The sequence below is a fragment of the Plantibacter sp. MDV22-iso1 genome (genome assembly GCF_058408345.1).
Map to the genome: position 1 here is coordinate 454,231 of NZ_JBZVDY010000001.1, position 113,585 is coordinate 567,815.

103 protein-coding genes, 2 tRNA genes and 2 riboswitches (2 of these 107 only partly in view) are annotated in these 113,585 nt (G+C 69.0%); of the genes, 40 read left to right on the top strand and 65 right to left on the bottom strand.

What is annotated here, in order from left to right; genetic code table 11:
* The 4 genes from AC4PMY_RS02160 to AC4PMY_RS02175 form a co-directional block, all read right to left on the bottom strand.
* Window positions 1–744, bottom strand: partial view of a citrate synthase gene (locus tag AC4PMY_RS02160; RefSeq protein WP_064296340.1) — the 5' portion only. Its footprint begins 516 nt before the window's first position; the window shows 744 of its 1,260 coding nt (coding positions 1–744); its start codon is at window positions 742–744; its stop codon lies beyond the left edge, outside the window.
* A 179-nt stretch (window positions 745–923) separates the two neighbouring features.
* Window positions 924–2,045 carry a succinyldiaminopimelate transaminase gene (gene dapC / locus AC4PMY_RS02165; RefSeq protein WP_064296164.1) on the bottom strand — a complete coding sequence of 374 codons (1,122 nt, stop codon included), beginning with the start codon at window positions 2,043–2,045 and terminating at the stop codon, window positions 924–926.
* A gap of 4 nt (window positions 2,046–2,049) precedes the next feature.
* Entirely contained in the window at window positions 2,050–2,373 is a 324-nt protein-coding gene (fdxA, locus tag AC4PMY_RS02170) for a ferredoxin (protein ID WP_056007281.1), read from the bottom strand.
* 39 nt (window positions 2,374–2,412) lie between these two features.
* A complete protein-coding gene (locus tag AC4PMY_RS02175) occupies window positions 2,413–2,946 on the bottom strand; it encodes a hypothetical protein (protein WP_491621889.1) in 534 nt (177 codons plus the stop codon).
* 203 nt (window positions 2,947–3,149) lie between these two features.
* On the opposite strand from AC4PMY_RS02175, the gene efeU reads away from it, so the two are divergent.
* The 3 genes from efeU to efeB all read left to right on the top strand — a co-directional run bounded on the left by efeU (window position 3,150) and on the right by efeB (window position 6,742).
* Window positions 3,150–3,998, top strand: a complete 849-nt coding sequence (gene efeU, locus AC4PMY_RS02180) for an iron uptake transporter permease EfeU (RefSeq protein WP_491621890.1) — start codon at window positions 3,150–3,152, stop codon at window positions 3,996–3,998.
* Between the two features lie 54 nt (window positions 3,999–4,052).
* The gene (gene efeO / locus AC4PMY_RS02185; protein ID WP_079002109.1) at window positions 4,053–5,264 is read left to right on the top strand and encodes an iron uptake system protein EfeO; all 1,212 of its coding nucleotides are present in this window, start codon (window positions 4,053–4,055) and stop codon (window positions 5,262–5,264) included.
* Between the two features lie 113 nt (window positions 5,265–5,377).
* Window positions 5,378–6,742, top strand: coding sequence for an iron uptake transporter deferrochelatase/peroxidase subunit (gene efeB, locus AC4PMY_RS02190; RefSeq protein WP_491621891.1), 1,365 nt, complete (start codon window positions 5,378–5,380; stop codon window positions 6,740–6,742).
* Window positions 6,743–6,840: 98 nt separating this feature from the next.
* Here efeB and AC4PMY_RS02195 read toward each other — a convergent pair whose 3' ends face one another.
* From AC4PMY_RS02195 to AC4PMY_RS02205, 3 genes are all read right to left on the bottom strand, one after another.
* Window positions 6,841–7,272 carry a hypothetical protein gene (locus AC4PMY_RS02195; protein ID WP_491621892.1) on the bottom strand — a complete coding sequence of 144 codons (432 nt, stop codon included), beginning with the start codon at window positions 7,270–7,272 and terminating at the stop codon, window positions 6,841–6,843.
* A gap of 71 nt (window positions 7,273–7,343) precedes the next feature.
* On the bottom strand, window positions 7,344–9,251 hold the full coding sequence (gene typA / locus AC4PMY_RS02200; protein WP_491621893.1) for a translational GTPase TypA: 1,908 nt from the start codon (window positions 9,249–9,251) through the stop codon (window positions 7,344–7,346).
* Window positions 9,252–9,411: 160 nt separating this feature from the next.
* Complete coding sequence (locus AC4PMY_RS02205) at window positions 9,412–11,136, bottom strand: ABC transporter family substrate-binding protein (protein WP_491621894.1); 1,725 nt, start codon at window positions 11,134–11,136, stop codon at window positions 9,412–9,414.
* Between the two features lie 297 nt (window positions 11,137–11,433).
* On the opposite strand from AC4PMY_RS02205, the gene AC4PMY_RS02210 reads away from it, so the two are divergent.
* Genes AC4PMY_RS02210 through AC4PMY_RS02225 form a run of 4 tightly spaced genes read left to right on the top strand, consistent with a single transcriptional unit; the run spans window position 11,434 to window position 16,109 of the window.
* Complete coding sequence (locus AC4PMY_RS02210; protein ID WP_064296413.1) at window positions 11,434–12,417, top strand: ABC transporter permease; 984 nt, start codon at window positions 11,434–11,436, stop codon at window positions 12,415–12,417.
* Window positions 12,418–12,421: 4 nt separating this feature from the next.
* Complete coding sequence (locus AC4PMY_RS02215) at window positions 12,422–13,345, top strand: ABC transporter permease (RefSeq protein WP_079002099.1); 924 nt, start codon at window positions 12,422–12,424, stop codon at window positions 13,343–13,345.
* Window positions 13,338–15,443: an ABC transporter ATP-binding protein gene (locus AC4PMY_RS02220; RefSeq protein WP_491621895.1), complete on the top strand. Its 2,106-nt coding sequence runs from the start codon at window positions 13,338–13,340 to the stop codon at window positions 15,441–15,443. Before AC4PMY_RS02215 ends, AC4PMY_RS02220 begins: the two co-directional genes overlap by 8 nt.
* Before the next feature lie 48 nt (window positions 15,444–15,491).
* Window positions 15,492–16,109 carry a hypothetical protein gene (locus tag AC4PMY_RS02225; protein ID WP_491621896.1) on the top strand — a complete coding sequence of 206 codons (618 nt, stop codon included), beginning with the start codon at window positions 15,492–15,494 and terminating at the stop codon, window positions 16,107–16,109.
* 82 nt (window positions 16,110–16,191) lie between these two features.
* Here the strand turns inward: AC4PMY_RS02225 and AC4PMY_RS02230 are convergent, their stop codons facing one another.
* The 4 genes from AC4PMY_RS02230 to AC4PMY_RS02245 all read right to left on the bottom strand — a co-directional run bounded on the left by AC4PMY_RS02230 (window position 16,192) and on the right by AC4PMY_RS02245 (window position 21,501).
* Entirely contained in the window at window positions 16,192–17,916 is a 1,725-nt protein-coding gene (locus AC4PMY_RS02230) for a dipeptide ABC transporter ATP-binding protein (protein WP_064296416.1), read from the bottom strand.
* An 11-nt stretch (window positions 17,917–17,927) separates the two neighbouring features.
* The gene (locus AC4PMY_RS02235) at window positions 17,928–18,896 is read right to left on the bottom strand and encodes an ABC transporter permease (RefSeq protein ID WP_064296417.1); all 969 of its coding nucleotides are present in this window, start codon (window positions 18,894–18,896) and stop codon (window positions 17,928–17,930) included.
* Window positions 18,886–19,815, bottom strand: a complete 930-nt coding sequence (locus AC4PMY_RS02240; protein ID WP_064296418.1) for an ABC transporter permease — start codon at window positions 19,813–19,815, stop codon at window positions 18,886–18,888. The genes AC4PMY_RS02235 and AC4PMY_RS02240 overlap by 11 nt, the downstream gene beginning before the upstream one ends.
* Window positions 19,816–19,890: 75 nt before the next feature.
* The gene (locus AC4PMY_RS02245; RefSeq protein WP_231884406.1) at window positions 19,891–21,501 is read right to left on the bottom strand and encodes a peptide ABC transporter substrate-binding protein; all 1,611 of its coding nucleotides are present in this window, start codon (window positions 21,499–21,501) and stop codon (window positions 19,891–19,893) included.
* Window positions 21,502–21,837: 336 nt separating this feature from the next.
* On the opposite strand from AC4PMY_RS02245, the gene AC4PMY_RS02250 reads away from it, so the two are divergent.
* Complete coding sequence (locus AC4PMY_RS02250; protein ID WP_064296420.1) at window positions 21,838–22,650, top strand: CPBP family intramembrane glutamic endopeptidase; 813 nt, start codon at window positions 21,838–21,840, stop codon at window positions 22,648–22,650.
* 75 nt (window positions 22,651–22,725) lie between these two features.
* Here the strand turns inward: AC4PMY_RS02250 and gcvP are convergent, their stop codons facing one another.
* Genes gcvP through gcvT form a run of 3 tightly spaced genes read right to left on the bottom strand, consistent with a single transcriptional unit; the run spans window position 22,726 to window position 27,149 of the window.
* Complete coding sequence (gene gcvP, locus AC4PMY_RS02255) at window positions 22,726–25,647, bottom strand: aminomethyl-transferring glycine dehydrogenase (protein ID WP_491621897.1); 2,922 nt, start codon at window positions 25,645–25,647, stop codon at window positions 22,726–22,728.
* Window positions 25,647–26,021 carry a glycine cleavage system protein GcvH gene (gene gcvH, locus AC4PMY_RS02260; RefSeq protein ID WP_064296422.1) on the bottom strand — a complete coding sequence of 125 codons (375 nt, stop codon included), beginning with the start codon at window positions 26,019–26,021 and terminating at the stop codon, window positions 25,647–25,649. The genes gcvP and gcvH overlap by 1 nt, the downstream gene beginning before the upstream one ends.
* Window positions 26,022–26,024: 3 nt before the next feature.
* Window positions 26,025–27,149, bottom strand: a complete 1,125-nt coding sequence (gene gcvT / locus AC4PMY_RS02265) for a glycine cleavage system aminomethyltransferase GcvT (protein ID WP_491621898.1) — start codon at window positions 27,147–27,149, stop codon at window positions 26,025–26,027.
* 56 nt (window positions 27,150–27,205) lie between these two features.
* A riboswitch (glycine riboswitch) is annotated at window positions 27,206–27,309 on the bottom strand.
* Between the two features lies 1 nt (window position 27,310).
* Window positions 27,311–27,396: riboswitch (glycine riboswitch) on the bottom strand.
* 151 nt (window positions 27,397–27,547) lie between these two features.
* Here gcvT and AC4PMY_RS02270 point away from each other — a divergent pair.
* From AC4PMY_RS02270 to AC4PMY_RS02300, 7 genes are all read left to right on the top strand, one after another.
* On the top strand, window positions 27,548–28,228 hold the full coding sequence (locus tag AC4PMY_RS02270; RefSeq protein ID WP_491621899.1) for an NUDIX hydrolase: 681 nt from the start codon (window positions 27,548–27,550) through the stop codon (window positions 28,226–28,228).
* 101 nt (window positions 28,229–28,329) lie between these two features.
* Window positions 28,330–29,637 (top strand): quinolinate synthase NadA, encoded by a 1,308-nt coding sequence (gene nadA, locus AC4PMY_RS02275; protein ID WP_491621900.1) that lies wholly within the window; start codon window positions 28,330–28,332, stop codon window positions 29,635–29,637.
* Window position 29,638: 1 nt separating this feature from the next.
* Entirely contained in the window at window positions 29,639–31,264 is a 1,626-nt protein-coding gene (gene nadB, locus AC4PMY_RS02280) for an L-aspartate oxidase (RefSeq protein ID WP_491621901.1), read from the top strand.
* Entirely contained in the window at window positions 31,258–32,109 is an 852-nt protein-coding gene (gene nadC / locus AC4PMY_RS02285; protein ID WP_079002077.1) for a carboxylating nicotinate-nucleotide diphosphorylase, read from the top strand. The genes nadB and nadC overlap by 7 nt, the downstream gene beginning before the upstream one ends.
* Before the next feature lies 1 nt (window position 32,110).
* Window positions 32,111–33,253, top strand: coding sequence for a cysteine desulfurase family protein (locus tag AC4PMY_RS02290; protein ID WP_491621902.1), 1,143 nt, complete (start codon window positions 32,111–32,113; stop codon window positions 33,251–33,253).
* Between the two features lie 122 nt (window positions 33,254–33,375).
* Entirely contained in the window at window positions 33,376–33,576 is a 201-nt protein-coding gene (locus tag AC4PMY_RS02295) for a hypothetical protein (protein WP_064296429.1), read from the top strand.
* Between the two features lie 116 nt (window positions 33,577–33,692).
* A complete protein-coding gene (locus tag AC4PMY_RS02300) occupies window positions 33,693–33,908 on the top strand; it encodes a hypothetical protein (protein ID WP_064296430.1) in 216 nt (71 codons plus the stop codon).
* A 100-nt stretch (window positions 33,909–34,008) separates the two neighbouring features.
* On the opposite strand, the gene AC4PMY_RS02305 is transcribed toward AC4PMY_RS02300, so the two are convergent.
* On the bottom strand, window positions 34,009–35,664 hold the full coding sequence (locus tag AC4PMY_RS02305) for an ABC-F family ATP-binding cassette domain-containing protein (protein ID WP_491621903.1): 1,656 nt from the start codon (window positions 35,662–35,664) through the stop codon (window positions 34,009–34,011).
* A gap of 210 nt (window positions 35,665–35,874) precedes the next feature.
* Here AC4PMY_RS02305 and AC4PMY_RS02310 point away from each other — a divergent pair, with 210 nt between their 5' ends.
* Together AC4PMY_RS02310 and AC4PMY_RS02315 are read left to right on the top strand one after the other, a co-directional pair.
* Window positions 35,875–37,101, top strand: a complete 1,227-nt coding sequence (locus AC4PMY_RS02310) for an ice-binding family protein (protein ID WP_491621904.1) — start codon at window positions 35,875–35,877, stop codon at window positions 37,099–37,101.
* A gap of 46 nt (window positions 37,102–37,147) precedes the next feature.
* Window positions 37,148–37,495, top strand: coding sequence for a LysR family transcriptional regulator (locus tag AC4PMY_RS02315; protein WP_491621905.1), 348 nt, complete (start codon window positions 37,148–37,150; stop codon window positions 37,493–37,495).
* A gap of 13 nt (window positions 37,496–37,508) precedes the next feature.
* Here AC4PMY_RS02315 and AC4PMY_RS02320 read toward each other — a convergent pair whose 3' ends face one another.
* The 3 genes from AC4PMY_RS02320 to AC4PMY_RS02330 all read right to left on the bottom strand — a co-directional run bounded on the left by AC4PMY_RS02320 (window position 37,509) and on the right by AC4PMY_RS02330 (window position 39,487).
* A complete protein-coding gene (locus tag AC4PMY_RS02320; RefSeq protein WP_491621906.1) occupies window positions 37,509–38,678 on the bottom strand; it encodes a hypothetical protein in 1,170 nt (389 codons plus the stop codon).
* A 223-nt stretch (window positions 38,679–38,901) separates the two neighbouring features.
* Complete coding sequence (locus AC4PMY_RS02325) at window positions 38,902–39,219, bottom strand: HigA family addiction module antitoxin (protein ID WP_071261058.1); 318 nt, start codon at window positions 39,217–39,219, stop codon at window positions 38,902–38,904.
* Window positions 39,206–39,487 carry a type II toxin-antitoxin system RelE/ParE family toxin gene (locus tag AC4PMY_RS02330; RefSeq protein ID WP_491621907.1) on the bottom strand — a complete coding sequence of 94 codons (282 nt, stop codon included), beginning with the start codon at window positions 39,485–39,487 and terminating at the stop codon, window positions 39,206–39,208. Before AC4PMY_RS02330 ends, AC4PMY_RS02325 begins: the two co-directional genes overlap by 14 nt.
* Before the next feature lie 127 nt (window positions 39,488–39,614).
* On the opposite strand from AC4PMY_RS02330, the gene AC4PMY_RS02335 reads away from it, so the two are divergent.
* Entirely contained in the window at window positions 39,615–39,953 is a 339-nt protein-coding gene (locus AC4PMY_RS02335; RefSeq protein WP_491621908.1) for a hypothetical protein, read from the top strand.
* Between the two features lie 190 nt (window positions 39,954–40,143).
* Here the strand turns inward: AC4PMY_RS02335 and AC4PMY_RS02340 are convergent, their stop codons facing one another.
* Window positions 40,144–41,847, bottom strand: coding sequence for an AIPR family protein (locus AC4PMY_RS02340; protein WP_491621909.1), 1,704 nt, complete (start codon window positions 41,845–41,847; stop codon window positions 40,144–40,146).
* Window positions 41,848–41,967: 120 nt separating this feature from the next.
* Window positions 41,968–43,041, bottom strand: coding sequence for a redox-regulated ATPase YchF (ychF, locus tag AC4PMY_RS02345; protein WP_064296436.1), 1,074 nt, complete (start codon window positions 43,039–43,041; stop codon window positions 41,968–41,970).
* Between the two features lie 132 nt (window positions 43,042–43,173).
* Between ychF and AC4PMY_RS02350 the strand changes: the two genes are divergently transcribed.
* Window positions 43,174–43,755, top strand: a complete 582-nt coding sequence (locus tag AC4PMY_RS02350; RefSeq protein ID WP_071261062.1) for an exonuclease domain-containing protein — start codon at window positions 43,174–43,176, stop codon at window positions 43,753–43,755.
* A 58-nt stretch (window positions 43,756–43,813) separates the two neighbouring features.
* Window positions 43,814–45,193 (top strand): DNA recombination protein RmuC, encoded by a 1,380-nt coding sequence (locus tag AC4PMY_RS02355; protein ID WP_491621910.1) that lies wholly within the window; start codon window positions 43,814–43,816, stop codon window positions 45,191–45,193.
* A 79-nt stretch (window positions 45,194–45,272) separates the two neighbouring features.
* Here the strand turns inward: AC4PMY_RS02355 and glpX are convergent, their stop codons facing one another.
* Both glpX and AC4PMY_RS02365 read right to left on the bottom strand, forming a co-directional pair.
* Window positions 45,273–46,271, bottom strand: coding sequence for a class II fructose-bisphosphatase (gene glpX, locus AC4PMY_RS02360; RefSeq protein WP_064296437.1), 999 nt, complete (start codon window positions 46,269–46,271; stop codon window positions 45,273–45,275).
* 50 nt (window positions 46,272–46,321) lie between these two features.
* Window positions 46,322–47,317 carry a fructose-bisphosphatase class II gene (locus AC4PMY_RS02365; RefSeq protein WP_491621911.1) on the bottom strand — a complete coding sequence of 332 codons (996 nt, stop codon included), beginning with the start codon at window positions 47,315–47,317 and terminating at the stop codon, window positions 46,322–46,324.
* Between the two features lie 76 nt (window positions 47,318–47,393).
* Here AC4PMY_RS02365 and fbaA point away from each other — a divergent pair, with 76 nt between their 5' ends.
* A complete protein-coding gene (gene fbaA / locus AC4PMY_RS02370; protein ID WP_064296439.1) occupies window positions 47,394–48,419 on the top strand; it encodes a class II fructose-bisphosphate aldolase in 1,026 nt (341 codons plus the stop codon).
* A 62-nt stretch (window positions 48,420–48,481) separates the two neighbouring features.
* Here the strand turns inward: fbaA and AC4PMY_RS02375 are convergent, their stop codons facing one another.
* Together AC4PMY_RS02375 and AC4PMY_RS02380 are read right to left on the bottom strand one after the other, a co-directional pair.
* Window positions 48,482–49,090 carry a DUF6264 family protein gene (locus tag AC4PMY_RS02375; protein ID WP_064296440.1) on the bottom strand — a complete coding sequence of 203 codons (609 nt, stop codon included), beginning with the start codon at window positions 49,088–49,090 and terminating at the stop codon, window positions 48,482–48,484.
* A complete protein-coding gene (locus tag AC4PMY_RS02380) occupies window positions 49,087–50,118 on the bottom strand; it encodes a 4-hydroxy-3-methylbut-2-enyl diphosphate reductase (RefSeq protein WP_071261248.1) in 1,032 nt (343 codons plus the stop codon). The genes AC4PMY_RS02375 and AC4PMY_RS02380 overlap by 4 nt, the downstream gene beginning before the upstream one ends.
* Window positions 50,119–50,253: 135 nt before the next feature.
* Between AC4PMY_RS02380 and xseA the strand changes: the two genes are divergently transcribed.
* From xseA to AC4PMY_RS02405, 5 genes are all read left to right on the top strand, one after another.
* Entirely contained in the window at window positions 50,254–51,513 is a 1,260-nt protein-coding gene (gene xseA / locus AC4PMY_RS02385) for an exodeoxyribonuclease VII large subunit (RefSeq protein WP_064296441.1), read from the top strand.
* A gap of 9 nt (window positions 51,514–51,522) precedes the next feature.
* Window positions 51,523–51,759, top strand: a complete 237-nt coding sequence (locus tag AC4PMY_RS02390) for an exodeoxyribonuclease VII small subunit (RefSeq protein ID WP_064296575.1) — start codon at window positions 51,523–51,525, stop codon at window positions 51,757–51,759.
* A complete protein-coding gene (locus AC4PMY_RS02395) occupies window positions 51,756–52,451 on the top strand; it encodes a DUF4245 domain-containing protein (protein WP_167620449.1) in 696 nt (231 codons plus the stop codon). Before AC4PMY_RS02390 ends, AC4PMY_RS02395 begins: the two co-directional genes overlap by 4 nt.
* On the top strand, window positions 52,448–53,089 hold the full coding sequence (locus AC4PMY_RS02400) for a carbonic anhydrase (RefSeq protein WP_064296442.1): 642 nt from the start codon (window positions 52,448–52,450) through the stop codon (window positions 53,087–53,089). Before AC4PMY_RS02395 ends, AC4PMY_RS02400 begins: the two co-directional genes overlap by 4 nt.
* 67 nt (window positions 53,090–53,156) lie before the next feature.
* Window positions 53,157–54,560, top strand: a complete 1,404-nt coding sequence (locus AC4PMY_RS02405; RefSeq protein ID WP_079002052.1) for a class II fumarate hydratase — start codon at window positions 53,157–53,159, stop codon at window positions 54,558–54,560.
* Window positions 54,561–54,632: 72 nt separating this feature from the next.
* Here the strand turns inward: AC4PMY_RS02405 and AC4PMY_RS02410 are convergent, their stop codons facing one another.
* The 4 genes from AC4PMY_RS02410 to AC4PMY_RS02425 form a co-directional block, all read right to left on the bottom strand.
* Window positions 54,633–55,214, bottom strand: coding sequence for a prepilin peptidase (locus tag AC4PMY_RS02410; protein WP_491621912.1), 582 nt, complete (start codon window positions 55,212–55,214; stop codon window positions 54,633–54,635).
* A gap of 100 nt (window positions 55,215–55,314) precedes the next feature.
* The gene (phoH2, locus tag AC4PMY_RS02415; RefSeq protein WP_399542881.1) at window positions 55,315–56,739 is read right to left on the bottom strand and encodes an RNA 5'-3' helicase PhoH2; all 1,425 of its coding nucleotides are present in this window, start codon (window positions 56,737–56,739) and stop codon (window positions 55,315–55,317) included.
* 203 nt (window positions 56,740–56,942) lie between these two features.
* Window positions 56,943–58,109 (bottom strand): aminotransferase class V-fold PLP-dependent enzyme, encoded by a 1,167-nt coding sequence (locus AC4PMY_RS02420; RefSeq protein WP_491621913.1) that lies wholly within the window; start codon window positions 58,107–58,109, stop codon window positions 56,943–56,945.
* A complete protein-coding gene (locus tag AC4PMY_RS02425; protein ID WP_064296447.1) occupies window positions 58,106–58,888 on the bottom strand; it encodes an isoprenyl transferase in 783 nt (260 codons plus the stop codon). The genes AC4PMY_RS02420 and AC4PMY_RS02425 overlap by 4 nt, the downstream gene beginning before the upstream one ends.
* A 73-nt stretch (window positions 58,889–58,961) precedes the next feature.
* Between AC4PMY_RS02425 and trhA the strand changes: the two genes are divergently transcribed.
* Window positions 58,962–59,678 (top strand): PAQR family membrane homeostasis protein TrhA, encoded by a 717-nt coding sequence (trhA, locus tag AC4PMY_RS02430; protein WP_314138858.1) that lies wholly within the window; start codon window positions 58,962–58,964, stop codon window positions 59,676–59,678.
* 43 nt (window positions 59,679–59,721) lie between these two features.
* Here the strand turns inward: trhA and AC4PMY_RS02435 are convergent, their stop codons facing one another.
* Entirely contained in the window at window positions 59,722–60,045 is a 324-nt protein-coding gene (locus AC4PMY_RS02435; RefSeq protein ID WP_079002042.1) for a hypothetical protein, read from the bottom strand.
* Complete coding sequence (gene mca / locus AC4PMY_RS02440) at window positions 60,042–60,917, bottom strand: mycothiol conjugate amidase Mca (RefSeq protein ID WP_314138861.1); 876 nt, start codon at window positions 60,915–60,917, stop codon at window positions 60,042–60,044. Before mca ends, AC4PMY_RS02435 begins: the two co-directional genes overlap by 4 nt.
* Before the next feature lie 168 nt (window positions 60,918–61,085).
* Between mca and AC4PMY_RS02445 the strand changes: the two genes are divergently transcribed.
* Both AC4PMY_RS02445 and greA read left to right on the top strand, forming a co-directional pair.
* On the top strand, window positions 61,086–61,520 hold the full coding sequence (locus AC4PMY_RS02445; protein WP_167620448.1) for a DUF4307 domain-containing protein: 435 nt from the start codon (window positions 61,086–61,088) through the stop codon (window positions 61,518–61,520).
* A 156-nt stretch (window positions 61,521–61,676) separates the two neighbouring features.
* Window positions 61,677–62,168, top strand: a complete 492-nt coding sequence (greA, locus tag AC4PMY_RS02450; protein WP_240555708.1) for a transcription elongation factor GreA — start codon at window positions 61,677–61,679, stop codon at window positions 62,166–62,168.
* An 86-nt stretch (window positions 62,169–62,254) separates the two neighbouring features.
* On the opposite strand, the gene ilvA is transcribed toward greA, so the two are convergent.
* On the bottom strand, window positions 62,255–63,511 hold the full coding sequence (gene ilvA / locus AC4PMY_RS02455; protein WP_064296452.1) for a threonine ammonia-lyase: 1,257 nt from the start codon (window positions 63,509–63,511) through the stop codon (window positions 62,255–62,257).
* Entirely contained in the window at window positions 63,508–64,830 is a 1,323-nt protein-coding gene (locus AC4PMY_RS02460) for an AI-2E family transporter (RefSeq protein ID WP_071261075.1), read from the bottom strand. Before AC4PMY_RS02460 ends, ilvA begins: the two co-directional genes overlap by 4 nt.
* Before the next feature lie 109 nt (window positions 64,831–64,939).
* On the opposite strand from AC4PMY_RS02460, the gene AC4PMY_RS02465 reads away from it, so the two are divergent.
* Both AC4PMY_RS02465 and AC4PMY_RS02470 read left to right on the top strand, forming a co-directional pair.
* Window positions 64,940–66,274, top strand: coding sequence for a winged helix-turn-helix domain-containing protein (locus AC4PMY_RS02465; RefSeq protein ID WP_491621914.1), 1,335 nt, complete (start codon window positions 64,940–64,942; stop codon window positions 66,272–66,274).
* A gap of 44 nt (window positions 66,275–66,318) precedes the next feature.
* Window positions 66,319–67,842 carry a zinc ribbon domain-containing protein gene (locus tag AC4PMY_RS02470; protein WP_491621915.1) on the top strand — a complete coding sequence of 508 codons (1,524 nt, stop codon included), beginning with the start codon at window positions 66,319–66,321 and terminating at the stop codon, window positions 67,840–67,842.
* An 80-nt stretch (window positions 67,843–67,922) separates the two neighbouring features.
* Here AC4PMY_RS02470 and AC4PMY_RS02475 read toward each other — a convergent pair whose 3' ends face one another.
* The 6 genes from AC4PMY_RS02475 to AC4PMY_RS02500 all read right to left on the bottom strand — a co-directional run bounded on the left by AC4PMY_RS02475 (window position 67,923) and on the right by AC4PMY_RS02500 (window position 73,964).
* Complete coding sequence (locus AC4PMY_RS02475; RefSeq protein ID WP_071261079.1) at window positions 67,923–68,807, bottom strand: M48 family metalloprotease; 885 nt, start codon at window positions 68,805–68,807, stop codon at window positions 67,923–67,925.
* 19 nt (window positions 68,808–68,826) lie between these two features.
* Window positions 68,827–69,393 (bottom strand): LemA family protein, encoded by a 567-nt coding sequence (locus tag AC4PMY_RS02480; protein WP_064296457.1) that lies wholly within the window; start codon window positions 69,391–69,393, stop codon window positions 68,827–68,829.
* A 134-nt stretch (window positions 69,394–69,527) separates the two neighbouring features.
* A complete protein-coding gene (locus AC4PMY_RS02485; RefSeq protein WP_491621916.1) occupies window positions 69,528–70,838 on the bottom strand; it encodes a D-arabinono-1,4-lactone oxidase in 1,311 nt (436 codons plus the stop codon).
* Window positions 70,838–72,082 (bottom strand): alanine racemase, encoded by a 1,245-nt coding sequence (locus AC4PMY_RS02490; protein ID WP_491621917.1) that lies wholly within the window; start codon window positions 72,080–72,082, stop codon window positions 70,838–70,840. Before AC4PMY_RS02490 ends, AC4PMY_RS02485 begins: the two co-directional genes overlap by 1 nt.
* The gene (locus AC4PMY_RS02495) at window positions 72,082–73,338 is read right to left on the bottom strand and encodes an MFS transporter (protein WP_071261084.1); all 1,257 of its coding nucleotides are present in this window, start codon (window positions 73,336–73,338) and stop codon (window positions 72,082–72,084) included. Before AC4PMY_RS02495 ends, AC4PMY_RS02490 begins: the two co-directional genes overlap by 1 nt.
* Window positions 73,335–73,964 (bottom strand): TetR/AcrR family transcriptional regulator, encoded by a 630-nt coding sequence (locus AC4PMY_RS02500; RefSeq protein ID WP_071261085.1) that lies wholly within the window; start codon window positions 73,962–73,964, stop codon window positions 73,335–73,337. The genes AC4PMY_RS02495 and AC4PMY_RS02500 overlap by 4 nt, the downstream gene beginning before the upstream one ends.
* Window positions 73,965–74,161: 197 nt before the next feature.
* On the opposite strand from AC4PMY_RS02500, the gene AC4PMY_RS02505 reads away from it, so the two are divergent.
* The gene (locus AC4PMY_RS02505) at window positions 74,162–76,354 is read left to right on the top strand and encodes a hypothetical protein (protein WP_491621918.1); all 2,193 of its coding nucleotides are present in this window, start codon (window positions 74,162–74,164) and stop codon (window positions 76,352–76,354) included.
* A gap of 41 nt (window positions 76,355–76,395) precedes the next feature.
* On the opposite strand, the gene AC4PMY_RS02510 is transcribed toward AC4PMY_RS02505, so the two are convergent.
* The 15 genes from AC4PMY_RS02510 to mfd all read right to left on the bottom strand — a co-directional run bounded on the left by AC4PMY_RS02510 (window position 76,396) and on the right by mfd (window position 92,876).
* On the bottom strand, window positions 76,396–76,707 hold the full coding sequence (locus AC4PMY_RS02510; RefSeq protein ID WP_064296463.1) for a rhodanese-like domain-containing protein: 312 nt from the start codon (window positions 76,705–76,707) through the stop codon (window positions 76,396–76,398).
* 275 nt (window positions 76,708–76,982) lie between these two features.
* Entirely contained in the window at window positions 76,983–77,237 is a 255-nt protein-coding gene (locus AC4PMY_RS02515) for a hypothetical protein (RefSeq protein ID WP_064296578.1), read from the bottom strand.
* A 98-nt stretch (window positions 77,238–77,335) separates the two neighbouring features.
* Window positions 77,336–77,551 carry a histone-like nucleoid-structuring protein Lsr2 gene (locus AC4PMY_RS02520; RefSeq protein WP_064296464.1) on the bottom strand — a complete coding sequence of 72 codons (216 nt, stop codon included), beginning with the start codon at window positions 77,549–77,551 and terminating at the stop codon, window positions 77,336–77,338.
* A gap of 37 nt (window positions 77,552–77,588) precedes the next feature.
* Window positions 77,589–77,662 (bottom strand) — tRNA-Leu (locus tag AC4PMY_RS02525).
* Window positions 77,663–77,764: 102 nt separating this feature from the next.
* Window positions 77,765–79,315, bottom strand: a complete 1,551-nt coding sequence (locus AC4PMY_RS02530) for an NAD(P)/FAD-dependent oxidoreductase (RefSeq protein ID WP_083397291.1) — start codon at window positions 79,313–79,315, stop codon at window positions 77,765–77,767.
* A gap of 66 nt (window positions 79,316–79,381) precedes the next feature.
* Window positions 79,382–80,620, bottom strand: coding sequence for a S8 family serine peptidase (locus tag AC4PMY_RS02535; RefSeq protein ID WP_491621919.1), 1,239 nt, complete (start codon window positions 80,618–80,620; stop codon window positions 79,382–79,384).
* A 104-nt stretch (window positions 80,621–80,724) separates the two neighbouring features.
* Window positions 80,725–81,246, bottom strand: coding sequence for a DUF501 domain-containing protein (locus AC4PMY_RS02540; protein ID WP_064296467.1), 522 nt, complete (start codon window positions 81,244–81,246; stop codon window positions 80,725–80,727).
* 38 nt (window positions 81,247–81,284) lie between these two features.
* Window positions 81,285–82,061, bottom strand: coding sequence for a septum formation initiator family protein (locus tag AC4PMY_RS02545; protein ID WP_491621920.1), 777 nt, complete (start codon window positions 82,059–82,061; stop codon window positions 81,285–81,287).
* 74 nt (window positions 82,062–82,135) lie between these two features.
* A complete protein-coding gene (eno, locus tag AC4PMY_RS02550; RefSeq protein WP_064296470.1) occupies window positions 82,136–83,416 on the bottom strand; it encodes a phosphopyruvate hydratase in 1,281 nt (426 codons plus the stop codon).
* Between the two features lie 116 nt (window positions 83,417–83,532).
* Window positions 83,533–84,522 carry an endonuclease/exonuclease/phosphatase family protein gene (locus AC4PMY_RS02555; RefSeq protein WP_491621921.1) on the bottom strand — a complete coding sequence of 330 codons (990 nt, stop codon included), beginning with the start codon at window positions 84,520–84,522 and terminating at the stop codon, window positions 83,533–83,535.
* A gap of 150 nt (window positions 84,523–84,672) precedes the next feature.
* Entirely contained in the window at window positions 84,673–85,980 is a 1,308-nt protein-coding gene (hisS, locus tag AC4PMY_RS02560; RefSeq protein WP_491621922.1) for a histidine--tRNA ligase, read from the bottom strand.
* 59 nt (window positions 85,981–86,039) lie between these two features.
* A complete protein-coding gene (locus AC4PMY_RS02565) occupies window positions 86,040–86,708 on the bottom strand; it encodes a nucleoside triphosphate pyrophosphohydrolase (protein WP_231884408.1) in 669 nt (222 codons plus the stop codon).
* Window positions 86,705–88,156, bottom strand: a complete 1,452-nt coding sequence (locus AC4PMY_RS02570) for an aldehyde dehydrogenase family protein (protein WP_491621923.1) — start codon at window positions 88,154–88,156, stop codon at window positions 86,705–86,707. The genes AC4PMY_RS02565 and AC4PMY_RS02570 overlap by 4 nt, the downstream gene beginning before the upstream one ends.
* Window positions 88,157–88,233: 77 nt before the next feature.
* Window positions 88,234–89,178: an alpha/beta fold hydrolase gene (locus AC4PMY_RS02575; protein WP_491621924.1), complete on the bottom strand. Its 945-nt coding sequence runs from the start codon at window positions 89,176–89,178 to the stop codon at window positions 88,234–88,236.
* 86 nt (window positions 89,179–89,264) lie between these two features.
* Window positions 89,265–92,876 (bottom strand): transcription-repair coupling factor, encoded by a 3,612-nt coding sequence (mfd, locus tag AC4PMY_RS02580; RefSeq protein WP_079002000.1) that lies wholly within the window; start codon window positions 92,874–92,876, stop codon window positions 89,265–89,267.
* 124 nt (window positions 92,877–93,000) lie between these two features.
* Here mfd and folP point away from each other — a divergent pair, with 124 nt between their 5' ends.
* From folP to AC4PMY_RS02595, 3 genes are all read left to right on the top strand, one after another.
* A complete protein-coding gene (gene folP, locus AC4PMY_RS02585; RefSeq protein ID WP_491621925.1) occupies window positions 93,001–93,933 on the top strand; it encodes a dihydropteroate synthase in 933 nt (310 codons plus the stop codon).
* A 22-nt stretch (window positions 93,934–93,955) separates the two neighbouring features.
* Complete coding sequence (locus AC4PMY_RS02590) at window positions 93,956–94,708, top strand: pyrimidine reductase family protein (protein WP_491621926.1); 753 nt, start codon at window positions 93,956–93,958, stop codon at window positions 94,706–94,708.
* Between the two features lie 112 nt (window positions 94,709–94,820).
* Window positions 94,821–96,863 carry a DUF7933 domain-containing protein gene (locus AC4PMY_RS02595; RefSeq protein ID WP_491621927.1) on the top strand — a complete coding sequence of 681 codons (2,043 nt, stop codon included), beginning with the start codon at window positions 94,821–94,823 and terminating at the stop codon, window positions 96,861–96,863.
* A 7-nt stretch (window positions 96,864–96,870) separates the two neighbouring features.
* Here the strand turns inward: AC4PMY_RS02595 and pth are convergent, their stop codons facing one another.
* From pth to AC4PMY_RS02610, 3 genes are all read right to left on the bottom strand, one after another.
* Complete coding sequence (gene pth / locus AC4PMY_RS02600; protein WP_064296582.1) at window positions 96,871–97,452, bottom strand: aminoacyl-tRNA hydrolase; 582 nt, start codon at window positions 97,450–97,452, stop codon at window positions 96,871–96,873.
* A gap of 128 nt (window positions 97,453–97,580) precedes the next feature.
* Window positions 97,581–98,195 (bottom strand): 50S ribosomal protein L25/general stress protein Ctc, encoded by a 615-nt coding sequence (locus AC4PMY_RS02605; protein WP_064296478.1) that lies wholly within the window; start codon window positions 98,193–98,195, stop codon window positions 97,581–97,583.
* Window positions 98,196–98,369: 174 nt separating this feature from the next.
* Window positions 98,370–98,873 (bottom strand): gluconokinase, encoded by a 504-nt coding sequence (locus tag AC4PMY_RS02610; protein WP_491621928.1) that lies wholly within the window; start codon window positions 98,871–98,873, stop codon window positions 98,370–98,372.
* Between the two features lie 266 nt (window positions 98,874–99,139).
* On the opposite strand from AC4PMY_RS02610, the gene gnd reads away from it, so the two are divergent.
* Entirely contained in the window at window positions 99,140–100,600 is a 1,461-nt protein-coding gene (gene gnd, locus AC4PMY_RS02615; protein ID WP_071261097.1) for an NADP-dependent phosphogluconate dehydrogenase, read from the top strand.
* A 74-nt stretch (window positions 100,601–100,674) separates the two neighbouring features.
* On the opposite strand, the gene AC4PMY_RS02620 is transcribed toward gnd, so the two are convergent.
* From AC4PMY_RS02620 to AC4PMY_RS02630, 3 genes are all read right to left on the bottom strand, one after another.
* Complete coding sequence (locus tag AC4PMY_RS02620) at window positions 100,675–101,652, bottom strand: ribose-phosphate diphosphokinase (RefSeq protein WP_064296480.1); 978 nt, start codon at window positions 101,650–101,652, stop codon at window positions 100,675–100,677.
* Between the two features lie 35 nt (window positions 101,653–101,687).
* Entirely contained in the window at window positions 101,688–103,169 is a 1,482-nt protein-coding gene (gene glmU / locus AC4PMY_RS02625; protein WP_491621929.1) for a bifunctional UDP-N-acetylglucosamine diphosphorylase/glucosamine-1-phosphate N-acetyltransferase GlmU, read from the bottom strand.
* 47 nt (window positions 103,170–103,216) lie between these two features.
* Window positions 103,217–103,288 (bottom strand) — tRNA-Gln (locus tag AC4PMY_RS02630).
* A 213-nt stretch (window positions 103,289–103,501) separates the two neighbouring features.
* On the opposite strand from AC4PMY_RS02630, the gene AC4PMY_RS02635 reads away from it, so the two are divergent.
* Window positions 103,502–103,996: a MarR family winged helix-turn-helix transcriptional regulator gene (locus tag AC4PMY_RS02635; RefSeq protein ID WP_064296482.1), complete on the top strand. Its 495-nt coding sequence runs from the start codon at window positions 103,502–103,504 to the stop codon at window positions 103,994–103,996.
* Here the strand turns inward: AC4PMY_RS02635 and AC4PMY_RS02640 are convergent, their stop codons facing one another.
* The 4 genes from AC4PMY_RS02640 to AC4PMY_RS02655 all read right to left on the bottom strand — a co-directional run bounded on the left by AC4PMY_RS02640 (window position 103,997) and on the right by AC4PMY_RS02655 (window position 108,635).
* Window positions 103,997–104,656 (bottom strand): methionine ABC transporter permease, encoded by a 660-nt coding sequence (locus tag AC4PMY_RS02640; RefSeq protein WP_064296483.1) that lies wholly within the window; start codon window positions 104,654–104,656, stop codon window positions 103,997–103,999.
* A gap of 1 nt (window position 104,657) precedes the next feature.
* Window positions 104,658–105,686: a methionine ABC transporter ATP-binding protein gene (locus AC4PMY_RS02645; RefSeq protein ID WP_491621930.1), complete on the bottom strand. Its 1,029-nt coding sequence runs from the start codon at window positions 105,684–105,686 to the stop codon at window positions 104,658–104,660.
* Between the two features lie 103 nt (window positions 105,687–105,789).
* Complete coding sequence (locus tag AC4PMY_RS02650) at window positions 105,790–106,698, bottom strand: MetQ/NlpA family ABC transporter substrate-binding protein (protein ID WP_064296485.1); 909 nt, start codon at window positions 106,696–106,698, stop codon at window positions 105,790–105,792.
* A 137-nt stretch (window positions 106,699–106,835) separates the two neighbouring features.
* A complete protein-coding gene (locus tag AC4PMY_RS02655; RefSeq protein WP_491621931.1) occupies window positions 106,836–108,635 on the bottom strand; it encodes an ABC-F family ATP-binding cassette domain-containing protein in 1,800 nt (599 codons plus the stop codon).
* A gap of 61 nt (window positions 108,636–108,696) precedes the next feature.
* Here AC4PMY_RS02655 and AC4PMY_RS02660 point away from each other — a divergent pair, with 61 nt between their 5' ends.
* The 3 genes from AC4PMY_RS02660 (at window position 108,697) to AC4PMY_RS02670 (ending at window position 111,283) form a co-directional block, all read left to right on the top strand.
* Complete coding sequence (locus tag AC4PMY_RS02660) at window positions 108,697–109,572, top strand: spermidine synthase (protein WP_491621932.1); 876 nt, start codon at window positions 108,697–108,699, stop codon at window positions 109,570–109,572.
* A 116-nt stretch (window positions 109,573–109,688) separates the two neighbouring features.
* Complete coding sequence (locus AC4PMY_RS02665) at window positions 109,689–110,255, top strand: TetR/AcrR family transcriptional regulator (RefSeq protein WP_121289883.1); 567 nt, start codon at window positions 109,689–109,691, stop codon at window positions 110,253–110,255.
* Window positions 110,252–111,283, top strand: a complete 1,032-nt coding sequence (locus tag AC4PMY_RS02670; RefSeq protein ID WP_064296488.1) for a diacylglycerol/lipid kinase family protein — start codon at window positions 110,252–110,254, stop codon at window positions 111,281–111,283. The genes AC4PMY_RS02665 and AC4PMY_RS02670 overlap by 4 nt, the downstream gene beginning before the upstream one ends.
* A gap of 109 nt (window positions 111,284–111,392) precedes the next feature.
* Here AC4PMY_RS02670 and AC4PMY_RS02675 read toward each other — a convergent pair whose 3' ends face one another.
* Complete coding sequence (locus AC4PMY_RS02675; RefSeq protein WP_064296489.1) at window positions 111,393–113,057, bottom strand: FAD-binding oxidoreductase; 1,665 nt, start codon at window positions 113,055–113,057, stop codon at window positions 111,393–111,395.
* On the bottom strand, window positions 113,054–113,585 hold the 3' portion of the coding sequence (locus AC4PMY_RS02680) for a lysophospholipid acyltransferase family protein (RefSeq protein ID WP_064296490.1). 173 nt of this gene lie beyond the right edge of the window; only the last 532 of its 705 coding nucleotides appear in the window; its start codon lies off the right edge, out of view — the gene reads right to left on this strand; the stop codon is at window positions 113,054–113,056. The genes AC4PMY_RS02675 and AC4PMY_RS02680 overlap by 4 nt, the downstream gene beginning before the upstream one ends.

The following is a 113,585-nucleotide window of genomic DNA, read 5'->3' on the forward strand; positions in this document are numbered from 1 at the left end:
GGCGGACACCGAGGCGTAGAGGTTCGCTCCGGTCGAGCCGACGAGGCGGACCGTGGAGGTCGAGGCGTTCTGCTCGTGGTCCTCGTGCAGGATGAGCAGGAGATCGAGCGCCTTCGACAGGACGGGATCGATCTCGTAGGGCTCGGCGAGGTTGCCGAAGTTCAGCTTGAGGAAGTTGTCGACGAAGCTCAGCGAGTTGTCGGGGTAGAGGAACGCCTGCCCGACCGACTTCTTGTGCGCGTAGGCCGCGATCACCGGCAGCTTCGCGAGCATGCGGACGGTCGTGAGCTCGACGTGGTCGGGATCGTGCGGATTGGCGTCCGACTCGTAGTAGGTCGACATGGCCTGCAGGGCGCTCGACAGGACGGCCATCGGGTGGGCCGTGTGCGGGAGCGCGGAGAAGAACCGCTTGAGGTCCTCGTGGAGGAGCGTGTGGCGTCGGATCTTCTCGTCGAATCCGCCGAGTTCATCGGCCGTCGGGAGTTCCCCGTGGATGAGCAGCCAGGCGACCTCGAGGAAGGTCGACTGCTTGGCGAGCTGCTCGATCGGGTAGCCGCGGTAGCGCAGGATGCCCTGGTCGCCGTCGATGTACGTGATCGCCGACTTGGTCGCCGCGGTGTTGACGAACCCGTAGTCGAGCGTGGTCAGGCCGGTCTGCCGCGTGAGCGAGGAGATGTCGATACTCGACGCGCCCTGGGCTGACTGGTGGATCGGGAATTCGGCCGTTCCGCCGGGGTAGTTCAGGGTGACCTGATGCGTCTCGGTGGAAGCCTGTTTCTCGACGTCGCCCACGGCGCCTCCTCATATCTTCGTGCGATAGGGACTCGACATCGCCCTCCGATACGACGGCGTGTCACATACAGCCTAATCGGCTTCGGACCCAACTGTTGTTTCCCACAGTGATCCGGCGACTTCCTTGGAGTTCACCCCGAAATCGGGCGGAGGCCTCGAAGTCTGGCCGCGGCGGCCGCGATGCGCTCGTCGGTGGCGGTCAGGGAGAGCCGCACGTGCTGCGGCCCGGCCTCGCCGTAGAACACCCCCGGGCCAGCAAGGACACCGATCGACGCCAAGCGGTCGATACTCACCCAGGCGTCCTGGCCCTCGGTGATCCACAGGTACAGTCCCGCCTCGCTGCGGTCGACCCGGAACCCGGCCTCGCGGACGGCCGGGAGCAGCACCTCACGTCGGGCACGGTACCGGGCCTTCTGCTCCGCGACGTGGGCGTCGTCGCCGAGCGCCGCGACCATGGCGGCCTGCAGCGGGGCCGGCAGCATGAGACCCGCGTGCTTCCGGACGGTGACCAGCCGACGCACCAGGCGCTCGTCGCCCGCGAGGAACGCGGCACGGTAGCCGGCGAGGTTGGACTGCTTGCTCAGGGAGTAGATCGCGAGGACGCCCTCGGTGTCGCCGTCGGTCACGCGCGGATCGAGCACGGACGGGGTCGGCGTGTCGGACCACTCCCCCTCCCAGCCGAGTTCCGCGTAGCATTCGTCGCCCACGAGGACGGCGCCCAGTTCGCGGGCTCTGGCTCGGGCTGCCCGCAGCTCGTCGACCGACAGGACACGACCGTCGGGGTTGCCGGGGGAATTCAGCCAGACCAGCCGGGTGCTCTCCGGCCATTCGGCGGGGTCGTCGGACGCGAACGCCTCGGCTCCGGCGATCGCCGCGCCGACCGCGTAGCTCGGGTAGGCGGCCACGGGGTGGACCACGGTGTCGCCGGCGCCCAGGCCGAGGAGAAAGGCGAGCAGCGCGACGAGTTCCTTCGAGCCGATCGTCGGGAGGACGGCGTCGAGGGTGAGCCCGTCGACGCCACGACGGCGCGCGAACCAGTCGACGATCGCCTGCCGGAGTTCGGTCGTGCCGATCGTGGTCGGGTACGCGTGCGCGTCCGTGGCCGCCCGGAGCGCATCCCGGATGAGGCCGGGAGTCGGATCGACCGGCGAACCGATCGAGAGGTCGACGATGCCGTCGGGGTGCCGACGGGCCTGCTCCGCATACGGGACCATGAGGTCCCAGGGGTAGTCGGGCAGCGGCTGCAGTGCCACGCGACTACTCGTGGGCTTGGGGCGGCAGGGCGGCGATGAGCGGGTGGTCCGAGGGGATCACGCCGACCTTCGCGGCCCCGCCCGGGGAACCGACCTCGTCGAAGAACTCGACATTGGCCTTGTAGTAGTCCGCCCACTCCTCGGGAAGGTCGTCCTCGTAGTAGATGGCCTCCACCGGGCAGACCGGCTCGCACGCACCGCAGTCGACGCATTCGTCGGGGTGGATGTAGAGCGACCGTTCACCCTCGTAGATGCAGTCGACGGGGCATTCGTCGATGCAGGCGCGGTCCTTGACATCGACGCACGGCAGGGCGATCACGTAGGTCACGGGCGGGTGGCTCCCTTCACGAGCACTGAGTTGTCCAGTCTACGCCTGCGGCGAGACGGGGAGCGGTTCGGGCGTCGGTCCCGCGGGACGGTCGTCGCGCTTGCGGGCGCGCTCCGGGAGCTTCGGCCACGCCACGACAAGGACGGCGATAAGGCCGGGGGCGATGGTCCAGACGAGGCCCGAGACGCTCTGCGGGATGAGGACGGAGCCACCGGTGCTCTCGAGCTGCAGGATCCCGATCATGAGGATGACCCCGAGTGCCGCTGCCGACGCTGCGAGCCGGTCTCCCAGGACGATCCGGAGTCCGACCAGGAGCATGGCCACACCGAGGATGCCGAGCACCAGCCCGACCGGGAGAGCGACGCCGAGGACGGAGGGCGCCCAGGCGTGCGCGACCGTGCCGATGGCGCCGTACGCCAGACCGACGAGGAACGCGAGGACGATCCCGATCACCCGCGACGCCGTGGACGGCTCGTGCGGTGCGTCCGGCTGCGGCGGTGTCGGCGGGAACCAGCGGTCGTCGCCGACCGTGCGGCCGTCTGGGAGGCTGGGGTCGGGGGCCGGATCGGTCATCCGCCGATTGTATCTGGACACCCTCGGTGTCAGGCGCTATGGTCGACGTCGGATAAGGTTAGCCTTACCCAACCGCGTTCCGAAGTCGCAGCGCCCCGCCCGGACCACGGTCCCCGCCCGGCGCGCCCTCGGATGCATCCCCACCCCGCAGACGACGGCCTCCCCCGGGCGACCGCCTGCTCGACGCCCGAAAGTCCGGTCACGTGCTCGCGAACTACCTCATCGGCCTCCGCGAAGGCCTCGAAGCCGGCCTCATCGTCGGCATCCTCGTCGCCTACCTGAACAAGCTCGGCCGGCGGGACGTCCTCCCCCGGTTGTGGCTCGGCGTCGCCGTCGCGATCGTCGTGTCGCTCGGGGTCGGTGCGATCCTCACCTGGGGACCGTACGGGCTGAGCTTCCAGGCGCAGGAGATCCTCGGCGGCGGACTGTCCATCCTGGCCGTCGGGCTCGTCACCTGGATGATCTTCTGGATGGGGCGCAACGCCCGAGAGCTCAAGCACGACCTCGAGTCACGACTCGACGCCGCCGTCGCCGGGTCGGCGATCGGGATCATCGTGCTCGGTTTCATCAGCGTCGGCCGCGAGGGGATCGAGACCGCCCTCTTCATCTGGGCGAGCGTCAACTCCGGCGAGAACGCCGTCGTCGGCTCGATCGGCGCGCTCCTCGGCATCCTCACCTCCGTCGTCATCGCCTATCTCATCTACCGCGGATTCGTCCGCATCAACCTCGGGACCTTCTTCACGTGGACCGGCCTCTTCCTCGTCGTCGTGGCCGCCGGCGTCCTCGCCTACGGCGTCGGCGACCTCCAGGAGGCGGGCGTCATCCCCGGCTGGGGGCAGGCCGCGTTCAACCTGAGCGCCGTCGTCCCTCCGACGAGCTGGTACGGCACCGTCCTCGGCGGACTCTTCAACTTCACCCCCGCCCCGACGTGGGCACAGTTCGGTGCGTGGCTGCTGTACCCGATCGTCACGCTCGTCTGCTTCATCCGGGTCTCAGGACTCGGCCGTCGGCGCCCGACCTCGGTCACGAAACCGGTCACGACGAACGCCTGACCGGTCCCCGACCCACCACGAACCAAGCACCAGCACCTTCCGACAGGAGTCTCCATGCAGCACCGCATCATCGCCGGCCTCGCCGGCGCGGGCGTCCTCGCCCTCGCCCTCACGGGATGCGTCCCGAACAAGACGGGAAGCGACGCACTCACCGTCGCCATCACCGACGACTCGTGCTCGGTGTCCGTGGCGAAGGCGACGGCCGGTGCCGTGACCTTCTCGATCACCAACAACGGCACCGACGTCAACGAGTTCGAGATCCTCGCCTCGGACAAGCTGCGCATCGTCGGCGAGAAGGAGAACGTGACGCCGGGCCAGACGGTGTCCTACGTCGCACAGCTGAACCCCGGCACGTACTACACGGCCTGCAAGTTCCAGCTCGTCGGCGCACCGGTCGGCCTCGCCGAGTTCACCGTGACGGGCGAGAACGCCGCCGTCTCGAAGGACGAGCAGGCGCTCACCGACCAGGCCGTGACGAACTACGTCGCCTACATCAAGTCCCAGGTGGCCGAACTCGTGCCGCAGGTGAAGGCCTTCACCGACGCGTACGCCGCCGGCGACGACGAGACCGCCCGTCAGCTGTTCGCGACGACGCGCGTCTCGTACGAACGCATCGAGCCGACGGCCGAGGCCTTCGGCGACCTCGACCCGAAGATCGACTACCGCGAGGTCGACGCCGTGGCTGAAGGACTCGACTGGACCGGCTTCCACCGGATCGAGAAGGACCTCTGGCCACCGGCAGCCGACGCACTGAACTCCGACGGCACGAGCGCGCTGCTGGACTGGACGCCGTCGACGCCGGAGCAGCGTCAGCAGTTCGCCACCGGTCTCGTCGACGACGTGCAGCAGTTGTTCGACCTCGTCTCCGAGAAGGACTTCACCGTGAGCCTCGGCGACATCTCGAACGGCGCCATCGGTCTCCTCGACGAGGTCGCCGTCGGCAAGATCTCCGGCGAGGAGGACTGGTGGTCCCACACCGACCTCTACGACTTCGCGGCCAACGTGCAGGGAGCCGAGGTCGCGTTCGGCAACGTCAAGGACATCGCCGCGAGCAAGGGCGACGCGGGCACGAAGCTCGTCGGCCAGATCGAGACCGAGTTCACGGCACTGCAGGACCTGCTCGCGAAGTACGGCAGCCTCGACAACGGTTTCGTGAGCTACGACACCGTCACCGAGGAGCAGCGCAAGGAGCTCTCCGACCAGGTGAACGCCCTCTCCGAGCCGCTGTCGCAGCTCACCCACACGGTGCTCGGCGTCGCCGAGTAACACCGACCGGATCCACCGCCGCCTCCGCGGCGCGCCGGGCCGGAACCGCTCAGAGCATTCTGGGGGTTCCGGCCCTGCGGCCTTCCAGCCATCCCTGAATAGCATGAGGTCCGATGACCGAGCACACTCCCCCCACGCCCCCTGCACCCGAGGCAGGATCGGCGCCCACCGAACCTGGACCCGGCGCCGCGTCCGCACCGCCGAGCGACACCCCACGGCGCGGGCTGTCGCGACGGGCGCTGTTCGGCCTCGCCGGAGCAGGCGCCGCGGGGCTGGCGGCTGGAGCCGGGGCGACCGCGGCCATCACCGCAACCGTGAGCGCCTCGGCGAGTGCCTCGGGCGTCACGACGGTCTACCCCTTCAGCGGGGCGCACCAGAGCGGGATCACCACGCCGGCGCAGGACCGCCTGCACTTCGCCGCGTACGACGTGTCGGCGGGGACCACCAGGGAGGAGCTCGTCGAGCTGCTCCAGGACTGGAGTGTCGCCGCGGCACGCATGACGCAGGGCCAGGAGGTCGCCGACGGTGGCGCCGTGGACGGCTCCCCGCTCGCTCCCCCGGTCGACACCGGCGAGGCGCTCGGACTGCCCGCCAGCGGGCTCACGATCACCTTCGGGTTCGGACCCACACTCTTCACCGCCGAGGACGGCACGGACCGGTTCGGCATCGCCGACCGGCGCCCTGCCGAGTTGGAGAAGCTCCCCCGCTTCACGGGCGACAACCTGCAGGCGGGCCTCACCGGCGGCGACCTCTGCATCCAGGCCTGCGCCGACGACCCACAGGTCGCCGTGCACGCGATCCGCAATCTGAGCCGCATCGCGTTCGGACGTGCCTCCATCCGCTGGTCGCAGCTCGGTTTCGGTCGCACCTCGTCGACCTCCACCAGTCAGGTCACCCCGCGCAACCTGTTCGGCTTCAAAGACGGCACTGCGAACGTCAAGTCCGAGGAGACGAAGACGGTCGAAGAGCAGGTGTGGGTCCAGGACGGGGACAGCGCCGCCTGGCTGAGCGGTGGTTCCTACCTCGTGGTCCGCAAGATCCGCATGATCATCGAGACCTGGGACCGCGCGCAGCTCCAGGAGCAGGAGCGGGTCATCGGTCGGAGCAAGGGCGAGGGCGCACCGCTGTCGGGCGGCAAGGAGTTCACCGAGCCCGACTTCGAAGCGGTCGGGGCTACGGATCAGCCGCTCATCGACAAGCACTCGCACGTGCGCCTGGCGCACCCGACCCAGCTCAAGGGCACGAAGCTCCTGCGACGCGGCTACAACTTCGTCGACGGCAACGACGACCTCGGGCGGTTGAACGCCGGCTTGTTCTTCATGTCGTATCAGCGGTCGCCCAAGCAGTTCATCGACGTGCAGCGCGCACTGGCCACCGATGCGCTCAACGAGTACATCAAGCACGTCGGGTCGGCGATCTTCGCGGTGCCGCCGGGCGCGAGCAAGGACGGCTGGGTCGGCGAGACGCTCTTCGCGTAGGAATGGCCCCGGTCACTGAGCCCGGTCACCGAGCCTGTCGAAGTGCGCCCTTCGACAAGCTCAGGGACCGGAAGGGCGCTCAGGGACCGGAGGGGCGGCTACTTGACCGTCACCGTGTAGAGGATGCTGTCCGCCGAGGCGACGAGCTTCACGTCGTAGGCCGTCGTCGACAGCGTCACGATCGAACCGTCACCGTTCGCGATCTCCCCGTCGACCGTGAAGCCTGCCGCGACGAGCGCATCCTTGGCTGCGGTGGCTGCATCGGTCGCCTGCACCGTGACGACGAAGGTGTCCTTGCCGTCGACGGTGCCACGTCCGCCGTTGACCGTGCCGTCGACCACCGGGACCGCGTCGACGGGGTATCCGTCCGGGAGCCCCTCGTCGAGGTTCACGTCGAAGTCGCCTCCGGTGGCGTCGCGGATGCCCTGCTCGACGGAGTCCTTGACGGTCGACTCGATGACGCTGCACCCGGCGAGCGTGGGAGCGATGACGAGAGCGGCCAGCAGGGCGAGGGAGGCGTGTCGGCGCATGCCCATCAGCTTAACGACCCGATGCCCGGTCTTCCTGGGAGGACCGGGCATCGGGTTGGAGCGGCTGCTGCCTACTCGGACTGCTTCTTGAGACGCGAGTAGCTGCGCTGGCGGGCCTGAGCGTCGAGCTCGACCTTGCGGATGCGCACGTGCTCGGGCGTGACCTCGACGCACTCGTCCTCGCGGGCGAACTCGAGGCTCTCCTCGAGCGTGAGGACGCGCGGCGGCGTCATCGACTCGAAGTTGTCGGCCGAAGACTGACGCATGTTGGTCAGCTTCTTCTCCTTGGTGATGTTGACGTCCATGTCGTCGTTGCGCGAGTTCTCGCCGATGACCATGCCCTCGTAGACCTCTTCGGTCGGCTGCACGAAGAACGACATGCGCTCCTGCAGCGCGATGATCGCGAAGGGGGTGACGACGCCGGAGCGGTCGGCGACGATCGAGCCGTTGTTGCGCGTCGTGATCGCGCCGGCCCACTCGCCGTAGCCGTGCGCGAGCGCGTTGGCGATGCCGGTACCGCGCGTGGCGGTGAGGAACTCGGAGCGGAAGCCGATGAGGCCGCGCGACGGGACGATGAACTCCATGCGGACCCAGCCGGTGCCGTGGTTCGACATGTTCTCCATGCGACCCTTGCGCGCCGCCAGGAGCTGGGTGATCGCGCCGAGGTGCTCTTCGGGAGCGTCGATGGTCAGGTGCTCGTAGGGCTCGTGGACCTTGCCGTCGATGCGCTTCGTGACCACCTGCGGCTTGCCGACGGTGAGCTCGTAGCCTTCGCGACGCATCTGCTCGACGAGGATGGCGAGCGCGAGCTCTCCACGGCCCTGGACCTCCCATGCGTCGGGTCGACCGATGTCGATGACCTTGAGTGAGACGTTACCGATGAGCTCGCGGTCGAGACGGTCCTTGACCATGCGGGCGGTGAGCTTGTGGCCCTTGACCTTGCCCATGAGCGGCGAGGTGTTGGTACCGATCGTCATCGAGATGGCCGGGTCGTCGACCGTGATGGCCGGCAGCGCGCGGACGTCCTCGGGGTCGGCCAGGGTGTCGCCGATCATGATGTCGGCGAAACCGGCGACGGCGACGATGTCGCCGGGGCCGGCGCTCTCGGCCGGGTAGCGGTCGAGCGCCTTCGTGATCATGAGCTCGGTGACGCGGACGTTGTGGACGTCGCCGTCGTGGCGGACCCAGGCGACCGTCTGGCCCTTCTTCAACGTGCCGTTGAAGATGCGCAGGAGCGCGAGGCGACCGAGGAACGGCGAGGCGTCGAGGTTCGTGACGTGCGCCTGGAGCGGGTGCTCGTCGTCGTACTGCGGAGCCGGGATGTGCTCGAGGATGGCCTCGAAGAGTGGCTCGAGGTTCTCGCTGTCGGGCAGCTCGCCGTTGGCGGGCTTGGTGGACGACGCACGGCCGGCCTTACCCGAGGCGTACACGACCGGGACGTCGAGGATGGCGTCGAGGTCGAGGTCGGGGACGTCGTCGGCCATGTCGCTGGCGAGTCCGATGAGGAGGTCCTGGCTCTCGACGACGACCTCGTCGATGCGCGCATCGGGACGGTCGGTCTTGTTGACCAGGAGGATGACGGGCAGCTTGGCCTCGAGCGCCTTGCGGAGCACGAAGCGGGTCTGCGGGAGGGGGCCCTCGGACGCGTCGACGAGGAGGACGACGCCGTCGACCATGGACAGGCCGCGCTCGACCTCTCCACCGAAGTCGGCGTGACCCGGGGTGTCGATGACGTTGATCGTGATCGGGCCGTCGGTGGCGTGTTCGCCCTTGTACGAGATCGCCGTGTTCTTGGCGAGGATGGTGATGCCCTTTTCGCGCTCGAGCTCATTCGAGTCCATGGCGCGTTCTTCGAGGTGGGCGTGTTCGGCGAAAGAGTTGGTCTGTCGCAGCATGGCGTCGACGAGAGTCGTCTTGCCGTGGTCAACGTGGGCCACGATCGCGACATTGCGCAGATCGGAACGAGTGGCGAGCGCCATAAAAGGGTGGCTTCCTTCAAGTGGATGGGATTCGGGCACGATGGTGCCGACGGACCATCATACCGCAGGAGTCCTGGCCGGGGGCTGAACGGCGACGGGCACCGGCGGTTTCCCGCCGATGCCCGTCGAGGCTGCGTTCAGATCGAACGCGTGCTGATGCTTACTTCTTCCAGCCCACGTTCTTCCAGTCGATGGTCTCGAACTGGGTCGGCCCGTAGTTCACGAGGCCGGTCTTGACGCCGTAGGTGTACGGCACCGGGAACAGCGGCAGCGTGGTCGCGAGGGCGACGATCTTCTTGTCGATCTCCTTCGCGATCTCGAGGCGCTTGTCGGGGTCGAGCTCCGCGTTGGCGCTCGCCCAGAGGTCACCGAGCGAGTCGTCGGTGACGCCGGGGAAGTTCTGCCCGGAGTCGGCCGGGTAGAAGATCGACTCGGTGCTCGAGATCGGGAACGCGGTGCCCTGCCACGCGAAGCTCACGGCGTCGAAGTCGCGGGTCTCGGTGGTGACGTACTTCGTGAAGAAGTCGTCGGACGGGACGGTGTCGATCTGGAGATCGAAGCCGGACTCCTTCACCATGGCCTGGACCTGCTGCGACGTCTCGGCGGAGACCGGGTTGTCGGAGTCGATGACGTAGCGGACGGTCAGCTTCTTGCCGTCCTTCTCGCGGATGCCACCGCTGCCTTCCTTCCAACCGGCGTCGTCGAGCTGCTTCTTGGCGGCGTCGATGTCGTAGCCGAGCACCTTGGAGGCGTCGTCCTCGTAGCCGTCCTGGCCGGGGAGGAAGATGAGGTTGTTCAGCAGGTCGGTCGGTGCGTCGATCGCTGCGAGGCGGGCCTCGGCGATGGTCTGACGGTTGATCGACTTGGCGAACGCCTGGCGGACCTCGGGGTCGCTCAGGACCTCGGACGTGCCGTTCAGGGTGATGTGGTTGTACGTCGTTCCACGCGAACGCTGGATCTCGGCGTCACTGCGCTTCTTGGCCGTCTCGTAGTTGTCGGCGTTCGAGCCGATGCTGAAGACGTCGATCTCACTGTTCGAGAACGCCTGCGCGAGACCCGAGCGGGACACCTGCTTGAAGATGATGTTGTCGAGCTTCGGCTTGTCGCCCCACCACTTCGGGTTGGGCTCGAAGGTCACGACCGCGCCGGTCTGGTCGATCTTGCTGACGATGTACGGACCGCCGGAGACGTAGGTCGTGCCGTCGGCCGCATAGGGTCCGGTCGCCCAGAGGGTGTTGAAGGACTCCGGCGTCGCGCCGAGCCACTTCGGCCAGATGTTGCCGAGGATCGACGGCCAGTCCGCGTTCTTGTTCTTGAACGTGATGAGGACGTCCTGCGGGCTGTCGCCGGCGGTGACGGACTCGATGTCCTTCCACACGTTCGTGGCGGTGGGCGCGTAGGCGGGGTCGACGCCGTTCAGCGACTTCCAGGTCGCGGCGAAATCGTCGACGCTCATGGCGGTGCCGTCCGACCAGACGGCGTCCGGGTTGATCTTGATCTCGACGACCTGCGGGTCCTCGGTCTTCAGCTCGACGGAGGTCGCGAAGTCGGGGTTCGCCTCCCAGGTACCGTCCTCCTTGATGTTGATGAACGACGGTGTGTACAGGTTGCTGAGGAACTGGTCGTCGACGGTGCCGCTGTCGAGGTTGTAGAGGTTCCAGTTCGCGGGGATCGCGTCGACGGCGAGGTTGAGCGAACCGCCCTGGGCGATCTGGTCGGCGTCGGCGCGCTCCCAGCCGGTGCCGGACAGCTCGGCGGGCTTCGACGTCGAGCCGCCACCGCCTGAACCGCCTCCGGTGCAAGCCGTCAATGCGAGGGCGACGATCGAGACGCCGGCGAGGATCATCCCGCCGCGCCGCTTCGATCCCTGTGTTCTGGAACTCATCGAGATCCACCTTTCGTGACGTGTAACTGCGCAAGGCCGCACCGATGCGGAGCGGAAGGCGCGCAGGCCAATGTGGACCATCTTGCACCCGCTCCGGGGATCCCCCACAAGTGGGGATGAATTGTTACCGTTTCGATTTATCGGCAACACGTGCCGGAAACATACGTTTCGTTTCCTGAGAACACGCGTCGTTTTCTGATTCCAGACACTTGGGGGTTACAGTGTCTCCACCCCCACGAGGGGAGCACAGCTGACGGGACGACGCGGTCCCGCACAACGACTTCGCAAGGCTGGTACATGATCGGGTTCATTGCACGGCGGTTGGTCAACTACCTGTTCCTCTCCGCGATCGCCACCATGCTGGGCTACGTGCTCGTGAGCATGACGCTCCAGCCGTCGGCCCGGTTCCTCGGGAAGAACCCGCCCATCCCCCAGGCGTCCATCGATGCGGCGCTGGACAAGATGGGCGTGAACCCGAAGGTCCCACTGCTCGAACGCCTGTGGGACTGGGTCACGCAACTGGTGACCACCGGCTCCCTCGGGATCAGCACGCGCGGCACCCAGGTCACCGCCGACATCTTCGAGCGCTCGGGCACGAGCCTCCGCCTCCTCGTCATCGGCACCATCCTCGGCGCGGTCATCGGCGTCGCCCTCGGCGTGTGGGGCGCGGTCCGCCAATACCGGGCCAGCGACCAGATCATCACCTACGCCTCGTTCACGATCCTCGCGATGCCCGTCTTCGTCATCGGCGTCGTGCTCATGATCCTCGCGACGTCACTGAACCAGGCGGTCGGCACGAACGTCATCAACTTCACCGGCGAGTACACCGCCGGCCTCCAGGGCGGATTCTGGACACAGTTCGGCGACCGGGCGATGCATCTGCTGTTGCCCACCATCACCCTCACCGTCGGCGCCGTCGCCTCGTACTCGCGGTACCAGCGCAGCGCCATGCTCGACGTGATGAGCGCCGACTACATCCGGACCGCGCGTTCGAAGGGCCGGACCCGCGGTTCCGCGATCATCCGGCACGGTGTCCGCGTCGCGCTCATCCCGATGTCGACGTTCTTCGCCTACTCCTTCGGGCTCATCCTCACCGGAGCGAGTGTGACGGAGAACGTCTTCAGCTGGCACGGCATGGGCGAGTACCTCCTCACGAGCGTCTCGAACTCGGACATCAACGCCGCCGCCGGGACCATCCTGTTCACCTCCATCCTCGTCCTGATCGCCGGAACGCTCTCCGACGTGATCTATGCGGCGCTCGACCCGAGAGTGCGGGTGTAACGACATGGCACTGACCGACCCCTCGACCCTCACCGTCGGCGACCCGGAGAAGATGGCGGACGCCCCCAAGCGTCCGCAGTCCCGCGGGCGCACGATCCTGCGGAAGGTGCTCGCCACGAAGCGCGCCCGCATCGGTGGCGGCGTCCTCCTCTTCATCATCCTCTGGGCGTTCATCGGCCCGCTGCTCTCCCCCTGGTCGTTCACCGACCAGGACGGCCTCGCCTTCAGCCAGCCGCCCTCGCTCGACCACTGGTTCGGTACCAACAACATCGGCCAGGACGTGTACGCACAGACGCTCGTCGGGCTGCAGAAGTCCATCGTCATCGGTCTGATCGTCGGCCCGGGCGCTGCGATCATCGCCGGACTCGTCGGGGCCATCGCCGGCTACGTCGGAGGCGTCTGGGACAAGGCGATCGTGTGGCTCATCGACCTCCTCCTCGTCATCCCCGGCTTCTTCCTCCTCGTGCTCCTGAGCCCGGCGTTCAAGTCGCTGTCCTGGCTCGCCCTCGTCGTCTTCCTCGTCCTGTTCGGCTGGATGGTGCTCGCGCGCGTCATCCGCGGGCAGACGATGTCGCTCCGCGAACGCGAATACGTCAAGGCGGCCCGGTTCATGGGCGTCCCCGGGTTCACGATCATCCGTCGCCACATCATCCCGAACGTCGCGAGCCTCCTCATCATCGACGCGACGCTCGGCATCGGCGCGGCGATCCTGTCGGAGACGACCCTGAGCTTCTTCGGCTTCGGCGTGCAGGCGCCCGACGTCTCGCTCGGCACCCTGCTCGCCGCCGGTGCGAGTGCGGCCGTGACGCGGCCCTGGCTGTTCGTCTTCCCCGCAGCGATCCTCGTCATCACCGTGCTCGCCTCCAGCCTCCTCGGCGACGCCCTGCGCGACGCCATCGACCCGACCTCAGGAGCCAACCGTGACTGACCCCCAGGCGACCGCGCCGCTCCTCAAGGTCGACGACCTCACCGTCACCTTCCCCAACGCCGGCACGCCCGTGCATGCCGTCCGCGGTGTCTCCTACGAGGTGCGGCGTGGTGAGTTCCTCGGCATCGTCGGCGAGTCGGGCTCCGGCAAGAGCGTCTCCTCGATGGCCGTCATGGGGCTGCTCCCGACCAATGCGCAGGTGAGCGGCAGCATCCGCTACGACGGCGTCGAGCTGCTCGGCCAATCGGACAAGGAGCTGTCGAAGATCCGCGGGCGGGACATCGCCATGATCTTCCAGGATCCGCTCTCGGCGCTCACGCCCGTCTACACGATCGGTCAGCAGATCGCCGAAGGCCTCCGCCTCCACGACTCCGCGCTCTCGCAGCGCGCCGCAGAGACCCGGGCCGTCGAACTCTTGAAGATCGTCGGCATCCCGAACGCGGAGCGGCGTGCGAAGTCGTTCCCGCACGAGTTCTCCGGTGGCATGCGTCAGCGGGCCATGATCGCGATCGCCATCGCCAACGACCCGCAGCTGATCATCGCCGACGAGCCGACCACCGCACTCGACGTCACCATCCAGGCGCAGATCCTCGAGGTGCTCCAGAAGGCGAAGGACATCACCGGCGCCGCCGTGGTGCTCATCACGCACGACCTCGGTGTCGTCGCCGGCAACGCCGACCGGGTGGCCGTGATGTACGCGGGCCGGATCGTCGAGACGGCGCCCGTGGTCCCGCTGTTCCGCGAACCGCTCATGCCGTACACGATCGGTCTGTTGCGCTCCATGCCGAACATGGCGGCGAACCAGCAAGAGCGACTCGTCCCGCTCGAAGGACGCCCACCGCTGTTGACGGCCGTGCCGACCGGCTGCCCCTTCGCCCCGCGCTGCCCGATCGCCGTGGCCGCGTGCCTCGAGGGCGAACCGGCGTTGCTCCCCGTCCTCGACGGGCCCGTCGAGGACCCGACGACCTCGGTCGAACACACCGCCGCGTGCATCCGCGCCGGCGAGATCGCCGACGGGTCGCTGCGCCGCCCGGAGATCTTCCCTCGGCCGGACGAGGTGCCGGAGGAGCTCGTCGCCGAGGTCGCTCCGGAGACCGTCCTCGACGTCCGCGATCTGACTCGCGCGTTCCCGCTCACGAAGGGCGTCGTCTTCCGGCGCAACATCGGCACCGTCCGCGCGGTCGACGGGGTCTCGTTCAGCGTGCAGCGCGGGCGCACCCTCGGCCTGGTCGGCGAGTCCGGGTGCGGGAAGACGACGACGATCATGGAGATCCTCGAACTCGCGAGGACGCAGGGCGGCAGCATCCACGTGAACGGGGTCGACACCGCGACGCTGTCGAAGCCCGACCGCAGGAAGCTGCGCAGCGACATCCAGGTGGTGTTCCAGGACCCGATGGCCTCGCTCGATCCGCGCATGACGATCGAGGACATCATCGGCGAGCCGTTGACCGTCCACGGGGTCTCCCCCACCGAGATCCGCTCCCGCGTCGGGGCCATGCTCGAACTCGTCGGCTTGGAGCCGTCCTTCGCCGGCCGATACCCGCACGAGTTCTCGGGTGGACAGCGACAGCGCATCGGCATCGCTCGGGCGCTCGTCGTCGAACCGAAGATCCTCGTGCTCGACGAGCCGGTCTCCGCGCTCGACGTCTCCGTCCAGGCCGGCGTCATCAATCTGCTCGAAGACCTCAAGCAGCGGCTCGGACTCTCGTACCTCTTCGTCGCCCACGACCTCGCCGTCGTCCGGCACATCGCCGACGACGTGGCGGTCATGTACCTCGGACGCATCGTCGAGTACGGACCGAGCGCCACGATCTTCGACGACCCGAAGCACCCGTACACGCAGGCGCTCCTGTCCGCGGTGCCGGTCCCGGACCCCGAGATCGAACGCAGTCGGCAGCGCATCCTGCTGAACGGCGACCTCCCCTCCCCCAGCGACGACCGGGTCGGCTGCAGTTTCCGGAGTCGGTGCCCGTTGTTCCAGCTGCTACCGGCCGACAAGCAGGCGGTCTGCGAACGCGACGATCCACGAGAGCGCCCTGTCGACGGGCGGCTCGTGGCGTGCCACCATGCGGAGAGCGACCGGCTCGTCACCGCCTGATCGAGCCGAGCGGGCCCCGAGAGTCGGCGGCCTGGAAGGATGGTGGACGTGAACGAAGCGACGAACGCCGGCAATCGGACCACCCTGCGGAGCACGAGCGGCTTCTGGATCCTCGGCGTCACCGCCCTCCTCATGGTCTTCTTCGTCATCGACGCCGTCAGCCGTGGAGCCTGGGGCTTCGCGGTCCAGGCGCTCCCGTGGGAGCTCCTCGTCGTGTGGCTGGTCTACCTGGTCCTCGTCCGTCCGTGCATCATCATCGAGCCGTCGCAGCTGACCGTCGTGAACGTCGGACGTCTCCACGAGATCCCCTGGTCGCGCATGGAGGAGGCGACGAGCCGCTACCAGCTCACGGTGCTCCTGCGGGACGGGCGGAAGATCACCAGCTGGGGGGCACCGAGCGCGGGTCTCGACCGCCCGTCGATGATCGGCGGACGTGCCGGACGAAGCGGGGTCGACCATCAGGACCGCGCTGCGGGCGTCCGCCGACCCGGTCGTGCCGGTAACGAGGGTCCGACGGCCGTCGACCTCATCGACCGTGCCCACGAACGCTGGGGCCGGATCGACCCGAAGGACGACCGCCTCGCCACCTCGCGCTGGGACGTCGTCGCCCTGGGCGTCACGGCGGCACTCCTCGCCTGGGGCGTCGCCTCGGCGCTCCTCGTCTAGCGACCGGCGGACACCTCCCGCAACGCCGAAGGGCGGTGCCCCGGATCGCTCCGCGGCACCGCCCTTCGACGTGGTGCGCCGGTTACAGCGCGAGCTCGATCCCGGCGCCGGGGATGGCGTCGAGGAGTTCGCGTGTGTACTGCTGCTTCGGGTTCTCGAAGACGTCGTCCGTGGTGGACGCCTCGACGATCTTCCCCTTCTGCATGACCGCGACGTTGTCGGCGATCACGCGCACGACCGCGAGGTCGTGGGTGATGAAGAGGTACGTCAGCTGCAGCTCCGACTGGAGGTCGGCGAGCAACTGCAGGATCTGCGCCTGGACGAGGACGTCGAGCGCGGACACCGCCTCGTCGAGGACGACGATCTCCGGCTTCAACGCGAGTGCGCGGGCGATCGCGATGCGCTGACGCTGTCCACCGGAGAGCTCGTTCGGGTACCGGGTCGCGACCGCCTGCGGCAGTGAGACCTGATCGAGGAGCTCCAGCACGCGAGCACGGCGGGACGCCTTGTCGCCCACCTTGTGCGTGACGAGCGGTTCAGCGATCGTGTTGCCGATGTTCCGCAGCGGGTCGAGGGAACCGTAGGGGTCCTGGAAGACCGGCTGCATCTTGCGGCGCAGCGCGAGGAGGCCCTTGCGATCGAGCCCCTCCATCGCCTTGCCACCGATGCGGATCTGGCCGGACGTCGGCGTCTCCAGCTGCAGGAGCAGCTTCGCCACGGTGGACTTCCCGGATCCGGACTCGCCGACGAGCGCCATGGTGGTGCCCCTCGGGATCTCGAACGAGACGCCGTCGACGGCCTTGAGCTCACGCTCAGCCGCCTTCTGTCCGCGGATGTTGTAGACCTTCTCGAGGTCCTTGACCACGATCGCGGCTTCCGCGTCCGGCTGGGCGGCCTGCGCTGCGGCGCGGTGCTCGGCGGCGACGATGAGGTCGATGCCCTCCGAACCGACAGGAGCCTCATGGTCGAGGGTCTCGAGCGATCCGGTCGCCGACTGGATACGACGCGAAGCCAGGCTCGGTGCCGCTGCGACGAGCCGCTTCGTGTACGGGTGCACCGGGTTCTGCAGGATCTCGACCGACGGACCGGCCTCGACGATCTGCCCCTTGTACATGACGATGAGCTTCTCAGCGCGCTCGGCGGCGAGGCCGAGGTCGTGCGTGATGAAGAGCAGCGCCGTGCCGCTGTCGCGGGTCAGGCTCTCGAGGTGGTCGAGGATCTTCCGCTGGACCGTGACGTCGAGCGCCGAGGTGGGCTCGTCCGCGATGAGCAGCTTCGGACTCGACGATAGACCGATACCGATGAGCACGCGCTGACGCATACCGCCGGAGAACTGGTGCGGGAACTGCTTGAGGCGACGGTCGGCGTCGGAGAGACCGGCCTGCTGGAGCACCTCGATCGCCTTGGCGCGCACGGCCTTCTTGCCCTGGGCGATGCCGTTGGCACGGATGGCCTCCTCGACCTGGAAGCCGATGTTCCACACCGGGTTCAGGTTGGACATCGGGTCCTGGGGCACGAAACCGATCAGGCGTCCGCGGACGTCCTCGATCTCGTTGCGGGACAGCTTCGAGAGGTCGCGCCCCTCGAAGAGGATCTCGCCCCCGCTGATCTTGCCGGTACCGGGCAGGAGGTTGATGATCGCATGCGCGGTCGTCGACTTCCCGGATCCGGACTCACCGACGATCGCGACGGTCTCACCGGGCATCATGGTGAACCCGGTCTTGCGGATGGCCTGGACCGTCCCGCTCTGAGTGCGGAAGGTGACTTCGAGGTCCTTGACCTCGAGCAGCGGCTGCTGGGTGTTCATCTGGCTCGCGTTCAACGCAGGGCCCTCGCCTTCGGGTCGAGCGCGTCTCGCAGGACTTCGCCCATCATGATGAAGCTGAGCACGGTGAGCGACAGCGCGATCGACGGGTAGATCAGCACCTGCGGGGCCGTGCGGAGGTCACGCTGCGCCTGGCTGATGTCGTTGCCCCAGGACATGGTCTCGCTCCCGAGTCCCACGCCGAGGAAGGACAGCGTCGCCTCGGCGACGATCGCTGATGCCAGCGAGATCGTGATGACGACGATCACCGGTGGGATCGCGTTCGGCAGCACGTGGCGCAGGAGGATCTTGAAGCGGGAGACACCCAGCGCGATGGACGCTTGGACGTAGTCCGCGTTCTTGACCCTGAGCACCTCCGCTCGAAGCACTCGGGCGACGGATGGCCAGGCGAACAGACCGATCGCCAGGGAGATCGTCCACACGCTGCGGTACTTCGCGAGCACCGACATGACGACGACGGCCGCGAGGATGTACGGGATGGAGAAGAAGATGTCGCCGATGCGGGACAGCACCGAGTCGACCCAGCCACCGTAGAAGCCGGCGAACGCGCCGAACACGATGCCGAGCGTGGCCGTGATCAACGTCACGATGAGCCCGACGGACAGCGACGTGGAGGTCCCGTAGATGACCCGCGCGAAGATGTCGCAGCCCTGCTTCGTGAAGCCGAGGATGTGGCCGGCCTCAGGCCCGCCGTTGCTGTTCTCGAGGAAGCACTGGTTGTTCGGGGGCGTCTGCGTGAAGAGGAAGGGGAACAGGCCCACGACCACGACGAGCAGGATGAGGACGGACGAGATCCAGAACATGGGACGACGGCGCATGAACGCCCACGCGTCGGTCCAGAGGTTGCTGACCTTCTCGTCTACCTTGACGGCGTCGATGACCGCGAGGGGGGTCTCTTCGAGCGGTGCGACGAAGTGATTCGGGGATCGCTTGATCGTCGGCTCCTGATCATTACTTGACATAGCGGATCCTTGGGTCGAGCACGGCGTAGAAGAGGTCGATGACGAGGTTGATGATGAGGTAGAACAACACCATCACCGTCACGAAGGACACCACGGTCGGGCCTTCTCCTCGGAGGATGGCCTGGTAGAGCGTGCGGCCGACACCGGGGACGTTGAAGATGCCCTCGGTCACCGTGGCGCCGACGATCAGCACACCGAAGTCCACCGCGAGGTAGGTCACGACCGGGATCAGGGAGTTGCGCAGGATGTGCACGGGGATGACCCGGCGACGGCTCAGGCCCTTCGAGTACGCCGTACGGACGAAGTCGAGCGACTGCGTCTCGATGACCGAGGACCGGGTCAACCGCACGATCTGCGCGAAGCTGATGGTGGCGAGGACCAGTGCGGGAAGTAAGAGGTCTTGTATCGGCGCGCCCGGGCCGACCGTCGGTCTGAACCACCCGAGCTGGATCCCGAACACGTACTGCGCGACGAACGCGATGACGAAGACCGGGAGCGAGATGAGGATCAGGCTGACGACGAGGAACGAGGCGTCGAAGATGCCGCCCTTGCGGATGCCGGAGATGAGACCGATGGTGATTCCGGCGACCATCTCGAAGAAGACGGCGATGACGGCGAGCCGCAGCGTGACCGGGAAGGCCTGCGCGAGGATCTCGCTGACCGGCTGCCCGGAGAAGGACGTTCCGAGGTCGCCGGTGAAGATGCCGCCGAGGTACAGGAAGTACTGCACGATGAACGGCTTGTCGAGGTTGTACTCGGCGTTGAGTTGAGCGATCTGCGCGGCGCTCGGCGTCTTGTCGCCGAACAATGCGAGCACGGGATCACCGGGCAACGCGAAGACCATGAAATAGATGAGGAAGGTCGTGCCGAGCAGTACGGGGATAGCCTGCAGGACACGACGAAGAATGTAACCGCCCATGGTGTGGGACTCCTGAACTCGTGAAGCTGGGTGGGCCCGGAAGAACCGGACCCACCCAGCTATGCCGCTACAAGACTACTTGGTGATCTCGTAGTACAGCGGCACCGAGTTCCAACCGAACTCGACGTTCTGCACGCCTTCGCCGAAGCCGCCGCTCACGTTCTGGTACCAGAGCGGGATGGCCGGCAGGTCCTTGAAGAGGACCGCCTGAGCGTCCTGGAACTTCTTGTTCGCAGCGTCCAGGTCGGTCTCGGACGAACCCTCGGCGAGGAGCTTGTCGAACTCGGGGCTCGAGTAGTCACCGTCGTTCGAGGATGCACCGGTCGCGTAGAGCGGAGCGAGGAAGTTGTACAGACCCGGGTAGTCGGCCTGCCATCCGGAGCGGAACGCCGTCTCGATGGAACGGTTGGTGATGCCGGCGCGGAAGTCACCGAAGACGGCGACCGGGACGCCCGAGGACTCGATGCCCAGGACGTTCTTGATGCCGTTGGTCACGGCGTCGACCCAGGCCTGGTGCGGCCCGTCGGCGTTGTACGCGATCTGGAAGGAGCCGTCCCACGGGGAGATGGCGTCGGCCTCGGCCCAGAGTTCCTTGGCCTTCTTCTCGTTGTACTTCAGGACGTCGTTACCCTCGATGTCCTTCGAGTAGCCGTCGATGACCGGCGAGGTGAAGTCGGTCGCCGGCGTGCGGGTGCCGTTGAAGATGACCTTGGTGATCTCTTCACGGTTGATCGCGTACGAGATCGCCTGACGACGCAGCTGGCCCTCTTCACCGCTGAAGTGCGGGAGTCGGGACGGGATCGTGAAGGACTGGAACACGGCGGCCGGCTGGTTGACCGCACGGTCGCCCAGGTCGTCCTGGTAGGTGGAGAGCGCGGAGTCCGGGATCTGGTCCAGGACGTCGAGGTTGCCGCTCAGCAGGTCGGCGTAGGCGCTGTCGAAGTCCTTGTAGAACGTGATGGTCAGGCCACCGTTCTTGGCTTCGCGGCCACCCTTGTACTCGTCGTTCTTGACGAGCTTGATCGACTCGTTGTGCTTCCACGCCTTGTCGCCGTCGACCTTGTACGGGCCGTTGCCGATCGGGTTCTGGCCGAACTCGTCCGTGACCTTGCCGGCCTCGTCGAACGCTGCAGCGGGCAGCGGGTAGAACGCGGAGTAGCCGAGGCGCAGCGGGAAGTCGGATGCAGGTGCGGACAGCTTCACCGTGAAGGTGGTGTCGTCGACGACGCTCAGGCCGGTGAGGGGCTGGCCGTCCTCGTTGTAGCCCTCGACGTCCGCGAAGAACGAGGCGTTCTTGCGGAGGTTGACGACGGCGTCCTGCCAAGCCATGACGAACGAGTCCGAGGTGACGGGGTCGCCGTTGGTGAACTTCTGATCAGCCTTGATCTTGATCGTGAACGTGGTCGAGTCGTCGGTGTCGATCGACTCGGCCAGGTCGTCGACCGGCTTGCCGTCGGCCGCGTAGTAGCGGAGGCCTGCGAAGACCTCGTCGATGATCTTTCCGCCACCGACCTCGTTGGTGTCGCTGGGGATGAGGCCCGACTCCGGCTCGGAGCCGTTGGTCGTGATGATGGATGATGCGCTGCTGGTGCTCTCGCTGCTGGAACCGCCACCGGAACATCCGGTGAGGACGAGAGCCCCGGCTGCGATGATGGCGGCGGCAGAGCCGAACCGACTGAACTTCACAGTTCCTCCTTGGGGAAAGGGCAAGCGAAACCAGCGCATCGTGTGCGCTGGATCGCTCTTTGAATACTCTGACGATAAGCAGAAGCAGGACGGCGAGCAAACTGGGACGCCAAACGTTACACAGCGGTAACCCAATCGACGGATTGTTGCTCACGGATGCTTTTTCGTGCACGGATCCCGCCTGCCACGCACGAGAACGGTCGTGATCGCAAAACTCGTGCGGTCGCATCCACCTTCTGGATACGAATCGTAAGCCGTTTTGCTCCCGTCATCAGCCGAGTGGACGCGCAGATGCTATGCGGTGCGCTCGGAGCCACCAGCCAGCAGAATGGACCGGTGAGCGAGCAGAACACCACCGAGCGGGGACTTCACCTCCCCGAGGGCGCCGGAGACAGCCGTCGGTGGTGGGAGATCGGCATCGTGCTCGCGCTGAGCCTCGGTGCGTCGGCGGTGTACTCGATCATCTCGCTCATCGCGAAGCTCACCGCGGGGCCGCCGCTCTCCGATCAATCTGCGGCGATCAACACCACGCAGGCCACCCGGGAGTGGCTCGACTTCAGCTACCAGTTCCTCGGGCTCTTCTTCCAGCTCGCGCCGGTCGCCCTCGTCATCTACCTGCTCTGGCAGCCCGGACGCACCGGCTTCGCGCGGATGGGACTCGACCTCCGCTCCCCCGGACGCGACCTCGGCGGCGGTCTGCTCCTCGTCGCCGCGATCGGTGTCCCCGGCATCGGTGTGTACGCGTTGGGACGCGCCCTCGGCGTCACGGTCGCGGTCTCGACGTTCCCCGACACCATGTACTGGTGGACGATCCCGATGCTCGTCTTCTCCGCACTCCGCGCCGGCCTCCAGGAGGAGGTCATCATCATCGGTTACCTGTACACCAGGCTCCGCGAGATCGGGTGGGGGTGGTGGACGATCATCCTGTCGACCGCCGTCCTCCGCGGGAGCTACCACCTGTACCAGGGCATCGGGCCGTTCTTCGGCAACGTTGCCATGGGGATCGCGTTCGGCTGGTGCTACAAGCGCTGGGGTCGGGTGATGCCGCTGGTCGTGGCACACACGGTCATCGACATCATCTCGTTCGCGGGCTTCCCGCTCGCCGTGGCCTGGTGGCCGGAGATCTTCGCGGCGACGCCGTCGCCCTGACGACCCCTTCGCCGATCTGTGGGCGAATGAGCACTCCCTCGCCCACGAATGGGCGAGGGAGTGCTCATGGACCGGCTAGGCGAAGGCCTCGGGCGGCGGGCAGGCGCACACGAGGTTGCGGTCGCCGTACGCCTGATCGATGCGACGCACCGGCGGCCAGTACTTCGTGCGCACGAGCGTGTGCACGGGGTAGACGGCGAGCTCGCGCGAATACGCGTGCGTCCACTCCCCCTCGATGACCGACTGGGCCGTGTGCGGCGCCCCGACGAGCGGGTTGTCGTCGGCAGGCCATTCGCCTGCCGCGACGGCGTCCGCTTCCGCCTTGATCGCGATCATCGCGTCGACGAAGCGGTCGACCTCCGTGAGGTCCTCGCTCTCGGTCGGCTCGACCATGAGCGTCCCCGCGACGGGGAACGACATCGTCGGCGCGTGGAAGCCGTAGTCGACGAGGCGCTTCGCCACGTCGTCGACGGAGATCCCGGTCGCCTCCTTGAGCGGACGGAGGTCGAGGATGCACTCGTGCGCCACGAGGTCGCTGTCGCCCGTGTACAGGACGGGATAGTGGTCGCGCAGTCGCGCAGCGATGTAGTTCGCCGCGAGCACCGCGGCCCCGGTCGCCTCGCGGAGCCCCTCCGAACCCATCATGCGGACGTAGGCCCACGAGATCGGGAGGATGCTGGGGCTGCCGTAGGGCGCCGCCGAGATCGGACCGCCGTCGTGCACGACCGTCCCGCCCCCGAGCAGTGGGTGCTCGGCGCGCTGCGCCAGCGGGTGACCGGGCAGGAACGGCGCGAGGTGCGCCTTCGCCGCGACCGGCCCGACACCGGGGCCGCCACCGCCGTGCGGGATGCAGAAGGTCTTGTGCAGGTTCAAGTGCGACACGTCGCCGCCGAACTCCCCGAACCGCGCGTACCCGAGCAACGCGTTGAGGTTCGCGCCGTCGACGTAGACCTGGCCGCCGGCGTCGTGCACGGCCTGGGTGATCGTCTTCACCTCGTGCTCGTACACGCCGTGGGTGGACGGGTAGGTGATCATGAGCGCCGCGAGGGACTCGGCGTTGGCCTCGATCTTCGCCCGGAGGTCGTCGAGGTCGACGTTGCCCTGCTCGTCGCACGCCACGACGACGACCCGCATGCCGGCGAGGACGGCCGAGGCCGCGTTCGTGCCGTGCGCGCTCGACGGGATGAGGCAGACCGTCCGCTGCTCGTCGCCGTTCGCGCGGTGGTAGCCGCGGATGGCGAGGAGACCGGCGAGCTCACCCTGGCTGCCGGCGTTCGGCTGGAGCGACACGGAGTCGTAACCGGTGACCTCGGCCAGCCAGGTCTCGAGCTGGTCGACGAGTTCGAGCGAGCCTGCGACATCCTCGCGCGGGGCGAACGGGTGCAGCCCGGCGAACTCGGGCCAGGTGACGGCCTCCATCTCGGTGGCGGCGTTGAGCTTCATCGTGCACGAACCGAGCGGGATCATCCCGCGGTCGAGCGCGTAGTCGCGGTCGGCCAGCTGCTTGAGGTACCGCATCATGGCGGTCTCCGAGTGGTGCGTGTTGAACACCGGGTGCGTCAGGTACTCGGTCTCGCGGGCGAGCGCGGCCGGGTACTCCGACACGGCGCTCGGCCCGAACGCCGAGGCGGACGACCCTTCGTCGAAGACGTATGCCGACGGCTCTCCGACGGTGGCGGTCCCAGCGGTCGTGAGCACCTCGACGAGCGTCGGGACGACGCTCTCGACCGCGCTCACCTCGTCGAAGCTCATCGAGACGGTCGTCTCGTCGACGGCCCACAGCAGGAGGCCGCGGTCGTGCGCGCCCGCCACCACCGCCGCGCTGTCGGCGACCCGCACCTGCAGGGTGTCGAAGTAGTGCTCCGTGAGCACCTCGACACCCGCCGACTCCAGCAGACGGGCTGCACTCGCGGTGGTCGCGTGCACCGACTGTGCGATCCGCTTGAGCCCGCCGGGCCCGTGGTACACGGCGTACATCGCGGCCATGACGGCCAAGAGGACCTGGGCCGTGCAGATGTTGCTCGTGGCCTTCTCGCGGCGGATGTGCTGCTCACGAGTCTGGAGCGTGAGCCGGTAGACGGGGTGACCCGCCGCGTCCTGGCTGACGCCGACGAGGCGGCCTGGCATCTGGCGTTCGAGGCCCTTGCGGACCGCGAGGTACCCCGCGTGCGGCCCGCCGAACCCCATCGGCACACCGAAGCGCTGGCTCGTCCCGACCGCGATGTCCGCGCCGAGGGAACCGGGCGAGGAGATGAGCGTGAGGGCGAGGAGGTCGGCCGCGACGACCGACACGCCGCCGGCCGCCTTGACCGCCGCGAGGACCGCCGACGGGTCCCATACGAGCCCGGAGGTGCCGGGGTACTGCACGAAGACGCCGAACGCCGCCGGGAGGTCCTCGGGCGAGGTGGTCGACAACGGCAGTTCGACGAGGTCGATGCCGACCGCTTCGGCGCGACTCCGGAGGAGCGCCTTCGTCTGCGGGTACGCGTCGGCGTCGACGATGAACGTCGCGTCGGCGAGCTTCGAGGCCCGGCGCGCGAGGAGCATGCCCTCGACGACCGCGGTGCTCTCGTCGAGCATCGAGGCGTTGGCCGTGTCGAGACCGGTGAGGTCGGCGACCATCGTCTGGAAGTTGATGAGCGCCTCGAGGCGGCCCTGCGAGATCTCGGGCTGGTACGGCGTGTAGGCCGTGTACCAGGAGGGGTTCTCGAGCACGTTCCGCTTGATGACCGCCGGCGTGATCGTGTCGAAGTAGCCGAGACCGATGAGGCTCCGGTTCACCGTGTTGCGGCCGGCGAGCTCTCGGAGTTCGGCGAGCGCCGCCCGCTCGGTCGCGGCGCCGGGGATGCTCGACGAGGCGAGTTCGGCGGCAGTGATCGCGGACGGGACGGCCGCGGCGAGCAGGGCGTCGACGCTGTCGTACCCGACGGCGGCGAGCATCGTCGCCTGGGCTGCGGTGTCGGTTCCGATGTGCCGTTCTGCGAAGCGGTCCGCCATCACTCGCCCACCAGCGCGGCGTAGTCGTCCCAGCTGAGGAGCGTGTCGGGCAGCGCGTCGTACCGGACGGAGACGAGCCAGCCGGCACCGAACGGGTCGCTGTTGACGAGCGACGGGTCGTCGACGACGGCGTCGTTGGCCTCGACGACCTCGCCGTCGAGCGGGGCGAAGAGCTCGCCGACGGACTTCGTGGACTCGATCTCGCCGACCACGGTGCTGGCCGAGAGCGCCGCGCCGACGGCGGGGAGGTCCACGAAGACGACGTCACCGAGCTTCTCGGCGGCGTAGTCGGTGATCCCGATGACGGCGAGATCGCCCTCGACGCGGATCCACTCGTGCTCGGCGGTGTACTTGAGGGTGGTCTTGTCGGCCATGGGTTACTTCTCTCTCGAATAGAAGGGGAGCGTGGTGACGGTCGCGGGGATCCGCGTGCCGCGGACGTCGATGTCGAGCACGGTGCCCGGCTCGGCGTGGTCGGGGTGTACGTAGGCCATGGCGATCGGGTGCCCGAGGGTGGGCGACAGTGCCCCGCTCGTCACCTCGCCGACCGTCGTGTCGCCGGCGAGGACGCGGTAACCGGAACGACCGGCGCGACGCCCCTCGGAGATGAGAGCGACGAGCACCGGTGCGCCGACGGCCGGGCCCGCCTCGACGGCGTCGCGTCCGACGAACGTGCCGTGCTTCCCGAGCGCGACGACCCGACCGAGTCCGGCCTGGACCGGCAGCATGTCCGGACCGAGCTCGTGGCCGTAGAGCGGCATGCCGGCTTCGAGGCGGAGCGTGTCGCGACTGGCGAGGCCGGCCGGGACCAGCCCGAGCGGTGTCCCGGCGGCGACGATGGCGTTCCACAGCTCGACGGCGTCGGCCGCGTCGACGTACAGCTCGAACCCGTCCTCGCCGGTGTAGCCGGTGCGCCCGATGAAGACCGTGCCGTTCTCGAAGGAGGCACCGGTCGCGCGGTAGTACTTCACCTCATCGAGGGAGGGCAGTTCATCGAGGATGTGGAGCCCCTCGGTCGCCTGGAGGATGGCGCGGGAGGCGGGCCCCTGGACGGCGATGAGCGCGATCTCGTCGCTGCGGTCCATGACGACCACGTGCTCGAACGCCGCGGCCCGCTCGGCGAGCGCTGCGACGACGGCGTCGTGGTTGCCCGCGTTCGCGACGACGAGGTACTCGTGCTCGCCGTTGCGGTAGACGACGAGGTCGTCGACGATGCCGCCGGCCTCGTTCAGCAGCAGGGAGTACTTGGCCTGGAGCAGGTCGATGGCGGACAGCTTGCCCGCGAGCGCCTGGTCGAGGAAGTCGGCTGCGTCGTCGCCCACGACCTGGATCTCGGCCATGTGGGAGATGTCGAAGATGCCGGCGGCGGTGCGGACGGCGTGGTGCTCGGCGAGATCGCTCGAGTACCGCACCGGCATCTGCCATCCGGCGAAGTCCGTGAAACTCGCGCCGGCGGCTTCGTGGACGGCATGGAGCGGGCTGGTTCGTTCGAGGTCGGTCACGAGTTCTCCGGGGTCGCGTGGTGCGCTGCGGACACCTGACGGTGCCCGTTGGGAACTCCCCCTCTGTCATTGGCCTGAGAGCTTCACGAGTGCCGCTGCTGCGGACACTGCTTTCACCGTCGGCGAGCGCACCACGAACGTGCGCTGCTTTCCAGAGTGGCCAGTCCGATGCGGTACAGGACCTGAGAGATTGGCGGGGAGGCTTGCTCCTTCGGTGCCGGCGTACCGGCTCTCCCGCATCGTGTTTGCGGCCCGATGTTCGATTGAGCCGCCAGCATATCGCGAGTGGTCGCCTCGGCGCAGGACCTTGTTCGAGTCAGGTGTACACTAAGCCTGTATCGAGTACAGGTCATTTCTACCTGAAGTGCCGCCGGTGCTCCGGAATCCGGAGATCCCCCATGCAGCGACCGACGACCCCCGTGGAGCAGACGGACCCGCAGGTCGGCCTCGCGGTCTCGACCGTCATCTTCACGCTCCGGGCCGACGACGGGTTCGGCGCGACCGATCCGGCACCCGGCATCTGGCTCCCGCTCGTCCGGCGCATCCGTGAGCCCTACGACGGCCTCTGGGCGCTGCCGGGTGGCCCGCTCGGTGCCGCGGAATCCCTCGCGGACGCGGCCTCTTCGACCCTGGAGACGACCACCTCCCTCCGTCCGCGGTACCTCGAGCAGCTCTACGCGTTCGGCGACCTCGACCGCTCCCCCGCCGAGCGGGTCGTCTCGATCGTCTACTGGGCGCTCGTCGGGTCCGACGAGGCCAAGCGCACGCGGCTCGGCCAGAACGTCCGCTGGTTCCCGGCCGACGCACTCCCACCGTTGGCGTTCGACCACCGCGACATCGTCGAGTACGCCCTGTGGCGGCTCCGCAACAAGCTGGAGTACAGCCACATCGCGCACGCCTTCCTCGGGGAGACCTTCACCCTCTCCGAACTCCGGGAGGTGCACGAGGCGGTGTTGCAGAAGCAACTCGACCCCGCGAACTTCCGACGCCAGGTCGAGTCCTCCGGTCTCGTCCTGCAGACCGACGAACTCCGCACCGGTGGGCGCCACCGCCCGGCGCGGCTCTACCGGTGGACCTAGCCCGTCAACCGACCGGAGACCCCGTCGCCCGGCCGGTCGACGAGCCGCAGGCCCACGACGTCCACCCCGACCACCACCCGTCAGCAGTCCGAGGAGCCAGCATGACCATCACCGCATCCGTCGACGACACCATCCAGCAGATCACCGAGGGTGCGTCCGACGGCGCGACCTGTGCGCCCGAACTCGCGGCCGGGCCCTGGGTGTTTGACCTGCAACCGCCGAGCTACGGCCCTGGAGCGTCGATGGGCGACGTCATCCCGACCGGTTCGCCTCGGCAAGGCCAGCTCCCGGCCGCCTACCGCGACGCCTCGAACGATGAGCTCCACCGCCGCATCGTGGCCGCGAAGCAGACGCTCGGAGACCGCGTCGTGATCCTCGGACACTTCTACCAGCGCGACGAGGTGGTCCAGCACGCCGACTACATCGGCGACTCCTTCCAGCTCGCGAACGCGGCCAAGGCCCGCACCGAGGCCGAGGCGATCGTGTTCTGCGGCGTGCACTTCATGGCCGAGACCGCCGACCTGCTGTCCGGTCCCAAGCAGGCAGTGATCCTCCCGAACCTCGCCGCCGGATGCTCGATGGCCGACATGGCGGACATCGACCAGGTCGAGGAGGCGTGGGAGGCCCTTGAGGCGCTCTACGGGACCGAGCCGGACGCCGACGGCCGGGTACCGGTCATCCCCGTCACCTACATGAACTCCTCGGCGGCGCTCAAGGGCTTCTGCGGTCGGCACGGCGGGATCGTCTGCACGTCCAGCAACGCGGAGACGGTCTTGCGGTGGGCCTTCGAGCGGGGACAGCGGGTGCTGTTCTTCCCGGATCAGCACCTGGGTCGGAACACCGCCAAGAAGCTGGGGGTGCCACTCGAGCACATGCCGATGTGGAACCCGAACCGCCCGCTCGGCGGGAACGAGGCGACCGACCTCGAGCAGGCCGAGGTCATCCTGTGGCACGGCTTCTGCTCGGTGCACAAGCGGTTCACCGTCGATCAGATCGACCGCGCCCGGGCGCAGCACCCCGGCGTCCGGGTCATCGTGCACCCCGAGTGCCCGACGGCGGTCGTCGACGCGGCAGACGAAGCGGGATCGACGGACTACATCCAGAAGGCCATCGCGGCGGCACCCGACGGCACCACGTTCGCGATCGGCACCGAGATCAACATGGTGCAGCGCCTCGCCGCGCAGTACCCGCAGCACACGATCTTCTGCCTCGACGACGTGATCTGCCCCTGCTCGACGATGTACCGCATCCACCCCGGCTACCTGGCCTGGGTGCTCGAGGGACTCGTCGCGGGCGAGGTGCTCAACCGCATCACCGTGTCCGACGACGTGGCCGTCCCGGCGCGGCTGTCGCTCGAGCGCATGCTCGCCGCGAAGCCGCCCGTTGCCGCCGGAACCCAGGCCGGCTGACATGGCGACGGTGCTCGTGGTCGGGAGCGGGATCGCCGGTCTCGTGGCCGCGATCCGCGCGAGCGAACGGCACGACGTGGTGGTCGTCACCAAGGACGTCCTCGGCCAGAGCAACACGCGCTACGCGCAGGGCGGGATCGCCGGGGTCATGTTCGACGACGACCGCGTCGAGGACCACGTCCGGGACACGCTGCTGGCCGGAGCGGGGCTGTGCGACGAGGAGGCCGTCCGGGTGCTCTGCACCGAGGGGCCCGAACGGATCCGCGAGCTCATCGCCTTCGGTGTGGCGTTCGACCGCGACGGCGACGCCTTCGCGAAGGGCCTCGAAGCGGCCCACTCCTACCCCCGGGTGCTGCACGCCGGCGGCGATGCGACCGGCGCGGCGATCGAGACGGCGCTCGTCGAGACGCTCGCAACCCGGCGGGTCACCGTGCTGGAGCACACCGTCCTCGTCGACCTGGTGGTCACGGCAGGGACGGTCACCGGTGCGCACCTCCGGTCCTCCGAGCGCGGTGCGTTCGCCGTCGACGCCGACCAGGTGATCCTCGCCACCGGCGGTGTCGGACAGCTCTACCCGTTCACGACCAACCCGGCGGTGGCGACGGGTGACGGCGCCGCTGCAGCACTCCGTGCCGGAGCGGCGCTGGCCGACGTGGAATTCGTCCAGTTCCACCCGACCGCGCTCGCCGCCCCCGGAAGCTTCCTCGTCTCCGAGGCCGTCCGGGGCGAGGGGGCCGTCCTCCGTGACGCGAGCGGAGAACGCTTCATGCGGGCGCTCCACCCCGACGCCGAGCTCGCACCACGCGACGTGGTCGCCCGCGGGATCGCCCGAGCCATGGCCGCGCAGGGCGGTGCCCCGGTGACACTCGACGCGACCGCGCTCGGTGCGGACCGCCTCGCCGCGCGGTTCCCGGGGATCGACGAGCACCTCCGAGCCTCCGGCGTGGACTGGTCGCGCTCACCGGTCGCCGTCGCCCCGGCCGCACATTATTGGATGGGCGGCATCGCCACGGACCTCGACGGCCGGACCACCCTGCCCGGGCTACTCGCCGTGGGCGAGGTCGCACGCACAGGCGTCCACGGGGCCAACCGCCTCGCCTCCAACTCGCTCCTCGAGGGTGCCGTCTTCGCGGCCCGCGCCGTCGCGGCGATCGATGCGGCACCGGGTCCGATCGCCGGTCGCCCGAGGCTCGGCGGTCAGCGGGTCGTCCTGGATCCCCGCGCGGCCGAAGGCGACCCCGGGCTCCCGGCGGATCCCGTCGAGCCCTTCAGCCGATCGGCGCTCCACACCGTGATGTGGCGGGACGCCGGGCTGGTCCGCGACGCGCGTGGTCTCGAGCTCGCGCGCCGGACCCTGGACCGGTGGTCGACCGAACTCGACGACGTCGTCACCGCACCGCGGTCAGTCGGAGCCGCCGAGGACCGCAACCTCCTGCTGCTCGCCCGGGCCGTGGCCGCCGCTGCCCTCGCCCGCACCGAATCGCGCGGTGCCCACGCCAGGGACGACCATCCCGGTGTCGATCCCGATCAGGCGTCGCCCATCGCGATCGTCCTCGCCACCTGGGCCGCCGCGTCCCAGCCCACCACCCACCCATCCGTGAACGGAACCGTGCTCGCACCATGCTGACCCCACACCTCATCGACACCACCGTCACCGCGGCACTCGTCGAGGACGCCCCGTGGGGTGACCTCACGGCGGCGACCCTCATCCCGGAGGACGCCACGGCCTCGGCCTCCCTGGCCGCTCGAGAGGCGGGCGTCTTCAGCGGCTCGGCCGTGTTCGAAGCGGCGTTCCGACTGACCGACCCACGCATCACGGTCGCGTTCCTCGTCGCCGACGGCGAACGGTTCGCCGCGGGCGACACCATCGCCATGGTGTCGGGTCCGGCGCGTGCCGTCCTGACCGCCGAGCGCGTCGCCCTGAACTTCGTCCAGCGGATGAGCGGCATCGCGACCATCACCGCGGCCTACGTCGACGCCGTGTCGGACACCCGCGCCCGCATCGTCGACACCCGGAAGACGACCCCGGGCCTGCGCGTCTTCGAGCGCCATGCGGTGCGATCGGGCGGCGGACACAACCACCGCCATTCGCTCTCCGACGCCGTCATGGTCAAGGACAACCACCTGGCGGTCCTCCTCGAGCGCGGGCTGACGGTCACCGAGGCGCTGCTGCGGGCCCGCGAGGAGCTCCCGCACACGACGACCATCGAGGTCGAGGTCGACCGCCTGGACCAGATCGAGGCGGTACTCGCGGCGGGCGTCGACACGATCATGCTCGACAACTTCACCGTCGACGAGCTCCGCGAGGGCGTCGCGCTGATCGCCGGCCGCGCCATCGTGGAGGCGAGCGGGAACGTGACGCTGTCGACGGTGCGGGCCATCGCGGAGACCGGTGTGGACGTCATCTCCTCCGGTGCCCTCACGCACAGTGTCCGCTCCCTCGACCTCGGACTCGACGTCTCGGTCGACTGAGATGCTCTACCTCGACAACGCGGCGACGACGCCGGTGCGCCCCGAGGTGCTCGAGGCGATGTGGCCGTACCTGACGAGCACCTTCGGCAACCCGTCGAGCCATCACACCGTCGGCGAGGCGGCGGCCGGAGCGTTACGGGACGCCCGGCGACGCGTCGCGACCGTGCTGGGCGTCCGACCTGGCGACGTGGTGTTCACCTCGGGTGGCACCGAAGCGGACAACCTCGCGGTCAAGGGCATCACTCTGGCGGCCCTCGAACGCGGACGCCATGTCGTCACCTCGCCGATCGAGCACGAGGCGGTCGCGGAATCGGTCGCATACCTCAGGCGGTTCCACGGGGTCGAGGCGACCATCCTCCCGGTGGACGGGACCGGCCTGGTCGACCCGGCCGAACTCGCCGCGGCACTCCGGCCGGACACGGTGCTCGTCTCGGTGATGGCGGCCAACAACGAGATCGGCACGGTCCAGGACCTGTCGGCGCTCGGGGCCGTCACGCGCGCCGCAGGCGTCCCGTTCCACACCGACGCCGTGCAGGCGGCAGGGTGGCTTCCCCTCGGACTCGACCGCCTCGGCGTGGACGCGCTGAGCCTCGCCGGTCACAAGCTCGGGGCGCCGAAGGGGGTCGGACTGCTCGCCGTTCGCGGGTCGCTGCCCCTGGAACCGCTCCTGCACGGTGGCGGGCAGGAACGCGGGCGCCGGAGCGGGACCGAACAGGTGGCCGCCGCCGTCGGGCTCGCGACGGCGCTGGAGCTCGCCGAGCGTGATCGGGTGGAAGCGGTCGACCGTGTCAGTGGGTTGCATGACGAGTTCATCGCGAGGGTCCTGAACGAGGTCCCGCGCGCTCGGTTGACGGGCCACCCCGAACGACGGCTGCCGGGTATCGCGTCGTTCGTGTTCCCCTGGACCTCGGGCGAGGCGGTCCTCCTCGAACTCGAACGGCGCGGCGTCGTCTCCTCGAGCGGCTCCGCGTGCGCCGCCGGCAGCGACGAGCCGTCGCCGGTCCTCCTCGCGATCGGCATCGCTCCGGAGGTCGCGCAGACCGCTGTGCGCTTCAGTTGGACCGCCGCCGTCACCGCGGCCGATCTGGACCGGACGGCGAGCGCCGTCGTCGCCTCGGTGGAGGCCGTCGCGGGTCTCCGCTGAACCCCACGACGACCGACCGGACGGATCCGGCCGCGCGCTCGGTGCCGGGTGCCCGATGCCGGGTGTCTGATGCCGGGTGTCTGACGGTGCCCACCGTCGGAGGCTGGGCTACGGTGGGATCCATGAGCACCGAGCAGGACGCGGCAGACCGCGCACGACGTCGACACGACAATGAGGACGCTGACGCCGTCACCCGGTTCCTCGCCGAGCGAGACCCGGAGTACGACCTCCACACGGAGCGTCTGGTCGACCCGGAGGAGGTCATCCTCAAGGACTGGCTGCCGCACGCGACCCCGACCGACGGTGGCGCCCCAGCCCCCTGACGGGCCGTCGCACGCTCTAGCCGCCGACGCAGCGGAACACAAGTGGTTGCCGCGCAGGCATCGGTCCGTGAGGCTGGAACCGTGACCGACAGTCGGGATCAGAGACGGAGTTGACGATGGGATTCCTGGACAACGCCAAGGACGCTGCTGAGGCGACGGGCAAGAAGATCGGCGAGGCCGTCGACGACACCAAGGAGCGCATCAGCGACAAGCTGGACGAGGCCAAGGCCGACGCCAAGGTGAAGCAGGCGGAGGCCGACGTGAAGAAGGCCGAGGCCGAGCGCGACACCACCGAGGCGAAGAACGACTACAAGGAGCAGCTGCGCGACTGACGCGCCCCCTGAACGACGAGGACCCCGCCTGGCGAACGCCGCGGGGTCCTCGCTCATGTACGGCGAGGGTCTCCACCGACGGCCCGGATGACGATCACCGCTAGCGCTCGGTGACCTGGCCGGCCTCGACGACCCACCGCCGTTCGATCCGAACGGTGTCGAGCATGCGGCGGTCGTGGGTGACGAGCAGGAGTGTTCCGTCGTAGCTCTCGAGCGCCTCCTCGAGCTGTTCGATGGCGGCGAGGTCGAGGTGGTTCGTCGGCTCGTCCAAGACCAGCAGGTTGATCCCGGTGGCTTGGAGCACCGCGAGCCCGGCGCGGGTGCGCTCCCCCGGCGACAGCTCGTCGACGGGCCGGTTCACGTGGTCGGCCTTCAACCCGAACTTCGCCAGCAGCGTCCTGACCTCTCCCGGACTGAGGTCGGGCACGATCGCCTCGAAGCGGTCGGCGAGCGGCTCCGAGCCGACGAGCAGCGAGCGGGCCTGGTCGATCTCGCCGATCCGCACACTGGAGCCGAGGCTCGCGCTGCCCGCATCGGGTTCACGGCGACCGAGCAGCGTCGCGAGCAGGGTGGACTTGCCGGCACCGTTGGGCCCCGTGATGCCGACGCGATCGCCCACGTTCACCTGGAGGGACACGGGGCCGAGCTGGAAGTCGCCCTGCCGGACGACGGCATCGGACAGCGTCGCGACGACCGTGCTCGAGCGCGGTGCGCTGCCGATCGTGAACTGCAGCTGCCACTCCTTGCGCGGTTCCTCCACCTCGTCCAGCCGGGCGATGCGGCTCTCCATCTGCCGGACCTTCTGAGCCTGCTTCTCCGAGGACTCCGCCGAGGCCTTCCGTCGGATCTTGTCGTTGTCGGGTGCCTTCTTCATCGCGTTCCGCACGCCCTGGCTGGACCACTCCCGCTGCACCCGGGCACGACCGATGAGGTCGGCCTTCTTGTCGGCGAACTCGTCGTAGGCGTCGCGGGCGTGCCGCCTGGCGACCTCGCGCTCCTCGAGGTAGGCCTCGTACCCGCCCCCGAAGACGCGGTTGCTCTGCTGCGCGAGGTCGAGTTCGAGGACGCGCGTGACGCAGCGGGCGAGGAACTCACGGTCGTGGCTGACGAGCACCACACCCCCGCGCAATCCCTGCACGAAGCGTTCGAGCCGCTCCAGACCGTCGAGGTCGAGGTCGTTGGTCGGTTCGTCGAGGAGGACGATGTCGAATCGCGACAGCAGCAGCGCCGCCAATCCGACGCGAGCGGCCTGCCCACCGGACAGTGAGGTCATCATCGTGGTCGTGACATCCGCGTCGAGGTCCAGCCCGAGGTCGGCGAGGACAGCGGGGATCCGCTCCTCGAGATCGGCCGCGCCGCTCGCCAACCAGCGGTCGAGGGCGGCGGAGTAGACGTCCGCGGGGTCCGCGCCTGCCTGCGGGGGTTCGGCGAGCGCTGCGGCGGCCGCGTCCATCGCCTCGGTCGCCGCAGCACAGCCGGTGCGCCGGGCGATGTAGGCGGCGACGCTCTCGCCGACGACGCGCTCGTGTTCTTGCGGGAGCGCGCCCACGAAGGCGTCGGAGGGCGACAGCGCGATCGTGCCGGCCTGCGGTTCGAGCGAGCCGCCGAGGAGGTGCAGCAGCGTCGACTTCCCCGCGCCGTTCATCCCGACGACCCCGATGACGTCCCCCGGCACCACCGTCAGGTCGAGGCCGTCGAACAGGGTGCGGTGGCCGTGTCCTCCGGCCAGGCCTTGGGCCACGAGCGTTGCAGTCATGCTGCAATCGTCTCATTCGGAGCAGGCTTCACCGAACGTTCATTCCGCGCCACGAGTCGGCGGAGTAGCGTATCGCACCGAGATAACGATTGGCTACGTCAGGAGCGCTAGCTGACCGCACGACCCCCGAAGGTGGTACACAGGGAACAGTTGCGGTTGATGTCGCCATTCTCGTTGGCTTCGCGCCCCTCCCACATGGAAGGGGCCCTGATGCGCCTCGAACTCTCCCCACTCGACCACAGCGCCAGACCCGGTCGCACTCGCCCACGGCTCTTCGCCGCAGCGGCAGTCGTGACCGTCGGACTCCTGGCCATCGGTGCCGGACCGGCGAACGCCGCGACCTCGATCGACGGCCCGATCTTCCTCGGCACGGCAGCCGACTACGGCGTCCTCGCCGCATCGACCGTCACCAACACCGGCGTGACAACGATCAACGGCGACCTCGGGCTCAGCCCGGGGAGCTCCGTGACCGGCTTCCCCCCGGGCCTCGTCAACGGCACCCAGAACGTGACGAACGAGCCCGCCGCCCTCGCCAAGAACGACCTCCTCACCGCGATGGGCGTCGCCTCCAGCCTCACACCGGCCCCGCAGCAGGTCGGTGACCTCACCGACCTCAACCTCACTCCCGGTGTCTACGCCGGTGGAGAGATCTCCCTCACCGGGAACGTGACGCTCACCGGTACCGCGGAGTCGGTCTGGGTCTTCCAGGCTGCGAGCACGCTGAAGACCGCCACCGGTTCCTCGGTGACCCTCGTCGGCGGCGCAAGCGCCTGCAACGTGTTCTGGCGTGTCGGCAGCGAGGCCACGCTCGACGGAGGCGCGCCCTTCGTCGGCACGATCCTCGCCGACACGTCCATCTCCACGGGAGCGGGCACGGTCGTCGAAGGACGTCTCCTCGCCTCCACCGGCGCCGTGACGCTCATCAACACCGTCATCAACCGGCCGACCGGCTGCGACGACGGCAGCGGCTCCGCCGTGACCACGAGCCCGGAGATCACCTCCGCTCCGCTCCCCGGCGGCACCGTCGGCACGACGTACGACAGCACGGTCACCTCGACCGGCAGCCCCGACGCGACGTACACCGTCACCTCGGGTGGCCTGCCCCCGGGACTCGTCCTCGACAGCGTGACCGGTGGCGTGACCGGTACGCCGACGACGCCCGGGACCTATACGGTGACCATCACCGCGAGCAACGGCACCGCACCCGACGACTCCATCGAATCGACGATCGTCATCACGGAGGCCGTCCCGCCGGGCACTCCGCAGGTCCCCGGTCAGCCGGCGGTTCCGGCCGGAGACATCACGAGGCTCCCCGACACCGGGTTCCAGGGATCCACGCTCGCGATCGTGGCCGGCTCCCTGCTCGGCCTCGGCCTGCTCGCGGGTATCGCCTCGGTGATCGTGCGACGTCGTCGACGCGACCAGCTGGGTGGCTGACGCGACACTGGTCGGCAGCCTGACGCCGTGACCGTAGGCTGAGGGCATGGACCACAAGCAGCTGCGCTCCTTCGTCGCCTCCGCGGAGACCCTCCACTTCGCGAAGGCGGCCAAGGTGCTCGGTGTGCCGAGGAGCACCGTCGTCGCCGACGTCCGGAAGCTCGAGGAGAGCGTCGGAGCGGAACTGTTCGCCCGTGACGTGGAGTCCACGCAGCTGACGGACGCCGGCTACGCGTTCCTCATCGAGGCGCGTCGCCAACTCGACGCCTCTGCGGCAGCGGCAGCGAAGTCGGCTCCCGCGCCGGGTGGTAAGGCCAAGGCGAACAAGGGCAAGGGTCGCGCGCCCAAGGTCAAGGGCGAGCCGCTCCCGTACAAGAAGCGCCAGGGTCGCTGAGCGGTACGCGCCGTCAGCGGTCCTGCGTCTCCGACGCGGACTCGACGACCCGCACCGATTCGCCTCGCCGCTCCGCGTCGGCTCGGGCCGTCCGTGCGATCGACACGAGGGTCTCGACAGGGGTCGGCGCGGCCGAATCCACCACGACGCCGAGGTTCGCAGCACCGGCGAAACCGTCGAGCTGTTGCGTCACGGCCTCCCGGTAGCCGGCGGCGATCGGTGCCGCGAGGTCGTGCAGACCGGAGAGGCCGGTCGGCCCCGGTTCGACCGACGTGGCCACGAGGATCGTCCCGCTCCACACGCGGGTGCAGACGGACCCGGCCGGCAACTCCCGGAAGACCGCGGCGGCGAGCAGCGCCTCCAGCTCCCCCGCCGTCGCCATCCCGTAGGCGCGGCGGAGGTCGCCGTAGCCGTCGATGGCCACGACGAGGATCGTGAGACGACGATCGGACTGTTGCCCGTCGCGGAGTCGGGTCGCCTCGGCGATGAACGCGCGGCGCCCCACCGCGCGGACGCCCACCCGCTCCGAGGAGAGGCGCTGCTTGCGCTCCCAGGAACGCAGGAGGACGAGGCCAACGGCGACCGCGACGACGAACACGAGGTTCATGTAGGTCACGATGGGCGTGCTGAACAGCCGCTCGAAGATCTCCGAGTGAGGACCCGCCGCGAGGTAGACCGCGAGGCGCACGGCGGTGAACACGGCGTGCAGGATCATGACGACGACGAGCACCAGCGACGCCGGCGCCGTCCGCATGCGCCCCCGCCGTGCCTCGTACGCGACGAGCAACGACAGCATGATGAGCGAGATGAGCCGGGCGATGGTGCCGGCCCACTCCGGGTCGTCGGTGGGGTCGAGGACGGCGGAGATCGCCGTCACCCCGACGAAGAGGGTGCCGAGCAGCACGAGGCTGCGTCGACCGTTGAACAGCCGGCACCCGACCCACAGGGCGGCGATCGAGGCGACCATGGCGGCGTTGGCGACGGCGACGATCCACACCGAGTCGCCGTTGAGCGTGGCGGCGAGATAGCTGACCGCCGAGAGGAGGGTGGTGGCGAATCCGGACATCCAGGCCGCCAGATGGCGCCCGGCGAGGGTTCGCGCACTGTCGAGTCCGTAGAAGATCCCGCACGCGGCGCAGACGATCACCGCCACCACCAGCATGCTCGCCAGATCGATCGTCACCCGGTGCCTCCCCCAGGCGCCCGTTCGGGTGGCGCCTCATCGAGCGTACCGCCGGAGCACGACCCCGCTGGCGGCTGGGGGCATCGGAACCAACGGGATGCTGAACCCCGACGAGCGGATGTGCAACGATCTGTGGCCGATCGCCTCGTCCCAGACTGCGCGTCTTGTTCCAAAACCCGCATGCAGGCGACAGAACGTGCACTCTCGGCGTGGAAGCGTGACGCTACGCGGCAGCAGGCTTCAGTGGCGTGATCGCCGCGATCTGTTGCGAAAGCCGATCCTCGGCGAGATCGAGCTCATATCGCATCTGCAGGTTGAGCCAGAACTGCGCCGAAGTGCCGAAGTACTTCGCAAGCCGGAGCGCGGTGTCCGCTGTGATGGACCGCTTGCCGTGGACGATCTCATTGATGCGACGTGGTGGGACTCCGATGGACACCGCCAGCTTGTTCTGTGTGATCCCGAACCCCTCGATGAAGTCCTGTATGAGCACTTCACCGGGGTGGATCGGTGCGAGCTTGCCGCTCGAGTCAGTGATAGTCAACGATCTCCACCTCCTCGGCCCCCGTGGCCGTCCACACGAAACAGATTCTCCATTGGTCGTTGATCCTGATGCTGTGCTGCCCGGCACGATCGCCCTTGAGCCGCTCGAGTCGGTTGCCCGGTGGGACCCGAAGATCGTCGAGCATCTCTGCGGCACCCACCTGGCGAACCTTCCGAAGCGCAACCGGGTGGATCCGAGGATCGATCGACCTCACTCGTTCCCGACGCCACAATCGCTCGGTATCCCGGCTGCCGAACGACCTGATCATCGTAGCAGGGTATAACGCACCTCGTTAATAACGCGAGTCGTTACATACTCCTTGCGATGAACCGGTTCATGGTAGGAACACCCCTCCCCGGACCTACGGACCTCCGGACCGCTGGGAGAATCGAGGCATGGACATGCGCTACGTCGACCATGAACCGGGAATGTGGTTCCTCGTCGAGCAGGAGGGTTCGCTCTACCTCCACGCGAGGTACAGCTACAGCGCCCTCATCGACGATTCCGCGCTCATCCGGCTGAACGACACCGAGGTCGCCGCCTACCTCGCGGGCGACCACGATGTCCTGTCGGATCTCGCGACGCGTGTCCACAACAGCGCACCCTATCGAGCTGAGTCGAAGTTTTTCAGCAGGGATCTGTACCGCAGCACAGACGGCCCGCAGTATCGCAAAGCCGTCTCAGCGGCGATCGCCGATCACACGTGGATCGCGGAACAGCGGCGGAAGCGGTGACCACCACCGAGCGTGCTCATTCCGTCAGCTTTGGCACTCGTGAATAACGGAACGTGCACCTTCGGCGTGCTAGACATTGAAGCACGATTCAATCACGCTACGCCACGGCCAGGTATAGGAAACCATGCGAAGTGATGCACGCGTCGGCCGCCAAGCCGCTCCGCTGTATAGGGACGACCAGCTCGGCCCCCTAGTTTCCACGTGCAGAAGAGCGTCGGCGGCGGCGCGAGGACGCGAGATAACGCGCCATGTGTTCACGGATGGACTGCGTGGCGCGAACGTCCTTCGAAACCTTGTCGAAAACCACCTCCCGGGTCGCTGTCGCAGTAACAGCAAAGCCTCTCTGAACAACGCCGAGGAGGTCCGCGAGTAGCTCTCGCGACGGAACCTCATCGATCGAGGCGAGATCCTTCGCGTTTGGCTCATTCTTCCGCGTCATCGCGACTGTGGCCGCCATCGCCAGGTGGAAGACGAAGTCCTCCACCTGGCCCTCGGTATTTCGATTCTCACGTAAGAAGCTCTCAGCCGCTCTCACGATCCTGATCGCGGCGTAGTAGGTCGCCATTGGAGTAGACCCACCGAAGACTACATCGTAGATTTCGTTCTGAAAGATCCGAGAGACCTCGCCGCGCGAAACGTGCGGGGCCTGGACCAGAGTAGCCAGGACCGCTTGACCCATCTGGTCAATTGACACAAGCTCCTTCAAAGGAATCTGGCGATTATAGTAGTAATTTTTGCGGCGCTCATAGTAGAGACCCTTGATCTTAAGGAACTCTTCGATCTCTCGCTGCACGCGGTCAGTCGCTCGCAAGGAACTCAGTCCAAGAATTGTCTGACTGTTAGTTGCGCGAATGATTCGATCTTTTACGTTGTCGTCATCGGCCTGGATAATTTTGACTAGTACGCCGCGATCCTCAGAATGCTCACTGGAGGAGCCTTGCTTATAAATCTCGTGGGAAGTCTGGAGCCCGTTCACGATTTGCGGAGAGTCCAAGTGCAGAAGCTTCCCTGCAGGCTGGACACGGTCAGCCACAATGGTCACGCCATTATTGAGCCACCAGAAGTCAACGTCACTGTCCTGCTTACTGAGTGTCTCCTGGATACTCTTGTTCACGCCGGACTCACTATCGTAATCACGAACGTTGGCGTCGAAAAGCGTTGCATCCAACTTACCGGTATCGTCCGTGATGAACCTCTGGTAGTCGTAGAGTTTTACCAATCCTACGTAACCACCTGACATGTCCGTGGAGATTGGATTTTCCGCCAGCGTAAGCTCCGCCTTCACCGGTGGCTTATCTCGTGCCAGGTTAGCAATACTTGCCGCATCGAGAAGCTGAACGGCGGGTTCGCAATTTCCGAAGCACTGCTTTAGGGCCTGCTCGAGCTGGTCCGCTTTTGCCCGAACATTTTCATGCATTTGTTCAGATTTCAAGGCCGCGAATGCCACAAAGATTCGAAGACGCGGAATGTCCATCGCACGATAAGTCTCTAGGAACCTGCGCGTGATCTCGATTATTCGAGAGTTGAACTGTTTGGCGAGGACACTTTCATCGCGCGCAAAATCTAGAAGCCTAGGAAGGTGAACGATTAGTTTATCGATCGCACTTTCGCCGAAGCCGCGCGTGTTTTTGACCTGAATTAGCACCAAATCCAACTGAGGATTTCGACCGAGCGCGGCCACGTTCACATCGTCGCGAAGGTAGTAGCCATTCGCAAACATATGAATCGCATCCAACCCACCGTCGCGCGTTCCGTCGACAATCCCAGATAGTACGTCGTCGTGACTAGGACGGTACTTATTCAAATAGTGGTAGGAGACGAAATACGCTTCCTGTTCAGCGGCATTATAGCCGTCGGTTTCCCGCCGCGACCTTTCGACCATGTCCTCAAGCAAGACAACATCGTTTGCCCCCATTCGTGACCCCCCTTGGTCCTCACCCTTTATTACGAGCCCGCCCCGCGATCAACTTACCGCGTACCTAACGACTTTCCGTTGATGCCGCAGTGATGGGACCTACACGTTGAAGCGGAACTCCACGACGTCGCCGTCCTGCATGACGTAGTCCTTGCCCTCCATGCGGGCCTTGCCCTTGGAACGGGCCTCGGCGACGGAGCCGGTCTCGACGAGGTCGTCGAACGAGATGACCTCGGCCTTGATGAAGCCCTTCTCGAAGTCCGTGTGGATGACGCCGGCCGCCTGGGGCGCCTTGGCACCCTGCGGGATCGTCCACGCGCGCGACTCCTTCGGGCCCGCCGTGAGGTAGGTCTGCAGGCCGAGCGTCGCGAAACCGATGCGTGCAAGCTGGTCGAGGCCGGACTCGGTCTGGCCGGTCGACTCGAGCATCTCGCGGGCGTCGTCCTCGTCGAGGTCGACGAGCTCCGACTCGAGCTTGGCGTCGAGGAAGACGGCCTTCGCCGGCGCCACGAGCGCGGCCAGCTCGTCGAGCTTCGCCTGATCCTGGAGGACCTCCTCGTCGACGTTGAAGACGTAGATGAACGGCTTGGCCGTGAGGAGACCGAGCTCCTTGATGGGAGCGAGGTCGATCTTCGTCGCCGAGAGCGGGGTGCCGGCGTTCAGCGCGTCCTGCGCCTCCTTCGCCGCCGCGAGGACGGAGGGGTCGAGCTTCTTGCCCTTGACCTCCTTCTCGAACCGGGTGACCGCCTTCTCGAGCGTCTCGAGGTCGGCGAGGATGAGCTCGGTGTTGATGGTCTCCATGTCGGAGGCCGGGTTCACGTCGCCGTCGACGTGCACGACGTCGGGGTCGGCGAAGCCGCGCACGACCTGCGCGATGGCGTCGGCCTCGCGGATGTTCGCGAGGAACTTGTTGCCGAGCCCCTCCCCCTCGCTCGCGCCCTTGACGATGCCGGCGATGTCGACGAAGGACACCGCGGCGGGCAGGATGCGCTCGCTGCCGAAGATCTCCGCGAGCTTGCCGAGCCGGGCGTCGGGCAGTTCGACCACGCCGACGTTCGGCTCGATCGTCGCGAACGGATAGTTCGCTGCGAGCACGTTGTTGCGCGTGAGCGCGTTGAACAGGGTGGACTTGCCGACGTTGGGCAGGCCGACGATGCCGAGAGTAAGAGCCACGAGGGTCTATCGTACTTGGCCGCGCGGCCCCGTGGGTCGCGCCTCCGCTCAGGGCACGGATCGGCACGGTCGATCGAGCGGCATGCGGCGTGCCACCCGGGCGGTGTCGGACGCTGGTGCGAGGGTGAGGACGTGCCACTGGATTTCACCGCCATCGACTTCGAGACCGCGAACTCGTCATCCGCCTCCGCCTGCAGCGTGGGCCTCGTCAGGGTCCGAGACGGCGTCGTCGTCGACCGCGCGGGCTGGCTCATCCAGCCCCCTGCCGGACACGACGCGTTCCTCGAGTGGAACACGCGCATCCACGGGATCGTCGCGACCGACGTCCTCGGTGCGCCCGGTTGGGCGGACCAGCTCGACACCCTCCTCGACTTCGCCCAGGGTGACGCGCTCGTCGCACACAACGCCGGCTTCGACATGGGCGTCATCCGCGGTGGCTGCGCAGCCACCGGCCTCGACTGCCCCGACCTCAGCTACCTGTGCAGTCTCAACGTCGCACGCAAGACGTATCAGCTCGACTCCTACCGGCTCCCGGTGGCCGCTCTCGCCGCCGGGTTCGACGACTTCCAGCACCACGACGCCACCGGCGACGCCGAGGCCTCCGCGCACATCATCATCCACGCGGCCGCCCGCCACGGCGCCTCCTCGATCGCCGAACTCGCGCAGCTCACGAGCGTCAAGATCGGTCGCATCGGGACGGCCGTCGCCGCCTGAGCCCGCGGTCGCCGCGCGGCCTCCGACCGATGTCGGCGGCCCGCGACACACTGAGGGCATGGACAGCGCACTCGCCCTCGGGATCGGCCTCCTCATCGGACTCGTCATCGGCGCAGCCGTGGCGGTCCTCCTGCTGCAGCGGCGCACCGGCGCGGGTTCGGTCGACCCCGCGCTGCTCGAGGCCAGGCACACCGCCCAGCTCGCCGACCTCCGTGGCCAGCAGGCGCAGCTCCTCGCCGACGCCTCCGCGAAGGAGGCGGAACTCCGCGCCGCACTGCGCGCCGAACTCGCCGCCCTCGACGCCACAGCCGACGGTCTCGGGCGTGAGCTGAACGCCCAGCGCGAGCAGTACCGCGAGCTCGCCGAACGCCACCGCGCCGACGCCGAACGACGATCGCGCCAGGAACACGAGGAGAGTCAGGTCCTGCAGGCCATCGCGCCCGTGCAGCACAGCCTCGAACACATGCAGGCGAAGGTCGCGGAACTCGAGCAGCAGCGCAGCCGCCAGCACGGTGAGCTCGCCCAGCAGCTGAAGACGGCTTCGGAGTCCGAGGAACGCCTGCGGTCCACGACGGAGTCGCTCGCCTCGGCGCTCCGGAACAACGCGACCCGCGGCGTCTGGGGTGAGACCCAGCTCCGCAACGTCGTCGAAGCCGCGGGCCTCACGCAACGCGTCGACTTCGACCTGCAGTCGAGCATCACCTCCGACAACGGCGTCGGCCGACCCGACATGGTCGTGCGACTCCCCGGCGGCAAGTCGATCGCGGTCGACGCGAAGGTGCCGTTCGCGCAGTACCTCGAAGCCAGCACCATCCCCGTCACCGCGACGGGCGAGGAGGCCGCGCGACGCACCGCCCTCCTCGCGCAGCATGTGAAGGCCGTGCGGTCGCACGTCGACGCCCTCGCGGCGAAGGGGTACTGGCGCGGCCTCGAGTCGAGCCCGGAGTTCGTCATCTGCTTCATCCCGAGCGAGTCGCTCCTCGCCGCAGCGCTCGAGGCCGACGCGAGCCTGCTCGACTACGCCTTCGGCAAACGGGTCGCCCTCGCCTCCCCCGTCAACCTGTGGGCGGTCCTCAAGACGGTCGCGTTCACCTGGCAGCAGGACGTCCTCACCGAGGACGCGAAGCGACTGTTCGACCTCGGCAAGGAGCTCTACCAGCGGCTCTCGACGCTGTCGGACCACGCCGACCGCCTGCGCCGGTCGATCGAGAGCACGGTCACCAACTACAACCAGTTCGCCTCGTCGTTCGAGACCCGCGTGCTCGTCACGGCGCGCAAGCTCGACGCCCTCGACGAGGCGACGGTCATCGGTCAGGTGAGCCAGAGCGACGCCTCACCGAAGCGCCTCACCGCACCGGAGGCGCAGCCCTCGCCGGAGCCGTCCGATGCCGAGCCGAGCGAGCTCGAGGCCCGGCTCGCGCACCGGCTCCAGGACTGACCGGCACGAACGCCGCACGACGAAGCGCCCGGCACCACCGTGAGGTGGAACCGGGCGCTTCGCGCTGCTGGAGGAGCGGCTACAGCCACTTCGCAGCGAGGTGGTCCGCCTCGACACGACGGATGGTGCCGGAACGCGACCGCAGCACGAGGCTCTCGGTGCGGATGATCGGACCCTTGCGCTGCACACCGTCGACGAGTTCACCGTGGGTGACGCCCGTCGCGACGAAGTACGTGTTGTCGCCGCGGACGAGGTCGTTCGCGCCGAGGACACGGTCGAGGTCGTGACCGGCCGCGAGCGCACGCTCACGTTCGGCGTCGTCCTTCGGCATGAGCTTGCCCTGGATGAGGCCGCCGAGCGCCTTCACCGCACACGCGGTGATGATGCCCTCGGGCGTACCGCCGATGCCGACGCACATGTCGATCCGTGAGTCGTAGCGCGCGGCGTTGATGCCACCCGCGACGTCGCCGTCGAGCAGCAGCCGCGTCCCGGCACCGGCCGCGCGGATCTCCTCGATGAGCTGCGCGTGGCGCGGTCGGTCGAGGACGGCGACGCGGATGTCCTCGGGCTGCTTGCCCTTGGCCTTCGCGAGCTCGCGGATGTTGTCGCCGATGGACTGGCTGATGTCGACGACACCGATGCCGTCGGCGCCGGTGACGATCTTGTCCATGTAGAACACCGCGGACGGGTCGAACATGCTGCCACGGTCGGACACGGCGATGACGGAGAGGGCGTTCTGCCGGCCGGCGGCGGTGAGGCTCGTGCCGTCGATCGGGTCGACCGCGATGTCGCAGGACGGGCCGCGGCCGTTGCCGACGTGCTCGCCGTTGAAGAGCATGGGCGCTTCGTCCTTCTCGCCCTCGCCGATGACGACCACGCCGTCGAAGTTGACGGTGCCGAGGAAGGCGCGCATGGCGTCGACCGCCGCACCGTCGGCGGCGTTCTTGTCGCCTCGCCCGATGAACGGCGCCGCCCGGATCGCGGCGGCCTCCGTCGCTCTCACGAGCTCCATGGCGAGGTTGCGGTCGGGCTGCAGATAGTGGGAGCCGGTTTCAGGCTGGGTCACTGGATCCTCCATGGATCGCTCGCCTCGTGGGACACGACGCTTCGGTGGATGAGGGTTTCAGCCTATCGAACCGGGCGGGAAAGGCCGGTGGGCGTGTCTCGATCGAGGCGCTTCCGTGACCTCGTCAGCGGGCTCCCGGGACCGACGACGACGGACTCGACCGTGACACCGCCGTCCCCTTCGACCCGGACTCCGGCGAGTTCGGCTCCGGCGGCGAGCGCGGTCGACGTGACGGCGCTGAGCAGCAGCCAGACGTCGTCGCGGCAGAGTTCGTCGAGTGGGACCTCGCGGTCGAGATCGGTCCCTGCCTCGATAAGCCGCGCCCGTTCCTCCGGCGACTGCGGTGCGAAGCGCGCCGTCATCCAGCCACCGAGGGCCCGGACCGCGGCAGCCGTGAGGATGCCCTCCGGGGCCCCGCCCACGCCGAGGAGCAGATCGAGGTCGCCGTCGGTGGCCGCGGCACGCAGGGACAGGGCGACGTCGCCGTCCATGAAGCTCACGAGCTCCGCACCGGCGGCGGTCACGGCCTGGGCCGTCGCCGCGTTCCGGGGGCGGTCCTGGACCGCGACCCGGAGCTGCTCGACCGGCCGCCCCACACGCGCGGCGAGCCGGTCGAGGGTCACCGCGATCGGATCGCCGAGCGACAGCTCGCGTCCCCCACCGGCCGCGACGAGCTTCTCGAGGTAGTACGCCGGGCCGATGTCGAACATCGCACCGCGCGGGGCGATGGCGATCACGGCGACGGAGTCCGGCTTGCCGGCGGCCGCGAGCTTGGTGCCGTCCACGGGGTCGACGGCGAGGTCGATCGCCGTCCCCGCACCCGTGCCGAAGCGTTCGCCCACGAAGAGCATGGGCGCTTGGTCCTTCTCGCCCTCCCCCACGACGACGCGCCCGTCGACCGGGAGCGATTCGAGCGCCCGGCGGAGCGCGTCGACGGCGACCCCGTCGATGCGCATGCCGTCGCCGCCACCCACGAGACCGGCGACGGCGGCAGCGGCGGCCCGCGTGGCGTCGAGGAAGCCGTCGAGGAGGTCGGTGTCCGGAGTGCGCTCGATCATGTCCCCATCGTGCCGTATGCCTCGGAGCCCGAGTCACTAGACTTCAAGGCGAATCGTCCCCACGCAAGGAGAAGACATGCCCGTCGCCACCCCGGAACAGTACGCAGCGATGCTCGACAAGGCGAAGTCGAACGGGTTCGCGTACCCGGCGTTCAACGTCTCGAGCAGCCAGACCATCAACTCCGTCCTCCAGGGCCTCACCGAGGCCGGTTCCGACGGCATCATCCAGGTCACCACGGGCGGCGCCGACTACTTCGCCGGCCACACCGTGAAGAACCGCGCCGCCGGCGCGATCGCCTTCGCGAAGTTCGCCACCGAGGTCGCCAAGAACTACCCCGTCACCGTCGCGCTCCACACCGACCACTGCCCGAAGGACGCGCTCGACGGCTTCGTCATGCCGCTCATCGCCGCCTCCGAAGAAGAGGTCAAGGCCGGTCGCAACCCGATCTTCCAGTCCCACATGTGGGACGGCTCGGCGGTCCCGCTCACGGAGAACCTCGAGATCGCGACCGAGATGCTGAAGCGCACCAAGGCCATCAACGCCATCCTCGAGGTCGAGATCGGCGTCGTGGGCGGCGAAGAGGACGGCGTCAGCCACGACATCAACGAGCACCTGTACACCACCCTCGACGACGCCATCGCGACCGTCGAGGCGCTCGGCCTCGGCGAGCAGGGTCGCTACATGGCCGCCCTCACCTTCGGCAACGTGCACGGCGTCTACAAGCCCGGCAACGTCAAGCTCCAGCCCGAGCTGCTGAAGACCATCCAGGACGGCCTCACCGCCAAGTACGGCCACGGCCCCAAGCCGCTCGACCTCGTGTTCCACGGCGGGTCGGGTTCCACCGACGCCGAGATCGCCGAGGCCGTCGCGAACGGTGTCGTCAAGATGAACATCGACACCGACACGCAGTACGCGTTCACCCGCTCGATCGCCGGCTACATGCTCTCGAACTACGAGGGCGTGCTGAAGCTCGACGGCGAGGTCGGCAACAAGAAGCTCTACGACCCCCGTGCCTGGGGCAAGGTCGCCGAGTCGGCGATGGCCGCTCGCGTCGTGGAGTCGACGAAGCAGCTCGGCTCGTACGGCACCAGCACCTCCTAGTCACCTACACGAACAGAACGGGCCCGGCATCGCTGCCGGGCCCGTTCTTCGTGTGTGGATGACTACGGCTGCTGCGAGCGGACGTACTCCATGAACGCCGGGTCGGCGCCCATGGCCACGGCGAGACAGATCACCACGACCAGGTTCGCCGCGACACCGGCGACGAGCGGGATCCAGAAGGTCAATCGACCCGCGCGGAGCGACCGGCTCGACAGGATGATGGCGCCCACCCACAGGGCGATCTGGAGACCGAGCGCCAGGATGCCCATGGCGCTCGCGAGACCGTCCGAGGAGTACCCCGAGACACCCATCTGCACGAGTGCGGGGCGGATCAGGCCCGGGAGGTCGAGCAGGCCCGGCATGGTCACGATCAGGCCGACGAGGCCGAGTCCGAGCAGGATCGACGTCGCGATGCGGTCTCCGGCGACAGGACGTCTAGCGGCCACGGTCGGAGCGCCCGGCTGCATCACCCCAGGCTCATGCGCCTGCTCGCGCGTCTGCTCGCGGAGGGTCGGCTCCTGCTGCTGCCGTGGCTGCCGTTCGACGGGGACGACCGGCGCGATGCCGAGCTCCTCCGCCCGCTGCTCGTCGATGGGCTCGGCGATCCGGGCACGCTGCTCCTCGGGGGACGCGTATTCACCGAACTGCGGACGGGGGCGGGATTCGCTCATGGTCGACGCCCTCCCAGGGCGCGCGGATCGGTCGTGCCGGCAAGGTCTTTGCGCAGCTCCTTCGGCAGGGAGAACATGAGGTCCTCCTCGGCCGTCTTGACTTCCTGCACCGCGCCGTAGCCGGCTCCGGAGAGTTCTTCGAGGACCTCGTCGACGAGGACCTCCGGCACGGAGGCGCCGCTGGTGACACCGACCGTGACGACACCGTCGAGCCAGGCCTGCTGGATCTCGTGTGCGTAGTCGACGCGGTAGGCGGCCTTCGCGCCGTATTCGAGGGCGACCTCCACGAGGCGCACCGAGTTCGAGGAGTTCGCCGACCCGACCACGATCACGAGGTCGGCGTCCTGGGCTACTTTCTTGATGGCCACCTGACGGTTCTGGGTCGCGTAGCAGATGTCGTCGCTCGGCGGATCCTGGAGCTTCGGGAACCGCTCGCGCAGGCGGCGGACCGTCTCCATGGTCTCGTCCACCGACAGCGTGGTCTGCGAGAGCCACACGACCTTGTCGGGGTCGGCGACGACGAGGTCGTCGACGGCTTCCGGGCTCGTCACGAGCGTGACGTGGTCGGGCGCTTCACCGGCCGTGCCCTCGACCTCCTCGTGCCCCTCGTGTCCGATGAGCAGGATCTCGTAGTCGTCGCGGGCGAAGCGCACGGCCTCGCGGTGGACCTTCGTGACGAGCGGGCAGGTGGCGTCGATCGCGAGCAGCCCGCGGTCGGCGGCGGCATCGACCACGGCGGGCGAAACGCCATGCGCACTGAAGACGATGTGCGCGCCGGACGGCACCTCGTCGACCTCTTCCACGAACACGGCGCCCTGGGCCTCGAGCTGATCGACGACGTGCACGTTGTGGACGATCTGCTTCCGGACGTACACCGGCGCGCCGTAGTGCTCGAGCGCCTTCTCGACGGCGACGACCGCGCGGTCCACGCCGGCGCAGTAACCGCGCGGGGCTGCCAGCAGGACGCGCTTCTCCCCGGCGACGGGGAGGTCTGCGAGGCGTCCGGCGATACGTCGGAGCCTCGGCATGCCGAGGCCGATGGCTGGGGCGTCGCGGAGATCGGTCACGTGTGGATTCTACGCGGCAGCGCTCGGGAGTCGGCCGTGAACGACCGGGTGGTCCGCGACCGGCGCGCCGTCGGTGCTCGCGGCTAGGCTTGAGGGATGAGCGATGCACCGGCCACCATGGAAGCCCCCTGGCCGGTCGCGCTCCTCGGCACGAAGCTCCGCGACTACATCGACCGCCTCGGCACGGTCTGGGTCGAGGGCGAGATCACGCAGTGGGGCGCCTCGGGCGGCAACGTCTACGGCAAGCTCAAAGACCTCGAGATCGATGCGACGGTCGGGTTCACCATCTGGTCGTCCGTCCGCGCGAAGATCCCCGCCGACCTCAAACAGGGCGACCACGTGGTCGCGTTGGTCAAGCCGAACTACTGGCTCAAGGGCGGCACGCTCACCATGCAGGTCATGGCGATGAAGCACGTCGGCATCGGCGACCTCCTCGAGCGACTCGAGCGACTCCGTCGGCAGCTCGCCGAGGAGGGGCTCTTCGACGCGTCGCGCAAGCGGCCGCTCCCGTTCCTCCCGCAGTGCATCGGGCTGGTCACCGGCAAGGACTCCGACGCCGAGAAGGACGTCCTGCGCAACGCGGAACTGCGCTGGCCCTCGGTCCGGTTCCGTGTCGTCCACGCCGCCGTCCAGGGCGACCGCACCCCCGGCGACGTCGTGAGCGCTCTGCAGACGCTCGACGCCGACCCCGAGGTCGACGTCATCATCGTCGCGCGCGGCGGTGGCGACTTCCAGAACCTCCTCGGGTTCAGCGACGAACGCGTGGTCCGTGCCGCGGCCGCCTGCACCACACCCCTCGTGAGCGCCATCGGCCACGAGGCGGACCGCCCGTTGCTCGACGACGTCGCCGACCTCCGTGCCTCCACACCGACCGATGCCGCCAAGCGGGTCGTCCCCGACGTCGCGGAGGAGTTCGCTCGCGTGCAGCAGGCCCGCGTCCGGTTGTCCTCCCGGGTGACCTCGTTGCTGGGTCACGAGATCGACCGACTCGCGACGCTTCGCACCCGTCCCGCGCTCGCCGACCCGTCCTGGATCGTCGACTCGCGGGCGGACGAGCTGACCCGAACGGTCGCCAGGGGTGCCGAGCTCATCGACCGCGCCGTCGAGCGCTCCCAGCGCGAGGTGACGGAACTCCGCGCACACCTCCGCGCCCTGTCGCCGCAGCGCACGCTCGACCGCGGCTACGCCATCGTCCAACGAGCGGACCCGGAGGCCGGCGTCCCGGGTGGCGCGGTCATCCGTGCCGAGGGCGACGCGCCCGCCGGGACGGAGCTCCTGGTCACCCTCGCCTCCGGCGCGATCGGCGCCTCCAGTACCGGCCCGGCCACGGCTGCCGCCCGGACCGACGACGAATAGGATAGAAGCATGCCAACCCCCTCCGATGTCCAGGAGCTCAGCTATGAGCAGGCACGCGACGAGCTCGTGCGTGTCGTGTCCGAGCTGGAGCAGGGCTCGGCGTCGCTCGAGGACTCCCTCCGCCTCTGGGAGCGCGGCGAACAGCTCGCCCAGCGCTGCGAGGAGTGGCTGATCGGCGCGAAGGCACGGCTCGACGCGGCACGCGCCGCCCAGCTCGGATCCGGCACTCCGGACGCATCGCGGTGAAGGACACCAAGCCGCCGCGCGTCGTTGCCGAGCTCGGCCGCCCCGAGACGCCGCAGGAGACCGCCGACCGCAAGGCGGAGAACTCCCGCCTGTACCGCTCGCGCAAGACCGTCAACAACCTCGTCCTGTCGCTCCTGGCCACGGTCGGCCTCGTGGTCGTGATCGTGCTCGCCGTGCCCCGAGGTGAAGCCCCGGAGCGCCCGACCGTCGACTACGCGCAGCTCGCCGGCCAGGCGCAGCCCGACCTCCCCGTCCCGCTCCTCACCCCCGAGCTCGGCGACGACTGGGGCAGCAACTACGCCGACGTCCGCACCGCAGCGTCACCGGTCGCCGGCACACCCGACATCCGCTCCTGGAACGTCGGACTCATCTCCCCCGACGACGAGTTCGTCGGCCTCGTCCAAGGCGTCGACGCCAACGACACCTGGCTCCTCGCCGAGCTCGACGAAGCCCGCCCCACCGGAACCGTCACGATCGACGGCGTCGAGTGGGTCGAATACGCGAACGGCAGCGGCTCCGACGACGGCAACGTCGCGTACGCCCTGTCGACCGTCGCCGGTCGGAGCACGATCGCCGTGTTCGGCACGGCGAAGCCCGAGTACGTCCTCGATGTCGCACGTTCCGTGCGCACCGGGGTCACCGCCAACCTCGACGCCCCGTCGGGCGCCCCTGCAGAAACGGACTCAGAATGACCCAGAAGCGCCCCGGTGCCGTCTGGCGCGAGATGCAGCGCGGTAACGCGCGGTTCGTCGCCGGTCAGCCCGCCCACCCCCGCCAGGACGTCGAACGCCGCGCCACGCTCGCGCACTCCCAGGCCCCGGAGGCGGTCATCTTCGGCTGCTCCGACTCCCGCCTCGCGGCCGAGATCATCTTCGACAAAGGGCTCGGCGACCTCTTCGTCGTCCGCAACGCCGGTCAGATCGTCTCCGACTCGGTGCTCGGCACCCTGGAGTACGCCGTCGGTGTCCTGCAGGTCCCGCTCATCCTCGTGCTCGCGCACGACGAGTGCGGCGCCGTCCGCGCGGCCATCGACTCGCAGATCGAGGACGCCACCCCGCTCCCCCCGTACATCGACCAGCTGATCCAGCAGATCGTCCCCGCCGTGAGCGCTGTCGCCGGCCCTGCACCGATCGACGCCGCCTCCGTCGACACCTCCGAGGTCGGACGGCGCCACCTCCGTCGCACCGTCATGGAGGTCGTCTCGCGCTCCGAGCTCATCAGCGACGCCGTGGCGGCCGGGACGGTCGCCATCATCGGCGCGAACTACAAGCTCCTCGAGGGCACCGCCGTCGCCGACATCGTGATCGGCGACGTCACCGTCCCCGAATGACCTCCACCCCGCTCACCGACCGGTCGAGCGCAGCACCACCGCAATCGCACGAAGGAGAACGAACAGCGTGGTAGACACCTCAGCAACCGAGTACCGCATCGAACACGACACCATGGGTGAGGTGCGGGTCCCCGCGAACGCCCTCTACGGTGCGCAGACGCAGCGGGCGGTCGAGAACTTCCCGATCTCGGGCAGCGGGCTCGAGTCGGCGCAGATCGCCTCATTGGCCCGGATCAAGAAGTCCGCGGCACTCGCCAACGCCAAGCTCGGCGTCCTCGACCAGGGTGTCGCCGACGCGATCGCCGCAGCGGCCGACGAGGTCATCACCGGCGCGCACGACGCGCAGTTCCCGGTCGACACCTACCAGACCGGCAGCGGCACCTCGTCGAACATGAACATGAACGAGGTTCTGGCGACGCTCGCGAGCGCGCGCCTCGGCAGCCCGGTGCACCCCAACGACCACGTCAACGCCTCGCAGTCCTCGAACGACGTCTTCCCGACCTCCGTGCACATCGCCGTCACGAGCGCCCTCATCGACGACCTCATCCCGGCCCTCGACCACCTGGCCGTCTCGCTGGAACGCAAGGCCGAGCTGTGGAAGACCGCCGTGAAGCCGGGCCGGACGCACCTCATGGACGCCACGCCGGTCACCCTCGGCCAGGAGTTCGGTGGCTACGCGCGCCAGATGCGTCTCGGCATCGAGCGTGTGCGCACGGCGCTCCCCCGGGTCGCAGAGGTCCCGCTCGGCGGAACCGCGACGGGCACCGGCATCAACACGCCGAAGGGCTTCCCCCAGCTCGTCATCGAGCTGCTCGCGCAGGAGACCGAGCTGCCCATCACCGAGGCCCAGGACCACTTCGAGGCCCAGGGCGCACGCGACGGACTCGTCGACGCCTCGGGAGCCCTCCGGGTCATCGCGGTCAGCCTCACGAAGATCTGCAACGACCTCCGCTGGATGGGCTCCGGCCCGAACACCGGTCTCGGCGAGCTGCACATCCCCGACCTCCAGCCGGGATCCTCGATCATGCCAGGCAAGGTGAACCCCGTGATCCCGGAGGCCGTCCTGATGGTCGGCGCACGGGTCGTCGGCAACGACGCGACCATCGCCTGGGCCGGCGCCTCTGGCTCCTTCGAGCTCAACGTCGCGATCCCGGTCATGGGCACGGCGCTCCTCGAGAGCATCCGTCTCCTCTCGAACGCGACCCGGGTCCTCGCCGACAAGACCGTCGACGGCCTCGAGGCCAACCTCGACCGCGCTGCGGCACTCGCCGGCTCCTCGCCGTCGATCGTCACCCCGCTGAACAAGATCATCGGCTACGAGTCGGCGGCGAAGATCGCCAAGCACTCCGTCGCCAAGGGCCTCACCGTCCGCGAGGCCGTCGTCGACCTCGGCTTCGTCGAACGCGGCGAGATCACGGAGGAGCAGCTCGACACGGCGCTCGACGTCCTCTCGATGACGCACCCCGGCTGAGTCGACCCGCTCGTCGAACGATCGAACGGCCCCGGAACCCTCGCGGTTCCGGGGCCGTCTCCATCCGTGTGGTCACGCCGTGGCGGCGATCGCGCCCCAGCAGCCGAGGAGCAGGAACGGACCGAACGGGATGCGCGTGCGCCAACCGGCGGAGCCACCACGTGAGCGTGCGACCAGCACGGCGACCACACCCGCGAGGCCGGCCGAAAAGACCGACACCACTGCGAAGAGCAGCACCGCGGACGTCCCGAAGCAGCCGACAGCGAGGCCGAGCAGCGCGCCGAGCTTCACGTCCCCCATGCCCAGCCCGCCGAAGAGGGCGCATGCGTACAGGACGGCGCCGACCGCGGACCCCATCAGGAGCGGTTCGAACGGGGCCACCTGACGCACTGCGGCATCGATGGCCGTGAGCGGCACCGCGATGGTGAGCGCCGGCAGCACGAGACGGTTCGGGAGCCGCCGCTCCGCGACGTCGATGCGCACGAGCGGCGGCGTGATGCAGGCGAGCCACACGAGCACGATGACGACCGGACGCGGGTCGGGGCCGAGCCGGGCAACGGCGACGGCTACGAGCAGCAGCGTCGAGCCGGCCATCGCCGCGGTGGCGACACGCGGGCGGAGCCGCCTGCCGGTGGAGGTCGGTCGCGAGGGCATCCCGTCAGGATAGGAGGATCATCGTGCCGGCCTCCGGCGTTCTCCACAGGCGGCCGGAGCCGGAGGAGCGAGCCTTGCCGGCCCGCTCCTCCGACGGCCGCTACGCCAGTTCGTTCCCTTCGAGCATCTCGGTCACGAGTGCCGCGATGGCCGAGCGCTCCGAGCGCGTCAGCGTGACGTGCGCGAACAGCGGGTGCCCCTTGAGCGTCTCGATCACCGAGGCGACGCCGTCGTGGCGGCCGACGCGCAGGTTGTCGCGCTGGGCGACGTCGTGCGTGAGGACGACCCGCGAGTTCTGCCCGATCCGGCTGAGGACCGTGAGGAGCACGTTGCGTTCGAGCGACTGCGCCTCATCGACGATCACGAAGGCGTCGTGGAGCGAACGGCCTCGGATGTGCGTCAGCGGCAGCACCTCGAGGATGCCCCGCTCCACCACCTCGTCGAGCACGTTCTGCGAGACGACCGCGCCGAGCGTGTCGAAGATCGCCTGTCCCCAGGGGTTCATCTTCTCGCCCTGGTCGCCGGGCAGGTACCCGAGCTCCTGGCCGCCGACCGCGTACAGCGGCCGGAACACCATGATCTTCTTGTGCGCCTGTCGCTCGAGGACGGCCTCCAGACCCGCGCAGAGGGCGAGCGCGGACTTCCCCGTCCCGGCTCGACCTCCCAGCGAGAGGATCCCGATCTCGGGGTCGAGCAGGAGGTCGATCGCGAGCCGCTGCTCGGCCGAGCGTCCGTGCAGACCGAAGACGTCGCGGTCGCCGCGGACGAGCTTGTAGCTGCGCTTGCCCGTGACCCGCCCGAGTGCGGATCCCCGGTCGGAGTGGATCACGAGGCCCGTGTTGATCGGCAGGTCCTCGATGATCGGCGTCGTCCCCTCCTCGCGCTCCCACAGCGTGCTCATGTCCTCGGAGCCGAGGGTGATCTCGGACATGCCCGTCCAGCCCGAGTCGACCGCGAGTTCCGCCCGGTACTCCTCCGCCTGGAGACCGATGGAGGCCGCCTTGACGCGCAGCGGCAGGTCCTTGGACACCACCGTGACCGTCAGGCCGTCGTTCGCCAGGTTCAGCGCGACTGCGAGGATGCGCGAGTCGTTGTCGCCGAGCTGGAGACCGGACGGCAGCGAGGCCATGCTCGAGTGGTTGAGTTCGACCCGCAGGGATCCGCCGTCACCGACCGGGATCGGGAAGTCGAGGCGTTCGTGCTCGATGCGGAGCTCGTCGAGGATGCGGAGTGCCTGACGTGCGAAGTAGCCGATCTCGGGGTCGTTGCGCTTGCCCTCGAGCTCGCTGATGACGACGACCGGGATGACGACGGCGTGCTCGGCGAACCGGAAGAGCGCCTTGGGGTCCGACAGCAGCACGGAGGTGTCGAGCACGTAGGTGATCTCGGCCTGCGCCTGATCTCCCCCGCTCACCGTGTGGTCGGCAGGTCGTCGGCTCGGTCTCGTCGACGCATCCCGCGTCTCGATGCCGGCTGACGTGTTCTGGATTTCTCGCGAGGCCACAACCACTCCCACCCCGAGCATCTGATGCTCGGATCACTGTGCGAAACGGCCGCCTGCAGGGTTTCGAGCCGAACTTGTGTGGCCGTCTCGACCGGGCTCCATGCCCGATGAGATGAACGTACGTCCGGCCACCGACATCGATGCGACGACACGCCCCGTGTCCTGTTACGGGGAGGTGAACAGATGGGGGCCGTCTCCTGGACCGCCGGTGGTCGGACGGCGGCTCAGTAGCTCGCGGCCGTCGCGAACGAGAGCAGCGCACCGCGCAGTCGGTCCAGCGTCTGCCGACTGGTACCGGCGTGCACGCTGAGCCGCACGGCCCCGGCGCGGATCGTCGCGGTGACGCCGTGGTTCTCGAGCGAGGTCCACAGCGTGTCGAGGACGGACTCCTCCGGCTCCAGGACGACGATGCCCGCGCGATCGTGCTCGTCTCGCGAGGAGACCACCGCGACACCGAACTCGTCCGCGAGCTCGATCACTTCGGCCGTGAGCTCGGCGATCGCGGCGTGCACCGTCGCGGTCCCGACGGCGACCGTGTCTTCCAGCGACGCGGCGAACCGCGCCGCCGCGAGCGGGTCGGGCCTGGTGATCGAGTATGCGCGCACGGATCGGCTCGGTGCCGGGGTCGCGCTGAACGGCCAGGCCTCGTCGGTGCCGGTCACGCCCGAGAACACCGGCTCGAGCCGCTCGACGGCGCGGTCGCTCAGGGCCAGGAATCCGGTGCCCCAGCCTGCGCGCATCCACTTCTGCCCGCCCGAGGCGACCACGTCGGCGACGGCGTAGGGGGCGTCGACCACGCCGAAGCCCTGGATGGCGTCGACGATCAGGAGGCGGTCGCCGATCACCTCGCGGACGGCTTCGAGGTCGCAGACGTATCCGGTGCGGTAGTCGACGAGGCTCACGGCCACGGCGGTGACGGTGTCGTCGAGCTGTTCGCGCACGCTCTCGGCCGTCACGTGTCCGCGTCGCGTCTCGAGCCATTTCGGCTTGAGCACGTGCCGGTGCTCGGCGGCCCGCTCCGCCGCGAGCGGCAGCGTGGGGTATTCCAAGCGGGAGAGCAGGACCGTGCCGCTCAGGCCGAACATCGCGTGCATGAGGCCCTGCGAGGTGTTGGGCTGGGCGACGACCTGGTCGGCACGGAACCCGGTGAGCGTCCCGACGGCGGTACGCATCCGTTCGTCTTGCCCGTCGACCGAGCCGAGCGTGCCGGGCGTCGCACTCGCGAGCACGTCGTTCCAGCGGGCGGCCTCGAGGACGACGGACGCGGCCAACGGACCGACACTGCCGTAGTTGAGATAGCCGTCGACCTCACCGAATCCTGCTTGGAAGGTCTCCAACCGGGACGCCGTCTCCGGCTCGTCCGGCTCCGAGGCGGGCGTGGACCGGCTCATCCGCCGAACCGCCGCTGCCGCCTGGAGAAGTCGCGGAGGGCGCGGAGGAAGTCGACCTCGCGGAGGTCGGGCCCGAGCGCCTCGACGAAGTAGAACTCGCTGTGGGCGCTCTGCCAGAGCATGAAGTCGCTCATCCGCTGTTCGCCGCTGGTGCGGATGACGAGGTCGGGGTCGGGCTGGCCTCCCGTGTAGAGGTGCTCACCGATGAGGTCGGGGGTGAGCAGCGCCGCGAGGTCTTCCAGGCTCCGACCCTCGAGGTGGTGCTTGGCGACGATCGCGCGCATCGCGTCCACGATCTCGGTGCGACCGCCGTAGCCGACCGCGAGGTTGATGTGCATGCCGGCACGGTCGGCCGTGCGCTCCTCAGCACTCGTCAACGCCGTGCGCAGCGACTCCGGGAGACCGTCGCTCGAACCGACGTGCTTCACTCGCCAGTCACGGTAGTGCGACAGCCCCTCGGCGAGGTCGGCGATGATGTCGACGAGGTCGTCCAGCTCGTCCGGCGCGCGGTTCACCAGGTTGTCGCTCGACAGCAGGTACAGGGTGACGACGCCGATGCCGAGATCGTCGCACCAGGTCAGGAACTCACGCATCTTCGCCGCACCGGCTCGGTGGCCGTGCGCCGCGGTGTCGTACCCGAGCTGCTTGGCCCACCGCCGGTTGCCGTCGATGATCATCGCGACATGGTGCGGCAGCGTCTGCGGAGTGAGCGCCTTCCGGAGGCGCCGTGCGTAGACGCCGTACAGGAAGCCGTCCACCGGTGCGGAATGCCTCGTCATCACCCTGCAACGCTAGTGCAGTTTCCTGCATCGCTCCCAGTACGGGTTCCGTGCCACCCCGTATCCTGGACCCATGACGAGTGGAGATCCCGAGCTGCCGAAGCTGCCGTTGCTCGAGGTCGCCGCCGACGATGCCGCCGCACCGGAGGAGGTCAAACCGACCTGGCGCGGATGGCTGCACGCCGGGATCTTCCCCATCTCGATCGTCGCCGGGATCGTCCTCGTCGTGCTCGCACAGGGTGCGGCCGCGAAGTGGAGTTCGACGGTGTTCGTGCTCACCTCGATGCTGCTCTTCGGGAACTCGGCGCTCTACCACCGGTTCTCCTGGCGCCCCTCGGTCAAGCTCCTCCTCAAGCGGATCGACCACGCCAACATCTTCCTGTTGATCGCCGGCACCTACACACCGCTCGCCGTGCTCGCGCTACCACCGGCGCAGGGCAACCTCCTGCTCGTGCTCGTCTGGGGCGGCGCGCTCCTCGGCATCGGTTTCCGCGTGTTCTGGATCAACGCCCCGCGGTGGCTGTACGTCCCGCTCTACCTGGCACTCGGGTGGGGTGCGGTCGCGTACCTCGGCGACATCGCCCGCGGCAACTTCGTCACGATGGTGCTCGTCGCCGCCGGTGGCCTGTTCTACACGGTCGGCGCGGTCATGTACGCGATGAAGCGCCCGAACCCCTGGCCGGGGCGATTCGGGTTCCACGAGCTCTTCCACCTGTGCACGGTGCTCGCGTTCCTCTGCCACTGGACCGGGATCCTGCTGATCGCGATCGCCCCGGTCTACAACCGCTGACGACCCGTGGCCCGGCGCGCGGCGAGGCGTCGCGGTGGTGGTGTCAGCGGGCCGACCGGTCCGACGGCGGGCGAGGGTCGTCCTCGACGCCTGCGGGGGCCGCGTCGCCGGTGTCGCTCCCCGCGCGGTCCGCGGCTGCCCGCTCGGCGACCTCGGCCTGGAGCCGCTCGTCGATCTCCGCGCGGTAGTTGACCCGGCGCACGCGACGCACCATGTCGATGACGAGGAAGACGACGATGCCGGCGATGGCGAAGGTGATCACGAAGCCCCACGGTCCCGGCGTCACCTGGTTCTCGTCGAACGCCGGCGAGGGCGACGGCGACGGCGTGACCGCCAACAGGACCTCGGTGAACAGGTGGTGCATCATGCGGTTCCTTCGCTGGTGTCGATGCCGTCGAACAGCTCCGACTCTGGAGTGGTCGACGCGACGTGCGACGTGACCAGTTGGTAGTCCTCGAACGGCCATGCGGCACGGAGGACGTCGTTGGGCCAGAAGAAGAACGGTGAGTCCGGCGGCACCTGGCTGCCGTGCGCCCGGAGCGCGGCGTCGCGAGCCTCGAAGAAGTCGCCGACGGGCACGTGCGTCGTCGCGAGATCGGGCCGGCCGGCCATCCACTCCCGCATCTCGGCCAGTCGCTCGACCGCCGGGTCGTCGGGGTGGTGCTCCAGCAGGTAGGCGTACACGGCCTCGAGCCGGGCGGGGCTGAACGAGCGGTCGTAGTACAGCTTGTCGACGCGCCAGGGCTCACCCGCTTCGGGATAGCGCGTGGGATCGGCCGCCGCTTCGAACGCGGCGACGCTCACCTCGTGGCACCGGATGTGGTCGGGGTGCGGGTAGCCGCCGTTCTCGTCGTAGGTGATGATGACCTGCGGCCGGAAGGAACGGACGATGCGCACGAGCACACCGGTCGAGACCTCGAGAGGGATGTCGGCGAAGCTTGCGGGTGGGACCGTGCCGTCATCGCGGGCCATCCCGCTGTCCTGATAGCCGAGCCACCGGTGCTCGATGTCGAGGATCTCCTGCGCCGCGGCCATCTCGAGGCGACGGTATCCGGGGAGGTCGCGCTCGATCATCGCGACGTCGGCGAGTGCGGGGTTCTGGAGGTCGCCGCGTTCGCCACCCGTGCAGCTGACGACCATGACCTCGGCGCCGAGGCTCCGGTAGTGCGCGAGGGTCGCCGCCCCCTTGCTCGACTCGTCGTCGGGGTGCGCGTGCACGGCGAGCAGTCTCATGGTCATGGTGCTCCGCCTTCCGGCTGGTCTGCGCGAGGGGACCGCTTCGCGACTCGTGACGTGACGACGCGGTCGGGACTCCGCATCCAGGAAGAGGCAATACGCTTGAGGTGTCGACCTCGAGGCGTCTCGCACTCCTGGTCCAGCTTAACCGTTCGAACCGGAGCCCGTGACGTGACCTCTCCCCTGCAGGATGCCGGCCCTCAGGACGCCATCGCGGCGCGCTACGGACGCACCCCTGGCAACCGTGCCCGCGACCGCCGCCTGATCTGGCTGGCCGCCGCAGCGTTCGCCGTCGTCTTCGTCGCCTGGGTCGTGTGGGCCGGTCTCGACGGCAGTCGGCCGAGCATCGAGTCGCGCAACACGGCGCACGAGATCGTCGACGACACGATGGTCAGCGTGTCCTTCGAGGTCACCGGTCCGCAGGACACCCCCATGGCCTGCTCGGTCCAGGCGCTCAACGAGCAGTTCGCGGTCGTCGGATGGAAGGTCGTCGAGCTGCCGCCGTCCGAGCAGCGCACCCGCACCTTCACGGAGAGCGTCCGCACCACGGAGCTCAGCAACACCGGCGTCGTCGACACCTGCTGGGTGGTCGAGCACCGCTCCTGACCCTCGAGGGCGTCGGCGCGCGAGCCACACTCCCGCGCCGATCGTGCGATACTCGAAGGCAGTACTTCATACGCCCCGGCATTCCGCCGGGGCGTCTGGCATATGACGGGCGTTTCGGCCGTCGTGTGCGGACCCACCATGCAAAGGAGTTCCATCGTGTCCGAGCAGATCCAGGAGACGTTCCTCACCCAGCAGGCCTTCGACCGGCTGCAGGCGGAACTCGAACACCTCAGCACGACGGGCCGCGAGGAGATCGCCAAGCGCATCGAAGCGGCTCGCGAAGAGGGCGACCTCAAGGAGAACGGCGGCTACCACGCCGCGAAGGACGAGCAGGGCAAGCAGGAGGCCCGCATCCGGACGCTCACGCAGATGTTGCGCGACGCCAAGGTGAGCGAGGCACCGCAGTCCACCGGTGTCGTGGAGTCCGGCACCGTCATCACGGCGGTCGTCGCGGGCGGCGAAGAGCGCTTCCTGCTCGGCAGCCGCGAGATCGCGGGCAACACCGACCTCGACGTCTACAGCGAAGGCAGCCCGCTCGGTGCCGCCATCCTCGGTCTGAAGATCGGTGACAAGACCACCTACGAGGCGCCGAACGGCAAGGAGATCACCGTGTCGATCAGCGCGGTGGAGACCTACACCGGTTCCTGATCCGGCACGTCGCGTCGTTCGCGACCGACCAGACGCAGCAGGGCCCCGCCGACACGGCGGGGCCCTGCTGCGTTCCGGCAGTCGGATCAGTCGTCGACGATCTGCGGGTCGTACCCCGCCTCGCGGAGCGTCTGCACGACGAGGTCGCGGTGGTCGGGCCCGCGCGTCTCGATGCTGAGCTCGAGTTCGACGTCGCTGATCTGCAGGCCGTGTCCGTGTCGGGTGTGCAGCACCTCGATGACGTTCGCATTGGCCTGCGCGACGAGCTCCGCCGTCCGTGCGAGCTGGCCCGGCCGGTCGGGCAGTGGGATGCGCAGGGTCAGGTAGCGGTCCGACGCCGCGAGTCCGTGACTGACGACCCGCTGCAGCAGGAGGGGGTCGATGTTGCCGCCGGAGAGGATGGTGACCGTCGTGCCGGTCGGCTCGATCTTCCCGGCCAGGATCGCCGCGACGCCGGCGGCTCCGGCAGGTTCGACGACGAGCTTGGCGCGCTCGAGGAGGACCACGATGGCCCGGGCGAGGTCGTCCTCGCTGACGGTGACGACCTCGTCGACGAGCGCGCTGATCATCTCGAAGTTGAGCTCGCCGGGACGGGCCACGGCGATGCCGTCGGCGATGGTCGGCTGCACGGCGATGGTCGTCGGGGTTCCGGCTTCCAGCGACACCGGGTACGCGGCCGCGTTCGCCGCCTGGACACCGATCACGCGGATGGTGCGTCCTTCGAGGGCCGCGCGCTGCTTCATGACCCCCGCGACACCCGAGATGAGCCCGCCGCCGCCGATCGGCACGATGACCGTCTCGACGTCGGGGACCTCCTCGAGGATCTCGAGCCCGAGCGTGCCCTGCCCGGTGATGACGTCCGGGTGGTCGAACGGCGGGATGAGGATGGCACCGGTCTCCGCGGCGAACTCGGCGGCGGCGATCAGCGGTTCCGCCACCGTGTGGCCGCGCAGGATGACGTGCGCACCGTAGTCGCGCGTGGCGGCGAGCTTCGGGAGCGGGACGCCGACCGGCATGAAGATGGTCGCGGTGATGCCGAGCTCGCGGGCGGCGAAGGCGACGCCCTGCGCGTGGTTGCCCGCCGAGGCGGCGACGACGCCGCGCGCCCGCTCCTCGGGGGTGAGGCTCGACATGCGGTTGTACGCGCCGCGGATCTTGTAAGAGCCGGTCCGCTGGAGGTTCTCGCACTTGAGATGCACGGGCACGCCGAGGACGTCGGCGAGGTAGCGGGAACTCTCCATCGGCGTGCGCTGGACGGTGCCGACGAGGGTGTCCCTGGCTCGCTCGAACGCGGCGAGCGACGGGCCGGGGAACACGGGTGTGGTGGTCGTTGTATCGGTCATGGTGTGCGGGGTCCTGGACTTTCTGGGGACGAGGTCTCTCGGAGGTCTTCGCTGGGGTGCTGGGGCTCCTGATCGCCTGGGCGATCCTGCGGCTCGTGGGACGACCGGGAGCCCGGACGGATTCGCCTGGGGCTCGGGACGGTCTGCCAGATGGCGCCGTCGGTACCCGGTTCCGGCGGCGCACTGCCGCCGGTCCGCCACGTGCCGCTGGCGATGGTGTGGACCATCACGTTGATCACGGCCACCACGGGCACCGCGAACAGGGCGCCGGGGATGCCGGCGACGAGCGTGCCGCCCGCGACGGCGAGGACGACGGCGAGTGGGTGCACCTTGACGGCCGTACCCATGATGAGCGGCTGCAGGACATGCCCCTCGAGCTGCTGGACGAGGAGCACGACACCGAGCATGAGCAGCGCGATGACCGGGCCGTTGTAGACGAGCGCGAGGAAGACGGCCACGGCTCCGGTCACGACGGCACCGACGATCGGCACGAACGAGCCGAGGAACACGAGCACGGCGACCGGGATCGCGAGCGGGACGCCGAGGAAGAACGCGCCGAGTCCGATACCGACCGCATCGATCGAGGCCACGAGGATCTGCGTGCGGACGTAGTTGCCGAGCGTCCGCCATCCTGCGCGACCGGCGCTGTCGACGGCGGGGCGTGCCCGCTGCGGGAAGACGCGCACCGTCCAACGCCAGATCGTCCGACCGTCGATGAGCATGAACAGCAGACAGAAGAGCGTCAGGAAGACGCCCGTCGCGACATGGCCGAGCGTCGAACCGATCGACAGGGCGCCTGAGAGCAGGACCTGGCTGTCCTGCTGGAGCGAGTCGAACGCCTGGGCGATGAAGTCGTTGAGCTGCGTCTCGGTCACGTGCAACGGGCTGGCGAGCAGGAAGGCCTTGAAATCGCCGTAGGCGGTCATGGTGCGGGCCTGCACGGAGGCGAACTGCGAGGTGATCTGCGAGATGGCGAGGAAGATCAGTCCGCTCACCACGGAGAGCGTGCCGACCATCGCGAGTGCGATGGCGAGGCCCTTCGGCCAGCGGTGACGCACCAGGACGTCGACGAGAGGCTTCAGCAGCGCGGAGACGAGGACGGCGATGAGGAGCGGGATGACGATGAGGCGGAGCTGCACGACGAGGAAGACGAGCAGCGCGACGACCGCGGCCACCAGCAGGATGCGCCAGGACCACGCTGCGGCCACGCGCATGCCGCGCGGGACGCTGCTCGATCCGCTCAGGTCCGGTTCGCGCACGGGCGAGGCCGCTTCGGGGAGGAAGCGTCCCCACCAGGTCTTCGGAGTGTCGTCCGCCATTGCTCAAGTGTAGGGCTGGCACATGCCGGTGAGCGCATGCGGACGCCGGTGGGCGGCGGCGCCTCCGCAGTGCACGGCGGGTGTCCGACGCCGGTGCTAGCGTCGGGCCGTGTCCGCTTCCCTCTCCCCCGCCCTCGCCCGACGGATCGCACTCGGTGCGCAGGGACTCGGCGCCCCGCAGCGCACGACCCCGGCGGGTATCCGCACCCTGCGCTCGACGATCGACCGACTGGGGCTCCTGCAGATCGACTCCGTCAACGTGTTCGAGCGCAGTCACTACCTGCCGCTGTTCGCGAGGCTCGGCGGGTACGACAAGACACTGCTCGATCGCTTGACGCTCGGAGCCGACGCGCCCTACCTCGAGTACTGGGCGCATGAGGCGGCCTTCATCCCCCGCGACTCGTGGCCGCTGTTCCGGTGGCGGATGGACGCGCACCGCGCGAAGCATGCCGGCGACGAGACCGCCTGGGCGAGCCAGAACACGGAGATGTTGGACTGGGTGCGAGCACTCCTCCGCGTCGAGGGGCCGTTGAAGGCGAGCGAGATCGAACACGACGCGAACGTCCGACGCGGACCCTGGTGGGGATGGTCCGATGTGAAGCGGGCGTTGGAGGTCCTGTTCCTCTACGGCGAAGTGGTCACGGCCGGTCGCGACCGGTTCGAACGCCGGTACGCACTGGCCGAGCAGGTGCTCCCGCAGCACCTCCTCGACCTCGACGTCGACCGGGCCGATGCGATCCGTGCGCTCGTCGAGCAGGCCGCCGCAGCGCACGGCGTCGCGACCGTCGCCGACCTCGCGGACTACTTCCGGATCAAGCCGCAGACCGCGGTCCGCCGGGCGGTCGACGAGCTCGTGGACGCCGGTGTCCTCGAACCCGTGACAGTGGCCGGCTGGGAGCGACGCGGAGGGCCGCAGGAGGCATGGTTGCACCGCGACGCCCGTCGGCCGCGGCGGATCGAGGGGGCCGCGCTGCTCAGCCCGTTCGACCCGGTCGTCTGGTTCCGCGAGCGTGCCCTCCGCATGTTCGGGCTCCACTACCGGATCGAGATCTACACGCCGGAGCCCAAGCGGGTCTACGGCTACTACGTGCTCCCGGTCCTCATCGACGGCGAGATCGTCGCGCGCGTCGACCTGAAGAGCGACCGTCAGGCCGGGGTCCTGCGGGTCCAGTCCGCCTGGTTCGAGCGTGGACACCAGGATGCCGTCGTCAGGGGGCTTCGTCCCGTCGACGATGACGCGATCGCGGGACGCCTGGCGGAGCTCCTCGGCCATACGGCCCACTGGCAGGGACTCGATGCGGTGGCCGTCGTCGACCGCGGGACGCTGGCGGCACCGTTGGCGCATGCCCTTGGCACCCGGCTCCTCCCACTCACGCCAAACATGGGCACTACTCCCCATGCTCAGCCTGCACAATCACTCTCAGGAGATACACAACAACTATAGGATTGGCGGGCACCTTCATGGTCCGAAACGAGGGGAACCCGCCCATGAGCAACGACGACACCACACCACAGCAACCAGGCCCGCCGAACCCGGGCGAGCAGCAGCACCAGCCGTCCCAGGGCGACCAGCAGCCCTCGTACCAGCAGGGTCAGGAGCAGCCCAACCCGTACCAGTCCGGACAGCAGCAGACCCCGAACCCGTACCAGTCGGGACAGCAGCAGACCCCGAACCCGTACCAGTCCGGACAGCAGCAGACCCCGAATCCGTACCAGCAGGGTCAGCAGAACCCGTACCAGTCCGGACAGCAGCAGACTCCGAACCAGGCACCCCCGGCTCCCTACGGTCAGCAGACCGGACAGCAGACCGGCGCGCAGAACCCGTACCAGCAGGGCCAGCAGCCCAACGGCCAGTACGCGACGGCGCAGAACCCGTACGCGACCGGCGCTCCGAAGCAACCGATGGACCCGAAGCAGAAGAAGCGGATCATCCTGTGGTCGTCGATCGCCGGTGGCGCACTCGTGCTCATCGCTGCAGCCGCCATCACCATCGGTGTGCTGAACACCACGGCGTTCGGCCCGCAGGCGAAGGTCGAGGAATACCTCAAGGCCATCGCCGCCGGAGACGCGAAGCTCGCGACGAGCCTCGTCGCGCCGGACCCGTCGATCGTCGGCAGCACCGACGACGAGTCTGCAGAGCCCGAAGCCACGCCGGACCCCTCCGCGTCGGCCGATCCGGATGCGGACGCCGAAGCCGAGGCTCCGGCCGCCGTCAAGCCGACCGCGCTGCTCACCAACGAGGTCCTCAAGGGCGCCGACGAGCGCATCAAGAACCCTGAGGTCGGCCGCGTCTACAACCGCAACGGCGAGGCACGCGTGCAGGTCACGTACGAACTCGGTGGCAAGAAGTACGAGGACTCGGTCACGCTCGAGAGCGAAGGCAAGCAGTTCCTGTTCTTCGACCAGTGGAAGCTCGCCAGCTCCCTCGTCGGCAGCATCAACGTCTACACCGGTCTCGGTGGCACGGCGTTCAGCGTCAACGGCGTCAACTTCGACGGCGCGTCCGACGAGAGCCTGTTCGCCTATCCGGCCATCTACACGGTCGCTCCGCCGGAGAGCAAGTTCCTGCAGGGCGATGCCCAGACCATCACGCTGAGCTCGTACAGCGCCGGCGAGGGTTCGGCCTTCATCGACATCGACGTGACCGCCACCGAGGCGCTCACGACCGAGGTCACGAAGCAGGTGGTCGCGATGATCGAGAAGTGCCTCGACGCCACCACGCTCGACACCACCTGTGGCGTCATGCCGGACTGGCAGCAGAAGCAGTTCACGAGTGTCGGCCCGGTGACCTGGACGCTCACCTCTCCCCCGACCGTCGAGGTCGATGAGAGCGGTTCGTACTTCTACACCTCGGACGGCCGGATCGACGGCTCGTTCGACGCCTCCTGGTACGGCAGCGCCGTGGCGGGTCAGCAGGTGTGGGACACGTACCTGAACTTCCCCGGCAAGATCACGATCGACGCCGACGACAAGGTCACGGTGACGTTCGACTCCGACGAGCAGACCGAGTAACGGTTCTCGCCTGAACGCCGAATGGGGCGGCACCTCCGGGTGCCGCCCCATTCGTGTGTCCGGGGCCTGGACGCCCTCGCCTAGAAACCGTCGCCGATGGTGCTCAGGCGCTTGATCCGCTCGACGAGCGGCGGGTGGGTGCTGAACAGGCGGGCGACCGCGCCGGGCTTCAACGGGTCGGAGATCCAGAGGTGCGCCATGGACGAGTTCTGCTTCGCCATCGGTCGGCCGTACGCGGCGAGCTTCCCCAGCGCGCTCGCGAGCGCTTCCGGATGACGGGTCGTGAGGGCCCCCGTCGCGTCGGCGAGGTACTCACGCTGCCGCGAGATGGACAGCTGGACGAGCGTCGCGAGCAGCGGCGCCACGAGCATCGCCACGATGCCGATGATGAGCATCACGGGGTTGCCGCCGTTGTTGTTGTTCCGGTTGCCGCCTCCCCAGATCGTCATCCGGAGGAGCATGTCGGAGAGGAACCCGATCGCGACGACGAGGCCGAAGACGACCATGGACACGCGGATGTCGTAGTTGCGGACGTGACCGAGCTCGTGGGCCATGACCCCCTCCAACTCGGCGTCGTTGAGGATCTCGAGGAGGCCGGTCGTCGCGGCCACCATCGCGTGCTGAGGGTCGCGACCCGTCGCGAACGCGTTGGGTGCCGGGTCGGCGATGAGGTACACCTCGGGCATCGGTGTCCCGGTCGTGATCGCGAGGTTCTCGACGATGCGGTACAGCCTCGGGTTGTCGGCCAGCTCGATGCGCTGCGCTCCGGTCATCGCGATGGCTTGCCGCCCCGCGAAGAAGTACTGGATCACCGCGTACACGACGGCCACGACGAGGACCACGATCGTGATCGTCAGGTTCTGGTAGAGATACCCCGCGAGCCAACCGAGGCCGCCGATGATGACCAGGAAGACAACGAAGATCAGGACCGTGTTGAGCTTGTTCCTGGCGATGGCGCGGTACATGGGACTGCGCTACCGCACGTCAGAACTGGACGCGCGGCGGTTCGGCGATCGCCGCGTTGTCGGTGACCTCGAAGAAGTCGTGCTCCGAGAACCCGAGACCCTTGGCGAACAGGTTGTTCGGGAACACCTTGACCTTGGTGTTCAGCTCCCGGACACCGCCGTTGTAGAAGCGGCGCGAGGCTTGGATCTTGTCCTCGGTGTCGACGATCTCGGACTGGAGCTGGAGGAAGTTCTGGCTCGCCTGGAGCTGCGGGTAGGCCTCCGCGACGGCGAAGATGCTCTTCAGCGCCTGCTGCATGTGGGTCTCGGCCTCACTCACGGCCGCCGGTCCCTGGGCGGTGAGCGTTTCGGCACGAGCCTTCGTCACGTTCTCGAACACCGCCTTCTCGTGCGCCGCGTACCCCTTGACCGCCTCGATGAGGTTCGGGATCAGGTCGGCGCGCCGTTTCAGCTGGACGGTGATGTCGCTCCACGCCTCCTCGACTCGCACGTTCAGCGTCACGAGCGAGTTGTACGTCACCCAGAAGTAGATGCCGACGATGACGACCAGGGCGACGACGATGAGGACTGGGATCAGCCATTCCATGAGGATGGGCTCCTTGCGAGTCGATGGAGAGCGGGTTTGCCCATTCTACCTGCGACCCGCCGGTGCCCTTGGGGAGTTCGGAGGAAGCACGCAGCAGGCGTGCAGCGCGGACGCACCGGACTCCCGGCCGGCTGTCACTCGCCGAGGACGCGGGCGAGGTACCGGTTCCCGAACAGGCGGCCGGGGTCGAGGTGGTCGCGGAGGCGGGTGAACTCGTCGAAGCGAGGATAGGCGCCACGCAGGGACGATGCGTCACGGCCGTGCAGTTTGCCCCAGTGGGGCCGACCGCCCAGCTCGATCATGATCGCCTCGACGGCGCGGAAGTACTCCCCCGGGTCCTCGCGGAAGAAGCGATGCACGGCTACGTATCCGGTCGCGCGTCCTGATGCGGTGGAGAGCCACAGCTCGTCCGCCGCTGCGACCCGGACCTCGATGGGGAAGGAGATCCGCCACCCCCGCTCCTCGATGAGCGTGCGGATCCGGGCGAACGCGGTCGGGAGGTGCTCGAGCGGCACCGCGTACTCCATCTCCACGAACCGCACCGTGCGGCTCGTGGTGAACACCCGCGGCGACCGATCGGTGAACTCTCGGTCGCCGACGAGGCGGTCCGCGAGCCGGTTCACGCGCGGGACGATGGCCGGCGCGACGACGCCCGTGTTGCAGAGGACCCGGTAGACCCCGTTGGCGAGGAGCGTGTCGTCGATCCACTTCGCGACCGGGCGGAGTGGCTGCGTGGGCGCATCACCCGGCAACCGGTGGTTCGTCTTGGTCAGGGCGGTCGCGGTGTGCGGGAACCAGTAGAACTCGAAGTGGTCGACGGCGGCGGCCCGGTCGAGCAGGGTGGGCAGCAGCTCGTCGAGCGACTCCGGCCGTTCCACCGCGTGCAGCACGAACGCCGGGACGCACTGCAGCGTCACCTCGACGAGGATCCCGAGCGCCCCGAGCCCGAGCGCCAGCGCCGGGAGGAGCCCTGGCTCCTGCTCGGCGTCCGACGTCAGCAGCTCGCCGTCCGCCGTCACCATCGTCACCCCGACGACCTGCGTCGCGATACCGCCGAACGCCATCCCGGTCCCGTGCGTGCCGGTGGAGATCGCGCCGGCGACGGACTGCCGGTCGATGTCGCCGAGGTTCGGCATGGCGAGACCGAACGGTTCGAGGAGACGCGGGATGTCGTGGAGGCGCGTGCCGGCGCGGAGGGTCACCCGGCTGCGTTCGCGATCGACCCGGATCAGTCCACTCAGGGCGTCGAGCTCGAGCAGCACACCGGGCGCCACGGCGATCCCGGTGAAGCTGTGTCCGGCTCCGACCGCCTTGATCGGGAGCCCCGCTCCGGCCGCAGCACGCACGAGGCGCTGCACCGCGCCGACCGAGTCGGGCCGCTCGACCCGCACGGGCCACGCCCGCTCGGTACGCGCCCAGTTCGTCCACGCCGACGCCCTGCCCATCAGACGAACCCCTGCCCTTCGCCGCGGTACGTCGGTAGGACGGCTTCCACCCCGTCGTCCCCGACCACGTGGAAGGCGTCCACCCGTTCACTGAGCTCCCCGGACTTCGTGTGCCGCAACCAGACGCGGTCGCCGAGCCTGAGCGACGCCGCCGCAGCCCCGGCGACCGGCGTCTGCACTTCGCCGGCCATCTCGCGCGGGAGCATCTCGAGGCCCTCCGGCCACGCGATGAGCGGGAGGCGGTCGAGCCCCGGCGGACCGGAGGCGACCCAACCGCCGCCGAGGATCGTCGCCAGCTCCGGCGACGGCTTCCGGACGACCGACAGACCGAACGCCGCAGCCGGTGCCGGCGTGAACGCCCGGTAGTGGTCGAAGAGGTGCCCGCCGAAGACGCCACTCCCCGCGGCGATCTCGGTCACCGAGTCGTCGGACGCGGTCAGCTCCAGGGATCCCGTCCCGCCGCCGTTGACGAACTCCAGATCCGCGACCGCTCGGACCTCCTCGACCACGGCGGCACGACGTTCCCGGAGTTCGGCCCACGAGCGTCGCTGGATCGCGCGGAGCGCAACCGACCACGCCGGTCGCCCCGCGAGGTCGTCCCCCTGCCCGGCGATCTGCGCCTCATAGGCCATGATCCCGACCAGGCTGAAGCCGGGTCGAACGGCGACCGCCTCCGCGAGAGCTCGGACATCGTCCGGCGTGCGCAGGGGCGAGCGGCGGACACCGACGTGGCCGAGGGCGGGTGCACGGAAGGAGGCGTCGAGCTCGATGCACACGCGGATCCGCGCGCGTCGCTCCGGTGGTGTCACCGCGTCGACGAGGTCGAGGTGGTCGAGGGAGTCGATCATGAGGGTGACCCGCGAGGCCGCACGTTCGTCGGCTGCCAGCCGTGCGATGGCACCGCGCTCCGCTGTCGGGTAACCGACCACGATGTCGTCCACCGTCTCGGACAACCAGAGCGCCTCGGACAGGGAGTAGGCCAGCACACCGGCGTACCCGGGTTGTCTGAGGAGCGCGTCGATCACCGCTCGGACGCGGATGGACTTGCTGGCGACGCGGATCGGTTTCCCCGCGGCACGTCGGAGCATGTCGTGCGTGTTGTGGCGGAGGGCTCCGAGATGCAGGACGGCGACGGGCGAGTCGACGTCCGAGACGGCCCGCTCGATACCGCCCCAGTACCGTCTCGGGTCGAGCCAGGGCATCGGCTCGGACACCCGGCCGCCGGCGGTCAGTTCGATGGTCATCAGCGCACTCCTCGTACTCGGGTGACAGCGACCGCCCCTGCGACGGCGCAGGCCGCGGAGACGAGGTAGAGGCCGGCGAATCCGCCGAGCCAGGCGACGAGGCACGCGCCGATGAGCGGGGCGACCGCCTGCGGCACCGCCTGGGCGATGTTCATGATGCCGAGGTCCTTGCCGTGCGACGCCGGGTCCGGCAGGACCTGCGTCGCCAGCGCCTGGTCGACCGACATGAAACAGCCGTAGCCGAGCCCGATCAGTGCCGCCGAGACGAACCCCATCGGCAGTGAGGGCCAGATCGCGAGCAGGAGTGCGGCGAGCGCCTGTGAGGCGGAGGCCGCGACGACGAAGACGCGTCGTCGTCCGATGCGGTCGGACAGTCGGCCGAGCAGGATCGAGGACCCGACGACGAACACCGTGTAGACGATCGTGACCAGCAGCAGGTCGGTCTCGGCGTCGGCGTCCCCCAGCCCGAAGAGCAGGAAGTAGAAGAGCAGCGAGGTGCTGAAGGCGTTGCCGAGGTTCACGAGGACGCGGCTGAGCATGGTCCAGGCGAAGTCGGGGTGCCGTCGCGGTGAGATCCAGAGGCTCTCCAGGAGCGCGTGAACGGTGAGCGTCACGGGTCGGTCACCCGTCGGGAGTGGATCGGGCAGCCGGAGGAACGGTACGACGAGCACGATGAGGAGGACGGCGAGTGCCAGGTACCCGACGGCCATCCGGGTGCCGAGCAGGAGCAGGAGGGCGATGCCGAGGATGACCCCGACGGCCTGCGGAGCGGAGATCCAACCCGAGACGAAGCCGCGCTGTCCGACGGGCACCTGATCGGAAATGGTCGCGGTGAGCGCCGCTCCCAGGATGCAGAAGCCGATGATGGCGAGGCACCAGCAGACGCCGATGCCGATGATGCCGGTCTGGAGGCCGAGGAGGACGAGCCCCAGGGCGAAGACGAGCGCACCACCTGCGATCCACGGGCGGCGTCTCCCGAACCGCGACCGCGTGCGGTCGGACAGGGCGCCCGTCAGCGGATACACGATGATCGAGCAGAGTCCGGCCGCCCCGGCGACGACCCCGAAAGCGACGACGCTGTCCACCCAGTGCTCGGGAGCGAGCGTCGCGTCGATCTGCGCGGGCAGGAGGAGCTGCAGCGGGGCGAGCTGGGCCATCCAGACGCCCAGCCAGGCGACCGCGAAGGCGGCGACCCATCGCCCGGTGACCCGTCGGTCGGCCGAGTGGTCGACTGCTGCGGTGCCGAGGCCGCTCATCTCGGCCCCGGTTCGGCGAGGGTTGCGACGAGGTGCGCCACCGTCCCGACGAGTCGCCGGGCTTCGGCGTCGTCGCGTCGCACCAGCCAGCCGAGTGTCAGCCCGTCGGTGAAGGCGATGACGGTCCGCGCGATCTCGTCGACCGGCTGGGTCCAGGTGCTGCCGCTGACCGTGGCGGCGAGCGCGAGCGCCTCACACGCGAGCTCCTCGTACCGCCGGTACTGCTCGAGCGCGAGGTGCTCGAGGCCCGGCGTCCGCATCGCGTAGGCACTGAGCTCCTGCATCGCCGCCTCTCGAGCCGGATCGGCGCGGAGGAGGTCGACGTAGCGTTCGAGGCCGGCATGGACGACGGCCGCGAGGGTGGGCGGATGCTCCTGACCGGCGTCCGCGTCCGTCAGCAGCTCGCCGACGTCGAGGACGACGCGTTCATGCTCGACGACGTGTGCGACCAATTCGGCGAGGAGCTCGTCGCGGGAGGCGAAGGCGTAGTGGAAGCTGGCGAGCGACATCCCGGCCTCGGCCACGATGGCCCTGGTCGTGGCGGCGGCGACGCCCTCGGCTGCGACGACGCGGAGGGCGGCCCTGATGAGCTCGGCTCGTCGGTCGACGACGGAGATCCTCGGCATCGCAACCCTTCCCGGGGCGCCTGCGGGTCGTGCCGCTCCATCGCGGTCGACTCGACTGGGACGGATGACCCAGTCGCGCCAGTATGGCGGACCGCCGGCCCGAGCGCACCTGTCGCGACCGTTTTCCCGTGCGGATCGGCCGAGAATGTGACCCGATCTGGCGCGGGAGGTTGACTTCCCGCAGTGATCTTGGGGGAATGGAGACGGTGACCGGGGAACACGCGCGCGCAGGAACAGGAGTCCGATCGAATCGCTCGATCGGACGCGTCGCGATCCTTCTCGCCGTCTTCCTCTCGGCCGGACTCTGGACGACGACCATTGCGGGTCCTGCATCCGCGACGCCCGAGCCGCTCCCCACCCCGAGTGAGAGCGCTGCGACGCCGACTCCGCCGCCCCTCGACGGGCCGACCATCACGAGTCCCGATTCCGGTTCCTTCATCGGCAGCGGCAGCACCACGGTCACCGGCACGAAGGACGCCGGCACGGGGGTCCAGTTGCAGGTCGGCGACGGTCTCGAGCCGGTCTGCATCCTGCCGCAGGACGACGGCACCGACTGGTCCTGCACGATCGACCTGCCCGACGGCGGCGGACTGCTCATCACCGCCGTCGAGGTCGGCGGTCCGGAGACGCTCTCCGCGCAGATCTCCGTTTCCGCGCTCGGCCCGCCCACCATCACCGCGGGGACGCCGAGCAACGGCGGCGTCCGCGGCACCGCCTACCCCGGGGCGACGGTCACGGTCCGTGCCGACTCCGGCGCCACCTGCAGTTTCGCGGCGGACAGCTCCGGAAGTTGGTTCTGCGTGCTGGGCGAGCCGCTGCCGTCCGGCGACCTCTCCGTGACGGCGACGCAGCAGGCGTCGTTCAGCGGCAGTGAGCGCTCCGACGCGTCCGCCCCGGTCGTGCTCACCGTCGACCGCGACGCTCCGGCCCCGCCCGTGATGTCCTCACCGACGGCCGGGCAGGCGATGCCGATCTCGGCGGCCAGCTACGCCGGCACCGGCGAGGAAGGCGCGACCGTCACGGTCTTCGCCGACTCGACGTCGGTCTGCACGGCGGTCGTCACCGGTGGCGCCTGGAGCTGCTCGGGCGGTGGCGTGCCGGCGGGCGCGCACGTCGTCCTCGCGATCCAGCAGGATGCCGCCGGCAACACGAGTGGGGCGAGCAGGGCGATCACCCTGACGTTCGGCGATGCATCGGCCACGCCGTCACCGTCCGCCTCCCCATCGCCGTCCGACGGCACCGAGCCCGCGCCCGCGCCCGCGCCTGGGACACCCGCTCCGGGCACGCAGCAGCCGACCCCGTCGCCGAGCGGCGAACCGGCACCCGGTGCCGCCCCGCCCACCGGTGGTGGCGGCCTCTGGTCGGGGACGACGCCGTTCACGCAGACCCTCGCCTCCACGATCGACGGCCGCGGCCAGCCGGTGTGGTGGCTCGCCGCCCTCCTCGCCCTCGCGGCAGTGGCGCTCATCGCCATCCCGGCCCGACTCCTCGCGACCTCCATCGCCCCCTGGCGCGCCACGATCGCCGACCGTCGTCGTGCAGCAGTGACCGGGCGCAATCGACCGAGGGACGAGTTCGAGCGGGTCCCGTCGGTCCCGCTCCCGAGTCGCACGGTGCTGGCCGTCGTCACCGCCGTGCTCGCGGCAGGCATCCTCATGTTCGCGCACCCCGTGAGCGGTCAGCCGGCGTATCTCCGGCTGTGGTTCGCCTCGCTCGTCGCCGTGGTCGCGATCAACGTCGTGGGCCTCCTCGCGCAGCTCGTCGTCGCCCGCCGAGCCGGTCTGGGGTCGATGCGCGTCAGCGTCCGTGTCGGCGGACTGGTGACGGTCGGCATCGTCACCGCGCTCTCACGCCTGCTGGCCCTCCAGCCGGCGCTCCTCTTCTCGTTGCTGACCGAACTCCGCCCGACCCGGAGACCTGAAACGCATGACGTCGGTTCGACAGCCTCGGTGGAGGCCGATTCCGATGCCATCACGCCACGCATCGCGGGTCGCCTCGCGCTGGCCCGGATCGCTGCGGCCGCCGGGCTCGGTTCGATCGCCTGGCTCGGTTCGACCTTGGCCGGCGAGCCGAACGGTGGTGTCGGCGCGATGCTGGTCGAGGCGGTGAACCTGACCGCGATCGCAGGGATCGGATCCGCGTCGATCGCGCTCCTCCCCCTCGGGCCACTCGGTGGACGCGCCATCCTCGCCTGGTCGAAGCCGGCGTGGCTCGGCAGCGCGTTCGTGGGCTTCACCCTGCTGTTCGGACTCCTGGGCCCGACGGCGACGGTTCCGGGTGCGGGCGACACGCTCGTCGGACTCCTGCTCGGTTCACTCGCGTTCGCGGCGGTCGGAGCCGGGACCTGGGCCTGGAACCGTCACCTCCGGCCGCTGATCGACGCGCGCTGACCGACGGCCGAACGCTCGACGGTCGGTCGGCCCGTCAGGCCTCAGCCGGCGTCGGCGGGACGCTCGACCGGCAGGCCGCTCGCAGCCCACTCGGAGATGCCTCCGGTGACGTTCACGGCGTCGTAGCCCTGCTGCTCGAGGTAGCCCGTGACGCGGGCGCTGCGGCCACCGGAGTGGCACATGACGTACACAGTCTCTTCGCGGGGTACCTCGTCGAGGTGGTCGAGGAAAGACGACATCGGCAGGTGCCGGGCACCGGGCACGCTGGCGACGGCAACCTCATCGGCTTCGCGGACGTCGATGATGACGGCCTGCTCGAGCTTGCTCAGTTCGGTGGGGGTGATCTCCTGCATCGTTTCAGCCTACCGTCGAGGACGTGCGGTCGGGCCGGGAGATGCGGCGGGCAAGCGTGAGGGCGAGGTAACCCGAATACCTCGCCCTCACTTGAGGCGTCTAGCAACCGGTCGACCAAGAAGCTTGCGGCTTCCGGGACCGGCTCACGGGTGACGCCCCCACCTCGAAGGTAGCGGACGGGAGCCACCTTGCGTGGCGCAACACCGCCGTGTCGCGTTCGCGTCGTCCGTTTTGCGAACCCCGTTCAGGGGTCAACACCCGAGGCATCGTTGTCTCAGTGCGCGCTGTCGGGATCGCGGGGGATGTGGAGCTCGCCTGGGTCGACGTCGACGTCGCCGTTGTCGTCAGGACCACCGGTGCCGGGGGCGACATCGATCATGCCGGAGGCGATGTCGGGATCGCGGACGACGGGCTGCCCGTCGTCCTGCTTGGCCGCCGTCTCCGCTTCGCTGGAGGGGCTGTACGCGCGGTCCTTGCTCGTCTGCTCGTCGTCGTTCAGTGCGTGGTCGTGGTCGCTCGGAGTACTCATGCTGAGCACGCTAGTCGCGCTCCCTCGCCCGGCAGGGACCCTTGCAGGATCGAGGCGAACGTGCAGAGACGGGTACAGCGCGCTGTGCGGGCGTCAGCTCAGTGCAGGCGGCGGAGCGACGCCGACGCGATGACGGGTCGTGCGGCCTCGACGTACGACGCAAGCGTCTCGCGCAGTGCCGCCGCGTTGTCGTCGGTCAGGTCGATCTCGTAGTTCTCGCCGTCGATGCCGAACCGGACCGTCTCCCCCAGCCCGCGGGGGATGTCGGAACCGTCGAGGTCGTCGACGAGCGTCGTGATCGTGCGGGTAGCCATGCATCCATCCTTCCATGCGCGTGCCGGTACGGCGTCGTACCCCCGGTGGGGTTCGAACCCACACTGCGGCGATTTTAAGTCGCCTGCCTCTGCCAGTTGGGCTACGGGGGCGTGCACCTCATCGTATCGAGGCGTCGAACGCCGAGAGGCGCATGCCCCGGCGGACCGGATGACATGCGCCTCTCGAGGAACGGAGCTGGGCTCCGGACCGGACTACTTGTTCGCGCTGACTTCCTCAGCGGGCGTCGCGTAGGCCTGCTCGTCGTCGGCACCGGTGGGGGCGCCGGTGCCGGCAGGAGCCTCTGCAGCAGGTGCCTCGGCGGCGGGCGCTGCGGCCTCGGCCGGGGCGGCCTTCGGCTTGCGCTTCACGGGAGCCTTGCGAGCGGGCTTCTCAGCCGCTGCGGGAGCCGCCGGAGCTGCTGCGGGGGCCGCAGCGTCTGCCGGGGGCTTCGGGCGCGATGCGAAGGTCTCGAAGGCCTCACGCGGGTTCTGCACTGCCGACAGGGAGACGATGTCGCGTCCGAGCCAGAAGTTGTTCCACCAGCCACCGAACACGCGGAACTTGCGCTCGAAGCTCGGCATGGCCAGCCCGTGGTACCCACGGTGAGCGAACCAGGCCGGGAGGCCCTTGATCGCGAGGTTTCCGGACTGGAAGACACCGACGCCGATGCCGAGACCGGCGACCGCACCCATGTTCTTGTGGAAGTAGTTCTTCGGCTCCTCGCCACGGAGGACCGCGGTGATGTTCTTCGCGAGGAGCTTGCCCTGACGGACGGCGTGCTGAGCGTTCGGCACGCAGAAACCGCCGACGCCACCACCGCTGAGGTCGGGGACGGCGGAGACGTCGCCGGCCGCCCAAGCACCCTCGACGATGTCGTCGTCGGTGCCGACACGGAGGTCGGCGCGGGTCTTGATGCGACCGCGCTCCTCGACGGGGAGGTCGCCACCGCGGACGACGCCCGGGTTCGCCATGACACCGGCGGTCCAGACGATGAGGTCGGACTCGAACGACTCACCGGTCGAGAGCTCGATCTTGCCGTCGACAGCCGACTGCAGCTGCGTGTCGAGGTGCACGAGCGCGCCGCGCTCGGCCAGGTTCTTGAGGACCCAGTGGCTCGTCTCGATCTTGACCTCGGGCATGATGCGACCCATGGCCTCGATGAGGTGGAAGTGCGTGTCCTCGAAGGACAGCTGCGGGTAGAACTTCAGCAGCGAGCTCGCGAACGAACGCAGCTCGGCGAAGACCTCGATACCGGCGAAGCCGCCACCGACGACCGTGAACGTCAAAAGGCGGTCGCGCTCGGGACCCGCCGGCAGGTTCGCGGCCTTGTCGAAGTTGGAGAGCACGCGGTCGCGGATCGCGACGGCCTCTTCGATGGTCTTGAGCCCGATCGCGGTGTCGGCGACACCGGGGATCGGGAAGGTGCGGGAGACGGCTCCGGCGGTGACGACGATGATGTCGTAGTCGACCTCCCAGGGCTCACCGACCTCAGGCGTGATGGTCGCCTTCTTCTCGGCGTGGTTGATGCCCGTGACCTTGGCGGTGATCACGTTGGTGTGCTTCAGGTGACGACGCGGCGAGACGACCGCGTGACGCGGCTCGATGGAACCGGCGGCGACCTCCGGCAGGAAGGGCTGGTAGGTCATGTAGGGCAGCGGGTCGACCATGGTGACTTCGGCCTCACCACGACGAAGCTGCTTCTCGAGCTTCCATGCGGTGTAGAACCCGGCGTAACCACCACCGACGATCAGAATTTTGGGCACGGCGAACGATCTCCTACGTCAAGACGATTGGTTCAGATGAGTGTCTGAGAATATCGGAACAGAGTACTACTTCTGCAGCACCCGCTTGAAATGCCTGGTAGCGCCTATGACACCGAGCGTGACCAGGCTACCAGTTCCGAGGAGGAGCGCCAGTGGCAGCGAGCCGTAGAGCAGGGTGCTCGGCGTCGGGAGGAAGGGGTTGGCGCGCACCTCGACGGCTTCGTTCTCCGGGATCGCCGGGGGTACCGGCTCCGGTGTCGGCGACGGCTGCTCGGCACCCGGATCGGGATCGGGGACCTGCGGTGCCCGTCGGTAGAGCGTGATCCAGTCGGACAGCTGCTGCTCCGGCGAGGTCGTCGCCGGACCGACGGAACCGCTGACCGCCTTTGCGGCGTCGATGAGACCTGCACCGTAGATGGGGCTCTGCGCGGAGTCGCCCACCTGCTTCGCCGTCGCCGTCACGCGCTTGATGGCGTCGGCGGCGCTGAGCTCCGGCCAGGCGGAGCGGACGAGGGCCACGAGTCCGGAGACGATCGGCGCCGCCCCGCTCGTCCCCTGCCACTGCACGTAGGACCCGGCGGGCGTCACCCCGACGAGTTGCTCACTCGGCGCAGCGACGGCGATCGTGATGCCCTGGCTCGAGGCGTCGAAGCTCGCCGACCCCGTGCGATCCACACCGGCGACGGTCAGCACGCCCGGGATCGTCGCCGGAGCACCGACCTCGACCGTCCCACTCCCCCGGTTGCCCGCTGCAGCAACCACGACCACGTCGTGCGAGAAGGCGTAGAGGAAGGCGTCGTCCCAGCTCGTCGGCCAGTCGAGACTGTTGCGCGTCAGGGACATGTTGATGACGTCCGCGCCATTGTCCACCGCCCAACGGACAGCGGTCGCGATCTGGTCGTCCCAGGGGACGACGGCCGACCCGTCGGAGCCGAACCCGACCGAGACGGAGAGCAGGCGCGCCTCGGGGGCCACGCCGATGACCCCGGCACCGCCCGTGCGACCACGACCGGCGATCATCGAGGCGACCAGCGTTCCGTGCTCGCTCCCCTCGGACCCGACCGGAGTCCGGCCGTCGGGACTCCCGAGCCCGGAGACGTCGACGCCTCCCGCGACCGCGCCGGTCATCTCCGCGGGACCGCTCGCGATGCCGGTGTCGATCACGGCGACGGTGACACCGGCGCCCTTCGTCGTCTCCCAGGCCGTCGTGAAGCCGTAGTCGCCGAGCCAGTACTGCATGTCGCGCACCGTGTCCGCCGACGCCGGGAGCGCCTGCGTCCCCACGAGCAGAAACGCCAGGAGCATCGCCGACAGCGCCGACAGCGCACCGCGGAGGCCGCGCGGACGACGACGGTCTCCGCGTCGCGGTCCGTCACTCCCCCACAGGCGACCCCCGTCGCGTGCGGGGCCTATCCCTGCCCCGCCTGGCCGTCCGCGCATGCGCACACCTCGGGGCTCCAGCTCGCGCGGTCGAGCGCGAGGTCGCCGATGGGGTTGACGCCCGGACCCGCCGCGAGGGCGTGGCCGACGAGCGCGTGGAGGCACTTGACCCGCACCGGCATGCCGCCGGCGGAGATCCCGTCGATCTCGGCGACCTCGGCGATGGAGGTGCGGTCGGCGAGGTAGGCCGTGTGCGCGGTGGCGTAGGCAGCGCGGACCGCTTCGTCCTCGGCCAGGAGCTCGTTGTACTCGTTCATCACCTGGGTCGCCTCGAGCGAGGAGACCGCGGCCGTGGCGGCCGGGTGGGTCAGGTAGTAGAACGTGGGGAACGGCGTGCCGTCGGCCAGGCGAGGAGCGGTGGAGACGACCGTCGGGGCGCCGCAGACACAGCGCGCCGCGATGCCGACGACGTTCCGCGCCGGGCGTCCCAGTTGCGCCGACACGATCTCGACGTCGCGCTCGGAGACGGGGCCGAAGGGAGGGGTGCTCATGGTTCCATTATCGCCGGGTTCACCACTGCGTCCGGACGTCAGCCGCCGGCGGGAGGCGTCGTCTGCGTGGGAGCAGGGGTCTCGGTCGCGACGGGGGCCGGCGAGTAGCCGGTGGCGACGAGCGAGGACAGCAGCCCGTCGAGCCAGTCGGACTGCGAGTCGACGAGCGTGTCGCTCACGGGTGTCTCGGTGGTGGGCAGCGAGGCCGGGTCGACGTCGTTGATGATGATGTAGCTGACCTCGCCGGGTAGAGCGTAGAACAGGCGGTCGCGCGCCTGGGTCATGACGTAGCTCTGGTCGTTCCAGCGCTCGCGTTCGGCCTGCTGCGCGTCCACCTGCTTCTGGGTGTCGGCGACACCGGCCTCCAGCGCGGCGATCTGCTGCCGCTGCTCGAGGAAGGTCTTGAGGTTCGGCGCGAGGACGACGACCCCGAGCACGAGGATCCCGAGGAGCAGGACGCTGAACCCGGACAGTCGCAGACTCCGCAACCAGCCACCGGCGTCCGACTGGCGTGCCGGGGTGGTCCGTGTCGAGCCGGTCCGCGAGCGCGGTGCCGAGGAACCGGCCGACGCGGATCGCGGGGCCTTCGTCGTCGACCGCGGGGCTGTCGCCGCGGAGCGTGCGCGCTTCGCGGTGGCTCCCGCCGGGCGCTTGGACGACGAGGAGGAGCGCTTGGCGGAGGCATCCGCGGAGCTCGACCGGGGCTTCGACGCCGGTCGCTGCTTCGACGAGCCGGAGGACGAGGAGGACGCTGCTCCGCTGCCGGACGGGGTGCGCTTCGACTCGCCGCCGGCCGGCATCGATGGCTTCTTCACAGGCGCCTCCCGCACACGACGAAGGCTCTCAGGGGTGCCGATCGGCACCCCTGAGAGCCTTCAGGTGACGATGCTTAGGCGGTGAACCGGGGGAAGGCGCTGCGGCCGGCGTAGACGGCTGCCTGGCCCAGCTCCTCTTCGATCCTCAGCAACTGATTGTACTTCGCGACCCGCTCGCTGCGCGCAGGCGCACCGGTCTTGATCTGGCCCGCGTTCGTCGCGACCGCGAGGTCGGCGATCGTCGTGTCCTCGGTCTCGCCGGAGCGGTGCGACAGGATCGTCGTGTAGCCGGAGCGCTGAGCGAGGGAGACCGCGTCGAGCGTCTCGGTGAGCGTCCCGATCTGGTTGACCTTGACGAGCAGCGAGTTCGCCGCTCCCTTGGCGATGCCGTCGGCGAGACGCTTCGGGTTCGTGACGAACAGGTCGTCGCCGACGATCTGGACCTTGGAGCCGAGCTCGGGGGTGAGGTGGGCGTAGCCTGCCCAGTCGTCCTCGGCCAGCGGGTCCTCGATGGTGATGAGCGGGTAGTTCGCGACGAGGTCGGCGTAGTACGCGGTCATCTCGGTGCTGTCGAGCGCCTTGCCCTCGAACTGGTACGCGCCGTCCTTGTAGAACTCGCTGGAGGCGACGTCGAGGCCGAGCGCGATGTCGGTTCCGACCGTGAAGCCGGCCTTTTCGATGGCCTCGACGATGAAGTCGAGGGCCGCACGGTTGTGCTCGAAGTCGGGGGCGAAGCCACCCTCGTCGCCGAGGCCGGTCGCGAAGCCCTTCGACTTCAGCAGGCCCTTGAGCGTGTGGTACGTCTCGGTGCCCCAGCGGAGCGCCTCACGGAAGCTCGGAGCCCCGATCGGGAGGATCATGAACTCCTGGATGTCGACGCCGGTGTCGGCGTGCGAGCCACCGTTGATGATGTTCATCATCGGGACCGGGAGGACGTGGGCGTTGGCGCCGCCGACGTAGCGGTAGAGCGACAGGTCTGCGGAGTCCGCAGCGGCACGGGCGACCGCGAGGCTCGCACCGAGGATCGCGTTCGCGCCCAGGCGGCTCTTGTTCTCGGTGCCGTCGAGCTCGATCATGGTGTGGTCGACGAGGCGCTGGTCGTCCGCCTCGATGCCCTCGAGTGCCGGGCCGATCTCGTCGAGGACGGCGTCGACCGCCTTCTCGACACCCTTGCCGAGGTAACGCGCGGCATCGCCGTCACGCAGCTCGTACGCTTCGAACGCACCGGTCGATGCGCCGGACGGGACTGCTGCACGACTGACCGTGCCGTCTTCCAGGAGCACCTCGACCTCGACGGTCGGGTTGCCTCGGGAGTCGAGAATTTCGCGAGCGCCTACTGCCTCGATGAGTGCCACTGATGTTCTCCTTGTGGGGATTGGGACGTGGGACGGGTACGACGGCCGCCCGCGCTCAGTCTAGTGACATCGGCTGAACGGGCGCAGAGCCGCGGATCATCGCGCGAGGCGCGCGGTCAGCGGTCGAGCCGGTAGCTCGACACGATGCCGTGGTGGTCGCTGCCCTCGGCGTCGCCGACGGCGTTGTGGGTCGCGGTCATGCCGCGGACGAAGACGTGGTCGAGTCGCATGAGCGGTGTCCCGGCCGGCCAGGTGAGTCCGAAGCCGCCCTCACTCTGGTTGGGCTCAGACACCTCGCTCTGGAGCGCGGCGAGCGCCCGGTCGGAGGCGGAGGCGTTGAAGTCGCCCATGACGACGATCCGATCGCGGGTGTTCGCCGCGACGGTTTCGGCCAACTCCGCGAGCATCACGTCCCGTTCGGCGTGCGCACCCGGACGCGCGGAGTCGGCGTGGATCACGTAGACGCTCACGGCCCCGGACGGGGTGTCGACGACGGCGTTGATCGCCCGGTACCAGTCGAGGCCGAGCTTCAGCCCGACCGAGTCGGCGATCGGATAGCGGCTCCAGAGACCCACCGTCCCCGTGAGCACGGAGTACGGGTACTGCTCGTCGAGCGTCTCGGCGAGTGGTTCGCGGTCGTGGTCCTCGATCTCCTGGAGCGCGATGAGATCCGCACCGCTCGCCTGGAGGGAACCCGCGATGACCGCGGGGTCGCCCTCCGGCCCGAGGTTCTGGCTGGCGACCGTGAGGGAGGCCTCGGCCGGGACCGCCGAGCGCCCGTCGCCCATGGGGACGACGCCGGGGCCGAACAGGAAGGCCCAGACGAGCGTCGGCGCGAGGAGACCGATGACGGCGCCCGGCGTGCGGGCGACGAGGAGGACGAGGAAGAGCACCGGCAGCAGGACCCACGTCCACGGCAGGGCGTTGTCCCAGACGAGCCCGAGGCCGAGGATGTCGGGGACGAGGGCGTGGGCGGCCGTCAGCAGGGCGAGCGGGACGCCGACGGCCAGCGCGAGCGTCGTCGCCCGGCGCCGCACGAGGCTCACCCGGCGGCGCGTGGGGCCGGTCGCCTCCTGGGCGCGCTGCGGGCGCGCTGCAGGGGCCATGACGCTCATCGGGGAACCAGTTCTTCGATCGGGGGCAGAGCGGTCGGATCGCTCGAGGGCGGCGATCCGGCCGAATGCTCCATCCTGCACCGACGAGCTGGGCAGCCGCTCGGAAGCGCGCCGAGGATCGGGAAGCGGACGCGGGAATCGTCAGTCGAGCGATTTGAACTCGAGCGACTCGAGCGTCGAGTCGGCCGAGACGAACGCGAAGGCGCCGAAGCCGGCTGCCGACACGCGGTCGAGGAGGGCCTTGAGGTTCTTCACGCGGGCTTCGAGGCGCACCCGACGCCCCTGGGTGACGAGCTTGGCCTTCAACGCGACCAGCGTCACCGGCGGCACGTCGCGGTCGTGCACGAGCACGACGGCATCCGCGGCCGCTCCGGCGGGGAGCTCGATGAGGTCGACGATGCGCTCGAAGCCGATCGAGAATCCGACCGCCGGCACGTCCTGGCCGAGGAAACGCCCGATCATGCCGTCGTAGCGACCACCGCCGCCGAGCGAGTACCCGAGGTCGGGGTGCGCGATCTCGAAGATGGCGCCCGTGTAGTACCCCATGCCCCGCACCAGGAAGGGGTCGAACACCAGCGGGTTCGCGAAGGGGTCGGCCGGCTGACCTTGGAGGGAGGTCGCCGCGGCGACGCCCTTCCCGAGCGCGTCGAGCTCCGCGACGACGGCGTCATCGGCACCGAGCGGCAGCGCCTTGCGGATCGCCCGCTCACCGAAGGTGTTGAACTCCATCGTCTGCGGACGGGAGAAGAAGGCCTCGAGTGCGTCGACGGCGGTGGCGTCGACGCCACGGTCGCGCAGTTCGGCGACCACGCCCTGCTGACCGATCTTGTCGAGCTTGTCGATCGTGATGAGCACCTGTGCGTGCTCATCGGCGGGGAAGCCCAGCGATTCGAGCATCCCGATGAGGAGTCGGCGGTCGTTGATCCGCACGCTGCAGCCGGTGATGCCGAGCTCGGCGAGGGCCCCGAGGGTCGCGATGATGAGCTCGGTCTCCGCGAGGTTCGACGACTCTCCGATGATGTCGATGTCGCACTGCACGAACTGGCGGTACCGGCCCTGCTGCGGCCGTTCGCCGCGCCAGACCGGCGCGATCTGGATCGAGCGGAACACCGGCGGGAGCTCGGCCCGGTGCGTCGCGTAGAACCGGGCGAGCGGCACGGTGAGGTCGAAGCGCAGGCCGAGGTCGGTGAGTTCGGTCTGGTTGTCCGCTGCGGCCACGATGGCCTCCGGGGTGAGCTTCCGCCGGAGGATGTTGAACGCCATCTTCTCGTTGTCGCCGCCGAGCCCCGAGTGCAGCCGCTCGTACTCCTCCACCACGGGCGTCTCGATCTCGTCGAAGCCATGCGCGGTGAAGACGCGACGGATGGTGCCCAGCGCGTGCTCCCGGCGGGCCTTGTCGGCGGGGAGGAAATCGCGCATGCCGCGCGGCGGGTTCACTGGAGCTGCCATGCCTCAATTCTGGCATGACGGGGAACGGGCACCGTGAGCAGGCGCCCGACGAACCTCGCTCAGTCGTCGGTCGGTGACGCCACCGGACGCTCGGCGTCCCGCACCCGCGCGCTCAACCGACGGACGGCACCCCGGAGCGCCCGTTCCGCGTCGAGCCCGTTCGCCCGTGCTGCAGCGACCACGGCGAGGAGCTGCTCCCCCAGGGCGTCCTCGTCGTCGACGACATCGGCGACGGCCATCGGTCCGACTCCGAGCGGCACGGCCCTGCCGAGCACCTTGTCGGCGAGGGCGAGCGACGGCATCCCCTGCGGGATCCCCTCGAGCGCGCTGCTGCGCTTCGCCTTCTCCTCGGCCTTCGCGGCGTTCCAGACGCGCACCACGTCCTCCGGGGTCGGCGCTGCTTCGTCGCCGAACACGTGCGGATGACGGTGGACCATCTTGCGGGTGACGGCCTCGGCGACGTCGTCGAAGTCGAACGGTGCATCGGCGTCACGGGATGCGATCTCCGCATGGAAGACGACCTGCCACAGCACGTCGCCGAGTTCCTCGACGAGTTCGTCGCGCGTCCCGGCCTCGACCGCTTCGACGAGCTCGTAGCTCTCCTCGATGAGGTACGGCACGAGCATGTCGTGGTCGATGCCCTGCGTCCACACACAGCGGTCACGGATCTGCCGCATGGCGTCGACGAGGCGCTCAGCGGAGGTATCGCCGACGGGCTCGCTGCTCACCGACGGGCTCCCCACGGGCGGCTGCCGTCGGTGCTGCCGGTCTTCGAGATCAGTCGCGCGATCCGGTCGCGCGCTTCGGTGAAGGGCGGGTAGACGAGCGACAGCGTGTCCGGGGACAGCGGCTTGGAGAACACCGCCTTCGCGTGACTGAACGTGTCGAAGGAATGGCGACCATGATACGCGCCCATCCCGCTGGCCCCGACACCGCCGAACGGCAGACCCGGCACGAGGAGGTGGGCGGCCGGCACGCCGAACGCCAACGCGCCAGAGGAGGTGTCGCGCGTGAACCGCTTCCGCGTGGCGCGGTCGTCGCTGAAGACGTAGAGCGCGAGCGGTTTCTCCCCCGCCCGGATGTGCGCGATGGCCTGTTCGAGCCCGGACACGTGGAGGATCGGCAGGATCGGACCGAAGATCTCCTCCTGCATGATCGACGCCGAAGCGTCGACGCCGTTCACGACCGTCGGGGCGATGTACCGTTCCGAGGCGTCGACCCCGCCGCCGAGGGCCGGTTCGAGACCGTCGAGCAGACCGCTGACCCGGGCGAAGTGCTTGTCGGAGATGATGCGGCCGTAGTCGGCACTTTCTGCGGGGTCCGGGCCGTAGAGCGCTGCGATCGCGTCGCGCAGGTATGGGACGAGCCGATCGGCGACCGACCGCGTCGCGAGCAGGTAGTCGGGGGCGACACAGGTCTGGCCGGCGTTCATGAGCTTGCCCCAGACGATCCGGCGGGCCGCATCCGCGAGGTCGACGGTGTCGTCGACGTACACCGGCGACTTCCCGCCGAGTTCCAGGGTGATGGGGGTCAGATGCTCCGCCGCGGCCCGGGCGACGACCTTGCCGACGGCGGCGCCACCCGTGTAGAAGATGTGGTCGAACCGCTCGGCGAGGAGGGCGGTGGCGACCGCCGCATCGCCCTCGACGACCGCGACGGCACGGTCGTCGAGGTACTCCGGGAGGAGGCGCGCGAGTGCGGCGCTCGTGGCGGGGGCGAGCTCGCTGGGCTTCAGCAGGACGGCGTCACCCGCGGCGAGCGCCCCGATGACGGGACCGATGCAGAGCTGGACCGGATAGTTCCACGGGCCGATGACGAGGACGACGCCGACCGGTTCCGCCACGACCGATGCCGACGCCGGGGCGAGGGTGAGCGGCACCGCGACGCGTCGAGGCCGCACCCAGCGCTTGAGGTGTTTCAGCGTGTGATCGATCTCGCCGACGAGGAGGCCGATCTCGGTGATCTGCGCCTCGGTGCCGCTCTTGCCCAAGTCGGTCGTCAGCGCCCGCTCGAGCTCGCCACCCCGTTCGAGGAGCAGTTGCTTCAGCGCTCGGAGTTGACGGAGCCGCCAGGCCACGGGCTTCGTGGTGCCGCGGTCGAAGGTCTGTCGGAGCCGGGCCACGGCGTCGGCCACGACCATCTTCGGCTCCTGCTTCGTCCGGATGCTGGTCGCCATGGGTTCCTCCGACTCGACGGGATCGTGGGCACCAGCATACGTCCGTCCGCAGGCCGACGGCCGGGCCCGTCGACCGGCTACCCGATGCCCGGAGTCGTGAGGAAGCGGTCGACGTCCGCCGCGATCTCGCGGGACGTCGTGTGGTGCAGGTAGTGGTCGGCGTCGAGCGGCACGACCTCGCCTCGGTCGACGGTCGCGGCCTGCTCCTCATGGAGCGGCAGCCACCCCTCCACCGTCGGGTTGTCCCGCTGGGCGAAGAGCAGCACCGGGAGGTCTGCCGGGAAGGTCTTCCCCTTCGCCGCTCGGAAGTTCGCCGCGATGCGCGACATCTCGTCCGAGGACGTCGCACTCGAGGTGTTGCGCAGCGAGATCATCCCGAGCTGCTCACGCGTGTGCTGGTCGTACGGCGGATCCGGGTACGGGTCGCCCGACAGCGCCGTGACGACCCGGGTGATGCCGAGCGCCTTCGCCGCACGCAGGGCGTCGACCGGCAGCGCGGCGTCCATGCCCGGCTGATCGGGCACGCTGCTGTCGACACCGACGAACGCCGTCACCTCGTCGCGGAACCGCTCGACGTAGTCCAGCGCGTAGATCCCCGCGATGGAGTGCCCCATCAACACGTACCGGTCGATGCCGAGCCCGGCGACCGCCTCGTGGATCTCGGACACGATGTTCTCGGTCGTTCGCGGCACGTCGGTCTGGTCGCTCAGCCCGTAACCGAAGGGCTCGACCACGATCACCCGGTACGACGACGAGAGCTCCCCGACGAGCGGCGAGAAGTCGAGCACGGGCGAACCGGTGCCGAAGCCGGGCAGGAGGACGATCGTCTGGTCACCGTCCCCCGTCACCGACACGTTCATGCGTTTGCCGTCGACCTCGACCCGCTGCCCGTACTCCTCGATGCGCGTGGCTTCAGCAGCCGATGCGGCGGTGTTGACGATGGTGGTCGTGAGGAGCCCGGCGAGCACGAGCGCTACGAGCGCCACGACCCCGGTGAGGACGATGCGGAGGAACTTCTTCATCCCTCCACGCTAGGGATGGACGACGGCTGTCGGATTGGCCGCGGGTACCGACGCTGTCGTCCCGCGGGCCCATCTCCTGCTGCCCGCTAGGACGACGTCGAGCCCTCCGGCAGCGGGTAGATCGCGTTCAGGAACTGCTGCACCCAGGCGATGAGGTCGGTGTCGGCCAGCGGTTCGTCGCCGACGCGCGGCAACGGCACGATGACGGTGTTCGTCTGGGCCAGGTACTTCGCGCCGGGATACATGCGTCGCAACCGCGTCTGAATCGAGTCGGGGAGGTCGGCAGGGGTCACCCGCAGGTTCGGTCCGACGGCGATGAGGTCGCTGAGTCCCGAGCGCTGCGCACGCTGGCGGAGCCTCGACACCGCGATGAGGGTGCTCACCTGTGCCGGCGGCTCACCGTAGCGATCGGTGAGTTCGTCGATCACGAGGTCGATCTGACCGTCCTTCGCCGCCGGCCCGGACGCGGCCGACAGCTTCTGGTAGGCCTCCAGCCGCAGCCGCTCACTGTCGACGTACTCCTCGGGGATGTGTGCGTCGACGGGTAGCTCGAGCCGGAGCTCGGTCTGCCCCTCGGCGACGTCGCCGCGGAAGGTGGACACGGCCTCGCCGATCATGCGGAGATAGAGGTCGAAGCCCACTCCCGCGATGTGGCCTGCCTGCTCACCGCCGAGCATGTTGCCCGCGCCACGGATCTCGAGGTCCTTCAGGGCGACCTGCATACCGCTGCCGAGCTCGTTGTTGGCCGCGATGGTCGAGAGCCGGTCGTGGGCGGTCTCGGAGAGCGGCTTGTGCTCGTCGTAGAGGAAGTAGGCGTAGGCGCGCTCACGACCTCGACCGACACGACCCCGCAGCTGGTGCAGCTGGCTCAGGCCGTACTTGTCGGCGCGGTCGATGATGATCGTGTTGGCGTTCGAGATGTCGAGGCCGGTCTCGATGATCGTCGTGCAGACGAGGACGTCGAAGCGGCGCTCCCAGAAGTCGACCACGACCTGTTCGAGCGCGGCCTCGCCGAGCTGCCCGTGGGCGATGGCGATGCGTGCCTCGGGGACGAGCTCCGCGAGGTCCGCCGCGACCCGACTGATGGACGAGACCCGGTTGTGCACGAAGAAGATCTGGCCTTCGCGCAGGAGCTCGCGCCGGATCGCCGCACCGACCTGCTTGCCGTTGTACGGACCGACGAAGGACAGGATCGGGTGGCGGTCCTCCGGTGGCGTGGCGAGCGTGGACATCTCCCGGATGCCGGTGACCGCCATCTCGAGCGTGCGCGGGATCGGGGTCGCGCTCATGGCCAGGATGTCGACGTTCGTCTTCAACTTCTTGAGGGCGTCCTTGTGCTCGACACCGAACCGCTGCTCCTCGTCGATGATCACGAGACCGAGGTCCTTGAACTGCACCTTGTCCGTGAGGAGCCGGTGCGTCCCGATGATGACGTCGACCGTGCCGTCGGCGAGTCCGGCGAGCGCCTCCCGAGCCTCCTTGTCGGACTGGAACCGGCTGAGCGGCCGCAGGTGTACCGGGAACCCGGCGAACCGCTCCTGGAAGGTCTCGAAGTGCTGCTTGACGAGCAGCGTGGTCGGCACCAGCATCGCGACCTGCTTGCCGTCCTGGACGGCCTTGAACGCGGCACGGACCGCGACCTCGGTCTTCCCGAACCCCACGTCGCCGGAGAGGAGGCGGTCCATCGGGATCTCGCGCTCCATGTCGGCCTTGACCTCGTCGATGGTCTGCAGCTGGTCGGGGGTCTCCGCGAACGGGAACGCCTCCTCGAGCTCGCGCTGCCACGGGGTGTCGGGGCCGAAGGCGTGCCCCTTCGACGCCATGCGCGCCGAGTAGAGCTTGACCAGCTCGACGGCGATGTCGCGGACGGCCTTGCGTGCCTTGCTCTTCGCCTGCGACCAGTCGCTGCCGCCCATCTTGCTGAGCTGCGGAGCCTCGCCGCCCACGTAGCGGGTGAGGAGGTCGAGCTGGTCCGTGGGGACGAGCAGCTTGTCGCCCGGGTAGCCGCGCTTGGAGGGTGCGTACTCGAGGACGAGGTACTCGCGGGTGCTCTTCACCGGGTTGCGTCCGCCGCTCGAGACCTCGCGCTGGGTCATCTCGACGAACTTGCCGATGCCGTGGGTCTGGTGCACGACGAAGTCGCCGGACCGGAGCTGCATCGGGTCGACGACGTTCTTGCGTCGGGTGGCGAGCTTCTTGACCAGGCGCGAGTCGTACCCCGCGGTGCGTCCGTAGAACTCGGTCTCGCCGAGCAGCATGAGCTTCGACGTCTCGAGCTCGAAGCCGCCCTCGACGTCGGCCTGCAGCAGGTAGGCGACGCCGGGCTCCGGGTCGGCCGGCAGCTCGTCGACCATGCGGGCGGCGATCTCGTGCTCGGCGAGGACGTCCGCCGCGCGCTCGACGAGACCGACCCCGCGGGCGGCGACGACGACCGTCCACCCTTCGCGGATGCGGTCGGCGACGTGTTCGATGGCGCCCTCGACATTGCCGTGGAAGCTCGGCACGGTGTCGCCGTCGACCGTGACGGTGAGGAGCTCGTCGAGTTCGAGGTGCTCCGGGAGCGTCTCGACGTCGGGGCCGGCGCGGAAGCCGCTGAACGTCCACCATGGGTGGTCGGGTGCCGGCTGGCCGGGAGCGCTGAAGGTGACGGACTCCTTCAGGGCGCCCAGCGAGATGAAGTCGCCGGAGGCGAGGTCGATCGGCGCGTTCGCACCGACGGTCGCGGCGCTCCATGCGGCGGCGAGGAATTCGCGGTTCGTCTCGGCGAGGCTGATCGACCTCGTGACGACGCGTTCCGGCGAGACGACGGCGACCGCTGCTCCATCCGGCAGATAGTGGGTGATCGGGACGAGGCGGTCGACGAGGGCCGGGGAGAGGGACTCCATGCCCTCCACCGCGATGCCCTCCGCGATCTTCTCGAGGATGCCGGTGAGGCTCGGGAACTCGTGCTGCATCTCCGCGGCGCGCTGCCGGACGGCCGGGCTGAGGAGCAGTTCCCGAGACGGCGGCAGGCGGATCGCGTCGACCGGCTCGGGCAGCGATCGCTGGTCGGCGACCGAGAACGCCCGGATGCCGTCGACCTCGTCGCCGAAGAACTCGACCCGGTACGGGTGGTCGGCGACCGGAGGGAAGACGTCGAGGATGCCACCGCGCAACGCGAACTCACCACGCCGCGAGACCATGTCGACCCGGGTGTACGCGAGTTCGACGAGGCGCAGCGCGATCGCGGCGAGGTCGTGCCCGCGACCGCCCTGGACGAGCTCGATCGGAGCGGTCTCGGTGAGGTTGTCGGCCACGGGCTGCAGCGCGGCGCGCACCGACGCGACGAGGAGGAACGGCCGCTCCCCTGTCCAGGCGCCGAGCCGCCGCAGCGCCTCCAGGCGTCGGCCGACGATCTCGGCGCTCGGGCTGAGGCGTTCGTGCGGCAGGGTCTCCCAGGCCGGGAACTCGACGATCTCGGCCTCGGGCATGAGGTCGCTGAGCGCGGAGCGGAGGCGCTCGGAGTCGCGGCCGGTCGCGGTGACGACGAGGGCCGCCTGGGCGGCACCCTGCCGACCGCGCTCGTCCATGAGCGCCGCGAGGAGCGGTGCACGCAGCCCGTCGATCACGGAGAAATCAGCGCTCTTGCCCGCGTACGCGAGGGCATCGTCGATCGTTGCGGCGCGCCGAAGCGCGTGAGTCAAACCCTGAAGCGTCACCGGGACAGCCTACGCCGAGCCACCGACACCCATGACCCCATCGCCCACCGGCCACCGCTGTCAATCGGCTGCGGACGACGCGTCACGCGGCGTCCTCTCGCGCCGGACGCGTCATGATTGACCCATGACGAGCACGGAGCCCCGGTCAGACCGACACCCCGAACGGACCGGCGGCTTCCCGCTCCCCCCGATCCGCCAACCGATCCGCCGGATCGGAGCGCGGACGTTCGACTTCTCGAAGCAGGTCGCGGTCATGGCGATCATCAACCGCACCCCGGACTCCTTCTTCGACCAGGGCGCGACGTTCTCACTCGACCGAGCCGTCGACGCCGCCGTGACCGCCGCAGAACAGGGTGCCGACTGGGTCGACATCGGCGGAGCCAAGTTCGCCCCCGGGCCGGAGATCCCCACCGCCGAGGAGATCCACCGCGTGCTCCCCGTCGTCGAGGCGCTCGCCGCACGGAGCGACGTCGTGATCTCCGTCGACACCTTCCGGCCCGAGGTGGCGGCGGCCTGCATCGCGGCGGGCGCCTCCGTCATCAACGACACCACGGGGATCCACGATCCCGCGCTCGCGGACGTCGTCGCCGGGAGCGAGGCCACCCTCGTCATCACGCACAGTCTGGCCAGGCCGAGGCAGCCGCATCCCCGCCCGCACTACGACGACGTCGCCGGCGAGGTCGCCGCCTTCCTCGCGGCCCGCGTCGAGCTCGCGCTCTCGCACGGCGTCCCCGAGTCGCGGCTCATCGTCGACCCCGGGCACGACCTCAACAAGAACACCGTGCAGACGCTCGAACTCACCCGGCGGTTCGACGAGATCGCCGCGCTCGGGCTGCCGACGCTCGCCGCGGTCTCGAACAAGGACTTCATCGGCGAGTCCCTCGACCGGCCGAAGTCGGAACGTCTCGAGGGTTCCCTGGTGTCCGCTGCCGCGTGCATCCTCCTCGGCGCCCGCATCGTGCGGATGCACGCCGTGCCCGAGTCGATCGCGGCCGTGCGGATGACCGAGGCGATCCTCGGCTTCCGCGCACCGGTGGCGCCCGTCCACAACGTCTGATCCGGAACCCTCGAGGAGTCACATGAGTACCCCCAGCATCACGAGCCTGGTCCCCGCGCAGGACCGACCGCTGTCGGTCGACGAGCTCGTGGCGGCCTACACCGTCGAGGACCGCTCCGCCACGACCGTCCGCGTGAACTTCGTGACGAGCCTGGACGGTGGGGCGACCGTCGACGGCGTCTCCGGGGGGCTCGGCGGCCCAGCCGACAAGACGGTGTTCGACATCCTGCGTCGACTCTCCGACGTCGTGCTCGTCGGCGCCGGGACCGTGCGCGACGAGGGCTACGGTGCCATGCGGCTCGACGTCGACGCCGCGACATGGCGCGACGAGCACGACCTCCCCATGCACCCGGTGTTCGCGATCGTGTCGGGTTCGCTCGACCTCGACCTCCGGTCGGAGGTCTTCACCCAGGCACCGGTCCGGCCGCTCGTCGTGACGACCGACCGCGCCGACCCCGCGAAGCGCGCGGCGCTCGAGGCGGTCGCCGACGTGGTCGCGTGCGGCGAGGAACACGTCGAACCGGCGCGAGTCGTCCAGGCACTCTCCGACCGCGGCCTGCGGCAGATCCTGTGCGAGGGTGGGCCGGCGCTCTTCGGCTCATTCATCGCCGCCGACGCCGTCGACGAACTCTGCCTGACGATCAGTCCGGCGCTCGTCGGCGGAGAGAGCGTCCGGGTCGCTGCGGGTCCCGCGTCCGAAGCACCGCGACCGATGCGGTTGCAGCACCTCCTGCGCGCCGAGGAGCTGCTGATCTCGCGGTACGTGCGCGCCTGAGCCGTCGGCGTCCGCTTCTTCGGGTTTTCACCCCTCGATCGTCTGATATCTCAGCAGACCAGCACTGCTACGCTGGCGACCTCCCCCATCCGATGATCTCCTGGGATGCTGCATGCGCGTTTCGACCAGCCCACTCCGTCCGATCCTGACCACGACGCTCGTGCTGGCAGTCGGTTGGACCCTCTCGATGATCCAACCGGCCCCGGCCGGGGCGGCGGCCTCCGGGCCACCGACTGACGCAGCAGGCACTCCACGCGGTGAGGTCTCCCACGAGGACTTCGAACGCGCACCCGACACCGGTACGCCCATGTCGATCCGCGATTACCTGGGCCATTCGGACCTGCGGTTCGACGCCGACGACTTCTGGACGGACCGAGCGGCATGCAACGGCTTCATCCTGTCCGCCTCGGTGACGGGCGCCGAGCCCGGCGACTGCCTCGATGCCGCGAGCGCCATGGCGAACGTCCGTGCCCTCGCCGGAGTGCTGGGCATCCTCAACGGCACCGATCCGAGGTCCAATTCCGCCGTTGCGGCCTACACCCAGACCAACGGTCCAGACGGCGCGGTCGAACTGGAGACGACCACGCCGATCCCCCTCGCGACCGGTTCCGACCGCTTCCTGACCGCCTCCGTGAACGTCGCGTCCCTGAACTGCTTCGCAGCGGTACCGACCGCGCTGCAGCTCGCGCTGCGGACCCCCGACGGCCTCGAACACCCGGTGTCCGAGCAGGCGATCGACCCGTGCACGGACGACCGAGCCGATTCGTTCAGCCACGGCGGCGTCTCCGCTCGTGCCGGGCACTTCACCGCCGATGCCTCGATGTTGGTGGACGCGACATCGATCGGCGTCGTGATGCGCAACGAACACGGCGGCGGCTCGGGCAACGACCACGCCTTCGACGATCTGCGCATCATCGACGTGACGCCGACCCTCGACGTCGCAGTGTCGCAGGAAACCGCCGTCGTCGGTGAGACGGTCCGTCTCCGCTTCGTCGTGCGCAACACCCCGGAACTCGCCGCGAAGGCCGGCTGGTCCGTGCAGACGGTCCTGCCCGGCGGACTCGCGGTCGCAGCCGATCCGCGAGTGATCACGAGCTGCACAGCAGAGGTGACCGCTCCTGGGGCCGGGGCCGACATCGCGTTCACGGGCGACCTCACGGCGGGCGAGGAGTCGTGCACGATCGAGGTCGACGTCACACCGGTCGCTCGCGGCTTGCTGACCGTCGCCGTGGCGGGTGATGCCGTCCGCGGGCTCGACCTCGGCTCGCAGCCGGCCCTGACCGCCATCGACCGGGTCGTGATCGAGAGCCCGGCATCCGGCGCCCTCGTGGAGTCCTCACGACCGACCTCCGCCGGAACGGGCGAACCGGGCGCCGACGTCACCGTGCGCGACGGCGAGGGCCACACCCTGTGTGAGACCACCGTGGACCCGGCCGGCCGCTGGAGTTGCGCAAGCACCGATGTCGTCGAGTCCGGCGAGGCGGTCGTCCGCGTGGAGCAGACCGCCGCGGGGCTCAGCAGCACGGACGAGACCACCTATCGCGTGCTCGTCCCCGCGCTGGCCGTGGAGGGCACCGTCCACCTCGAGATCCAGGGTGCCGACGGATCGTGGGGTCCGGTCGAGGGCGAGACCGTCACGACCGACCCTGGTGACCGCTTGCGTGTCATCGCGACGGTCACCAACACCGGCGAGAACGCGCTGGGCGACATCACCCTCGCGGAGACGCCGGACACCCGCCTCACCTGCAGCAGCGAGTTCATCGAGCCTGGTGCCTCGACGGTCTGCACCAGCACCGAGCCGCTCGTCCTGACACCGACCGCACTCGACCACGGCTCGTTCTCCCACACGTTCGAGGCGGTCCTGACCGGGTATTCGCGCGCGTCGGACCTCGCCCCCACCGGGTCGGTGACGTCCGCCGTCGCCGGTCGCCTACCGCTCCCGGACGCACCCCGTGTCTCGACGGGGGCGCTCCACACCTCGCTCGGCATCGTGTGGGGGCTCGCTCCACTCGAACCGGAGGCTCCGTTGGCCCGGACGGGAGCCGAGGTCCCCAGCTCAGCCGCACTGCTCATCAGCGGGCTGCTCCTGGTGGGCGCGACGCTCGTCGGCGCCAGCACGCGTCAGGCCCGACGCGACCGCTCACCGCTCAGCTGAGCGGGCGTCAGGCGCCGTGGAAACGGGTCTGTGCAGCCAACAGGCCCTCGTTCACGAGGAGTTCGACCGCGTCCGCAGCGTCCGAAATCAGCATCGGGAGCTGCTCCCGTTCCGTTCCCGCGAAGTCCTTGAGGACGAAGTCGGCGGCGTCCTGACGGCCCGGCGGCCTCCCGATTCCGACCCGGACCCGCAGGAATTCCGGGGTCTTCAGCGCTGAGGCGATGTCGCGGACACCGTTGTGCCCACCGTGCCCGCCACCCTGCTTGAGCTTGATCGAGTCGAACGGGATGTCGAGCTCGTCGTGGACGGCGATGACATGGTCGGGGTCGACGGAGAAGAACTGGGCGAGCGCAGCGGTCGGGCCGCCGGAGAGGTTCATGTAGCTGTTGGGCTTGCCGAGCACGAGTTTCGGGCCGCCGGGCACGAGACGCCCCTCAGCCACGCGCGCGTTGCCCTTGTGGGTCTTGAAGGTCCCGCCGATGCGCTTCGCGAGCTCGTCGAGGACCATCTGCCCGACGTTGTGCCGGTTGCGGGCGTACTGCTCGCCCGGGTTCCCGAGCCCGACGATGAGCCACGTGTCTGCAGCCATGCTGCCTTCCTGATCGAACGCCTCGGCCCGTCCGGTGAGACCGGCCAGAAACCGAGCGAACCTGCCGCCTGCCATACTCCGAGACTATCGGGGCGGGCGGGCGACAGGTTCGTCTGCTGGAGTGGTGACTACTCGGCGGCCTCGGCCTCGGCTGCGGTCTCCTCGGCAGCGGCCTCAGCGGCCTCCGTCTCCTCGTCCACCGGAGCGGCCGGCACGGCGATCGCGACGATGAGGACGTCGGCCTCGGTGATGAGCGACGCGCCCTTCGGGAGCTCGAGGTCGCCGGCCAGGATCTGGGCGCCCTCTTCGAGGCCCTCGACGCTGACGGTGACGCGCTCGGGGATGTGGGTCGCTTCGACCTCGAGGCTCACCGTGGTGGCGTCCTGGTTGAGGATGGTGCCGGCGGCGGACTCGCCCTCGACGTGCACGGGGATGTCGACCTGGACCTTCTCGCCCTTCTTGACGACGATGAGGTCGAGGTGCTCGATGATCTGGCGCACGGGGTCCTTCTGGACGTCCTTGACCAGCGCGAGCTGGCCCTTGCCGTCGATGTCGAGCTCGAGCACCGCGTTGGACTTGCGGAGGATGAGCAGCATCTGGTGGCCGGGCAGCGAGACGTGCACGGGCTCGGTGCCGTGGCCGTACAGCACGGCCGGGATCTTGCCGAGGGCACGGAGCTTGCGGGCTGCGCCCTTGCCGAACGATTCGCGGAGTTCCGCGGTGACCTTCAGGTCATCGGACATAATGTTCTCCTCACGGGTCTTGCACCCGGTTGGTCGTGCCGCGACGGTGCGCGGCGGAATGGATGAGTCAACTCGAACGCGTATCTGCGTGAGGAAAAGCCGGAAGCCAGACCACCGCGTCGATCACGGAAGCTGCCACGGGCCGCTTCCCTCGCCGAAGTTCAGTGGGAGAGTCTATCGCACCGCGCTGAGGCCCGCGACCGCCTCGTCCACGATCTCGTCGACGGTGGTGTCGACGTCCACGACGAACCCCGGCTCGTCGGCGTCCAGGTCCTCGAGGAGTGCGAACTGGGAGTCGAGGAGCGACGGCGGCATGAAGTGACCGCTCCTGCCCTCCATCCGGCGTCCGAGCACCTCGCGCGAGCCGTGGAGGAGCACGAACCGCACCCCTGGCGCCTCCGCGAGGATCGCCTCCCGGTAGACCCGTCGGAGGGCGGAACAGGCCATCACGAGCCCGGTGTCCGAGGCGTCTGCCAGCGCTTTGCCCACGAGGGCCAGCCAGGGCCAGCGGTCGGGGTCCTCGAGCGGCGTGCCGGCGGCCATCTTCCGCACGTTCTCGAGCGGGTGCAGGGCGTCGGCGTCGACGAAGGGCACCCCGAGCCGGTCGGCGATCAGCACTCCGGTCGTGCTCTTCCCGGACCCGGACACGCCCATGACGACGACGAGCGGTGCATTCACACGGAACCCCCTGCGGTCTCCGGCCGTCGGCCGGTCGGCCGGCTCGTCCGACCCGCACAGCACGATACCGGACAGGCCCGCACGGCCCGCTCGGACCTCACCCGCACGCGGGGTCATCAAGCGGTGGAGCGACACCTCCCTTTGCTACGGTTGCAGGACGGGCCGTGCCCGGATCGACGAGGGTGTCGCCGCTGTCCTGCAGCCGCCCCGTCGACTCCTGAGCACTCGGAACGCTTCCCGCATCACCCACTCTGAAGGAGAACCACATGGTGAACACCGCCGAAGCTCGCGCCAACATCGGCGTCGTCGGTCTGGCCGTCATGGGCAGCAACCTCGCGCGCAACCTGGCGAGCCGCGAGGGCAACACGGTCGCCGTGTACAACCGCTCCCCCGAACGCACCGACCTGCTCGTGAGCGAGCACCCCGAGGCCGGCTTCGTCGCGTCGAAGACCATCGAGGAGTTCGCCGCGTCGCTCTCGAAGCCACGTACCGCGATCATCATGGTGCAGGCGGGTAAGGGCACCGACGCCGTCATCCAGCAGCTCACCGAGGTCTTCGAGCCCGGCGACATCATCGTCGACGGCGGCAACGCACTCTTCACCGACACCATCCGCCGCGAGAAGGCCGTCCGCGAGACCGGCATCAACTTCGTCGGCGCCGGTATCTCCGGCGGCGAGGAGGGTGCCCTCAAGGGACCGTCGATCATGCCGGGCGGCTCCGCCGAAGCGTGGGAGACCCTCGGCCCCATCCTCAAGTCGATCGCCGCGATCGCCGAGGGTGAGCCCTGCGTCACCCACGTCGGCACCGACGGCGCCGGCCACTTCGTCAAGATGATCCACAACGGCATCGAGTACGCGGACATGCAGCTCATCGCCGAGGCCTACGACCTCATCCGTCGCGGCACCGGCAAGTCGCCGGCCGAGATCGCGGAGATCTTCGCCGAGTGGAACCGCGGCACGCTCGAGAGCTACCTGATCGAGATCACCGCCGAGGTCCTCAAGCAGGTCGACGCGAAGACCGGGCAGCCGCTCGTCGACGTCATCCTCGACCAGGCCGGCGCCAAGGGCACCGGCGCGTGGACTGTGCAGACGGCCCTCGACCTCGGCATCCCGGTGTCGGGCATCGCGGAGGCGGTGTTCGCCCGTTCGCTCTCGTCGAAGCCGGCGCAGCGCGCAGCGGCCCGCGAGCTCGCCGGTCCCTCCGACGAGTGGACCGTCGCCGACCCCGACCAGTTCGTCGAGGACGTACGCCAGGCGCTCTACGCGTCGAAGATCATCGCCTACTCGCAGGGCTTCGACGAGATCGTCGCCGGTGCCGAGCAGTACGGCTGGGACATCAAGAAGGGCGAGATCGCGAAGATCTGGCGCGGCGGCTGCATCATCCGTGCGCAGTTCCTCAACCGCATCACCGAGGCGTACGAGGAGAACCCCGAGCTGGTCGCCCTCGTGACGGCGCCCTACTTCAGCGACGCTGTCGCGGAGGCGCAGGACAGCTGGCGCCGCGTCGTCGTCGCGGCCGCGCAGGCGGGCATCCCCTCGCCGGCGTTCTCGTCGTCGCTGTCCTACTACGACGGCCTCCGCGCCGAGCGTCTGCCCGCAGCGCTCGTCCAGGGCCAGCGCGACTTCTTCGGCGCGCACACCTACAAGCGCGTCGACCTCGACGGCACGTTCCACACCCTCTGGTCGGGCGACCGCAGTGAGGTCGAGCAGGAGGGTTCGAGCCACTAGCTCGCGGCCTGCATACGCAGAACGCCCGGTCCGAATCGGACCGGGCGTTCTGCGTACCAGCGGAAGGTGACGGGCTACGCGGCGCCGTCGAACATGCTCGTCACGGAGCCGTCGTCGAAGACCTCGTGGATCGCACGGGCGATGAGCGGCGCGATCGAGAGGACGGTCAGCTTGTCGAAGCGCTTGGCCTCGTCGACCGGGAGGGTGTCGGTGACGACGACCGAGTCGATGGCGTCGCTCTGCAGGAGCTCCACCGCCGGGTCGGAGAACACCGCGTGGGTGGCCGCGACGACGACGCCGATCGCGCCGGCGTTCTTGAGGGCCTCGGCAGCCTTGACGATCGTGCGTCCGGTGTCGATCAGGTCGTCGACGAGCAGGCAGACCCGGCCCTCGACCTGGCCGACGATCTCGTGGACGCTGACCTGGTTGGGGACCAGCGGGTCGCGACGCTTGTGGATGATGGCGAGCGGTGCGCCGAGCTTGTCGCTCCAGATGTCGGCCACGCGGACGCGGCCCATGTCGGGCGAGACGACCGTCAGCGTCGACGGGTCGAGCTTCGCGCGGAAGTGCTCGAGGAGGACCGGCATGGCGAAGAGGTGGTCGACGGGACCGTCGAAGAAGCCCTGGATCTGCGCGGCGTGGAGGTCGACCGACATGATGCGGTCGGCACCGGCGGCCTTGAAGAGGTCGGCGACGAGGCGGGCGGAGATGGGCTCGCGTCCGCGACCCTTCTTGTCCTGGCGCGCGTACGGGTAGAACGGGGCGACCACGGTGATGCGCTTGGCACTCGCGCGCTTGGCCGCGTCGACCATGATGAGCTGCTCCATGAGCCACTCGTTGATCGGAGCGGTGTGCGACTGGATGACGAAGACGTCGGTGCCGCGGATGCTCTCGTCGTACCGGGCGTAGATCTCGCCGTTGGCGAAGGTCCTGGCATCGGTGGGGAGGAGCTCGGAGTCGAGCTCCGCCGCGATCGCCTCGGCGAGCTCCGGGTGGGCTCGTCCGGAGACGAGGACCAGCTGCTTCTTGTTGTCCGCCGTGATGCCTGACACAGACCCTGCCTTCTGCCGGAGTCCTCCGGCCTCACTCACGAGTCGACGTTACCAGCCGCAGCCGCGTCGTCCGACACGGCATCCGCGGTCGGTGCCGCCGAGGCGGCGCCGGCTGCCGTCGCAGCCGCCGTACCCGGGCGCTTCTGCTCGACCCAGCCCTCGACGTTCCGCTGCTGCGCGACCGTCAGGGCGAGCGCACCCGCCGGGACGTCCTTGCGGATGACGGTGCCGGCGCCGGAGTAGGCACCGTCCCCGACACTGACCGGGGCGACGAGCGTGTTGTGCGCGCCGGTGCGGACGTGCGATCCGATGGTCGTGCGGTGCTTGTGCACGCCGTCGTAGTTCGAGGTGATCGTGCCGGCACCGACGTTCGACTCGACGCCGATCTCGGTGTCGCCGATGTAGCTGAGGTGCGGGACCTTGCTGCCCTCGCCGATCTGCGCGTTCTTCGTCTCCACGAAGGTGCCGATCTTGCCGCGCTCGCCGAGCACCGTGCCGGGTCGCAGGTAGGCGAACGGCCCGACCTCGGCGCCGGCACCGATGACCGACAGCGTCGCGTCCGTGCGGCGGACGCGCGCGCCAGCGCCGACCTCGGTGTCGATGAGCGTGGTGTCCGGACCGATCGTCGCACCGGACTCGACGACCGTCGCGCCGAGGATCTGCGTCCCGGGAAGCAGGGTGACGTCGGCGTGCAGCCGCGCCTTGATGTCGATCCACGTCGTGGCCGGGTCCTGGACGGTCACGCCGGCGAGCTGCCAGGCGCGCACGAGGAGGGCGTTCAGTTTGGCCGCGGCGGCGCTCAGCTGGGCGCGGTCGTTGATGCCCTCGACCAGCCAGGAGTCGCTCACGGGGAGCGCAGAGACCTCGGAGCCCGCGCGTCGCAGGAGGCCGATGACGTCCGTGAGGTACTTCTCCCCCTGGGCGTTGTCGGTGGTGACCTCGGCGAGGGCGTCGCGGAGCTGGCTCACACCGAAGAGGTAGACCCCGGCGTTGATCTCGTTGACGGCCCGCTCGGCGTCGGTCGCGTCCTTCTGCTCGACGATGTAGTCGAGGGCGCCGGCCTCGGTGCGGATGATGCGTCCGTAGCCGGTCGCGTCGTCGGGCATGGCCGAGAGGATCGTCGCCGCGACGTCGTGGTTGCGGTGGCGTTCGATGAGCGTGGTGAGCGTGGCGGCGTTCAGCAGCGGGACGTCGCCGTTGACCACGAGGACGTCGCCGTCGAAGTCGTCGGGCAGTGACAGGAGCGCCTGCTCCACCGCGCGACCGGTGCCGGGCACCTCGTCCTGGTCGACGATGGTCGCACCGGGGAGCTCCGACTCGATGGCCTCGACGAGGCGGTCGCGCTCGTGGCGGACCACGGCGATGACGTGCCCGGCGTCGAGCGAGCGGGCGGTCGCCAGCACGTGCCCGACGATCGGCACGCCGCCGAGTGGGTGCAGGAGTTTCGGCAGCGCCGACTTCATGCGGGTTCCCTGGCCAGCAGCCAGGATGATGATGGCCAGACGGTCGTCGGTCACGTGTGCTCCCCCTCGGTCCGGGCACTCGCCCGGTCGGTGATCGGTCGCTCCGCCACCAGGATTCGAACCTGGACCGAACAGCTCCAAAGGCTGCCGTGCTGCCGTTACACTATGGCGGACCACTCAGCCTGACGGCGGAGCGTGGTCAATTCTGCCATGGATGGGAAGCAGCCTCGTCGGCGCTGATCGAAGGCCGACCGTACTGCATCCATGGGCGGACCACCCCGCGAGACGGCGGAGCGTGGTCAATTCTGCCATGGATGGACGACCATCGATTCAGCACCCGTCGCCCGATTCAGGCTGACCGGCGTCCGTGCCTCGATAATGGTGGGATGCCAGCTAGCACCGATGAGGTCGACCGGATCGTCGACGCCTGGAACCGCGAGCGCCCGGACCTCGACTTCTCGCCCCTCCAGATCCTCTCCCGTGTCGCCCGGCTGTCACGCCACCTCGACCGGGCCCGTCGGGCGGCCTTCACCCGGTCGAACCTGGAGCCGTGGGAGTTCGACGTCCTCGCGGCACTCCGGCGCGCCGGCTCCCCCTACCGGCTGAGTCCGAAGGCCCTCCTCCTTCAGACGCTCGTCTCGAGCGGCACGATGACGAACCGCATCGACCGCCTCGTCGAGCGCGGACTCGTGGAACGCCAGGGCGACCCCAACGACGGCCGTGGCATCCTCGTGCAGATGACGAACGCGGGACTCAACACGGTCGACGCGGCCATCACGCGCCTCGTCGACGCCGAGGCGGACCTGCTCGACGGCCTGAGCTCGACCGAACAGGCCCGGCTGACCGTCCTCCTGCGGAAGCTCAGCCTCGATTTCGACTAGCTAGCGGCGGAGGATCTTCCGGGCCAGCCAGTTGCCGAAGAACTGGATGAGCTGCACGAGCAGGATGATGATGATCACCGCGGCCCACGTCACGACCGGCTCGAACTGGCGGAAGCCGTACTGGATCGCGAAGGCACCGAGCCCACCGCCGCCGATGAAGCCCGCGACCGCCGACATGTCGACGATGACCACGAACACGAAGGTGTAGCCGAGGATCAGCGGACCGAGCGCCTCCGGGAGGACGATGCTCAGCAGCGTCCGGAGCCGGCTCGCTCCCGCGGCACGCGAGGCCTCGATGACACCGGGCGACACCGTCAGCAGGTTCTGCTCGACGATCCGGCTGATGCCGAAGGTCGCCGCCAGGGAGATGATGAAGATGAAGGCGTTCGCACCGATGCCGGTGCCGATCACGAGTCGTGAGAGCGGCTGGGCGGCCGCGAGGAAGATGATGAACGGGATCGGCCGGAAGATGTTCACGATCACGTTGAGCACGCCGTAGAGCACCGGGTGCGAGTACAGGTTGCCGGGCCGCGTCACGTAGAGCCCGGTGCCGACGACGAGTCCGGCGATCCCACCGAAGAGCAGGCTGAAGGACACGAGGTAGAGGGTCTCGACGGTCGCGTCGCCGAGCTTCGGGAGCAGATCGATCAGTGCGTCCATGTCAGCGCACCTCCGTCACGGTCGCTTGGGATCCGATGGCGGTCAGCGCTCCGTCGATCGTCTGGTCGTCGCCGCGGAGGGCGAGCGTCAGGTGGCCGAACGCGCGACCCTGGATGTCGTTGATCCCGCCGTACACGAGCTCGAAGTCGACGCCCGCCTGCGCGAGCGTGAGGAAGACGCCCGCCTGCGAGGCGTCGCCGTCGCGGAAGGACAGGGTGACGATGCGCCCGACGTGTCGTTCCTTGAGCACCGACAGCTCGGCCGGTGACGGGACGCCCTTGATGACCGTCGACACGAAGCGCTTGGACGCGGCGTGCTGCGGGTCGGAGAACACCTCGAAGACGTCGCCCTGTTCGATGACCTTGCCGCGCTCCATGACGGCGACCTTCGTCGCGAGCGACTGGATCACCTCCATCTCGTGGGTGATCACGACGATGGTCACGCCGAGATCGCGGTTCACCTGCTTGAGCAGCGCGAGAACCTCCTGCGTGGTCTCGGGGTCGAGGGCGCTCGTCGCCTCGTCCGCGAGCAGGATCCGGGGCGAGGTCGCGAGCGCGCGAGCGATGCCGACGCGCTGCTTCTGTCCGCCGGAGAGCTGGTCGGGGTAGTTGTCGGCCTTGTCGGCCAGCCCGACGAATTTCAGCAGCTCCTCGACGCGGGTGCGGATCTCCGCGCGGGGACGTGCGGCGACCTCGAGCGGGTACGCGATGTTCTTCCGCACCGACTTGGAGTTGAAGAGGTTGAACTGCTGGAAGATCATCCCGATGCCGAGGCGGAGGTCGCGGAGACCGCGCTCCGAGAGCGTCGTCACCTCGGTGCCGTCGACGACGATGCTCCCCGACGTCGCGGGCTCGAGCGCGTTGATGAGGCGGACGAGCGTCGACTTCCCGGCTCCCGAGTAGCCGATGATCCCGAAGACGTCACCGGCCTCGATGTCGAGGTCGACGCCGTCGATCGCGGCGATCGGCGCGGCGCCCTTCTGCGGAGACGGGTAGCGCTTGGCGACGTCTCGGAGGCTGACGAGTGGCATGGGGGTGTCCTCGGTGTGTCGGGTGATCAGGAGGCGGTGGAACGACGAAGCGTTCCTGTGGGAGCGGATGACAGCCTCCCACAGGAACGCTCTGAACGTCGGATCAGCCCTTGGCCTTGATGTCCTTCTGGACGGTCTCGAGCGACTTCACAAGGTCCTTGACCGGGGTCTTCAGCGGAACCGCGGTACCGCCGGAGTTCTCCACGACGCCGTCGACGACGGACTTCGTGTCCTGGTAGATCTTCACGAGCTTCGCGTACGTCTCGTTGTCGGCGTCGGCGGCCTTCGCGGCGAAGATGTTGACGTACGGCAGCGCGTTCGGGTCGGACGGGTCGTCCTCCGCGATCGCGTCGGACGCCTTCAGACCGGAGTCGTTGATGAAGTCGTTGTTGATGATCGCGCCGGTGACGTCAGGCAGCGAGGTCGGCGTCAGCGAGGCCTCGAGCGAGGTGACGGTGACCTTCGACTTGTCGGCGATGATGTCGTCCGGCGTCGAGAAGATGTTGCCGCCGTCCTTCAGCTCCAGCAGGCCTGCGGACTGCAGGACGAGGAGCGCACGAGCCTGGTTGCTCTCGTCGTTCGGGATGGCGATCGTGTCGCCCTTCTTGATGTCCTTGACGCTGTCGACCTTGGTCGAGTAGAGGCCGAGAGGGTAGATCGCCGTCGAACCGATGGGCGTGAGGTCCTCACCGGAGGCCTCGTTGTACTGCGCGAGGTAGACGATGTGCTGGAACTGGTTGAGGTCGATCTCGCCCTCGGTGAGCGCCGGGTTCGGCTGCGTGTACTCGCCGAAGTCGACGATGTCGACGAAGATGCCCTCCTTCTCGGCGGCCTCCTTGTACGTCTCCCAGTAGGGGTCGCTCGCGCCGACGACACCGATCTTGACGGGGTTCGCCTCGGTGCCCTTGTCTTCGGCGGCGGCGCCTGAGCCTGCGCCGCCGGCGCATCCGGCGAGGAGCGCGAGGGCGGGGATGATGGCCAGTCCGGCCAGAAGCTTCTTCGAGAAGGTCATTGCTGTGATTCCTCTTTCGGGTGGTGCGCGCCGGTGGACGCTGATTCGACGGTACGTCGGCCTAGCAGGGATGACGAACCGGTGCGTAACACTTCGGAACAGAGCGACGATCGACGGATCGGCGTGCGCCGAGTGGGCTACTCGACGAGCTCGGAGAGCTCCAGCCAGCGGACCTCGAGGTCGGCGATCTCGCCGTACATGGCCTGGATCTTGGCACCGAGCGCGGTGATCCCGGCGAAGTCGCTCTGGTCGTGGACCGCGACCGTCTCGTGGGCCTGCTCGATCTGGCCGTTGAGCTTGTGGAGCTTGCGGTCGATCGCCTTGATCTCCTGCTGCGCGTTCCGGAGCTCCGCACCGCTCAGCTTCGGCGTCTTCTTGGTCGGGCCACCGCCGGAAGCCGTCGGTCGGTCGTGCTCCTGCGAGCGACTGCCGGCCGTCCCGGCGTTGAGCTCCAGATACTGGTCGATGCCGCCGGGCAGGTGCCGGAAGTGGCCGTCCATGATCGCGTACTGCTGGTCGGTCACCCGCTCGAGGAAGTACCGGTCGTGCGAGACGACGAGCAGCGTGCCCGGCCACGAGTCGAGGAGGTCCTCCATGGCGGCGAGCATGTCGGTGTCGAGGTCGTTGGTCGGTTCGTCGAGCACGAGGACGTTCGGCTCGTCGAGGAGGATGAGCAGGAGCTGCAGGCGGCGGCGCTGACCACCCGAGAGGTCCTTCACGGGGGTGGAGAGCTGAGCGCTCGTGAAGCCGAGGCGTTCGAGCAGCTGCCCCGGGGTCATCTCCTTGCCACCGGCGACGTAGCTCGTGCGCTTCCGCCCGATGACGTCGCTCACGCGGTCCTGCTCGTACTCGGCGAGCTCGTCGAGCTGTTGCGTGAGTGTCGCGACCTGGACGGTCTTGCCGCGCTTGACACGACCCTCGGTCGCTTCGACCTCGCCCGTGACGAGCCCGAGCAGGGTGGACTTGCCGGCGCCGTTCACGCCGAGGATGCCGGTGCGCTCGCCCGGGGCGATGCGCCACTCGACGTCCTTGATGATTGTCCGGTCGCCGTAGGACACGGTGACGTCGAGGATGTCAACGACGTCCTTGCCCAGGCGGGCGGTCGCCATGCCGGCCAGCTCGACCGTGTTGCGCACGGGCGGCTCGTCGGCGATGAGCGCGTTGGCGGCCTCGATCCGGAACTTCGGCTTGGCCGTCCGGGCGGGAGCGCCGCGGCGCAGCCAGGCGAGCTCCTTCTTCATGAGGTTCTGGCGCTTGGCCTCGGAGACCGCGGCGGAGCGATCGCGCTCGACGCGCTGCAGGACGTAGGCCGCGTACCCGCCTTCGAAGGGTTCGACGATGCGGTCGTGCACCTCCCACGTGGCCGTGCAGATGGCGTCGAGGAACCACCGGTCGTGGGTCACGACGAGCAGGCCGCCGGAGTTCTTCGACCAGCGGCGGTTCAGGTGCTGCGCGAGCCAGGTGATGCCCTCGACGTCGAGGTGGTTCGTGGGCTCGTCGAGGAAGAGGATGTCGTGGTCGCCCACGAGCAGGGCGGCGAGCGCGACCCGGCGACGCTGCCCACCGCTGAGGTCGGCGACGAGGGCGTCCCACGCGATGTCGGAGGCGAGGCCGGAGATGACGTCGCGGACCTTCGGGTCGCCCGCCCACTCGTGCTCGTCGAAGCCGCCGACGATGGTCTGCCCGACGGTCTTGTCGTGGTCGAGGGTGTCGGACTGGTCGAGCACGCCGACCGTGACGCCGTTGCGCACCGTCACGCGGCCGGAGTCGGGCTCCTTGCGGCCGGCGAGGAGGCCGAGGAGCGTGGACTTGCCGTCGCCGTTGCGGCCGACGATACCGATGCGGTCGCCCTCGTTCACCCCGATCGTGATGCCGTCGAAGACGACCTTGGTCGGGTACTCGAGGTGGAGCGCTTCAGCGCCGAGAAGGTGTGCCATATCCGGTCAACGATACCGGGCCCGGGCGTCGAGCACCGCCCGTGCACCGTAGGCTGCACGGGTGCCTCTGTTCTCCCGTTCCCGCCGACTGCCGTTCGGCGGTCGCGACGCCCGGATCACCCTCCTCGACAAGCGGACGCTGCGCTACGAACTCAGCGTCGACGACATCCCGCAGTCGGTGGTCTCCCTCGTGGATCCCCGCTCGCTCGAGTACCCGTACATCCGGCACATCGCACGAGTGATCGACGCCGAGGCCCCGGCGGGCGAGGAGCTCTTCGTCGTCCACCTCGGAGCCGGAGCGCTGACGCTCCCCCGCTACGTCCAGGCGACGCGTCCGGGATCGCCGCAGCTCGTCGTCGAGTTCGAACCGGAGCTGTTCACCGGGATGCTGGAGGCGCTGCCGCTCCCGGACGGTCATCGGGTCGAGGTCCGCTTCGGTGACGCCAGGGCCGTCGCGGACGAGCCGATCGACGAAGCCGCCGCCACCGGCGCGGACGTCACAGCGTGGCGGGACGCGAAGGTGACCGTCGTCGACCTCTGGGATGCGGCGGTGATCCACCGTCGGGTCGCGAGCCTCGAGTTCTACCGCCGCGTGGCGGTGCGCTCGGCGGACGACGGCGTGATCGCGGTGAACCTGCTCGACGGCAGCCCGTTCGACTACTCGCGACGCCAGGCGGCGACGCTGCGAGCCGTGTTCGCCCACGTCGCCGTCGTCCTCGACTTCGATCCGGTCGACGACGAGGGGCCACTCGGCAACGTCGTCGTCTTCGCGAGCGACGCACCGCTCGCGGCCGTGACGCACCCGCAGCTCTTCGGCGCTCCCGCCCCCGAGCAGCTGCACGGTGACGCCCTGACGGCCTGGATCGACGGCGCGACGATCATGACCGACGCCGACGGCGAGGACTCCCCCGACCCGGACGACCCTCGCTGGGACTGACGACCGGACCGTCACCGGGGCCGTCCCTATGCGCGCCCAGTCCATTGCGCTACGGTGGGCGTAGCGCAATGGACCGATCCGACCGGACTCCGGCGTCGCGCGGAGGAGGTTGGTCGGTGCCCGTCTCCCGACGCGTCTCCCGCGCTCAGCAGATGAGCGACCGCATCCTCGACGCAGCCCTCGACCTCATGCGCTCGCGTGGCTCGGTCGCCGTCAACATCGAGGCGGTCGCGGAGACCACCGGCGTGGCGAAGACGACGATCTACCGGCGGTACCGCAACCGCTCGGAGCTGCTCACGGCGGCCGTCGCCCGCGCCATGGAGACTCCGGTCGAGATCCCCGAGAACCTCTCGACCTACGACACCTTCACCTGGCTGCTCCACGAAGCCCGGGCGATGATCGAGGACGTGGTGGGCCGGGGCACGATCGCGTCGATCCTGCTCCAGGACGACCCGGAGTTCTCGACGCTGCTCCGCGACCTCACGAGGAACCGGGCGCGCGCGCTGTCCAACCTGGTCGACGAACGGATCTCCACCGGCGATCTGAAGCCCGGACTCGACGGCCGGCTCGTCGCGACCCTGCTCCTCGGCGCGGTCCTCGGACAGCTCGTCCGCGGCGCCGACATGGACGACGACTGGGCGGAACAGGTCCTGTCCGTCCTCTGGCCGGCACTGGCCGCATGAGGCGAGGCAGCACCCCGCCGCACGCTGCGGTGATCTACAACCCGACGCGCATCCAGCTCGAGCGCGTGACGAGGCTCGTCGACGCCGCAGCCGCCGAGGCCGGCTGGGGCCCGACCAGCTGGATCCCGACCCGCGAGCGGTCGACCGCGGTCGACCAGGTCGCGGAGGCGCTCGGGGGCGGTGCGGCGCTCGTGATCGCCGCCGGCGGTGACGGGACGGTCCGCGAGGTGGCCGGGGCGATGCGTCACACCCGGACGCCGTTCGCCGTCGTCCCCGTCGGTACCGCGAACCTCTTCGCGCGGAACGCCGGGATCCCGATCGACACGGTCGCCGCGGTGCGGGCCGCGTTCATCGGCGAGGACCGCAGCGTCGACGTCGGCCTGATCGAGTACCGGAACCCCGAGCGCGTCCGGCGCAGCACCCCGTTCCTCGTCATGTCGGGCTTCGGTGTCGACGCGGACATGGTGGCCTACGCCGACCCGGTGCTCAAGCGCCGCTTCGGCTGGATCGCCTACGTCGTCCCGATCATCCGCGGACTCTTCCGGCGCGATCGGCCCCGCGTCTCCTGGAAGGAGGACGGCGGACCGATCCGGAGCGGACGGACGCACACGATGTTCGTCGGGAACTGCGGCACCGTCTCAGCGGGCCTCGACGTCCTGCCCGACGCCCTCCTGGACGACGGTGTGCTCGACGTCCTCATGGTGCGCTCCCTCGAAGGGTGGGACGGGGTCCGTGTCACGCGCTGGCTGCACCGCGCGAACAATCCCGTCGCCCGGTTCTCCAAGGGCAGACGGACGCGGGGCCGCCGCGTGCAGCCGAGTGCCGTCGAGACGGCCGGTTCCGCCGGAGGTGCGCTCCGCTACCTGCGCGTACGACGCATCGACGTGACGGTCTCACCGCCCGCCGAGTTCCAGGCCGACGGCGACGGGATCGGCCTGGTCTCTGCGGCCCGGCTGACCGTCGACCCTGGTGCACTCATCGTCCGGCTGCCGGCGACTGCGGTGCGATCGGGTCGGCTCGGGCCCTGAGCCCGCCCTTCGACAGGCTCAGGGACCGGAGAAACGGCTCAGGGACCGGAGAAGCGACTCAGAAACCGGAGGAATCACTCAGGACCGGAGGACCACTCAGCGACCGGGCTCAGTCCGCGAGGATCTTGCCGGGGTTGAAGTTCGAGCCGGGGTCCGCGCTGTCGAAGAGGCCGCGCATGATCGCGACGCCCTCGGTCGAGATGTCCTGCTCCATCCACGGCGAGTGCTCGACGCCGACCGCGTGGTGGTGCGAGAGGGTGCCACCGTGGTCGACGAAGGACTGCTGGATCGCCGATTTGACCTGCTCATACTCGCCGATCGGGTCGTCGCCGGTGATGAACGCGAACGTGAAGTACAGGCACGCGCCGGAGTGGTACGAGTGCGAGAGGTGGCACATGATCCATCCGTGCACCCCGAGCTTGTCGTACGCGGCGTTGGCGGCGTCGTTCGCGGCGTCGTAGACCTCCTGCAGGCGCGACCAGGGCGCTGCGGTCTCCGAGACGTCCGCCGCGGCTCCGCGGTCGAGGAGGAAGTCGCGCAGGTACGGGGTGTCGAACTTCTTCTGGTCGTAGAGGGCGCCGGGGCCCTTGCCGACGCCGATACCGCCGTGCTTCCGGACGATCGAGCCGACGAGGCCCTTCTCGTATCGCACGTGCGACGCGCTGCCCTCGTAGCCGATGAAGGAGAGGCACAGCTGCTCGAGGTCCCAACCCCTGGCCGTGAGCACCTTCATGAGCCCCTTGGTGACCTGCGCCGAGACGCCGGTGCTGGCCTTGCGGGTCGCGAGCGAGAAGCCGCTCTCCCGGGCGTTCGACACCCGGGTGACCGAGGGGCTGGCGTCGCTCTCCGCGATCTCGTGCATCGCCGCGAGCCCTGCCTCCCAGGTGGGGAAGAAGTAGCCGAGGACCTCGCGGACGGCCGGCGTCCGGTGGACCTGCACGGTGACCTCGGTGATGATGCCGAGTCGACCCTCGCTGCCGATGATCATCTCGCGGACGCTCGGTCCGGTCGACGCGCTCGGGACGGGGCGGATCGCCACGATGCCGTTCGGGCGCACCATCCGCAGACCCTTGGTGATGTCGGCGATGTCGCCGTACTTGTCGGACTGCATGCCCGAGGAGCGGGTCGCGACCCATCCGCCGAGCGTGGAGTGCGTGAAGCTGTCGGGGAAGTGGCCCATCGTCCAGCCCTTGGCGCCGAGCTGCTCCTCGATCGAGGGGCCCTGCGCACCGGCCTGAATGGTGGCGAGACCGGAGCCCTCGTCGATCGACAGGACGCGGTCGAGCCGACCGAGGTCGAGCGAGATGATGACCCGCTCCTCCGTCGGCTGGGGGTCGAGCGATCCGGCGATGTTGGTGCCACCGCCGAACGGGATGATCACGGCGTCTGCGGCGACGGCTGCAGCGACGACCGACGCGACCTCGGCCTCGTCAGCCGGGTACACGACGAGGTCGGGCGTGCGGGGCAGGTCGTTCGCGCGGATCCGCAGCAGGTCGCGGATGCTCTTGCCGTAGGTGTGGACGACGCGCTCCTGGTCGTCCGTGGTCACGTGACCCTGACCGACGAGCGTCGAGAGCTCGGCGATGAACTCCTCGGACGCGCGCGATGCGGGGACGGTGAGCTCGTCGAAGCTGAGGTGGGCCTGCGCCGGCTTCCGGAGGTCGAGACCGACGGCCTGCTTCACGAACGGCGCGAAGTCCGGCTTGTTGCTGTGCTCGAAGGCGACCCCTTCGACTCCCCAGCCCCACCACTTCATGTGCTCCACAGACGTCATCCGGCTTCCTTTCGTGGTGTGTCGATCGAAACGTGTGCTCCCGGCTCGACCGAGGCGCGCAGCGCGACGATCTCGGCGACGACGCGGTCCATGAGCTGGACGGGCGTCTCGTTCGGCTGCGGGTGGATCGGTTGCCCGAAGACGACGCGCACCGGCGGTCGTCCGGGGATGGGCCAGTTGCGACCCTTCGGCATGGCGGAGTGGGTGCCGAGGACGGCCACCGGGAGGCAGGGGATGCCCTGGCGGGTGGCGAGTGCCGCGGCACCGGGCTTGAACCGGCCGAGCTCGCCCGTCCGCGACCGGCCGCCCTCGGGGAAGATCAGGATCGGGACGCCGCTCTCGAGCAGCTGCCGAGACACGCCTGCACGCTTGCGGTCGCCCGAGCGGTCCACCGGGAAGGCGTTGAAGAAGAGCGCGGCGAAGATCCGACGGGCGGGGACGTCGAAGAAGTAGTCGGCCGCCACGCCGGCGGCGAGGTAGCGCGACAGCCGACGAGGCATGGCCCCGACGACGAGCGGTGCGTCGAGG

Bases quoted from the DNA above. Each gene is read 5' to 3' on its own strand.
- AC4PMY_RS02205 (WP_491621894.1), bottom strand. From the start codon at position 11,136: ATGAGTTCCAGAACACAGGGATCGAAGCGGCGCGGCGGGATGATCCTC.
- nadB (WP_491621901.1), top strand. From the start codon at position 29,639: ATGGCGACGGTGCTCGTGGTCGGGAGCGGGATCGCCGGTCTCGTGGCC.
- AC4PMY_RS02635 (WP_064296482.1), top strand. From the start codon at position 103,502: ATGCCAGCTAGCACCGATGAGGTCGACCGGATCGTCGACGCCTGGAAC.
- fbaA (WP_064296439.1), top strand. From the start codon at position 47,394: ATGCCCGTCGCCACCCCGGAACAGTACGCAGCGATGCTCGACAAGGCG.
- mca (WP_314138861.1), bottom strand. From the start codon at position 60,917: ATGACCATGAGACTGCTCGCCGTGCACGCGCACCCCGACGACGAGTCG.
- pth (WP_064296582.1), bottom strand. From the start codon at position 97,452: ATGGCTGCAGACACGTGGCTCATCGTCGGGCTCGGGAACCCGGGCGAG.
- AC4PMY_RS02380 (WP_071261248.1), bottom strand. From the start codon at position 50,118: ATGCCGAGGCTCCGACGTATCGCCGGACGCCTCGCAGACCTCCCCGTC.
- AC4PMY_RS02390 (WP_064296575.1), top strand. From the start codon at position 51,523: ATGCCAACCCCCTCCGATGTCCAGGAGCTCAGCTATGAGCAGGCACGC.
- nadA (WP_491621900.1), top strand. From the start codon at position 28,330: ATGACCATCACCGCATCCGTCGACGACACCATCCAGCAGATCACCGAG.
- AC4PMY_RS02495 (WP_071261084.1), bottom strand. From the start codon at position 73,338: ATGAGCGGCCTCGGCACCGCAGCAGTCGACCACTCGGCCGACCGACGG.
- AC4PMY_RS02300 (WP_064296430.1), top strand. From the start codon at position 33,693: ATGGGATTCCTGGACAACGCCAAGGACGCTGCTGAGGCGACGGGCAAG.
- phoH2 (WP_399542881.1), bottom strand. From the start codon at position 56,739: ATGCTCGGGGTGGGAGTGGTTGTGGCCTCGCGAGAAATCCAGAACACG.
- hisS (WP_491621922.1), bottom strand. From the start codon at position 85,980: ATGGCAGCTCCAGTGAACCCGCCGCGCGGCATGCGCGATTTCCTCCCC.
- AC4PMY_RS02535 (WP_491621919.1), bottom strand. From the start codon at position 80,620: ATGCTCCTGGCGTTTCTGCTCGTGGGGACGCAGGCGCTCCCGGCGTCG.
- AC4PMY_RS02210 (WP_064296413.1), top strand. From the start codon at position 11,434: ATGATCGGGTTCATTGCACGGCGGTTGGTCAACTACCTGTTCCTCTCC.
- gcvH (WP_064296422.1), bottom strand. From the start codon at position 26,021: ATGGCCGACAAGACCACCCTCAAGTACACCGCCGAGCACGAGTGGATC.
- nadC (WP_079002077.1), top strand. From the start codon at position 31,258: ATGCTGACCCCACACCTCATCGACACCACCGTCACCGCGGCACTCGTC.
- AC4PMY_RS02425 (WP_064296447.1), bottom strand. From the start codon at position 58,888: ATGACGAGGCATTCCGCACCGGTGGACGGCTTCCTGTACGGCGTCTAC.
- trhA (WP_314138858.1), top strand. From the start codon at position 58,962: ATGACGAGTGGAGATCCCGAGCTGCCGAAGCTGCCGTTGCTCGAGGTC.
- AC4PMY_RS02400 (WP_064296442.1), top strand. From the start codon at position 52,448: ATGACCCAGAAGCGCCCCGGTGCCGTCTGGCGCGAGATGCAGCGCGGT.
- AC4PMY_RS02470 (WP_491621915.1), top strand. From the start codon at position 66,319: ATGAGCAACGACGACACCACACCACAGCAACCAGGCCCGCCGAACCCG.
- AC4PMY_RS02650 (WP_064296485.1), bottom strand. From the start codon at position 106,698: ATGACCTTCTCGAAGAAGCTTCTGGCCGGACTGGCCATCATCCCCGCC.
- AC4PMY_RS02310 (WP_491621904.1), top strand. From the start codon at position 35,875: ATGCGCCTCGAACTCTCCCCACTCGACCACAGCGCCAGACCCGGTCGC.
- AC4PMY_RS02595 (WP_491621927.1), top strand. From the start codon at position 94,821: ATGCGCGTTTCGACCAGCCCACTCCGTCCGATCCTGACCACGACGCTC.
- folP (WP_491621925.1), top strand. From the start codon at position 93,001: ATGACGAGCACGGAGCCCCGGTCAGACCGACACCCCGAACGGACCGGC.
- AC4PMY_RS02355 (WP_491621910.1), top strand. From the start codon at position 43,814: ATGGACAGCGCACTCGCCCTCGGGATCGGCCTCCTCATCGGACTCGTC.
- typA (WP_491621893.1), bottom strand. From the start codon at position 9,251: ATGGCGCTCGCCACTCGTTCCGATCTGCGCAATGTCGCGATCGTGGCC.
- AC4PMY_RS02335 (WP_491621908.1), top strand. From the start codon at position 39,615: ATGGACATGCGCTACGTCGACCATGAACCGGGAATGTGGTTCCTCGTC.
- efeB (WP_491621891.1), top strand. From the start codon at position 5,378: ATGACCGAGCACACTCCCCCCACGCCCCCTGCACCCGAGGCAGGATCG.
- AC4PMY_RS02575 (WP_491621924.1), bottom strand. From the start codon at position 89,178: ATGAAGAAGTTCCTCCGCATCGTCCTCACCGGGGTCGTGGCGCTCGTA.
- AC4PMY_RS02590 (WP_491621926.1), top strand. From the start codon at position 93,956: ATGAGTACCCCCAGCATCACGAGCCTGGTCCCCGCGCAGGACCGACCG.
- AC4PMY_RS02270 (WP_491621899.1), top strand. From the start codon at position 27,548: ATGCAGCGACCGACGACCCCCGTGGAGCAGACGGACCCGCAGGTCGGC.
- gcvP (WP_491621897.1), bottom strand. From the start codon at position 25,647: ATGGCGGACCGCTTCGCAGAACGGCACATCGGAACCGACACCGCAGCC.
- AC4PMY_RS02510 (WP_064296463.1), bottom strand. From the start codon at position 76,707: ATGCAGGAGATCACCCCCACCGAACTGAGCAAGCTCGAGCAGGCCGTC.
- AC4PMY_RS02480 (WP_064296457.1), bottom strand. From the start codon at position 69,393: ATGGAATGGCTGATCCCAGTCCTCATCGTCGTCGCCCTGGTCGTCATC.
- AC4PMY_RS02435 (WP_079002042.1), bottom strand. From the start codon at position 60,045: ATGATGCACCACCTGTTCACCGAGGTCCTGTTGGCGGTCACGCCGTCG.
- AC4PMY_RS02645 (WP_491621930.1), bottom strand. From the start codon at position 105,686: ATGCCACTCGTCAGCCTCCGAGACGTCGCCAAGCGCTACCCGTCTCCG.
- AC4PMY_RS02315 (WP_491621905.1), top strand. From the start codon at position 37,148: ATGGACCACAAGCAGCTGCGCTCCTTCGTCGCCTCCGCGGAGACCCTC.
- efeO (WP_079002109.1), top strand. From the start codon at position 4,053: ATGCAGCACCGCATCATCGCCGGCCTCGCCGGCGCGGGCGTCCTCGCC.
- AC4PMY_RS02540 (WP_064296467.1), bottom strand. From the start codon at position 81,246: ATGAGCACCCCTCCCTTCGGCCCCGTCTCCGAGCGCGACGTCGAGATC.
- AC4PMY_RS02605 (WP_064296478.1), bottom strand. From the start codon at position 98,195: ATGTCCGATGACCTGAAGGTCACCGCGGAACTCCGCGAATCGTTCGGC.
- AC4PMY_RS02475 (WP_071261079.1), bottom strand. From the start codon at position 68,807: ATGTACCGCGCCATCGCCAGGAACAAGCTCAACACGGTCCTGATCTTC.
- AC4PMY_RS02375 (WP_064296440.1), bottom strand. From the start codon at position 49,090: ATGAGCGAATCCCGCCCCCGTCCGCAGTTCGGTGAATACGCGTCCCCC.
- AC4PMY_RS02490 (WP_491621917.1), bottom strand. From the start codon at position 72,082: ATGACCATCGAACTGACCGCCGGCGGCCGGGTGTCCGAGCCGATGCCC.
- AC4PMY_RS02215 (WP_079002099.1), top strand. From the start codon at position 12,422: ATGGCACTGACCGACCCCTCGACCCTCACCGTCGGCGACCCGGAGAAG.
- AC4PMY_RS02675 (WP_064296489.1), bottom strand. From the start codon at position 113,057: ATGACGTCTGTGGAGCACATGAAGTGGTGGGGCTGGGGAGTCGAAGGG.
- xseA (WP_064296441.1), top strand. From the start codon at position 50,254: ATGAGCGATGCACCGGCCACCATGGAAGCCCCCTGGCCGGTCGCGCTC.
- AC4PMY_RS02330 (WP_491621907.1), bottom strand. From the start codon at position 39,487: ATGATCAGGTCGTTCGGCAGCCGGGATACCGAGCGATTGTGGCGTCGG.
- AC4PMY_RS02505 (WP_491621918.1), top strand. From the start codon at position 74,162: ATGGAGACGGTGACCGGGGAACACGCGCGCGCAGGAACAGGAGTCCGA.
- ilvA (WP_064296452.1), bottom strand. From the start codon at position 63,511: ATGACCGATACAACGACCACCACACCCGTGTTCCCCGGCCCGTCGCTC.
- AC4PMY_RS02175 (WP_491621889.1), bottom strand. From the start codon at position 2,946: ATGACCGATCCGGCCCCCGACCCCAGCCTCCCAGACGGCCGCACGGTC.
- AC4PMY_RS02295 (WP_064296429.1), top strand. From the start codon at position 33,376: ATGAGCACCGAGCAGGACGCGGCAGACCGCGCACGACGTCGACACGAC.
- AC4PMY_RS02515 (WP_064296578.1), bottom strand. From the start codon at position 77,237: ATGAGTACTCCGAGCGACCACGACCACGCACTGAACGACGACGAGCAG.
- AC4PMY_RS02500 (WP_071261085.1), bottom strand. From the start codon at position 73,964: ATGCCGAGGATCTCCGTCGTCGACCGACGAGCCGAGCTCATCAGGGCC.
- AC4PMY_RS02460 (WP_071261075.1), bottom strand. From the start codon at position 64,830: ATGGCGGACGACACTCCGAAGACCTGGTGGGGACGCTTCCTCCCCGAA.
- AC4PMY_RS02640 (WP_064296483.1), bottom strand. From the start codon at position 104,656: ATGGACGCACTGATCGATCTGCTCCCGAAGCTCGGCGACGCGACCGTC.
- AC4PMY_RS02655 (WP_491621931.1), bottom strand. From the start codon at position 108,635: ATGGCACACCTTCTCGGCGCTGAAGCGCTCCACCTCGAGTACCCGACC.
- AC4PMY_RS02305 (WP_491621903.1), bottom strand. From the start codon at position 35,664: ATGACTGCAACGCTCGTGGCCCAAGGCCTGGCCGGAGGACACGGCCAC.
- AC4PMY_RS02240 (WP_064296418.1), bottom strand. From the start codon at position 19,815: ATGGGCGGTTACATTCTTCGTCGTGTCCTGCAGGCTATCCCCGTACTG.
- AC4PMY_RS02235 (WP_064296417.1), bottom strand. From the start codon at position 18,896: ATGTCAAGTAATGATCAGGAGCCGACGATCAAGCGATCCCCGAATCAC.
- AC4PMY_RS02290 (WP_491621902.1), top strand. From the start codon at position 32,111: ATGCTCTACCTCGACAACGCGGCGACGACGCCGGTGCGCCCCGAGGTG.
- AC4PMY_RS02670 (WP_064296488.1), top strand. From the start codon at position 110,252: ATGAGGCGAGGCAGCACCCCGCCGCACGCTGCGGTGATCTACAACCCG.
- gnd (WP_071261097.1), top strand. From the start codon at position 99,140: ATGGTGAACACCGCCGAAGCTCGCGCCAACATCGGCGTCGTCGGTCTG.
- AC4PMY_RS02230 (WP_064296416.1), bottom strand. From the start codon at position 17,916: ATGAACACCCAGCAGCCGCTGCTCGAGGTCAAGGACCTCGAAGTCACC.
- AC4PMY_RS02485 (WP_491621916.1), bottom strand. From the start codon at position 70,838: ATGGGCAGGGCGTCGGCGTGGACGAACTGGGCGCGTACCGAGCGGGCG.
- AC4PMY_RS02520 (WP_064296464.1), bottom strand. From the start codon at position 77,551: ATGGCTACCCGCACGATCACGACGCTCGTCGACGACCTCGACGGTTCC.
- AC4PMY_RS02420 (WP_491621913.1), bottom strand. From the start codon at position 58,109: ATGAGCCGGTCCACGCCCGCCTCGGAGCCGGACGAGCCGGAGACGGCG.
- AC4PMY_RS02410 (WP_491621912.1), bottom strand. From the start codon at position 55,214: ATGCCCTCGCGACCGACCTCCACCGGCAGGCGGCTCCGCCCGCGTGTC.
- AC4PMY_RS02195 (WP_491621892.1), bottom strand. From the start codon at position 7,272: ATGCGCCGACACGCCTCCCTCGCCCTGCTGGCCGCTCTCGTCATCGCT.
- AC4PMY_RS02365 (WP_491621911.1), bottom strand. From the start codon at position 47,317: ATGATCGAGCGCACTCCGGACACCGACCTCCTCGACGGCTTCCTCGAC.
- AC4PMY_RS02555 (WP_491621921.1), bottom strand. From the start codon at position 84,522: ATGGCCCCTGCAGCGCGCCCGCAGCGCGCCCAGGAGGCGACCGGCCCC.
- AC4PMY_RS02570 (WP_491621923.1), bottom strand. From the start codon at position 88,156: ATGGCGACCAGCATCCGGACGAAGCAGGAGCCGAAGATGGTCGTGGCC.
- glpX (WP_064296437.1), bottom strand. From the start codon at position 46,271: ATGGAGGATCCAGTGACCCAGCCTGAAACCGGCTCCCACTATCTGCAG.